The organism is Thiomicrorhabdus sp. 6S3-12 (assembly GCF_017571475.1).
Lineage (GTDB): Bacteria > Pseudomonadota > Gammaproteobacteria > Thiomicrospirales > Thiomicrospiraceae > Thiomicrorhabdus.
Map to the genome: position 1 here is coordinate 519,044 of NZ_JAGETW010000001.1, position 115,343 is coordinate 634,386.

The window sequence follows — 115,343 nt, forward strand, 5'->3', positions numbered from 1 at the left end:
CAAGGTCGAACTCGGTGCGGTCGAGAAACGCCGCCTGTTTCGCGGGAACGGCATCCCGATGGTCGGAATCGGGATCATCAAGCAGTCCACGGCCAATACTTTGACCGTCGCCGAATTGGCGCGGGAACGCAAGGCGCAGATCAATCAGAGCCTGCCGGAGGGAATGTCCCTCGAAGACAGTTACGATGCCTCGGTGTTTGTGCAGAATGCCGTGCACGAAGTCTATAAGACACTGTTTATTGCACTCGGTCTGGTGGTTCTGGTGATGCTGATTTTCCTGAAGAACCTGCGCGCTGCGCTGATTCCGGCCGTGACCCTACCGGTTTCCCTGCTGGCCACTTTCTGGATTCTGTGGATGCTCGGATTCTCGATCAATCTTCTGACTCTGCTGGCTCTGGTACTCGCCATCGGTCTGGTCGTCGATGATGCGATCGTGGTACTGGAAAATATTCAACGCCACCTGACCTTGGGACACAAATCCCTGTCCGCCTCCTATCTCGGCACGCGTCAGGTCGGTTTTGCCGTGGTCGCCACCACTCTGGTGCTGATTTCGGTGTTTATGCCGATCAGCTTCCTGCAGGGGAATATCGGCCGGCTGTTTACCGAATTTGCCGTCACGCTGTCGGTCGCCGTCCTTTTTTCCAGCTGGGTTGCCCTGACGCTCTCTCCCGCTCTGGCATCGAAAATCCTGAAACCGGTTGTTGCCAATACGCAGAACGCGCCTAAAAAGTCCTTTTTATGGCAGAAATTCCGTCCTCTGCTCAAGTTCAACCTGCGCCATCCGTGGGTCGCCATACTGATCTTTTTCGGTCTGCTGGCGCTGATGTTCCAGCTTTTCAAGCAGGTGCCGCAGGAGTATGTGCCCAAAGAGGATCGCGGTGCATTTTTTATCAGCGTGAAAGGACCGGAAGGCGCCAGCTACGAATATATGCAGAGTTACATGCAGGAGATCGAACGCCGTCTGATGCCGCTGGTTGAATCCGGCGAAGCCAAACGCCTGTTGATCCGTTCGCCGCGTTCTTTCAGCAATGCGCAGGTATTTAACACCGGATTCGGCATAGTGATTCTCAACGACTGGAGCGAACGCCGCTCGGCTTTCCTGATTATGCAGGAAATCCGTAAAAACCTCAGCGATCTCAGCGGCGTCAAGGTCGCGCCGATTATGCGCAACAGCATCGGCGGACGCGTCAGCCGCCCGGTGCAGTTCGTAATCAGCGGCAACAGCTATCAACAGCTCAGCGAATGGAAAGTCCTTCTGAACGATGCCATTGCCGAGAATAATCCCGGCCTGACCGGAATCGACTGGGATTACGAAACCAATAAACCACAGCTCGGCGTCACGGTCGATTACGCAAAAGCCCGTTCTCTCGGAATCGAACAGAAAACGCTCAACGAGACTCTGCAGACGCTGCTCGGCGCCAAGAAGGTAACAACCTTTATGCATCAGGGCGAAGAGATCGATATTCTTCTCGAAGCGGATCATAAGCTGTTGCAGTCGCCTGAAGACCTCAATAAGGTTTATCTGCGTGCCGACAGCGGCGCCATGATTCCATTGACTCAGGTCGCGACTCTGCAGACATACGCCGACGCCGCCGTACTGAACCGCTATAACCGCATGCGCTCAATCACGCTTTCGGCCAACCTCGAAGATGACTATCCGCTCGGCGACGCGCTGCAGTATTTAAACCAGCTCACCCGCGACACCCTGCCGGAAGAGGCGATTATCAGCTATAAAGGGCAAAGTAAGGAATTTGCGCAAAGCAATCAGTCGCTGTACTTCGTCTTCCTGTTTGCGCTGGCGGTCATTTTTCTGGTGCTGGCCGCGCAGTTCGAAAGTTTCAAATCGCCCCTGGTCATTATGCTCAGCGTTCCTTTGGCGGTGGTCGGCGGTCTGCTGGCGCTTCTTATCCATGGGCAGACACTGAATATCTACAGCCAGATTGCTCTGGTACTGCTGATCGGGCTGGCAACCAAAAACGGAATCCTGATTGTCGAATTCGCCAACCAGCTCAGGGATCAGGGAAAAAGCCTGTATCACGCGCTGATGCAGTCGGTCAAACTGCGTCTGAGACCGATTCTGATGACCACCATTACCACCTGCGCCGGAGCCATTCCGCTAATTTTTTCCAGCGGCGCCGGAGCGGAAACCCGACAAATCCTCGGACAGGTTCTGCTGTGGGGCGTCGCCTTTTCAACGCTGTTGAGTCTGTTTATGGTGCCGATGTTCTACGCGCTGATCGCCCGCCGTGCACATGCACCGCAATACACCAGCCGACTGCTACAGCAACAGCTGCATAAAAAGACCAGAGAAAAACAGACTGACTAGGCAAATTACCTCTAAAAAATAGAGGTGAAATGCCATTAAAATTCAATTTTAAGCATCTATACTTAAATTTTGGTCGGACAATTTAAAGGTGGCCGATGAGAGAATTTAAGTTTATTGGCACGGGCACGGTACATCTCAAACGTGCGCAAGCGCTATCTTCGTTATATTGCCTGACGGTCAATTGTTCCCTCCTTTCTGCTTTACCGGATTCGGCGGCGTCATTCGAGAGTGTTAATTGATGCCGAACTCGAACCATCCACACCACCAGCAGACCCCGAACCGATCACACAGCCCGCTCTCCTTAAAACCCTGGCAGATTTTAATTGTCGATGACGATGAAGAAGTGCACTTCATTACCGAACTGGTCTTAAAAGATCTGTATTTCGAAGAACGTGGCATAGAAGTATTGCACGCCTACAATCTGAATCAGGCGACCACTCTGCTGCGGCATAATCCCGATATCAGCGTGACCTTACTCGAAGCGGTCATGAATCACGAGAATTGCGGCTTGAAACTGATCGATATCATCCGCAATGAATTGAAGAATCAGGCACTGCGCATTATTCTCCGCACCGCCTATCCGCAGGAGATTCCGGAACAGGAAACCATTATTCAGTACGACATCAACGGCTATAAAAGCAAGCAGGAACTGAGCGCACAAAAACTCATTACCACCGTCATCGCGTCCCTTCGCGCCTTTAAAACCATCCATGCGCTGGAAACCACCCGGCTGGGCATGGAAATGATCCTCGACAGTTCAGAAAGTCTGTTTGAATTTCAGTCCACGCAGAAATTCGCCTCCGGAGTCCTCACCCTCTTGAGCGCCTTCTTAAGAGCCTCCCCCGACGGAATCTTATGCGTTCAAACGGACACGCTCAATCCGACTCCGCCGCCGGATAAAAATTTCCGCGAAATGCATATTATCGGCGCAACCGGCGATCTTCAGCTCGCCGAAGGTACGATAGCGCACCATGCCGGTGCTTTATCGGCACTCGAACTCGCTCGCGAAGTCTTCAAACAGAAGCACAGCATCCTTAGAGAGGACACCTTAGCGCTATTTCTCAAAGCGCCGAACGTTCCGGACGCCGTCGCAGTGCTCAAGGGCGTTCAGGAAATCAACGACGAAGACCGCCTCTTACTGCGATATTTCAGCACGAAAATTTCACTGGCTCTGGCGAACGTCATTCATTTCAAGAAATTCAAAGAAGCCCGAAAGGCCGCCGCCATCGACTTTCTGACCAAATTACCCAATCGCCGTGAGTTTCTGACAATCGGTGAACAACTGATTCGCTTATGCAAGAATTCAAATCAATCGATCACACTGGCCATGATTGATATCGACCATTTCAAAGAGATCAATGACCTTTACGGCCACGAAGCGGGAGATCTCGCCCTTAAAGCGTTTTCCCGCTTTATGAGCGATCATATCCGCGAGGAGGACATCTTTGCGCGGATAGGCGGCGAAGAGTTCTGTCTGATTTTGCCGAGAACCGATCAGCAAAAATCGAAAACCATTCTGCAGAGAATTTGCAGAAGTCTGGCCGAGCATATTTTTGAAATCAATCAACTGCAGATCAAACTGACCATCTCGATCGGTGCAGATTTCACGGCCGACGACCTGAACCACATGATGTCGCGTGCCGATAGACGCCTTTACCGGGCGAAAAACAGCGGGCGCAACCGTCTCTTTATGACAGACGAGCGGGGCGATGAAAACTTCTGCGAAGAAGCCTGAGAAAAGTCCGATGCTCCGACACCCGTCATAAAGCCGCTGATTGCCGACTAAGAATTTCCGGGGGGTACATAGCGGTAATTATTGCGTCCATGCGACTTAACATAATACAGTCCGGCATCAGCTCTGTGGATTGCCTTGTCGATTTCCGCTTCGTTGACAACCAGCGTGCCGCCAAAGCTGCTGGTGACAGGGCCTGCTGAACTTTGATATTCCTCAACAGCGCTGCGGATTCCGTTCGCAACCTGCTCCAGCCCGCTTTCGCCATCGACCGAAAGCACAATCAAAAACTCTTCGCCTCCCCAGCGAATCAACAGATCGCTTTCCCGCAGATTGCTGCGGATAAGCGCGCTCAAGTCACGCAAAACTTCATCACCTCGGGCATGTCCGAAGACATCGTTGATCTTTTTAAAGTGATCGATATCCATCAGAAGCAGACCGACTCTACGCTTATTACGATGCACCAGATTCATGAAAGAACCGATCGACAGCTCAAAGAAGTAACGGTTGTAGGCACCGGTCAACGCATCCATCGATGCTTTCTGACGCCACATCAGTTTTTCGGTAAAGGTATCGCTGATATCGGAAAAGGAAACCACAAAATGTCTGTCATCGAAGTGATTCACTTCGACCGAAAATGTCGCCAGACTGCCCTTGGCATCTTTCATCGCGACATTCCGCTCGCTCGGCGGATAACGCAAAATAGCGTCAACCCAGTGACGATCTTCGAGCGTCAGTTTACTTAAATCGAAGAAGTGCTCGCCGGGCTGGAAAAAGTCGCAGATGCAACGGTGGTTTTCGCTGCCCTCGGCCTCTCTGTCCAATCCGAAAAAATCATAATAAGCGCTGTTGGCGAATGCCAGCACATAACCGTCGGTCAGAATGACAATATTTTTCTGGGTGTCGATGAATTTTTGCAGCTTGGCGAGCGCTTTTCTCTGAGCGGTAATATCGGTGATGACCCCTTCCACCTGCCAGTCGTCCTGTTCGCCGATAATTTTCCGCCCCCGGTCGCTGACATAGATTTCAGTACCGTCCAAACGGCGCAACCGGTACTCGATTTCATAAGGTTTATCCGCCTCGAGAGCGCTGTAGATATGCTGCTGAACCCGCTCCAGATCCTGCGGATGAATCATATCCAGCAAGCGAACTTTCTTGGCCAGCAACTCGTAAGCATAATAGCCGGTAAAGAAACGTGCCGAGGCATTGGCAAACTGCATTTTCCAACGGTTCTCTTTCCCCCAGTCAAAGCGATAAACCAGATTAGGAAGCCTTTCAATCAGCGACTGATAGCGGTTGCCGAGATATTCCAGACGGTTCTCGCGCTCGACAATGTCAGTGATATCGTGAATCGTACCGAAAGAGCGCACCACGATTCCGTTTTCATCCGTTTCATGCTCGCACTCTTCGGCGACATAAATCATCGAACCGTCCGATCTGAAAATACGGTGTTTGATCTGATAAGCGGAGCCATTTGCCAGAGAAGAATGGAAAGCATAGTCCAGCTCTTCCCTGTCTTCCGGGTGGACATAACTCAATAGACGTTCATAACTCGGACTAAAACTTTGCGGCGTCTCGCCGAAAATACGAAAGACCTCGTCACTCCAATACAGCGTCTGAGACTCCGAATCAAATTCCCAGGTTCCCAGATTGGCGATTTTCTGCGCTTTTTCGAAACGCTCGACATTTCGGCTCAACATCTTCTGACTCTCGGCCAAAGCCAGTTCATTGGAACGGCTGCGATACAGCAGAAGCACCACAATGGCGGCCACCAGCGAGGTAAACACAAAGATCAGCAGATATTGCCCGATCAGGTACTTGTTTTCGGCATCCTGCTGATAAAAAACCAGAAAACCGATTGTCTTATCGCTGACGGCGTTGTTCACCGGTAACAGCGTGACCATGTAACTGTTGCCGTCCGCGTTGATCATTCGAGTCACCGAATCGGCCAGCACAACACTCTCTTTCAAAGGCTCACTGCGGTTCCATTTCGACAGCAGCTGTGTAAACAGCATGCGCGTATTCAAGTGCATCAGAGAGGCTTCATACATAAAATCCGTCGAAAACGGCGTCACTTCATAATTACCGATCTCGTTCTTAAACACTTTCGACTCGACAATATCGCGGCGGATAATGAAACTGACATTCCCGCCCAGTTCACGGGCGATCGCATTCATAATCACTTTCATCGAAACCGAGGTTTCAACCGAACCGGCAGGTTCCTTGTTCCAGAACAGAGGGAAAACAAAACGGAAACCGTTGAAAATACGACCCTCTTCAAATCCTTGAATAGAGAGACCGGTCTGATTGGTGAACGCGACGGTCGAACGAACATCCGTCAGGTCGTCGCCGAATTTATTCGGGCGGTGAAAACGCAGGAAACTTTCGTTGTTATGCAGATGAAAATGCAGCTGCTTGAGTTTGAATTTATCCATTGAGTTATACAACGGATAAAGGCTGTTGAAGATTTGATCACGAATCTGCTGCTTGCGCGTGTCGTCGGCGCGGTTCGCTTCCCACATCAGGCTCTGGTAGAGGGGGGTATCAAGAACGTTGTCAAAGATCAGCTCGGCGTTATTGGCAAAGCCGTGCAGAACGGACTGCTTGGTGACCGACAAAAGCTGATTCTGCGCCTCGACATTTTCGCTGCGCTGCTGATTGAACAGCTGCAAAAGAAAAACCGCATCAAGGCAGATAAACACCACCACTGCCAATGCATAGTATTTTGCAGATTTGAAAAGCCCTTTTGAACGTAGCATGCAATCCGTTACTTTGTCCGGTTCAATAAGTTAAACAGTATAGCAAATCCTTGAAAAAATTCGGGATTTCCATGCCGTTTTCCAGCGATTATTTGCCGGAAATACCGTGAATTTCACCCTCTTTTCAGGTCGATGATTATTTCGGTATTTCCGGAATGCTGTTGTCGGGGTAGAGCACGCTGGCTTTCTGAATTTCTTCATGAAACACATCGACCTTTTCGGCGACGATATCGCTGCGTGCAAAGCGCGCAATATGAAACAGCGCTTCGCCCTCATTCACCAGCGGCATTTTCATCTGCCCGATAACGATACCGCTGGCTGCGGAGTACACCTCTTTTTCGCACTCGCCGAAAGGATCGGAAATGATCCCCAGACAGGTCTGCTGAGCAATCACTCGGGTACCGTCGGCAACCAGCGAACGGAAAATTCCGCTCTGCTCGGCCCGCACCCAGAAGCTTTTACGCGAGATCACCGCTTTGGACACTTTGGATTGCGGCGTTTTCCGGCTCGGCGTTGCAATCTGTCCTAGCTCGCGCATGACATTGATAATACCGCGCACACCGGCACGAATGGACACTTCGTCGAAACGCAAAGCTTCTCCCGCCTCGTACAGCAAGATCGGAATACCGCTTTTGACCGCGGCGGCACGCAGTGAGCCTTTTCTCAGTTTGGCATTGAGGATCACCGGTGCGGCAAAGGCCTGCGCCAGCTTCAGGGTAAGAGGCTCGTCCAGATCCGCGCGAATCTGCGGAAGATTGCTGCGGTTAATCGCGCCGGTATGCAAATCGATTCCGACATCCGCCTGACTGACGACTTCGCGCATAAACAGATAAGCGGTGCGCCCCGCCAGAGTGCCGTCCTCCGCGCCGGGAAAAAAGCGGTTGAGATCACGACGGTCGGGCAGATAGCGACTGCCGTGAATAAAACCGTGCAGATTGACGATCGGCACGGCAATCAGCGTTCCGCGCATACGCTTCAAGGATTTAACTTTCAGGAGTCGGCGGATAATCTCGACACCATTGAGTTCGTCACCGTGAATGGCCGCACTGACAAACATCACCGGCCCGGCCAGACGCCCGCATACCACCTGAACCGGCATCGAGAGCTGGGAATGGGTATAAAGCCTGCCCATATCAAGATCGATCGTTTTTCGCTCGCCCGGTTTTACGGTCACTCCGCCAATCGTAATCGGTTTATTCATCTGCCGTTTGCCCGGATTTAAATCCATCGCCATTGTCCCTCCACAGCGCTCTGTATCAGCTTATCCAATCTCAGCAACATAATGCCCTAATTCCCGAAAACTCCACAGCGTTTTTTTCGCTTTGCACGCATTTCAATGTATGAAGAAAAGCTTACTGTTTTGCGCACCGGATACCCCCTATCGCAAGCGATTACTATAAAATAGCTATTTTGCTCCGAGGGCTTCCCATTGAACGTCAAAACGGCTGAACGATCAAAAAGTAGAAAACCGCCCCAACAGTACTATTACCTGAGCCTTCTGGGCTTTCTGTTACTGCTTTGGGGCGCGACCCTTTTATGGTTTCATTTTGAGCTGCAGATGCATTTCTCGCATCTGGCCGTCGGCATTTCAATGGCCCTGTTTGCCGCGACCATTCCGGTCGTCTCCTGGCTGATCCCTTTTAATACTCTGCAGCAGCATCAGCGCCAATGTCAGCTGGTCTGGTTCTCTCTGCTGGCCTGGCTGCTGCTGTTGAACAGTCTGCTGCTGTACCACACCGGCGGAACGATCAACCCTCTGATCTATCTTCTGCTGGCACCTCTGGTTCTGGGCATGCTGATCCTGTCGACATCTTGGTTTATGAGTCTGGCGCTGCTGGCCTCGGCCTGTTATCTGTCACTGGGCTTTTTCTATGTTCCGATCATGTCCCTCAAGGTACAGAGCCTGCCGGCGTTTTTCGCCTGGTACCTGCACGGTTCCATGCTGGCGTTCATTCTTCTGGTCATGCTGCTGGCACTGCTGATTTTCCCTTTAAGAAAACGGCTTGAAGCGCAACGCTCGGCGCTGTCGCAACAGCAGAACCGCGCCCTGCAGAATGAATATCTGCTTTCGGTAGCCAGCCTTGCCTCGGCCTCCGTTCATCAGCTCAGTACGCCTCTGAACACGCTTTCGCTGCTACAGGATCTGTTGAAAAACGAAATTACCAGCGATCAGGGCAAAGCCTACCTGCAAACCGCCAATCAGCAGCTTTCGGTATGCATCAACGCTCTGCACAGTCTGCGCAATAAAGCGGAAGAGGTTTCCCAGCCGGCCAACGCGGGGATTGAAATCGGCGCGCTTCTGAAAGATCTGCGTCAGGAATTTGCCCTACTGCATCCGCAAAGCGAACTACAGACCTCCACCGACATCGCTTCAGGGCTGCTGTATGTCGATGCCGCCTTTAAACTGGCGATTATGAATCTGCTCGACAATGCCGCCCGCTACAGTCCCGACTTTATCCGCCTCAAGGTGTCAAAACACGCCGGAGGCTGGACGCTGCGTGTTGAAGATCAGGGAGGCGGCCTTGTGCAAAACGATCTCGAAACGCTTGGACAGGGATTAATGGAAGAGTACCACGGCACCGGTATGGGCGTATTCCTCAGCCGCATGATTATCGAGCGCTTCGGCGGTTCCCTGAATTTCCGCAACGGCGAGATTGAAGGGCAGCCGGGACTGATCGCCGAAGTATCGCTCCCGATTTCCGAACCGCATGACAAAGCATAAGGACGTTACCGATGACACAACTGAATAACCTGTTACTGGTAGACGACGATCTGACTTTTTTGAATATCCTGCAACAGGCATTCAAATACCGGGATATTGCCACGGAACAGGCGCAGACCCCCGAGCAGGCCATACAGCTGATGCAACAGAAAGCGTTTGAATACGCCGTGATCGATCTCAATATTGACGGTCAGAGCGGACTAAACCTGCTCAGTGAACTGCTCAGCCTGCAGCCGCAGTGCAAAATCCTGATTTTGACCGGCTATGCCAGCGTGGCGACCGCGGTTGAAGCGATGCGCCTGGGTGCCATCAACTACCTGTGCAAACCGGCCAATATCGACGACATCATTCAGGCGTTTTCCCCGCAAACCGGCCATCAAACACCCCCGCCGGCCAACGAACAGGAAGAAACTTTTCAGGCAATGTCGGTCAAGCGTCTTGAGTGGGAACACATCCAGAAAGTGCTGATGGAAAACGACGGCAATATCAGCGCTACCGCACAAGCGTTAAACATGCACCGCCGGACGCTGCAAAGAAAATTACAGAAACGGCCGGTCGAAAAATAAATAGGTGATTACCATCAATTTAACGCAATAACGACATATAAATTTCACCCTTATTGCATTACTATTTTTCATGCTTTATTCCATTTTCACAAAGGACACACAAATGAAACCGACTTCTCTCTTAGCGATCGCTGCCGGCTGCCTGATCGGATGGCAAACCGCTTTCGCCGCAACGGTTGCCGAATCCGTTGAAATCAGCGACCCTTATGTCCGCATGGTACCGCCTACAGCTCCGGCCTCAGCCGCATTTATGACCATTAAAAACACCGACGGCAAAGATCATTCTGTGGTTTCTGCCAAAGGTTACATCAACAAGATCACTGAGCTGCACACTCATATTCACGACAATGGCGTGATGCGTATGCGTCGGGTCGAAAAAATCGACCTGCCTGCAGGACAAACCACCGCGCTGCAACCGGGCGGACTGCATATTATGCTGATCAACCTTAATGAGCCGGTTAAAGACGGGCAAAAATATCAAATCGATCTGACTTTTGAAGACGGCTCGACGAAAACCGTCGAAGCACAGGGACGCCCGATCGTACCGCCACGAAACGGTATGGGAGCTGGCCCTAAAATGGGTACCGGCATGGGGCCGGGCATGAAATGCGGCGGCATGATGATGAAAGGACCGGGAGCCATGTCCGGCGCACAACTTTCCAACGGTCGCAACAGCAACCCAATGCGGATGGTCATGCACGCGAACCCGGCTTTCCCGAATCTGACCGGTATTGCCGTTAAAAACGCCGCCGAACTGAATCTGAGCGCTGAGCAGGTATCTGAACTGAAAGGCTGGACTGCCAAACACGGTGACAAAATGCAGAAAATGTTCCAGCAGGTTGATGTTCTGGAAAAAGAGTTAATTCAAGATGCTTTGGCTGGACAGCCTAAAGCGGAATTAATGGCCAAATTCGAAAAAACGCTGGCCTTGCGCAAACAGATTGCGGAAACCAAAATCGATTGCCGCGACAATATGAAGAAAGTGCTGAGCGCCGAACAGTTCGACAAACTGGCGTCGATCTATCCGATGATGTAATCGTTTGCGGATCGCATTAAACAAAAACACCGCGCGGAAATTCCGTGCGGCGTTTTTTTCGCCCGACAACTGGCGGTCGGATATTCAGAGGCGCTGTCTCAACACACCCGGCAGCTTATGCTGCTTTTGACAAGCGGCAATCAGCCTTTACCGCGCGTCTTGGTGTTATGGGCACGACAGTTCTTTTCCAGAAACTCGATAATCATGCCGGCGATATCTTTGGCAATCGCCGCTTCGATCCCTTCCAGACCCGGCGAAGAGTTCACCTCCATTACCACCGGCCCGTGATTGGATCGCAGCAGATCGACACCGCAAACATTCAATCCCATCACTTTCGCGGCACGAACCGCCGTAGAGCGTTCTTCCGGCGTAATCTTAATCAAGCTGGCCGAACCGCCGCGATGCAGGTTCGAGCGGAATTCCCCCTCCTTGCCCTGACGCTTCATCGCCGCCACGACTTTATTGCCGATCACGAAACAACGGATATCCGCGCCCTTGGCTTCCTTGATAAATTCCTGAACCAGGATATTCGCTTTCAATCCCTGAAAAGCCTGAATAACACTCTCGGCCGCCGAATGGGTTTCCGCCAGAACGACTCCGACCCCCTGAGTACCCTCAAGCAGTTTAACCACCACCGGCGCCCCGCCGACCATTTCCAACATATCGTCGATATCGTCCGGACAATGCGCAAAACCGGTAACCGGCAGGCCGATTCCTTTACGCGACAGAAGCTGCAGACTGCGCAATTTATCGCGCGAACGGCTGATGGCCACCGATTCATTCAGCGGATAAACGCCCATCATTTCAAACTGGCGCAAAACTGCGGTGCCGTAGAAAGTGACCGAAGCACCGATACGAGGAATCACCGCATCAAAGCCTTCCAGCACCCGCCCCTTATAGTGAATCTGAGGATTATGCGGACTGATATTCATATAACAACGCAGAGCATCGATCACTTCGATCTCATGACCTCTACTCTGTGCCGCTTCGACAAGACGACGGCTGGAATATAGGTTCGCGTCACGCGACATCAGTGCAATTTTCATAGCAGACTCCTCAAAAAGTCATAAAAATCATGATAAAACAGGATTTGTCAGAGGCAGGACAAACCGGATAAGACCGGATGTAAAAAACTGCAATTATCACTCTTAACAGGCATTTTGCCTATCGAAATTTTGCATTAAACAAGAAAAAATTGATAACGGAGAACTTCGTTTTCCGGCAGAGAATCCGCCTGGAAGGAGAAATAAAAAAACCGCAGCTGATTCAGCCTTAGACAAAGGGACTGACGGGAGTTCAGACTGCGGGAAACGTGGGAATAAGTTACGAAATATTGCAAGATGTTGCGAAATATCGCGAACCGTACCGCTACTTTCGCTGCCGGAAAACGCCGGGGAAAGCGCTTTCTACAGCTTCGCACAAGCAAAGGTTATTTCTTGGTGGAATCCTCCGGAACATAAATCATGCTGCCGTCTTCCAAGCGGTAAGCCACACCCGCTTTAGACCCTTTACCTTCACCCATCTGGCCGGTCGACTTATACTCTTTAAGCTCATCGCCCTCTTTGACCAGAATTTCCATATTCGGCTGCCCGGCATTTTTAATGACCATGACATCCTCGGCACTGTTAAACGGATTGATCGGGTTGCTCATTACGATAATCAGCAACACCGCGATCACGACCAGAAACAGATCCACCATATTGACCACGCTCAGAATCGGATCGTCTTCGTCTTCTTCAATAATATTCAAATCAATCTGACTCATCGCCCTGTCTCAAGCCGCTTTTAACTTAGGTTCTGCTTCAGCCTCTTTCGCCTTGGCTTTCAGCAATGCCTTGAGTTCTTCCAACAACCAGCGACGACGCACCGATAGCGTCATAAAGGTCATCGAAGCCGACAAGAGCGCGATAATAACTGCGGCAAAAGCGACCGTTAGTTGGCTGGCCACTTCCTGAAAGTTACCGTTGGCGACCGCCATAAGCGCCGGCCCCATCGGAATCATGGTCGCTACCAGCCCAAGCATCGGCGCAATCCGGCTAACCAGACGCAAAGGCTCGATCTGTCTCAGCAATTGAAGCTCGACTTCCTGTTGATCGGCCTGAGGATTTTTCGCCCAAAATTGTTGTAAAGGCTGATGGGCATCCTTGCCCAAAGAGCGCATGAGCCACTCCCAGCCAAATCTTCCTAATTCGTAGAACGCAAACGCAAACATCAGTGCCAGAATAATCAGCACCGGCATTAAAAACAGACCGGCGATCTCCGCCATCGTCATTTCGATAAAATTCATAGTTTCTCCTGAATACGCTCTTTTGATCAGTTCACACCTCTGCTGAGCAAAGGTCATCATGGCGCTTTTATATGCGAAAAATTTTAGAGGGCGGGAGACAAATAGACAATGCGACAAATTGTCGCACTCCAGACAATTACGCTCGGTTGCAGGCAGTGATTTGTATTTTTACAAAAGCAGGAGTTTTAGGAGCACAACCCCACAATAGAGTTAATACAGGGAGTTTAGAAGTTTCGGAACCGCAAATAAAAAAGGGATTAGCGCCTTATTCTGACACTAATCCCCACTTTGGAAGTATTATGAATTTCTCCCTGCACCATTCCCGCGAGGAAACGCACGAAAATCCTTAATATTTCGGATAGATCGTTAACAGCTGCTCAACTTCTTCACGACAGCAACCCAGGTCAAATGCCAACTTAGCCAGTTGCGATGCACGTGACTGCAGGTTTTCCATCGTTTCACCCTTTTCAATCGCTTCCTGCAACCAGGAAGAAAGCTTGGATAATTCGCGAATCTTGGATTCCATCTCCTCCGCCGGAAGACCGCAACTGCAAAGGTTTTCTAAATTAATATCAAAACGTCGTAAGGCTTCATCCGAACTGATATTGGTATCCTTAACGATATTTTTAAAATGGCTGCTTCCCGGCATCATGCAAATCACCTACTCTCTGGAATATTTAGGAAGAGTTATTTTAATCAACGTTCGACAAGCGATTCATAACAACAATTTATTGAAATCATTAGATTACAAGGAACCAATCTATAAATAGCAATGTGTTTACATCCCATCGCTTATAAGCTTCTTTGACCTTTTCTTTTCTTGTCCAAAGAAAAGGTCAAAAAGAAAAGACACCCTCTACCGTTCGATTAAGACTGGCTAGCGTTCAATTTTGCGCGGCTTCAACTCCCTCGCTTTGCTCGGTCAGACAGCCACCGCCGCTCCTGCAAAATTATCACTAAGCCACTCTAAATCTCAGCTCTAAAGGGAACCCATTTATTTGGCATTGTTTTCGTCGAAAGAACGAAGATTCTCTATCGCCTCAAAATAGTAGAAAAGGTGTTATACGCAAGCATAGCCTAAAGACAATAATCCCCTTTGGAGTGCGCTTAGGCTGAGTCAGCGAAAATTTTGCAGGAGCGGCGGTGGCTGTCTGACCGAGCAAAGCGAGGGAGTTGAAGCCGCGCAAAATTAAGCGCTACTCAGCCTTAGTAAGCGGAACGGGGTGTCCTTTTTTGCCTACTTTGTTGGACAAGCAACAAAGTAGGGGGAAGCCTTTAGATGAAAACAAGGCAAAGTGAAATTTTAAAAAGGCTTCTCAATTAAAAAACCAAATTTAATTTTACTCTGACCCCAATTATTAATTTGATGATATGTTCAAACATGGATGGCAAAAGCTACATAACCAGAATGAGAACCGAATTAAATTTGGTCACAATGACTTTTTTGGTATGCAGAACTTTTTATTTTTTTCGGTTGATAACAAAGCAATTTCATACGATTCAAAAAAATATAGCTTTGAAGAAAGCAAGCTGAACTTGATTGATAGCTGGAACAAGATGTATCAACTGTTATTGGTTCAAGCGTTTGAAGCTTTTTCAGAGTTCATGAAAAGTTTGTATTTAATACTATTAGATTTAGGATTTGAATTTAAGCAACCATGCTTAAAAGGTGGTTCATCTCTTCCATGTGATAAAAATTTCAAATTAACAGTTACTAACATTCGTACTGAATTTTTTAGGTTATATCCGACTCTTGAAGTTTATGACACCAAAAATCAACTTGGTGCCAATTTTAAGTTTATGCTGCCCTTTATTGAAAAACTAAGACATATCATTGCGCACTCACATGGTGAGTTCAAAAATTCAGAAAAGTTCATTCGTGAGGTTCTAAATGTGAATAGGCTTTTTAATAATGGAAAATATGACCAAGAGTTTGACCAATACTTTGATTCATTTACCAGGAATAAAAATGGGATCGTTGAAATTGCCATGATGCCAATACCTCAAGAGCCGAATGGTGCTTTTGAAGTTTGGACAAATCGATTTGATATGCTGAATAATTATTTAATGGCTTATACCGAACTCATGCAAAGAGTGTTTACACACGAAATTGACAAGAAAATCAAATCAGGCAGCACTGCGGATTAACGATTACCAACACAATCAAGTGCCTGGAAACGAGGTAAAAAGCAATGGAGCCAGCAACCTTACTACTCCAAACTCTAATAATCAAAACAAAAAACGCCCATTTAAGGGCGTTTTATTAGTTAGAAAAAGCTTTGTTTTACTTTCTTAAATAGATTTGACGCAAAGCCCCTGCCGCGAGCAGAGCGGCGAGTAACAACCACCATTTCGGTTGGTCGATTGGCTGTTGCTCTTCGGGCTGTTGTTCTTGCATCACTTGCCCTTGCACGGTTTCCAGTTCTTCGCTTTGCTCGGTCTGTTCCGAGTTTTCAGACTCTGGCTGATCCATACTTTCAGCAGGCGTAGGTTCGGCGGCAGAAGTGGCCATATCCGGTGCCGGAGCGGCGCTCAGACCATAACCCGCCGCCAATTCGGCAACATAGGCTTTAAAAGTCTGGTTATCGGTATGCACATCATACTTCTCGGCCATTTCCTGATAGACCTGCACCAGTTCCTTTTTGGTCTCCTCACTCGCTTTCCAATAGTCCTTGCGAATCGCTTCCAGCATACGCTCGGCAATTTGCGCCATGGCAGTTGGATTGGACTTCTCGAACCACTCTTTCATATCCAGTTCGTATTTGTCCTTGATATAAACTTCGTGGAACTCCTGCCACTGATCGTCGCGCACCACATTGCGGTCCATGACCTGCCAGCCCCAGAAGTTGTTGATGGTATTCAACATCTGCAAAGTTCCGGCATAGCCCTCTTTCTGCATCTCCTTGACCCAGTTCGGGTGCTGATATACGGCACGCAATTCGGTCGCCAGGAAACGCTCGGCAGTTTGCAGCTTGGCCTTTTTTGGGTCGCGCATATTTGAGATATACAACTGCGGCGCTTCGCCTTCCAGGTGTTGCAGAGCCAGTGAAATCCCGCCGAGATATTCAAACGGATGATCGGTGTCCAACAACCCACGCAGGTTTGAGGAACGTGAGAAGACCGCCGCCGAGGTTCCTTTTAACTGCTCGGCATAGACATTGACCGGCTTGCCGTCTTTAGTGGTCAGCTTTCTGCTCCACTGCGAGGTATCCGGACCGTAAGCCCAAGACATGCGCGACAGATACAGCTCAGCCAGTTTGCCGTCGTCTTCTTCCCACTTGTCCGAAGCCAGCGTGGCATCCGGCAATTTGGTGCCGTAGTCGCCGCTTTCGGTGCCGAAGACACGCGTTAGCGCGAAGTTCTTGGCCGCTTTGGCTTCTACGCCCTGCTCGATCAGAGCCTTTTCAATACGCAAGGTATTGGCACGGATAAAGTTATCCTCTTCACCTTCATTAAGACTGGCAAGCATGACAATCGCTTCGTTAAAGCGCTCCATCACATTCGGGAACTGGTCGCGATACAGACCCGTCAGCGAGATGACCGTGTCGATACGCGGACGCCCCAACTCTTTGAGCGGAATCACTTCCAGACCGGTAACGCGCCCGCCTCGATCCCAGATCGGCTTGACGCCCATCGCATAGAATACCTGTGCTTCCAGCATCCCAAGATGACGCAGAGTTTCGGTACTCCACATCGAGAATGTCAGCTTTTTCGGGAATTCGCCGTGTGTCGCCTGATGACTTTCAATCAGTTGCTGCATCGCTTGAACACCTGCTTCATAGGCGGCTTTGGTCGGAATACGCGACGGATCGAAACCGTACATATTGCGCCCGGTCGGAATCGCATCCGGATTCCGGATCGGATCGCCTCCATAAGACGGATCAACCCATTTCGCAGCCAATCCTGCCAAGATTCCATCCGTTTCCGACACGGCACGCATATTACGCGCATGTTTAATACCCTGCTTGACCGCCGCAACCAATTCCGGCTTAGCGGCATCAACGGAACTTAAAGACTGCTCGTCAATAATATGCGATCGCACAAATTTGAAAGGCGCCGTCTCTTTCAGCAACTTATAGTCGGTTCGAAACAGTTGGCGACTGTTTTCGACACCAAGCGGCTTCATCAGGTCATCACCGAGCATCAGCATAATATTCAACGCCAGATGATCCTGCTCGGCGGTTTCGCCGAACGTATGCAACCCTAAAGGCTGCATCGCCGAACCGAGATCTTCCAGATAGTCTTCGATATCGCGCAGGAAGCTGTCGAAGTTCGCGTGCAGATCGGCCACCTTCCAACCCATATCTTCCGGAATCTTCATTTTCACCGCCTGTTCGATAATCAGGTCTTTTGCGTTGGATTTGACCAGACCCTCGTCAAGCGAGATATATTCGCGGATAGCGTCGTTAATGGCGACAAAATCGTCCGACAGGCCTGCCGGCGAGAAAGGCGGTACCTGATAGCTAATGATAACGCCGCGCCCGCGACGTTTCACGTGAAGCGCTTCGCCGATATTATCAACGATATACGGATAAACCACCGGCGTATTGCCGACCGCCAGATTCGGATAATCGTAAGCCCACAGACCGCGTTCTTTGCCCGGATGCCATTCCTGAGTCCCGTGGGTTCCGAAATGGATAATCGCGTCGGTGCCGTACACTTCGCGCAGCCACAGATAGGCCGCCGCGTAATAATGATTCATCGGTTTTTTAGTGTCGTGGAAAAGATCCTTATCCTGTTCGGCGGTCGAGCCGCCGCGGTTCGGCTGCGGCATAATAATCAGGTTGCCCAGTTTCAGACGCGGAATGACAAACCCTTTCTGCCCCTGATAATCGACCACCCAGCCGTTTGTCGCGGCATCGCCCCAATGGCCGTTCATATCATCCTGAATCGACTGCGGCAGCGTCGCAAACCATTGGCGATAGGTTTCCAGCGGCATAAAGTCCCACAGCTCGGTTTTCATCAGATTTTCGACTTCGTTGGGTCTATAGGCCGGACGCAACATGGTGGCCACCGCATCAATCATTTCCTGCTCACCGACATTTTCCAGCGCATAACCTTGCGCCTTAAGATCGGCAACCAGCTTCTCGATCGAGCGCGGTACATTCATATTCGAAGCGCCCTGATTTTTCTCGCCCGGAGGATGATTCCAGAACAGCAGCGCCAGCTTTTTATCCTTATTGGCTTTGCGTTGTAGCTTGGCCAGATTAATCGCCTTGCCGATCAGCAAGTCCATCTGTTCCAGCAACGGAATCATTTCACCGTCCGGATTGACCGTCAACACCACCGGATCCTGAATCCCGATATATTCGGCATTGGTCAGGGTAAACGGCAGTCGGAAAGAGCTGACACCGGCCAAATCCTGCATATAGACTTCGCGACCGCCGTCGCGGTAGTGCAGAATATTGATGACCGGAATCCCCTGCGCCTGATAGCGCAACTTGCGTCCTTCGACATCACCACCAAGGAAGGTATTGACCAGCATCACCTGCGGCAAGACCTTGCCCCGCCAGGTAATCAGCGGCTCGTTGAATTGGTACGGACGCCCTGTTTTCGGATTCGGGAAAGGATTATCATCAGCGGCAGGCTTGGCTGGAGCGCCCCAGCGCGCCGCAGCAGGGTTACCGGAAGCATCGGCCGGACGGCCAGATGGACGACCTTCCGCTTTAGAGGAAGTCTGCGGCCGGCCGTAACCGGCCGGCTTGTCTTGCGCCGACTTTAACGCCGCTTCGCGCTCGACGGACTGCTGCGATTTAAAGGTGTTCTGAGTCACACGGGCGGCTCGATAGAAAAACAGCGGCATGGCACCACGCTTTTCGATTTCGGCAATGGTTTCGTCCAGATGACGCGTCTGACCGTCGGCGATATAGCTCGACGTAGTTTCCATGGCAATCACCAGTCCCTCGGTACCGTCTTTGCCCGAGCGCTGATTCCACCACTGAATATATGTATCCAGATCCGCGAAGACCTGTTGCTGGTACGCAGGATGGTAAATACCGCCGCTGGGCATCTCAATCGGCAAAGGTACGGCGTCGAGATCCGTACCGTTGATCATTGCCGCCGCATAGTCAAACAGCAGACGATGGTTGTCACTCATACCGCCCAGATAGTAACCGTACACCTGCTGACCGATTTCGGTCGGCAGGTTGACCGTTTTCAGGCGAACCGGACGGCTCATACGATTGATATGCACAACCGGCACCTGCAAAGCGCGCAGACTGTCACCGGCGATCGAATCCACTTTCGCCTGATCGTCGGTACGCGGCGCATCGACAATTACCAGTCCGGCATTTTGCAACGCCTTGTGCACACCATCCTTACCGCCGGAACCGTCTTTGGCATCCACCTGCACCCAGTTCAGTTGCACGCCCTGTTGTGCGGCCGCTTCGCTCAGCAGCTTAAACTTTTTGCTGAGCACAAAATCGGTGGAAACAATCGCCACCTTGGGCTCTTTTTTATCGAGGCTTTCCGACGCAAAAACGGGCGCCGTCAAAAATGACAGACACCCGCCGATCAGAAACACCCAGTTCACCAAGGGTTGCATCACTCTACTCTCTCCTTAGAATTTCACTTTCAGACCTGCCATCCAGACACGGCCCGGATCGACGTTGATCGACAGGTCTTCGGCGTCATACACGCCGTCGGAATTGCTGTCGTAGGTACCGCGAACAATCGAGTAGAACTGATCATTAAACACATTGTCTACTTTCAGGAACAGGGTCAGCAGCCCTTGCGTTCCGCCGACAACCTGCGCTTTGGTCTGATATTCCAGACCTAAATTCAGCAGTGTACGCGCCGGCATCTTTTCCTGATTGATCTCATCGGCATAACTCTCGCCGCGATAATCGATTTCAGTGGTAAAGGTTACTTTGCTTGTCGGATACCAGTTAATGCGCAAGTTCGCCATATGTTGCGGAGTACGCGGCACATAATTACCGCTGTTGTCGTAAGGCTTAAAGTAAACACAGTCGTCCGGGGTACAGGTCTGCGTCCCGGCGCGCGTGGTATAGGTGCCGGTCGTCAACTCCTCTTCCGAATTCACCACCACACCATATGGATTACCCAAAGCCAGATAGAAATCGTCATAGCTGCCGAACTTGCTGATCAGGTAGGTGTAGGCGAAATCAAACGAGAAATTGTGTTTTTTCTCGGTTTGCAGCGCCAGTTCAAAACCTTTGGAAGTCGTTTGCCCGATATTGTCATAGTAGGACTCGACATCGTCGAGCTGATCGACATTCGAGTTGACGTACTGGCCGGTGGAATTGGTAATGAAATCCCGTCGGTCGATATAGAACACGGAACTGTTCATATGGGTATTCCAACCGAACAGATTCAGCTCGGAGCGCACACCCAACTCATAGTTAAAGGTCGTTTCAGGCTCCAAATCGGCATTGGTACTAAGTTCGCTCAGGCTCGGCGCACGGAAACCGGTGGAAACCGCGCCATACAGAGAGGTTTTTTCGGACAGATTCTGATCCGCACCGAAGCGCCAGGAGTGAACATTGAACTCATTACTGTCATAGCTGTCTTCCAGACGATCATGTCCGTCCAGCTCGATGCGGTCAAAACGGTAGTTCCCGGTCAGCGTCGTGCTTTCGGTCGCTCTAAACTTCGCCTCGCCGTAGACCGCTTTAGTGATCTCTTCGCGGTAAGAGTCCGACTTTATCGTCCCGGCGGTAATCGTTTCGCCGCGCGAATAGGTACGATAGTCCTCTTTCACCGTGGTCTGCTCATCGAAGGTATTTTTCTTCAGTTCAACCCCACCCATTAAGGCAAATTCGCCGAACGAATCGCGCAGTTCCAGTTTCAGACCGCGCTGCACCTGCTCGTAATCGTTGAGATTGGCATACATATCGACCTGATCGTCACCGACCGGATTGCCGTCGCCGTCGTATTTAATCGGTGCCGACCAGAAATCGGTTATGTCTTTGTACTGATAGGCGACCGCCATAAAGTTACCGCTGTCCGAAAAGTCGTTCGAATAGGTCAGATTCAGTCGCGACAGATCGACATTGAACATTCGGGTGTAGCCGCGTCCGGCCTCTTCCCCTTCCGGATCCTCTTCGGCGGCGGTGACCCCGCGTACAGAGCCGTCTCGATCACGGAAGCGCTGCGCATCTTCAAAACCGAACGTCAACTCGCTATGATCGTTCAGGTAATATTCCAGCGCACCGGAGACCGCTTCAGCATCGCGTTGCGACAAAGCATAGAAGCCGTCGTTATGACGATCGGTTACCTGCACATGACCGGCAAAATCCTCTTCGGCAACGCCCGCTTTGACCAGAGTACGCGTATAACCGTAAGAGCCGAGATCCGCTTCAAGGGTCACGCCGGCATGCGCAGCGCCGCGCTTGGTGGTAATAATCACCGCACCGGCCAGCGCATCTTCACCGAACAGATAGGAAGCGCCCCCTTTGACGACGCGGATCGATTCGATATTATCCAGATCGATATTCACCTTACCGGTACGCTCGAAAACCGGAACACCGTCGATCACAATCGCCACACCCGGCTTCTCGCCCATATAACGCTGATTATCCACACCGCGGATTTTGATCTTGATGCCATCGCCTTCACCGGCCAGATCAGCGGTAACTCCGGGAATGGAACGCAGTACCTCGATAATATTGGTCGCGTGCTTTGCTTCTACCGCTTCACCGCTGATCACCGTCGTACTGGCCGGAATATCGGCATCCGATTCAAATCGGTCTTCGATGGTCGAAGAAGAAATCGTTACTTTGGAAAGTTCGCTGCTGTCGTCGGCGTAACCGAATTGAGTGAAGCTCAGCAATAAAGCCGAAATTAATGCATTGTAGTGAAAAGGTTTAGGATGCATCGCCGCCTCTGGTCTTCTGTTCTAATGATTTGAATTAGCGCAAAATTTTAGGGGCAAGCCAGCAACGAAACAATGCGACAAATTGTCGCACCGGCGCGGCATAGGCGGTTTTTAAGCGACCATTAAAAACCGGTACCGAAAGCCATTAATGACAAAACGGTTAAAGGATCTACAGCAAGTGAGGGCAACCGTTATTGACATCAGTAAATTCTTATGTAGAATCAAATTAACTTATATTAGTAAAAGTTAATATTCATACCAAGGAGAATATTTATGAAAACACTATTGGCTTCACTCTTTATCGCCGGATCACTATTTACTGTAAACGCTACGGCGGACTCATGGTCATTTGACGGCCAACCGGTTACCGGTTCTAACTCCGGCGGCTGTACTTGGTCTTTCGACTGCGAAAAACCGCTGAAATAATTCTCGATTCATAGCCTCCTAAAAGCAAAAGGGCCTGGTGAATACTCACCAGGCCCTTTGTTTTTGCACATCAATCAATGGCGGTTTAGAGGTGCTGCAACATCCCTAAGATGACTTTGGCGGAGTGGGTCGCCGCCTGCTCAAGATACTGCTCGAAAGTCACCTTGTTCTCTTTACCGGCAATGTCCGACAGAGAACGGATAATCACAAACGGTTTCCCGAAGCTGTGACACACCTGTGCAACGGCCGCAGCCTCCATTTCGCAGGCAATCATCTCCGGAAAAGCTTCACGCGTACTGGCCACATCATCCGGGTGATGCATAAAACGGTCACCGGTCGCAATCAGGCCATGCATATGCACCACTTCGCCCAAATCTTCAATGGAAGCCTGCGCCGCTTTGACCAGCTTGTCTTCCGGCATAAAATGCGTCGGCATTCCCGGAACCTGTCCCTTGTCATAGCCGAAAGGCGTCACATCGACATCGTGATGACAGACCGAACTGCTGATGACCACATCGCCGACATTCAAATCAACATGAAAGCCACCAGCGGAACCGGTATTGATAACAAAATCCGGATCATACAACTGCAGCAGGATCGTGCTGCTGATAGCGGCGTTGACCTTACCGATACCGGAACGCAGCAATGCGACCTCGATACCGTCGATCTTGCCCAGATAATATTCAAAACCGGCGTGGGTTTCGGTCTGCATATCGGTCAAATTGCTGCGCAGCAATGCAACCTCTTCTTCCATCGCCCCGATAATGGCAACTTTCATCGATCAGACCTCGTTACCCAGCTTGCGCAGGGTCTCTTCATCCATTTTAAGCTCTTCGTTCTTATTCACGCCGATGCCATGTTCAAGAATGTCCTGTGCAATCTCTTTCGCTTCTTCCAGAGAGTGCATCATATAGGTACCGCACTGATACTCGTTCAGCTCAGGAATGTCTTCCATACGCTCGACATTCAATACATCCTGCATGGACTCGGACCACGCTTTGGCCACACGCTCTTCGCTCGGCGCGCCCATCAGACTCATATAGAAACCGGTACGGCAGCCCATTGGCGATACATCGATAATTTCCACACCGTCACCGTTCAGGTGATCACGCATAAAACCGGCAAACAGATGCTCCAGAGTATGAATCCCCTTTTCGCCCATCATGCTTTCGTTCGGTTTATTGAAACGCAGATCGAAAACCGTAATGGTATCGCCGGACGGAGAAGTCATGGTCTTGGCGACACGCACCGCAGGCGCATTCATAATCGTATGGTCAACAGTAAAACTATCTAGTAAAGGCATATTTCTTTCCCAAAATATATAGGTTAAAAATCAAATTTGTTCGTGACCGTCGTCGTTTTCAAGGCGGCCCTTAATCATCCAGCCGTTATCGGTCTTGATAAACAGGTAGTTGCGTTTAAAGTCCAGCTGATCACCGGCGGCAAACTCGGGCAAGGTCATTTTCCACATCCCGATCGCCATGGTGCGGGTAATCTTATCCAGACTGGAAGTCGCTTTGTCTTTCATAATCTCGCGCGCATAGTCATCCAGCGAACGCTGCGCCGTCGCCTTGATGCTCAATTCGGCAACATAATGAGTATCGTTTTGCTTATAGCCATTTTCTTTAATCACTTCGTCCGCCAGAAACAGTCCGGCAAACTCCTGATTGAAGGTATTCTTCGCCATCTCTTCTACGTCCGATTCTGTCGGCTGAGTAATGCCGAGACATCCGGACAGCAACAGACTGAGCCAGACAGCGGCTAAAACAGGTAAAGATTTGTACATAGCATCGATCTCCAGGCGCGGCGGCAAAACCTGTACGGCCTTTTCGCGGTCTTAAAAACGCCCCGAATAAGGCGTCGCATTCAAACCCAAAAGGATACCATAAACGCCGTCATAAACCTATTCCGGCACATGCCACTACCGGCATATGCAATGCGCCGCAACGACTTTGGCTAAAGGACCGAATTCCCTCTCAGAAAAAGCTGAATTTCCGTTAAAATGGCTGCTATCACCTTTATCCCGGAAGCGCGCGTGGAGCTGCAGAATCTGACTGTTCAATGTCCTTACTGCTGGAGTGAAATCGAGATAATTATCGACCCCAGCGATCCATCGGAGCATTTCATCGAAGACTGTTCCGTGTGCTGCCGCCCGATCCATTTTCATAAAATAATACAGGATGATGGTGCTATCGAACTGATCGCCAAACACGAGGACGAATCCTATGACTGATAACGCACACAATAACCACTCTAAACGCGATCTGAGCGCTTATCGCCAGCGCTATCTGCGCGGCGGTTTGGATGAAAACGCCGTTCCGACCGTTCCGACCGAACTGTTCGGAGAGTGGTTTGCGCAGTGCGAAGAAGCCGGAATCAATGAGCCGAATGCGATGATTCTGGCCACCGTGGATGAAGAAGGTCAGCCTTCCACCCGTACCGTGTTGCTGAAGTATTTTGACGAACGCGGTTTCGTTTTCTATACCAATTACGGCAGTGATAAGGCGAAACATATCGCCAACAACGCCAAGGTCAGCCTGCTGTTTCTATGGCTCGACCTTGAACGTCAGGTCAAAATCGAGGGTATCGCCGAAAAGGTCTCTACCGCCGAGTCCCTGAAATATTTCACCAGCCGCCCGAAAGGCAGTCAGATCGGCGCCTGGGTCAGTCAACAGAGTCAGGTCATCACCTCGAAAAAACTGCTGCTGACGCAATATCAGAAAATGCTCGACAAGTTTAAGAAAGGCGATGTACCTTTGCCGGATTTCTGGGGCGGATTCCGCGTCAAACCGCACAAGATTGAATTCTGGCAAGGCGGCGACAATCGCCTCCACGACCGGATTCTGTACACGAAAGCGGACAACGATCAATGGGATATCAGCCGTTTATCGCCTTAGATTGTGTTCCATCAAGTTCGCTGTTTGCTCTTGGGGCTAAGATGAATTCCAAACCTCTGCCCCCTCAGGAGGAAGCATGCCCGACTACTCAACGCCCGGCGTTTACATCGCGGAAAACTTAACAGCCCCACCTCCAATAGAAGCGACGTCCACCACGATCGCCGGTTTTGTCGGCGTAGCGGAAACGAGCTACCGGCTCAATCAACCGACGAAAATTCACAGTTGGGCCGAATACACGCGTCATTTCGGACGCTACTCTCAAACTGCACCTTATCTGGCTCCTGCGGTATGCAGCTTTTTTAAAAATGGCGGCCAAGCCTGCTATATCGTCAATGTCGCCGATCAGAGCGACTCGTCCCTGATCGGATTCGACTCAACTGATGGAAGCGCAAGCGGCCTGCAAAGCCTGAAAGCCGTCGACGAAATCAGTACGCTCTGTATTCCCGGTGCAACCTCTCTGAACGTACAACTGGCGATGATTACACACTGTGAATCGCAGGACGACCGCTTCTGTATCCTCGATTCGCAAGAGGCCGCGATACTTAACGATATCCAGCAACAACGCACGCTTCTACATTCCGACCGAGGATTTGCCGGCCTCTACTATCCGTGGATTGAAGTCGCGGTCGAAAAACAGTCGGCCACAGGCGAACTGCAGTTGGAAAACCGTTTTATTCCGCCCAGCGGCGCCATCGCCGGCATTTACGCCTTGAATGACTTGCAGCGCGGCGTGCACAAAGCCCCTGCTAATATGGCGATAAGGGATGCTATCGGCCTCGAACGCAACATATCCCAATCGGAGCAAAGTCTCCTTAACCCGCAAGGTATTAATTGCATCAGACTGATTGACAGCCAGGGAATTCGTGTCTGGGGAGCCAGAACGCTGGCGGATACCTCAGACGAATTGAAATATGTTCCCGTGCGCCGTCTGCTGCTTTTTCTGCAAGAGTCAATTCAAAAATCCATCCAATGGTCCGTGTTCGAACCGAATGACGAACCGCTTTGGGCGAACATTCGCCTCTCTGTCGAGAATTTCCTGCTACAAAACTGGCGTGACGGCGCCTTTCAGGGAAGTCGTCCGGACGAAGCGTTTTTTGTGCGCTGCGACAGAAGCGGCATGACGCCTGAGCAGATCAGGGCAGGCATTATGATCGTTACCATCGGCATCGCAGCGATCAAACCGGCCGAATTCATTGTCTTTAGAATTGCTCAGAAAACCGGCGATGCCGACATCACCTAAACGGAACGGACGGAGGAGTGACACAGATGAAGCGATGGTTGTTAGGAATAGGCTTCGCTCTGACTTTTCAGGCTCAGGCATTTGAGTGTACCGTCGAGGAGTGGGACGTCATCGCACTGCAGCAGCAGAATTTATCCAATCAGCTGACGCAGCATGTCAAAGAATACAAAGCGCTTTGCGATTCCGATTTTAGCCAGTTGCCGGACGACAGCGCCTGCTCATCCCTGACGCATACAAACAAACAGCTGGCGGATATGACTTCGCGCCTTGACGAGACTCTGCTTGGACTGAAACAAGAAGCCGACGAATGGAAGAAAATGAGCGAAGCCTGCCAGAGGAAGGAATTTACCAAACTGGCGGAAATTTCTCTGGTCAAACACGATAACCTGCTTCGCTTAGTGGATAAGCTGGCGCAAGGTGAGAAAAGCTTTAAAACCCAGGTCCGGCAATGTCAGGAATCGCTCGAAAGAGAAAGCGAAAAACGTTGCCGCTGAAAGAGATCCGTCTAAACCGCCTGCTGCTTTTGAATCACAAACATCGCATCGAACTTGAGACTTTGCAAAAACAAATAGGCACTTTCGCTGACATTAATCAGTTTCAGTCGGCTCGCCTCGAAATTAACGGCCTCATAAGCCCCGATAATATACGAAACAATATGGCTGCCTAAGAATTCGACCTTGGCAAAATCAAGCATCAGCAGCGTTTTAGGACCGACCTTTTCACCTAACAAGCCTTTCAGCTGACGACAGAAAGTGTTATCCAGAGAATCTTTAAGATCCACCTTGAGCAGATTGGCAGTTTTTTGGTATTCGATCTTCACAAACTTTTCTCCCAAACACCCCGGAAAACCAAAACAAATACAATTTAAACTTGAAATACTGCGCTAAATAAACATTTAAATCGCATTAGTATCATACACGCAGAAACGCAATATTAAATACCAAGATTCACTTTTTTACTTTTAAAAAGTAAATTTGCGCGTGGTCTACAAGGCTTGTAAGCGCTTTAAAGCCATCGATACTGATTGGCAAAGCATTTTTCAACTATAAAAAAACCGGCGTATTTTGCAATTCATTGCCTGCGATTTTCACAAAACGATCTCACTTCCGTAACCTTGCATTCATAACGCCCTTGCTTATTTACCACCGCCCCTTTTTGGTTTGATAAGATTGTTTGCACAACAAGATATACAGTAAACGACACAGGAAAATCAGCATGCGTTATACGACTCTCGGAACAACCGATATCAAAGTCAGCAAAATCTGCCTGGGTACCATGACCTGGGGTGAACAGAATACTCGCGACGAAGCTTTCGAACAGATGAACTACGCCCTGGATCAAGGGGTAAACTTCTGGGATACCGCCGAACTCTACTCGGTCCCGCCGAAAGCGGAAACCTACGGATCGACTGAAACCATTATCGGCGAATGGTTTGCCAAACACGGGCGACGCGACGAAGTGGTACTGGCCTCGAAAATAGCCGGGCCGGGTGAATTCGTCGAGCATATCCGCGGCGGTAAAACCCGTTTTAACAGAGAGATGATTGAACAGGCGCTAAACGCCTCGCTAAAACGATTGCAGACCGACTACCTCGATCTTTATCAGCTGCATTGGCCGGAGCGCGAAACCAACTTTTTCGGTCAGCTCGGTTTTGCCTACCCACAAGAAACCCAAAACGACCTGACGCCGATGGCCGAAACGCTACAGGCGCTTTCGGAACAGGTTAAGGCGGGGAAAATCCGCACCATCGGACTATCCAATGAAACCGCCTGGGGAACCATGAACTTCCTGCATCTGGCAAAAAGCATGGGCTTGGAAAAAGTTGTCACGGTGCAGAATCCTTATAATCTGCTTAACCGCAGCTACGAAGTCGGTCTGGCGGAAATCGCCCATCAGGAGCAGGTCGGTCTTCTGGCATACTCTCCTCTTGCTTTCGGCGTACTGGCCGGAAAATATCTGAATAACCAGCGCCCTGAAAACGCCCGAATCACGCTTTTCCCGCGTTTTGACCGCTATTTGAATCCGCAGGCGGACGCGGCGACAAAAGCCTATGTCGAACTTGCCCAGCAACACGGATTATCTGCGGCGCAGATGGCACTGAGCTATATCAATTCACGCCCGTTTGTCACCGCCAATATTATCGGCGCCACCACGATGGAGCAGTTGAAGGAGAATATCGAGTCGATTGATCTGGAGTTGAGCGACGAAGTCTTGGCGGGAATCGAACAAATTCATCAACGCTATACCTATCCGTCGCCATAAACCGAAACCGGTACACAACACATAAAAAATGCCAAGCCCGAATCAAATCAGAGCTTGGCATCGTTTGTCATTCCATTGCGGACGTACCGCAGACGGGTGTCCGCTCAGGTTACCAGTTCAATCAGAAAGGCTTGCCTTCTTCGATCGGCAACTCAGGAATTCTCGACCATTCGTTCCATGAACCGAAATAAAGCTTAACATTTTCGATTCCAGCCGACTTCAGTGCCACCAGAGTATTCGAAGCGCGCGCGCCCTTGAAGCAGTACAGATAGACTTCGCTGTCCTTAGTGATCCCCGCCGTTTTACACTCCGCAAGAATTTCATCCGGAGTCTTAAACAGCGGAACCAGTCCCGGCTTCATCATACGATACCACTCGATCCAAACCGCACCCGGCAAACGACCTTTGCGCGGACAGAAGTCTTTACCGTATGGCGATGAGCTGTCGGCAACCCATTCGTCAACGTCGCGAACGTCCAGCAGGATCTTGTCGCTATCCAGCGCGGACAGAACATCATCCTTATCGATCATCAGACTGTTTCCGGTATCTTTAAGCGGGAAGGTTTTCGCTTCCGGCGTCGGCGTTTCCAGACTGATTTCAAATCCTTCTGCATGCCAGGCCTGATAGCCGCCATGCAAAATCGACACATTTTCATAACCCAGGTAGTTCAAAAGAAAATAGCCGCGACAGGATTGACCGAAACCGGTGTTCATCGCATCTTCATACAGAACCGCCGTTTCGGCACCGGAAAGTCCCGCTTCCCCGAAAGTAGAAGCGAAATTCTCTTTCAATTCTTCAACCCCTTCCGGAGTTGAGGTTGCCAGAAAAGTAAAAATAGAGTGAATATTCACCGCACCGGGAATGTGCCCCTGTTCATAGGCCTCCGGTGAACGGGTGTCGATAATGACAACAGGCGTGTCACTTGAAAGCATTTCGTTGAGTGTAGCCGCATTGACGAGTAGTGGACTTGGCATCTTGGTTCTCCTTAAGCGTAGGTTTTTCAGTAGCGAAAGCACTTATCAAGATGCATAAAATGTACTTATCACAAAAATGACAATAAATACAATAACTTAACTAATTTTAAGGCTTAATTTCCTCTTGGCAAACCCCGACTTTTACACATAAAAAAACACAATAAGCACCAAATTCAATCAATTAAACGGTGCACGCGATTCCAAAAACGAGCGACTTGCGAGTTCACACAGAAAAAGAAAATGTTCTGCTTTCATTGAAATGTAAAATTCTTATACTTACTTAAAGTAAAAAAATCACATAATATATTTATTTCCTAAAAAATAGTCTTTTAAGAAACTATTCAGCCACAAAAGTTCTTCATAGCAATGTTAGTTCTGTTTGATTCAGGCATTAATTTCGGGCATGCAGGTAATGAAATCAACATCCAATCGCAGCCGCTTCTTTCGGCAACGCGGTTCCATCACCCTAATGGGAGCAGGCGCCATTATTTCCGCCCTGTACGCCTTCAGTCTGGTCATGGAGTATTCCAAGTTAAAAATCATTGATCATGAGCTGGATAACTACGCGAGAAGCATCGCTGAAACCGCACTCCGCTCGGAAATGGCCTTGACCCTGAAAGGTTATCAGGAAGGCAGTATGGATCTGCAGGTCTCCGACTACCTTTCGGAAAGTGTATTGCATACCCTCGGCTACAATTCCGACGAAGCGCCGTCCGATAGAGTCATTTACAAGGAATTGACCTACGGGAGAATAGAAGCCGACGGCGCTTTTTACGCTTTGGGGGACGACAACCCTTATTACAGCGCCAGCAGTACACTGACGACTTACCGCAATAATCCGCGACTGGCTCTGCAAGAAATCGCCAGTGGCGACATGACACCGGAAAATTTGCCTAAATTCAATGCCGTTGCCGTACAACTATGGACCAACGACAACTTTTTGAACCTGTATACGCCTGAAGGCCGGGCGATATTCGGAGCGGATCCGAGTAACCAGAAATGCTACTGCGACATCCGTTATGAGATGTGCATGAACGGGGATCTCAGCAAACAGGATATTCTTGACGGCTTATACCCCAAAGATATCGAAAAACTCAAAAATCAGGGGGTCGTAAAAGTCCTGTTAAACGGCTTGCTCGATTTTGCGGCCATTCCAGCCCATTCATTGACCGAAGCGCAAGCCGATGCGCTCGCCGAAGCCATTGCCGATCCAACCTCCGAAGCGCGCAGAAATTATTGCGAGTACGGTTTTACGGCGACGCACCCGAACCTTTCCGACACCAGCAAATACCCTTATATCGACTTTTTCAAACGTCAGGGCTGGATCGGCATTGAACCCTTTGTCGAAAATAACGGGGTTATCGGCAACCTGCTGGTTGAGAGCAACTTTTCAAAGGGCGATTATCTTCGGGCGGTCGGACAGCTTCCGGTATTTGTCTATGATGGCGCCGATACGCTGGCGAACGACGCCGGACTGGTCACCACCGTCGATGAACTGCTCGTGCTCTTAAACCCGCTTTCAGGCGACGGCTCGATGCACCCGCAAAGTACCACCGGCGACAATTTGCAGAAAGAAGATCTGCTGGCGACGACCTTTAACGGACAAGGCTACCGCTGCTCGCTGCTGACGGTTAATGTCGACGTTACACTGCTGAACTGGCTGACGGATTTTCTAGGTCTCAGCAATCAGGTTCTGGCAATGAGATGCGACAACCTTCTCAACAGCCTGCTAACGGTCGTTGACTCGATTGTCGACCCCATTTTATGGCTGGTTTTAAAGATCCTCCCGCTGGATCTTCTGCTCAACTGGCTGTTGGAGAATATTCTCGGATTCGGTCCTCTTGGCGATGCGCTTATGAACCTGCTCGATCCGGATGTAGTTGTGCATGACCCAATCTATATCGGGCGCTCCGGCACCTGTATTTACGGCACCGATACAGACAACCTTAGCTCGCAAAGATGCCTGTACAACGCAAACGACGGCGCTTACCAGAGCTGTAATTACCTGCTTTCCGCCGAAGATGAAAGCGGCCTGCCCAAAATTGAGGCGCCGAACCTGGTCAACCGGTTAAGTATCTTCCTTTTCGGCCCGGTGAAAGATTTTTCCGCCGGAGTGGAAAGTCTGAACTGCGAAATGCGCTACTTGCGCTATTCACCAACAAACCGCTGGGGGCTTGGCTCCGGGGGCTGGAAAGAGATCAATTAATCTCCGGCCGGCTTTCGGGAAGTTTTAAACCTTATTTGCCGGAGTCATTCCCGAACGTCTGCAGAAAACCCGAGCGCCAATAAGCGCCGACGGAATGCCGGCAATACTGATCCACAAGATCAGTTCGGGGTGCTCTTTATTGGTACTCAGCCAAACCGCCAGCACAAGAATAACGACCGACATCCCATAAACCGTTGCGCAGTTGAGCCCCCCGCGTTTTTTCATAACAAAGTAAAACGGCACCCCGACAAGCATCGCAACGACCAGCGCAATCACCGCACCGAGAATAGCGATCAGCAGCGAAACCACAAAATACCCGGAAAAATATGCGCTGATATCGGAACCTGCAATCAATAAGACCGCCAATACCGTAAAAAACAAAGTCGCACCGGCCGCCAGACTGGCAAGGGCAATATTTGCGATGACTTTCTTAAACTCATCCATAAGTTATCCTCCAGGACCTGTACAACAAGCCTTCCTTTTGTTGGCAAAACACGATTTTTCGCTTCCCGAGTAAACACGGAGGATGTATTCTAATTATTCTTTCACATCCCCCCAACTCAACGAGGAACTGACATTAATGCCCCCGAAACGCTCTTTCAGCAAACTTAACCACTATATCCAAAATCAAGCGGAAAATACGCTTTCTCAGAGCGTTACACTTCTCAGGCTGATCTTTATCATCTTTATGGTCATCTATCTCGCCGCCTGTCTGGTAAGCATCTCCAGTAAACTATTCGAATTCAGCGTTACTCAGGGCATTCTGGATTTTCATTCGATGAAGATTTTGCTCACCGACGCACTTTTCACCCTGATCGTACTCGCGATTGTAAAAGCCCTGTTTATACACAACAGCTTCGACTACGCTCTGACCTTTCTGGAAATCGCTTTCGTGGTAATTATTCGAAAACTGATTTTGCTGGATACCGTCCCGGAAGAGAACTGGACATTACTGATTCTCGGCGTGATCTCAACCGCGTTTTTCGTGTTGATCATTTATATCCATAACCTGAAACGCAAATGGCTGCTTGAAAAGAGCATTGAGGACAAGGGCGAATAAATTCCGTCCTTTTGGGCAAGCGATGACAAACCGCATGGCTTGCCAAAAATCTATCAACGCCGAAACAGGGAATTTCGGGCAATAAAAAAGCCCGAGTTGAAAACTTCAACTCGGGCTTAAGAATATGGTGCGAGCGGAGAGACTCGAACTCTCACACCAAAGGCACCAGAACCTAAATCTGGCGTGTCTACCAATTCCACCACGCTCGCAATTTGTGGTGGTCGCACCTGGAATCGAACCAGGGACACATGGATTTTCAATCCATTGCTCTACCAACTGAGCTATGCGACCTGAACTTGATGGCGCGTAGTATATAGAGCACCCTGACACCTGTCAAACACTTTTTAAAAAAAAGTGTTAATTTTTAAACGGACAGATTTAAGGGTCTTCTGAGACAGTTTTCTTAACTTGAGTAAAGGTAAATGCCTTATCGCATCAATCGATGCGTCTGTCGAGTTTTAGATTCAGCAAATATTTTTTTGATCTTAGTCTGCAAAACAGCAGGCTGGAAAGGTTTCACGATAAAATCTGCCGCCCCTTTTTGAAAAGCCTTATTCAAGCTATCCCTACTTGCATCCGCAGTTACCATAATGACATGCGGCGGAAATAATATTGGTAATGAGTTGATTTGATCAAGAACATCTAAACCGTCCATGCCTTCCATATTGATATCCAGCAGGACAAAATCGAAATCTTTTTCTTTAAGTAGCGCCAAGGCTTTTTCTCCACTAGTGGAAACAGAAACATTTTTCCATCCAAAATCATGGAGAATTGAAGAAAATAGTGTACAGATATTAGGCAAATCATCTACCACTAAAAATCTTAATTCAGAAATATTAAATCCGGTACTCATCGAACTTCCATGCCCAGCTATCCAGAGTAAAAAAATCACTGAAAAGCACTATAAAACAATGAGTTAAAGGCCTAAAAAACCTTTTAATTAATACGAGTATAGCAAGCTTTACATTCATTTCAACGAAATCCATTTTTATTTTACTTAAGAGGCCTATTGTGATTTGTTGCCTTATAGATTTAAGAGCAAAAAAGCTTCTCATTCCCGCCCGCCACTAAGCGGTAACAACACAGATATGAATCATTTAGTAACAGAATGTATTTACCCAAGCAAGCTTCAATATGTTTTGCCGCCATCATGCTTTAACCACAATTTCTTTGGTATCATTCAGTGACATGCAGAGCACCTTTTAACCAAAAATCTTTTGGGGTCATGAATGGCGCAAACCAATATGGAAAAGACAATTATGCCGGACAAAGACAATGTTACTTTTAACAAAGAAGTCGCATTAAGGATGATGGGAGGCTCTGAAAAATTGCTTGTATCAACATTGGAAAAATTTGTAAAAAAATATTGCCACATTTCCGATGAATTAAGCGCCCTTTTAGTTGAACAAGATGTCGCCGCTTTAACACGATTAGCCCACTCCTTAAAAGGAATGGGGGCCACTATAGGCGCTGAAAAACTTTCCTATCAGGCCGGCTCACTTGAAAAGTGGCTAACACAACATAACGAATCATGGCTAGATCAAGAGAAGTTCGACCTAGGGCTGAAGCCTCTTTTAAAAAGCCTGGCTGAAAACTATTCACTGCTGCATATCGAAATAGACGAATACCTTCGAGTTAAATGCGAAAAAAATGACGCGCCACTTAATAGAAAGATCGACAAGGAAGAAGCTCTCAAGGAGATCGCTGTTCTCAAACAGATGCTAAAGACATTTGATGCATTTACATATCAATACTGGACGGAGCGCTCCGCACAATTTCAACATTTACTTGGCGCTTCAAATTTTGAGCAATTTGACCAACTCATCGAGTGCTTTGATTTTGATATCGTTTTAGAACGATTAGAAAGTTTGAACCTATAAACCCTTGATTGCGTTTTCCTCTTTTCACCCTCTGTATTCTCTTAAATTTATGCTTCTCGATTTTTGAGTAAAACCGCTTGTTCGATATGCGCTCGAGACGCCAGATAAACCTCGGTTACTTTCTGAAGCAAAGATAAGGTTATTGGTAAATTTTCTCCGGTTGCTGCGCTTTCTAATTCCTCAAACACGGTTTGCATTTCATTTCAACAGCACCAATATTTTTCGCGGTTCTCTTTAAGGTAGCCGCCAGCTTTTGGGCGCTCTCTAACTCCCCTGTATCAACCATATTTTGTAAAAAATTAACCGTATCTCTATCGTAAAGTTTCAGAAATTTCTCCAGAACTTTGATATAGATTAAAGAGTCATTGTTGAACCGGGTTACCGCCCCTTTAACGTCAAATCCCTGCAAGATATCGACGAGTTCTTCCTGAGAGATTTGGAGTGGTTTAGCGACTTTAGAAAGGGTTGGAATGTTCTTTTCTGATGATGTTACCCAGCGTGAGAGCGTCAAATAGAGTCTTTTCGGATCAATTGGTTTAGAGACAATATCATTCATTCCTACATTCAAACATTCCGTGTTGCCGCCGTTCATCGCACTTGCCGTTAACGCAATAATAACCATTTTTGAAATGCGAGGGTCACTGCGAATTAATCTGGTGGCTTCATAACCATCCATCACTGGCATCTGTACATCCATTAATACCGCATCAAATTTGGTTTCAAGAATTTTGTCAATTGCCTCACACCCATTATCCGCAGTACTGACTATTACATTCACCTGTTCTAACAGTTCTTTTACAACATCCTGATTAATTTTATTGTCTTCGACTAACAACACATGACTACCGCGCAATACATCCTCATACAAGGTTTTATCACGGGATACACTCTGATTAACGAAGGGCTTTTTTTCTTGCATAAGACAACAACACTGATGAGTTTTTTTCATCATACCACCTGATCTAAAAACCAAAATAATTTCAGTTTTATGCCTCAAGACCTATTCATCTTTATTCTGTATTTTTAAGCATGATCCGTCTGTTTTATCGTCACAGGAAGTTACCCGCTTAATTCACGCATTAATGCCTGCGGATTTGACTTTGAATATGGCAGCGCCCACGGCAATAGGATAAGATTTGACCTAAATAATAGCTAAAACACAAAAGATATAAGAAACCCTATGGATAAACACACTAACCTGGACGCATTCATTGGCCGCACCATCCATGAATTCCGTAAAAAACAAGGTTTGACGATTGCCGAAGTTTCCGAACAATCGAATATCAGTCGCGGCATGTTGAGCAAGATTGAGAACGGACAGGTATCTCCGAGTCTGGATTCGCTTTTAAGAATCTCTCAGGCGCTGGGCATCCCGATTTCGGCACTGTTCAAAGAATTCGATACCGAGGGTGAGACCGCGCAACACGTTAAAGCAAACGAACGTCTGGAAGTCGTGCGAAGAGGAACCAAAGTGGGTCATACCTACCACCTGCTGGCCTATGATTCCGGTCCGAAGAAACTTTTTGAACCCTTCCTGATATCCTTGGATAATCAAAGCGAAATCTTTCCGACGTTCTCGCATGAAGGAAAAGTCTTTATGTTCCTGCTTGAAGGCGAACTGATCTACCGTCACGGAAAAACCAAGTACCATATGAAGCCCGGCGACTCTCTGACTTACGATGCCAAAGTCTCTCACGGCCCGGAAGAACTGATTAAAGTACCGATTAAATTCCTCAACGTTGTCATCTATGACAGCCCTGTCTCTTAATCCTCCAAAAACCGTACCTTTCTCTCTTTTCTGCGCGCACCAAAACAAATAATTTTCCCGCCATTGGTGCAATAAAAAGTTTCTTAAAAGGAACTTTTTATTCCTGAAAAATCACAAGTTATTGAAATATAAGAATTTTATTTTACTGGCAAGAAACTATCTAATGGCTAGTCGGTATACTTGTTCCATACCAATGTTTAGAGGGCAATCCATTTGCCCTCTTCTTTAATGAATTAGACATTTTTCCTCATGGAGGTCGCTTATGAAACAAATCAAAGCGATCATAAACCCTCACAGATTAACTGATGTACGTGAAGCTCTAACAACGTTAGGAATAAACGGCCTTACAGTGACGGAAGTGAAGGGATATGGTCGTCAGAGAGGGCACAAGGAGATCTATCGTGGTACCGAATACGAAGTCACATTTGTCCCTAAAATCATGCTTGAGCTGGTCGTTCTCGATGAGCAATTGGAGGAGATTATCACAACCATTTCTTCCAGTGCCCATACAGGCAAACTCGGGGACGGAAAACTCTTCGTATCCCCGGTCGAAAACGCGATCAGAATCAGGACCGGTGAGTCTGGCGAAGCCGCTTTATAACTTCACTTCTAATTTCAATTATGAGGGAACAAATTAATTGAGGTAAAACTTTATGGAAAGCAATTTTTTACAATTATCTTATGCACTGGATACCTTTTATTTCTTAGTCAGCGCCGTTCTTGTTATGTGGATGGCGGCCGGCTTTGCAATGCTCGAGGCCGGTCTGGTGCGCAGCAAAAACACCGTCGAAATTCTCACCAAAAACGCCTTGCTATACAGTGTGGCCTGTACCGTCTATCTGTTCGTCGGTTACAACGTCATGTATCCGGGCGACCCGATCAGCGCTTATCTTCCTAACCTGAGCTTCCTGCTGGGTGCGGATAATACCGTTGAAGCGGTTATTGCCGGCGGAGACGACGCGCCTTACTACTCAGGCATGTCGGACTTCATCTTCCAGGCCGTATTTGCGGCAGCAACCATGTCCATCGTATCCGGTGCTATTGCCGAACGTATGAAACTGTGGCCTTTCCTGGTCTTTGCAGTTGTCATGACGGCGATCATCTATCCTATGGAAGGTTACTGGAAATGGGGCGGCGGCTGGCTGGATCAGCTTGGCTTCCAGGATTTCGCAGGTTCCGTCGTGGTTCACATGGCCGGTGCAGCAGCCGCTTTAGCTGCCGTCATTATGGTTGGCCCGCGTATCGGTCGTTACGGTCCTAACGGTGAAGTGCGTGCGATTCCGGGTGCAAACCTGCCAATGGCGACACTGGGTATGTTTATCCTGTGGATGGGCTGGTTCGGTTTCAACGGCGGTTCAGAACTGAAAGTTGCCAACGTTGACGAAGCGAATGCGGTCGCAAAAATCTTTGTTAACACCAATGCCGCGGCGGCTGCCGGTATGATCGTTGCCGCTCTGCTCAGCAAGTTCAAATTCGGTAAAACGGATCTGACTATGGTTATTAACGGTGCTTTGGCCGGTCTGGTGGCAATTACAGCCGAACCGCTTGCTCCGTCTCCAGGCTTGGCGGTATTTGTTGGTGCTGTCGGTGGTGCGATCGTATTCTTCTCGGTCATGTTCATGGACAAAATCCGCATCGACGATCCTGTCGGAGCCATTTCGGTTCACGGTACGGTCGGTATCTGGGGGATTTTCGCAGTGCTGTTCAGTAACGGTGATGCGACTTTCACCGGTCAGCTGATCGGGACTCTGGCAACCTTTGCATGGATGTTCATCGCTTCAATTATTGTCCTGTTTATTATCGATAAGGTAATGGGACTTCGCCCTTCAACAGAAGAAGAGCTGGAAGGTATGGACATGAAAGAGTGCGGTATGGAAGCTTATCCTGAGTTTGATCACAAACAATAAGGTTAAACGCCTCTAACCCACAACAAAAAGCCGCATATGCGGCTTTTTGTTTTTAAATGCTTTAATCTTGTATAAATGTATTTCGCTTTCACCAAGGATAAATCATGAACATCACCATTCAACACGCACAGCGGCAAAACATTGCGCAAATGACCGAACTGCTGCGAATCCTCTTCGCTATCGAAACGGATTTCGAGTTTGCTCCGGAGAAACACCGTTCCGCACTGCAGAAAATTGTCGAACAGCCGGACTGCGGCGCACTGGTCGCACTGGACGGCGGTGAATTGATCGGAATGTGCACGGCACAGTGGGTCTACTCGACAGCGACAGGACAGAAATCCGCATGGATTGAAGACGTTGTAGTTCACCCTGAATATCAGGGCAAAGGGGTCGGGACACAGTTAATGAAGGCACTGAAAGAATGGTGCCGGGAAAATGGCTGCAATCGAATGCAACTGGTTTACGATCTGGATAACCATCCGGCAATCGATTTTTATCGAAACCAGGGATTTGCGAACACTCGACTCGGGGTTTTTACCAAACCGATTTGAAATAGGCCGAAGCCAAGGTGGTCAATCGCCCACACCATGATTCGGCGATCATTCCTCTCCGGCCGTAAAAACTCAGGCAGAAGCGGTTAAATACTCCAAAAGATCGAACAATACCGGTCTGACGGCGAGCATTTTGCGATCGGCGTCATCCAACATTTCCGACGGACTCTGCACATAATCCCCTTCGACCATCTGCCCGCCTATTTCATCCACCCATTGCTGAATTTCTTGAGCCCGAACTTCCGGATGGCACTGCAAGCCGATTATGCGCCTGCCGATCTGAAAGCCCTGATTCTCACAAACCCGGCTGCGCAGCAAACGCACCGCCCCTGGCGGCAGTTCAAACGTCTCGCCATGCCAGTTGAAAATCTCCATGCTTGGCGGAAATTGAAAAACGTCTGCGGAATTCGAAGTTCGTTCAACCTGATGCCAGCCGATTTCCGTTTCAGGATTCAGGGTGACACTGGAACCCAGAGCGGTGGCGATCAACTGCCCGCCGAGGCAGATTCCCAGCAACGGGATATCCGCCGCAACCACTTCGCGGATATACGCCTTCTCGCTGACCAGCCAAGGGTATTTATCCTCTTCATTAACACTCATGGGGCCGCCGAGCACGATTACCAGATCGGTCTCGTCCAACGCAGGATAAACGGCACCCTGCTGATAAAGCAGCACTTCATGAATTACCGCCGAGCGTTGCTCAAGCCATAGGCGGATCTGCCCCAGTCTTTCAAAAGGCGCATGGATTAACACCGCAACATTCATCAATTTAAACCTCCAAAGCAAAAAAGCCATGTGTCTTAGCGATCAACATGGCAAAACGAAGTGAGTGAGTCAACAAAAATAATATTAAGTAGAAAAATACGGGCTCTGCTGATGCCTTTCACAGGCAAGCAGCGTATTTTCCAACAGCGTTGCAATGGTCATAGGGCCGACGCCACCGGGAACCGGCGTGACGTAATCGGCGATATCGATCGCGCCCTTATCGACATCCCCGGTCAGAGTGCCGTCTTGCAGACGGTTGATACCGACATCAAGCACGATGCAGCCCGGCTTGAGCCATTCCGCCGGAATGAAATTCGGCTTTCCGACCGCCACGACAAGAATATCCGCCATCGAAACATGCGTTTGCAGATCGTCGGTGAAACGGTGACAGACTGTGGTGGTCGCCCCCGCCAAAAGCAGTTCCAGCGACATAGGTCGACCGACAATATTCGACGCCCCGACAATTACGGCATGCTTGCCCTTGGCCGATAAACCGTAATGCTTTAACAGCGTCATACAGCCGTATGGTGTACAAGGGCGCAAAGTCGGCATCCGTACCGTCAAACGCCCGACATTGTAGGGATGAAAACCGTCAACATCCTTATCCGGATGAATCGCTTCAATCACCGTTTCGGCTTCGATATGCGCCGGTAGAGGCAGTTGCACCAGAATTCCGTCAATCGAACGGTCTTCGTTCAACTCTTTGATCAAGGCCAGCAGCTCTCCCTGCGTCGTGGTTTCCGCCCAGTGCCAAGACTTGGAAACGAACCCGACTTCCTCGCAGGCGCGCTTCTTGTTATTGACGTACACCGAAGACGCCGGGTCGTCGCCGATCAGAATCACCGCCAGACCCGGTGCACGAAGTCCTTGCGACAAACGCTCGTCCACCTGGGTTTTGATTTTCTGCCGGACGGCCTTAGAGACCGCCTTGCCATCAATGATTTGCGCACTCATGCCGGCTTAGAACTCCTTGCCCGGAATCCAGTTGGTTCCGGCCAGAGGAACGCCGGCCATTGCCGCCGCTTCCACATTCAAAGCAACCAGATCTTCCGGCTCCAGATTATGCAGATGCGATTTCCCGCAGGCACGCGCCAGCGTTTGCGCTTCCAGCGTCAGTACATTCAGGTAATTCGCCAGACGACGACCGGCATCGACCGGATCCAAGCGCGATGCCAGCTCCTGATCCTGAGTAGAAATCCCTGCCGGACACTTACCTTCATGGTAATCGTCATAGAACCCGGCGGCCGAACCGATCTTCTGATACTCTTCATCCCATTTCGGATGGTTACAGCCCAATGCCACCAATGCCGCCGTTCCGATCGCCACCGCATCGGCACCCAGCGCCATACATTTAGCGACATCAGCTCCGCTGCGGATACCGCCGGAAACAATCAGCTGAACCTTGCGGTGCATGCCCATTTCCTGCAACGCACGAACCGCCTGCGGAATCGCCGCCATGGTCGGAATCCCGACGTGTTCGATAAAGACGTCCTGTGTCGCCGCCGTACCGCCCTGCATACCGTCTACGACGATGACATCGGCACCGGCTTTCACCGCCAGTTTGACATCGTAATAGGTTCGCGTCGCACCGACCTTGATATAGATCGGCACTTGCCAATCGGTAATCTCGCGCAGTTCCTGAATTTTGATCGCCAGATCATCCGGGCCGGTCCAGTCGGGGTGACGGCAGGCACTACGCTGGTCGATTCCCTTCGGCAGGGTTCGCATCTGCGCCACACGGTCGGTGATTTTCTGTCCCAGCAGCATTCCTCCGCCGCCCGGTTTGGCACCTTGCCCCAACACCACTTCGATGGCATCGGCTTTACGCAGATCGTCCGGGTTCATGCCGTAACGCGAAGGCAGATACTGGTAGACCAGCGTTTTCGAGTTCTGACGCTCTTCCGGCGTCATTCCGCCGTCACCGGTGGTGGTTGAGGTGCCGGCAATATTGGCGCCGCGCCCCAAAGCTTCTTTGGCATTGGCCGAAAGCGCACCGAAACTCATCCCGGCGATCGTGACCACCGTATCCAGCTTGATCGGTTTTTTCGCGAAACGGGTTCCCAGCGTCACGTCCGTCCCGCATTTTTCGCGATACCCTTCCAGAGGGTAACGGGACATACTCGCGCCCAAGAAAAGCAGATCGTCGAAATGCGGCACTTTACGTTTGGCCCCGAAACCGCGGATATCATAAATCCCGGTATCCGCTGCACGTTGAATTTCATGAATCACATCGCGACTAAATGTAGCCGACTCGATTAATCCTGGTTTTTCCATTGTCATAACAGACTCCTTAATTCTTGATCGGCTAAATTTAGTAAGCGGACGTATTGTCGACTTTAAAGTTGTACAGCTGTCTTCCGGAGCCGTAGCGGGTAAAGTCTTCAGGGTTATCGTCACAGCCTGCTTCTTTGAGCAAAGCGGACAACTCCTCAAGGTGCTCCGCGCGCATCTCCTTCTCGATACAGTCTGCGCCAAGAGATTCCACCTTGCCTTTGACGTACAGATGAGCTTCATACAGAGAGTCTCCCAAAGCTTCACCGGCATCACCGCAAACGACCAGACAGCCGGATTGCCCCATAAACGCACTCATGTGACCGACCGACCCTTTAACGACGATATTGACGCCTTTCATCGAAATACCGCAGCGCGCCGCGGCATCGCCATCCACAACCAGCAATCCGCCGTGCGCCGTTGCCGCCGCCGACTGACTGGCATTTCCTTTGACATGCACCTTGCCGGACATCATGTTTTCGGCCACCCCTTGACCGGCGTTGCCGTTGACAATGATTTCCGCCTCTTTATTCATTCCGGCGCAGTAATAACCGGCATGTCCGTTCAGGGTGATCTTGACCGGATGATCCATTCCTACCGCAAGGTTGTGGTCGCCGCTGATGCCGTTAATCTCGACTTCCGCCTGCTTATCCTTAGGTAAATCGTGCAAAGCCTGATTCACCTCACGGACCGTTTGTGTTTTTAAATCAAATTTCATGGCAAATCCTTTCTATTTCGCTGCTCTGTCTTTCACAATTAACCTTTACCCCAGAAATAAACTTTTCCCGGATCCGGTTCCCACAACTTGGCATTTTCAATGCCCGGCAGGGTTGACAGAGCGTGGTATTCGGAGGCCATGGCGACATAGTCTTCGGTCTCCGCCATAACCGCCGGCTTACAGGCGATCGGATCGCGCACGACCGCAAAGCCATCTTTGGTTCCCACCGTAAAAGTAAAGAAGCCGTCAAGATCTTCAATCGCGCCTTCCAAAGCTTCCTGAACGCTGGCTCCCTGACGCAGACGCCAGGTCAGGTAACCGGCCGCCACTTCGGAATCGTTTTCCGTCTCGAACTGAATCCCTTCTTTCTGAAGTTCTTCACGCAAACGGTTATGATTGGAAAGCGAACCGTTATGCACCAGACACAGATCCATTCCGGTCGAGAATGGGTGCGATCCTTCCATAGTGACGCCGCTTTCAGTCGCCATACGGGTGTGACCGACAATATGTGAACCTTTCATTCCGGACAGCGTAAAACGCTCGGCAATCTGTTCGGGCAAACCGACCTCTTTAAGGATTTCGATGGATCGCCCGACGCTCATAATGCGAATGCTCGGATCAAACTCCGCGATGGTTGCGCGAACCGGAGTCTCGTCCGCTTTAAGTTTAAGCACTGCCGCATTGGCGTTATGCATGACCGAAACATCCGTCTTGAACGCTTCTTCCAGCTTCTCGGCCAGAATATGCCAAGGGTAATGCTCATCTTCATGCTGAAGCGTCAGCTTGATCATGTCCTCGGAAACTTCATCGCCGTAGATAGCAAAGCCGGCACTGTCCGGACCGCGTCCGGTCATAGCGATCAGCATCGGTTCGAAAAGTTTCCCGAGCTGACTCTCCAGTGCGCTATTTTTTAAATACAACCCTACAATTCCACACATGAGCCTTCTCCTTTAAAAATACTCTGCATATCGGTTTAACTCCCAATCAGACACGTGACGCTGGTACTCGACCCACTCCATGCGTTTGATATCGATAAACTCTTTCAAAAAATTACTGCCAAACTGCTCTTCAAACAGCGGATCTTTTTCCAATTCGTCCAGTGCTTCCGACAGTGACTGCGGCAAGGTATCGATGCCTCGCGCCTTGATCTCTTCAAGCGACAGACCGTAATGGTTAATATTGTGCGGCTCGCCCGGATCCAGTTTGTTGGCCACGCCGTCCAGACCGGCGGCAATAATCGCAGCGGTCACCAGATAAGGGTTCGAGCCGGTATCCGGCAGACGGAACTCCAAACGCCCGTAAGGAATACGGATCATCGCCGAACGGTTGTTATCCCCGTAGCTGATAAACGCCGGCGCCCAGGTGGCTCCGGACAGAGAGCGTCCGACCACCAGACGCTTGTACGAATTCACGGTCGGCGCAGCAAAGGCGCACAAGGCTTTGGCGTGATGCATCAGGCCGCCGAGGAAGTGATAGGCCAACTCCGACAATCCCAGATTGTTGCTGTCGGATTCATCTTTGAACAGGTTATTTCCGGCATCGTCGGTAATCGACAAATGGAAGTGAAAACCGTTGCCGGTACGATTAGCGTTCGGCTTCGGCATAAACGAACAGATCATGCCCATCTCGTTGGCAATCTCGCTTCCGGCCATGCGCACAAAGGTAATGCGGTCCGCCGAGGTCTTGGCATCCGAATAGGTATAGTTGATTTCAAACTGTCCGTTGGCATCTTCATGGTCGATCTGATAGACATCAAAGCCGACCTGCTGCAAAGAATCGACAAACTTTTCCAGAAACGCTCTCGAGCGCGACAGGCCCTTATAGTCGTAACACGGCTTGTCCAGAGTATCGCTCTTATCATGCGGAACCAGATGACCTTTTTCATCGCGACGCAGCAGACTGAATTCCGGCTCAATTCCGGTATTAAGCGTCCAGCCTTTCTCGGATAAGCGCTCGATCTGTTTCAGCATAATATGACGGGTGTCGTATTCATAAGGCGCCTCATTGACATAGCCGGTACAAGCGACGCGGGCATAACCGGGTTGCCAGGGAATAATGCTTAAGGTACTCAAATCGGCTTTGGCCATATAATCCGCATCATGCGGTTCCATCCCCATGCCCCAGACGGCAAATCCGGCAAATCCGGCACCGTCTTCAACAATGGATTCCAGACAGCTTGCAGGTACCGATTTGGTCTTTGCGACCCCGTGAATATCAACAAACTGCGCCAGAATGAATTTGATCTGGTTCTCTTCGAGAAATTTCTTAGCTTCTTCAATCGTCATTTTCGAGCTCCGTTTTTAGAAAAGGCGACTTTTCTATTTGCTTAATTAAAGTTTCCTGAAAGTAGTGCCCATAGGTTGGGTCACATCCTAAAATGAGCGGTTTATCGGATTCTGGAATCAGTAACCAGGCCGATATACCGGCAATCGATACCATCAGGAAATCCCCCGGCCGACATTGACGAAAGTCGTAAATACAGACTTCAGACAGCAACGCTTTCCAGTTTCCCGACAATTCAAACGCAGCATCTCCTCTTGGAAATGCATATTGATTTTTTTCCTCCGCGAGCTCTACGGAAGGTTCTACACTGAGATACAGTTCGTCAGTGCCCAGCTTGGCGACAAATTGCCCCTCGCCCAGCGATTGATACTGGAAAATCTCCAGCGATTCCGCGCCGAACGATGCCAGAATTTCATTCAGACCTTCTCCGCGAAGATGCAGTAAATTCGCCAGGCTCTTCAGCGCCAGTTGTACAGTTGGATTTGTCATGCCGCCTCTCCTTCATTCGATTCATCCGGCTTCTGCAGCAATCCCTGCGGATCGTAAAACGGGGTCTTGATGACCTTGGCATCGACAAAACGACCGTCGGTCAATTTGATTTTCAACACCTGATTCTCTTCCGAAAAAGCCGTCTCGACCATTGCCAGACCGATCACCTTGTTCAAGGTTGCACTGCGGCCGATACTGGTGACTCGACCGATCATTGCGCCGTTTTCAATCAGCAGATTCGATTCGAGCGGCATATCCTTATGCGCCTTCGAGAGCAGTTCGAAACCGACCAGAGTCCGGTTCTGCAATGTTTTCAGCTTCATCAGGCTCGGCTTGCCGAGGAAATACGGTTTTTTGAGATGTACCGACCACGGCATATTCGCTTCGAACGGGTTGGTCAGACCGTCGGTATCCTGGCCGACGATAATGTGCCCCTTCTCCAGACGCAGCAGACGCTGTGCTTCCACGCCGAACGGCTTGATACCGTATTCGCTGCCGACCTCCATGATCGACGCCCAGATTTTCAGAGCCGACTGCGAATCGGTATGAATCTCATAACCCAGTTCGCCGACAAACCCGACGCGGATCAAGGTCGCCTCAACACCGCACACCTGCGCACGGCGCATCGCCAGATACGGAAAAGCGTCGTTTGACAAATCCAGATCCGTCAGCTGAGCCAGAATTTTGCGACTGTTCGGCCCGGCAAGGTTCATGGCGCCGATTTGCCCGGTACGATTAAGCACGGTCACTTTCAAGCCCCATTCGATAACCTTCTTCTGAATCAGGCGATAGGCCGAATCGGAAGTGGACGTCGTGGTAGTGACATAGAAATGCTCTTCGGAATAGCGCACGGCGACACCGTCGTCGATCACGACACCGGTCTCGTCGACCATCAGCGCATAGCGGCTGGCGCCGACATTCATATTCGACATACGCATGGTGTACAGCCGATCCATCAACTCACCGGCATCGCGCCCGAATACTTCAAGCTTGCCGAGCGTGGACACATCGATCAGCCCGACGGAATTTCTTACTGCCGACACCTCTTCGGCAATCGAAGCCTCCCGTGTCTCGGCCGTCGGATAATATTCCGGTCGCAACCAGCTTCCCGCTTCCATGAAGCAGGCATTGCGCTGCTGATGAAAAGAGTGCAGCGGCGTCAAACGCTCCGGACGGAAACGCATTCCCGCCAGATGCGAAACCGGCGTCGGGTGAAACATCGGTCTGGCCGTGGTCGAGCCGGTCTGATCAATGGTTTTGCCGGTCAGTTTCGCCAGAATGCGGATACCGTTCATATTGCTGTGTTTGCCCTGACTCGGCCCCATGCCGATGGTCGAGAAGCGTTTCATCAGTTCGATATTGTCAAACCCCTGAGCGATGGCGCCTTTCAGATCTTTGATCTGAATATCCTCATCGAAGTCGACAAACTCTTTGCCTTTCGGATGCGGCCAGATCGGATAAGGATCGGAATGCGCGGACTTGGCGGTATAATCGACAGGAGCCAGCGCCTCCTTGCCCAACACTGTCTGCGCCGCCGCCGTTCCGGCCTGCTCACCGTCTTTGATGCGGTCCTCAATCTCGAATACGCCGTTAATGCGTCCGCAGGCAAAAACGCCCTCGGGCAATTCAACCGGGAGCAGCTGCTCAAGCGTATAGTTGTAGCCGAACTTGGCTCCCGCCTGATAAAGCGGCGCTCCGGCAGGCGCCCAACCGACGCTCATCAGCAAGCCGTCACACGACAGATGATGCTGTAAACGACCGACCTCGAAAGTAACGCCCTGCAGCTGTTTGCGCCCTGTCGCTTCGACAAGCACGGCATTCTCGAATACCGGAATCCCTGCACTCTTGGCTTGAACAACCGATTCGCCAGCGGTTTTTCCGGTATCCAGAATCGCTTTCACAACCAGACCGTTTTTATGCAGATCCAGTGCGGCACGATACCCCTCCGGGTTGGCCGTCAGAATGACTGCCTCTTTACAGGGCGCCACCGCATAACGCGCCATTAAGCGCTGTGCTGCCGAGGCGTTCATCACCCCCGGCAGGTCGTTATTGCGAAACACCGCCGGCTGTTCGAACACGCCGCTGGCGACGACAACCGCTTGTGCCGACAACTTAATCAGCCCGTCCGGCGTGTTGATCCCCAACCAATGATCGCCGTAATAGCCGGCCACATAGGACGAGGTAATGACCTGAATGTTCGGCATGGACTCAACGGTTTCTTTCAAATACTTACGGTTGAGTTGCTGGCTATCCTCATTCACATACTGATAATCGAGTGAACCGCCGATATACGGATTTTCGTCGATCAGACAGACATCCACGCCCTGTTTGGCTGCCGCGATCGCCGCCGCCATTCCCGAAGGACCGGCTCCGATCACCACAACATCGCAATGCAGGTAGCGTTTTGGTTTACGCTCTTCGCTCCAATCGGTATTCACCTTGCCCAGACCGGCCATCTCCCGAATCAGTCGCTCCCACTTCGGGAACAGAAACTTCGGCGAATAAAACGCACGGTAATAAAATCCGACCGGCAGGAATTTACCGATCCACTCGACCAGCGCACCTTTGTCACTTGCCAGAGAGCCGAATGTATTGACCGCGGTCAGCGACATGCCGTCTTCGGCCTGCACGACATCGGCACGGACATTCGGACGATCCTCAGCCTGCAATAGCGCATTGATGTCGTGGTTCGCAAAACTTAACAGTCCTCGGCGACGGTGATATTTAAAGCTGCGACCGACGACCTTGCGCCCTTGAGCCCAAAGTGCACTGCTGATGACATCTCCCTTAAAGCCGGAAACCGTTTGCCCTTCAAACGTGAATGAAACACTGGATTTACGGTCGATCCACTCCAATGGCTGCGGTGCAAGTCTAAGCTTCATTTTCGATCCCTCTATTGGCAAATTCGACCTGGGTAATACGGTCGGTCAAAGTGTTACGCTCAAACAAAAACCAGATGCCCGTAGGACGGTGGTACCACCACTCTTTCAAGGTTTGCGGCGCGCCATTGCGGTAAAAAACATAGTCCGTCCACGCCTTTTCCGAAACGCTTTCCTGATCCGGCTCTTTTTCCAGTCGGCCACCGTAAGTGAACTCGCTCAGCGCCCGGCGCCCCAAACTCGGACAAGTAACAAATTTCATAACTCTTCTCCTGCGCTTCGCTTAATGCCCGACCGAGGCCGCGCCTTTTTCGCCGACCAGTTTGAAGTCTGCGTAGCGCGACAGGCTGAACGGTTTAATGAGTTCGTGCGGCGTATCGTTGGCCACGGTATAAGCCATGGTCTTTCCGCTGACAGGCGTTGCCTTGAAGCCCCAGGTTCCCCAGCCGGCATCGAGATAGAAGCCTTCCACATCGGTTTTACCCATAATCGGCGCAAAATCCGGCGTGATATCGCTCATCCCCGCCCACTGGCGCATAATTTTGAGGCGGCTGGTAAACGGAAACAGGTCCATCATCTGATCGGTCAGACCTTCGACAAAATCGAGTGTTGAACGTGTCGAATGCAACTCCGCCGGATCGACGGAGGCTCCCATGACCAGCTCGCCGCGTGAAGACTGGCTGACATACACATGCAGGCTTCCGGACACTACAATCGTGTCCATAAAAGGTTTCACCGGCTCGGTGACACAAGCCTGCAGAGGGAAAATCTCGATTGGCGTCTCGATCTCCAGCATCTCGGTAATTCTCGGCGTCGATCCCGCCACCATGGAAATCACCTTCTTGGCTTCGACAAAGCCGCGATCGGTTTCCACTCCGACCACTTTCCCGCCTTTGGTTTTAATATCCGTGACCCGGGTTTTCTGATGAATCTCGACACCGCGCTGTTGCGCGCCCCGAGCATAGCCCCAAGCCACCGCATCATGACGGGCAACCGACCCCGGTGCGTGATAAAGCGCGCCCATAACGGGATGCTGCCCGTTACAGCTCATATCCATATAGGGCACTTCTTTTTGAATCGTTTCGACATCGACCACTTCACTGTCGATGCCATGATGCTTATTGACCTCGGCACGCCATCTCATGGTACGCATCGCACTATCCGTGTGCGCCAAAGTGAAGTGCCCGCGTGTCGAATAGAAGATATTCAAATCGAAGTCGTCGCTCAGATCTTCAAACAGCTTCAGACTCTCGTCGTAGAACTTCACCCCTTCGGAAGTCAGGTAGTTGGAGCGCACGATCGTGGTATTTCGGCCGGTGTTTCCGCCGCCGATATACCCCTGCTCAAGCACAGCGACATTGGTGATACCGTGCTCTTTCGCAAGGTAGTAGGCGCAGGCCATACCATGGCCTCCGCCGCCGATAATGACCACGTCATAGGCTTTTTTCAGCGGAGTTTCATCGGGAAAAAAACGCGGCTCGTCTTCGGATTTTTTCCAGGCATATTTAAGTAATCTGAGCGGCATTCCAGTCTCCTAAGCAAACACGACAGTCTTGTTGCCATGCACTAACACACGATCTTCCAAGTGGTATTTCAAACCTCGTGCCAAGACGTTTTTCTCGACGTCTTTTCCGAGCACCACCATCTGTTCCGCCGATTCGCTATGCGAAACGCGGGTCACGTCCTGTTCAATAATCGGTCCGGCGTCCAGATCCTGGGTCACGTAGTGACAGGTCGCCCCGATCAGCTTGACCCCGCGCACGAATGCCTGATGGTATGGCTTGGCACCGATGAAAGACGGCAAAAAGCTGTGATGAATATTGATGATCTGACCGGGATATTTTTCGCACAGCGCCGGCGGGATAATCTGCATATAGCGCGCCAGCACAATCGTATCCGCTTCGTAATGTTCGACCCACTTGACCACTTCGGCAAATGCCTGCGGCTTGTTATCCGGTGTAACCGGAATATGGATATAAGGAATACCGTGCCATTCGACCAGCGCTTTCATATCCAGATGGTTGGAAATCACACATGGAATATCGCAGCCCAATTCGCCGCTGCTCCAGCGATAAAGTAAGTCGGCCAGACAGTGATCCTGTTTACTGACCATCAGTAAAACGCGTTTTTTGACGCAGGTTGAGTTCAACTGCCACTTCATCTCAAACTCTTCGGCAATTTTCGAGAAGCCTTCCCGAAACGCCTCATCCGAGATTTGAATATCGGTAATTTCATTGCGCATAAAGAACATTCCGGAATGCGCATCCGCATGATGATTGGCTTCCGAGATCATGCAATTGTTTTCTGCGAGAAACGCCGAAACCTTGGCGACAATCCCCACTCGATCCGGGCATGAAATCGTTAGAACATAAGAATTTTTTTCCATTTAAAGTTTTCCTCTCAAGAAACTTTGATTCACATATTAAACAATTCATTTTTTCATGACAAGAACTTTTTTTTAACTTTAGTAATTATTTTTTAGTATCGGGAAACCTTTAGCCTCAGACAGCAGGTCTGCGGCACACAAAAATGGCTATAACCAATAAAGAGAGGAACCAGGAAGCGAAAACAGAAAGCGCGTCCCGCCGACCGACATCAGAGCGGATTTGAATTAAATACAGCGAACAACTCCCGCCACAGGGAAGCGGTTATAAAAACAGACAGCGACACAGCGCCGACGCATGTAAAGAAAACAGAAGAAGATGAGTGACTATCAGCCTGTGGCGGTCACTTACAAGATATACAGATTTTGAGGTTTTAAGTTTTAGAACCTGAACCTGCAAAGGCAACCAAGCCTTGCAGGAGAGAAGACGCAAGAATGCATGCAGATCGAATTTTTATGCTATTCGCCCGAGAGTGCTTTTGGAAAGACCACGGCATGATCCATTTCCAGCTTAATACCGATTTTGGAGCCGACCGGATGGTCGTGATGAGACTGACTCATACACATTACCTTTTCGCCGCTCGGCAGCTTCAGGGTAAACAGGAAATGCGAACCGCGAAATGCGCGGTTGACCACTTCCAGCTTCCAGTCACTGCTATCGTCATGAATAATGTCGTCCGGACGAACCAGAACCGAGACTTCCTCACCGGATTCAGTACCGAAAGGCAGATGCGTTTTTAAGAGGCCAAGCTCGGTGTGCACCGCGCGGCAATCGCAGACACGGCCGCTGATTAACGAACCCTGGCCGATAAAATCGGCAATAAACGGATGCAGAGGCTGATGATAGAGATTATAGGGCGTATCCCATTGCAGAAGCCTGCCGTCCTTAAGAACGCCCACCGAGTCGGCCATCGCAAAGGCTTCATTCTGATTATGCGTGACCATCAGGGCGCTGATGCCCTCAGACTTCAAAATTCCGCGAACCTCTCTGGCCAGCGATTCGCGCAACTCGACATCCAACCCGGAAAACGGCTCATCCATCAACAGCATCGTCGGGCGCGGTGCCAAAGCTCTGGCCAAAGCGATGCGCTGCTGCTGGCCTCCCGAGAGCTGATGCGGATAACGATCACCGACATGCGGCAGGCCGATCAACTCCAGCAGCTGCTGAATCCGCTCGCGCTTCAGCGCTGCCGGAAACTTATCCAGACCGAAAGCGATATTGTCGTACACAGTCATGTGCGGAAAGAGCGCATAATCCTGAAAAACCATGCCGATCTTGCGCTTCTCAGTCGGTACATTCACCTTGTCCGACGCCATTAACGTCTCGCCAATACGGATTTCACCTCCGCTCGGTGCATGCAGCCCGGCGATCGTCCGCAGCAAAGTGGTTTTTCCGCAGCCGCTGGGGCCGAGCAGGCAACCGATTTCGCCCTCGCGTAACCTGAGATCGATACGGTTCACCACTGTATGCGCCTGGTGGCTGGCTTGGACTTGATGAAGATTCAATTCAGGCATGAGATTTATCCATTAACTTACTTAAGATAATAACCGGAATCAGGCCGGTAAGCACAATCAGCAGAGCCGGCAGACCGGCGTCGGCAAGCCGCTCATCCGCAGCCATTTCATAAGCACGGATCGACAAAGTATCAAAATTGAACGGTCGCAGGATCAGCGTCGTCGGCAGTTCCTTCAAAACCTCGACAAACACCAGAATCAAAGCGGTCAGCAGACTGGTTTTCATTAAAGGCAGATGAATACGTCCGAGAATATTCCATGAAGAGGCGCCGAGCGTACGGGCCGAATCATCCATACTCGGCTTGATGCGCTGCAGACCGGATTCCACCGACTGCAAAGAGACCGACAGAAAACGCACGCTGTAGGCAAACACCAGTGCGAACAAAGTCCCCGAGAGCAACAGTCCGGTGGAAATCTGATAGTTTTCAAAAAAGAAATCGTCAATCGTTTTATCCAGCCACGCCAATGGAATCAGAATCGCGATCGCCAAGACCGTTCCCGGAACCGCATACCCAAGATGCGCCAGCTGAACCGTCTGCGCAACGGTTTTATTGGCACTGATCCGCTTGGCGTAGGCCAGAATCACCGCCAGAATCACCGCCACAACTGCCGTAATGAAAGCGAGTGAGAAGCTGTTCCAGGCCAATTCAAAGAATTCGTTGTTCCAGCCGGTCTCGGCGGTGGTAACCGTCCAATACAGCAACTGACCGCTCGGCACCACAAACCCGAACAGAATCGGCAGGAAGCAGACCGCAAACGCCGCCATGCCGCGACGGCCGGAAAGCGCTACCCGCTCAAGCGCATCGCCTTTCGCATGCCCGCCAAAATAGCGCTGCTGTTTACGCGACCAGCGTTCAACCAGAATCAAAACGCCGACAAAAGCCAGCAGAACCAGCGACAGCTGCACCGCCGTTGAGGTATCGCCCAACCCGGACCAGGTTCTGTAGATCCCGGTGGTAAAGGTATCCACCCCGAAATGCTGCACAGCCCCGAAATCGGCCAGCGTTTCCATCAGCGCCAGAGTCACGCCGGCGATGATCGCCGGTCTGGCCATCGGCAGAGCGATACGCAAGAAACTTTTATAAGGACCTGCGCCCAGAGTACGACTGACCTCAAGGGCATGCTGACTGGCTCCGCCGAAAGCGCTGCGACTGAGCAGATAAACATAAGGATATAAAACGAACGAGAACAGCAGAATAGCACCGCCTACCGAGCGGATTTCCGGAAACCAGAGCGAGATACCATTGCCGAACGTCTCTCTGAGTGCCGACTGAACCGGCCCTTCGAACTCCAAGAGCCCGGTATAGGTGTAAGAACTGATATAGGCCGGCATTGCCAAAGGCAGCAGTAGCGCCCAGTGCAGCCAGCGACTGCCGACGAACCGGTAATGACTGATCAACCAGGCGGCGGGCACCCCCAACAACAGGGTGCCGGAAGCCACCCCGATCATCAGAAGGATCGAGTTCAGGATATAGTCGGGCAGCAGCGTATCCATCAGATGCTGCCAGTTATTGCCTCCTGACTCAAAAACAAAAGAGACCAGCACCCAGATGGGTGTGGTCATCACTAATGCAATCAGAATGGTAATAAGAAGCCAAAGTCTTGGCGATTTTGTCATAAATTTCCCATTAAAAACCTATCCTGCAGAGAGTGCCTTTTTCCTTAACGCCAGCCTGCGCGATCCATAACCTTGACCGCAGCCGGGTTCAGCTCGCCCAGCTTGGAAAGATTCAAGCTGTCGCTATGGAAAGCTCCCCAGGATTTCAGGGTATCGCTGACCTGCACACCATCAAGAACCGGATATTCATTATTGGTTTCGGCATACCACTGCTGCGATTTTTCCGACAACAGGAATTTAATCAGCTTATTGGCGTTTGCGGTATTTTTCGACGATTTGGTAATGGCGATACCGCTAACATTAATATGCGTACCGCGATCTTGCTGATTTGGCCAGAAAACCGCGACCTTGTCTGCCGCCTGACGCTGCGCCTGATCCTTGCCGTTTAGCATCTGTCCCAGATAATAGGTGTTCACGACTGCCAGATCACACTGTCCTGCCGCAACCGCCTTAACCTGATCGCGATCGCCGCCCTTTGGCTTACGCGCCAGATTCTTCACCAATCCCTCGGCCCATTGCGCCGTTTTTTCCTCGCCTTGATGCGAGATCATCGACGCCACCAGCGACTGGTTATAGATATTGTTAGAAGAGCGGATACAGATCTTATTTTGCCATTTTGGATCCGCAAGATCTTCATAGGTCGAAAGATCCTTTGGATCCACGCGGTCTTTAGCGTACACGACCACGCGAGCGCGAGTGGTCAGTCCGAGCCAGTAATTATCCTTATCCCGAAGATTCGCCGGAACCTTGTCCAAAAGTTCCCGGTCGATTTCGGCCTTCAGTACACCGGACTCTTTCGCCCGGTGCAAACGCCCTGCATCCGTCGTAATCAGAATATCGGCAGGCGAACGACGTCCTTCCGATTCAAGGCGTTTTAAGAGCGCGTCCGCTTTACTAGTAATCAGATTAACCGTAATCCCGCTTTCTTTGGAAAACTCGTCCAGCAAAGGCTTTATCAACTGGGCCTTACGGGCAGAATAGACATTAACCACTTCTTCCGCACTGGCCTGATGAACCGGCATCACCAGAGTCACCGCCATAAAAAGCGTACTGAACAGTGTAAAGTTAAATCGTTTCATCCGTTTCATCTCCCTGGGTGAAGTACCCTCTGTTTTTGAAGGAAGGACAAATATAAACCGAAACTCAACTGTAAACAATAACAATTCTTATTATCTTTGAATATTTTTTCTAGCTTAAGATAATTGTAGGTGGATTATTAACAGAATCTACATACCTTAAGTAAAACAAAGGGTTACCGTCTTGGCTATGCGGATCGACAGACAAAAAAAAAGCCTTTGAACCACCAAATGGTTCAAAGGCTTACAAACAAAAACTAATTAAGGAGTTTTACAACAGTCTGTTACCAGGCTTTGTAAGGCAGGAACTTACCGTTCATGGTTACCACAACACGGTCACCCAGCGGATTCTCTTCTTTATCGATATCCATAGAGAAATCGATCGCACTCATAATACCGTCGCCGAATTTTTCGTGAATCAACTCTTTCATAGTCGGACCGTAAACACCGACGATTTCGTATAGACGATAGATCAATGGATCTGTCGGAACCGCTTTTTCCCAGCTCTTATGCGGGAATGCCTGCAATGCTTCTGCAACATCAGTCCCCAGACCTAGTAACTCTGCAACTTTTGTTGCCGGCTCTGCATCCAGGTGGTTCATACCTAAACAAGCAGAGGTGGTATAAACTTCACTTAGGCCTGCAGCCGCCGCGATATCAGTCCATCCAAGACCCTTCTCATTTTTAGCCAATACAATTGCTTCAGTCATTGCTACTTTAGTTAACATAGGTTTATCTCCCTCTTTGTATAAAATCGTTAAAAGCCCTGACCTTAACGCATTTCTCGTGCCAACTCTTTAGGAAGACTTATAACCTACTGTTTTTTATAAAGTTTATTAATATTCCCTCAGTCTCTTACGCCCTTTATTGCCTACATTGTCAGACAATGTCTATCAATCAATAATCCAAACCTTACATTTGTATTTAATTGTAACTATTTGTAACCATTCAAAAAAACACAAATTTAATAAACTGTTGAAAATTAAGCGTTTTTAAATTTTTGGTATTCCGGACGCTATGTGTAAAGCATATTTCACAGTCGAAATATGACTTTGTAAAACCTTGAAAATTCCAATTAGGAGAAAAAAAATGTCTGATGCAGCAGTAGTTATTCCATCATGCCTACGTCCAATCGATACTGACGGTCTAAACAAACTGGGTGAAGCGGGTAAAGCAGATCCAAATGCCGTTAAAACTCTAAAATCAAAAACCGTTCTAGAAGGCCAGTTCAAAAACTATAACTACATTCGCGACCTTCCTGCGATTGTTGTTGATGAACCACCTGGACTACTTGGTGAAGATACTGCACCAAACCCTTCTGAAATGGCGCTACTTTCTTTGGGTTCATGTCTATCTGTTGGTGTACAGGCGAACGCAACCAACCAGGGCATCCCGCTAACCAAACTGGAAGTTGCACTTGAAGGTGACATCAACATCACTGCGGTTTGGGGTACTGGTGACCTTGATCCTAACAAACCTCTAGGTGTAACTGAAGTACGCGCTTTCTTCACAATCGAATCTCCTGGTACGCCTAAAGAGAAGCTTGAAGAGCTTGTCGCACACGCAATGAAATGGTCTCCAGTAGCTAACACCTACCTGAACCAAGTCAAAATGTCAGGCGAATTAGTCTAAACACGATTTAGTTTGTGTACCGGGATTCAATTACCGGTACACAAAATTCATAAGGAGATCATCATGATTCAAGAAGTGGTCCAAAAAACATTAAAACCTCTTACAGTCGATATCGACCACGGGAAATACACCACCGAGGTGCTATCCGAGCTGGGTAAAATTGATGCCTACAGCCCGCATATCCCTTCGCAAAACGGTGGCAAGCTGGATCTGTTCAAAACCATTCACAACATGGCCCTGGTATCCGAAGAGTGTATGTCGACCGGCTTTATGATGTGGGCACATACGGTCTGCGCATGGTATATCGAAAACGCAGACAACGAATACCTGAAAACCGAAATCCTGCCGAAAATGATGACAGGCGAACTGTTCGGTGCAACATCTCTGTCCAACCCGATGAAATACTTTGCCGGTATCGAACCGCTGAAAATTTCTGCGATCGAAACCGAAGACGGCTATATCCTCAACGGCGCTTTGCCATGGGTATCCAACATCTGGCCTGAATCCGACAAGCATTTCTTCGGATCGATTTTCCACGTACAAGACGAAGAAGGCAACACGCTTAGAGACGCGATGGCATTGATCCCATGCGATCTTGAAGGCCTGACTCTGCAACAGCAGGTTGAATTTGTCGGTATGGAAGGGACTGGAACTTTTGCAATGGTGTTTGACAACGCTTTCCTTCCGAAAAAATACCTACTGGCAGACCCAGTCGGACCTTATCTACAAAAAATCAAAGCCGGATTTGTACTTCTGCAAGCGGGTATGGCCGTTGGCGTTATCCAAGGCTGCATTAACGAAATGAATCAATCCAACCTGTCACAAAGCGCAATCAACCAGTATCTGGACAACACGCCGGAAGAACTGCAGGAAGAGCTGAATGACGCGGTAGAAATTGTTAAAGAACTTTGTGAGACACCTTTCACACCTGGCGATGAGTTTTTCCGCTCCGTTCTGGAAGCCCGCCTGTTGGGTGCAGAGATTTGTAAACGCGCGGCAGACTCGGTTATGCAGCATGCCGGTGCAAAAGGCTACATCGTAGATGCGCCTGCACAGCGCAAATGGCGTGAAGCCTATTTCGTGATTATTGTCACACCATCAATCAAGCATTTACGTAAAGAAATTCAACGTCTGGAAGTCGGTCTAGAAGCCGCTTAAAAGCAGCTGAGGCAAGGGCGTTTCAAAGGAGTAAAGTTATGACCGAAGAATATCGCAAGTACATCTGTAAAGTATGCGGCTTAATTTACGATGAAGAAGAAGGTGATCCGGATTCAGGGCTTGCTCCTGGAACACGTTTTGAAGACATCCCTGAAGATTGGTACTGCCCTCTATGCCTTGTCAGTAAAGCCGACTTTATTCCGCTGGATCAATTGCCTAAAGCTGTTGCGGATGGCGACTTGCCGAAACACAAAGTCAGCGAGTATGCCGATGTCATGATTATCGGTTCCGGCTATGCCGGCTGGCAGGTTGCCGAATCAGTTCGTCGTGAACTACCTGATGCAGTTATCACACTGATTACCGCCGACGATGGTGTGGTTTACCCTAAACCGTCTTTGTCGATGGCGCTGCGCCAAGAGCGTTCTGCAGAGGACCTGAAAGAGTATAGTGCACAGCAGAAAGCGACCGAACTCGAGATGGGCGTAAAGACCTTGACTCGCGTTATGTCGGTTAATGAAAAGCGTAAAAAAGTGATCACCACCAAAGGAAATTTTCATTACGACAAACTGATCATTGCAACAGGCGCCAAAGCATTGAAACCTGAGGTTGCCGGTACGGTCGGTCATGAAATGGTTACTTTGAACGACCTGCCAAGTTATCGTAAATTCCGCAAGTCCATCACGGAAATCGACCACATTACCATTATCGGCGGTGGCCTGATCGGAACGGAAATGGCGGAAGATCTGGCGGAGGCCGGCATGTCGGTCACAATGATGGTTCGTGAAGAGCAATTAATGCCGGGGATGCTGCCTGAGAAAATCGCCAAAGATCTGGCCGATAAACTGACCGCAAAAGGTGTTGAAATCCGTTTTGGTCAGATGGTTTCTGAAATGAACGGGGCTAGCGGCAGCTATGAGTTGAAACTAGATTCTGGCGAACAGCTCAATACCGGCATGGTACTGTCTGCAATTGGTATCGCGCCAAATATCGGACTTGCCAAGAAGCTTAATCTGGAAATCAACCGTGGCATTAAGATTAATGACTATTGCCAGACCTCTAATCCTGATGTGTATGCACTGGGCGACTGCGCCGAGTCTGAAGCGGGCGTGCAAGCTTTCTTGGAACCGATTCGACGTCAGGCAACCGCTATCGCTGCGCACTTAAAAGGCGATAAGGATCTTCCATTCCACGCGGTTTCCCCATTGATTAAAACCAAAACGTCAACTCTGTCGATTATGCTGAGCCTGCCGCTTGGTACGAATGATCAGGAAGGCTGGGAGACGGAAACCGACATCGGTGAAAATCATAAGCTGGTGTACAAGGACAACGAAGACCACCTGCTCGGTTTCGCCTTGAGCGGCGATCTGGTTAATCAGGCCAATACCCTGTACAAACAGATCAATCCAAACAGCTAATTACAGTCCGGCACTTAGCACGGACTCCCCTAAAACCTCCTCTCTCCCCTACGAGGAGGTTTTTTTATACCCGCTTTTAAATCTCCTCTTTAACTCAACGCCCGCTCCTGGCAGACAACCTCCCTTTTAATTGCTTATCTGACGGATGTTGTGTCGCTCATATATGCTTTGTGGGGACGCCCTTAAACATCCAGCCAATCACCGCTATTCGTAAAGTACCCAGAACGCGCTTACAAGCCTTTGCAAACTCAATCGAAATTAAGCTACCGTCGCTGAGTTGCAATCTTATAGCTCAATTCGGTGCATCATCAGACCAAGGAGAATATTCCGATTGCACATGCAACGGAAAAAACACAGGCGTGTTTTACGAAAAAGAAAAAAGCTAACGGGGTTAGCATGCGATCCGGAAAAGAGCAGCCTTCAAGCCCAATAAACTTCCTCCCCAACAAACATCACCTTGAACACGGACCGAACGCCGGGCAAAGAGAAATAGTCAGAATTACACACTATGAATGCGCTTATTGTACAAAGACATCTTGATTACAAAATATACGGCATCGCCCGTATGTGCACCCCTGAAGAAAGCTTAAAATCAAAAAATGAAAACTATCGGAAAAAACCAGTTTAAACATATAAACAGATTATTTAATAACAAGACTGTTTTAAATTAATATTCAGATCGTAAACAATTCTTCGGAAGAAGTAAAAATATCCGTAATTTTAAATAAACTAAAACAGAATTTTTAAATAAAACTGACTCTACAAACCTGATTTAAGGTTTCATAAAAATCAATTTTTAAATACAAAAAAACCCGGTTCATGAAAGAACCGGGTTTAAATAAAAACTCTAAAAGAGGAAATTAATCTGCTTAGTTTATTTCACTCTTAGAATTTAACTTCACCCCAAATCCATAGTTTGTCAGTATCAACCGCATATTCGTCTGCTGAATATGAAGCGTACTTAACACCTACAGTATAGTTTTTGCTTAGCTTTTTCGCTGCCAGAAGGTCGTATTCCGTACCGTAGTCCGTGCTACCCACATCGGAGCTGAAATCATGATAAGCGGCAGCCAGCTTCATACCGAATGCTTTACCGGATACTTTCAGGTAGTTATCAACCAGACCGTCTGCAGGCGTTCCACCAACAGGCCCGATAAACATATCCGCCCAACCGTTATACAGGTGAACCGTACCTAGAGGCGTTTGGAACGAGCTTGTACCGTCGCCACCCAGTTTTTCCTGACCGGCCAGAACCGTAATACCTTTCACAGCAAGACCCAATTCTGCGCGTGTGTAGTCGCCGCCAATATTAAGATCTTTAGTGTCTTTATATTCTTGCTGATCAGCATATTCCAAATGGTAAACAAGCTTCATGCTTTCACTCAAAGCTGTTTTGCCGGCAAAACGAATACCCATTGTTTTGCTGTCTGCACCGGTTTCATAATCCAGGAAGTAGCCATATGCACTTAGCTTACCGAATGGAATGCCTGCAAAATCAATTTTACCCGCATGGCTTTTCATCTCAATATCCGCACCAACCGGATTGAAGACATTATTGATGTAAGCATAGTTCAGGTTGATTTTCATCGGCAGAGTCGCATTCAAACTCGCACCTGTATAAACCTGCTCTTGCTGGCGCCAGCCGACATTACCCAGGAAGCGTGTATCCATAATGATTCGCTGCTTACCGGCTTTGATTTTAAGTCCGTCTGTTTGATAACCGACCCAGTACTGGTTCATAGTCGTCATATCCGGATCAAGAACCACGGCTTTCGTGTTGTCGCCACCCGCTTCCGGACCGGCCGGTACAAAGTAATCGCTGCGATCGTAAGCCGAAGTATTCGACATTTCGACAAAGCCGTTAAAGCCTTGATAAGTACCGGTCAGATAACCTAAACGGGTACGCAGAGTCAAAGCGCCTGCATCGTCTTTACCATCCTGCTCGACGCCTTCATAACGTAGACGTGCATCGATGCTCGGAGTTCCGCCAGTCAAAGCTTCAGTAAAGCTTTCTGCCGCCGCCATATTAGGCGCCAAGAAAAGTGAAGCACTTAAAGTTGAAAGACCCAAAACGGAATAAATCTGTCGGGTAAGAGTGTTTTGTTTCATAGCTGTCTCCTGGTTAAAACTATCTTTTTAAATAGCCCTTTAGGTGCCAAAAACAATATTTCCTTATAAATCAATAAAATAGCTAAATAACGGGTGTTTAATGGGTTTTATAATTAAAAAACACGCCCTTCTTTGTAGTAATTTGTTATACAAACTGGTTTAACTTTGTACGCAATTGATCATAAAACAGGTGGATTGAATAAAATAAAAATATAAATTCAATACAACTTTAATTAAAACTTAAAACAAGATTTTAAAAACAAAAAAGCCCGGGTAAAAAATCACCCGGGCTTTTTTATTTAATTTCAGGATTATGGCTAGCCTAATCCCAGTTTTTTAAATCGATAGTTATACTGCCTTGGTGTCATATTTAACATCCTTGCCGCATGACTTTTATTACCGTGTGCTCTCTCCAGAGCCTGCAGCAGAATATCTTTTTCAGATTCGCTGACTTTCCAGTAATTGCGCTTGATTTCATCGCTGCCGTTTCTGGACATAACCTGCGGAGCAAATGTCGCCTCATATTGTGGCTGCGGCTCCATGCGCGTCGATATCTCGTCGTTCACCGAAATCGCTTTGACCTCATCTGGCTGCTCGGTCGTTTCGCCATTAAAGACAATTCCGCTCTCCTCGCGGATGATACGTCGAATCAGCCGGTCGGTAATCATCTGACCGTCTTCGGCCAATAACACCGCCCGTTTGATAATATTTTCCAGCTGACGGATATTCCCCGGCCACTCATAAGTTTCCAGGAACGCAATAGCCCCGCGGTCAAAAATCACATTGGTGTGATACTCTTGGTTGGCCTGATTCAGGAAATGGCGGGCCAACAAGCGAATATCGCCGTCACGCTCGCGCAATGGCGGCAATTCGATAGGGAAAACATTTAAACGATAGAATAAATCCAAGCGGAAGTTACCCTCGTTTACCGAAGTTTGCAGGTTTTTATGCGAAGCGACGATGATTCGCACATCAACCGGTATCGGTTTGTTCGAGCCGACGCGGGTAATGGTTCTCTCTTCAAGTACTCGCAGCAGTTTAGCCTGCAAGCCAAAATCCAGATCCCCGATTTCATCCAGGAACAAGGTGCCGTGATGCGCCATTTCGATTTTACCCGGCTTGGTCTGAGTTGCACCGGTGAAGGCACCTTTTTCGTGACCGAACAGTTCAGATTCCAGCAACTCCAGCGGAATCGCCGCACAGTTTATCGCGATAAAAGGCCCGTCCTGGCGATTGGACGCCATGTGCAGCATACGCGAAAACTTCTCTTTACCGGTTCCGGACTCACCTTTAAGCAAAACGGTCACCGAAACATTCGCCGCACGCGCGGCCTTGCTTAAAGCGCCCATCACAGCAGGACTTTCCCCGATAATGCCGTACTGACTTCCCTGACTCAACGCCACGGCACGCAGCTGCTCGTTCTCTTCTTTAAGAACCTGAGTCTGCTTCTCAAGCATGGCATTAACCGAAAGAATCTCACTGACAAAAATCGCAATCAACTTAAGGATGCTCAGATCTTTATCCAACGCACGGGAGCGGTTTTTCAGACGGTTAACGGCTAAAACTCCGATGGTTCTCCCTTTCCGGATAATCGGCACGGCAATAAACGCGACCGGCTCCTGCGGCAGCGTCGAACGGTCAACCGTACGGCACAGGTAGTCTTCTTCCAGGTCGATATTGGGAATAATAATCGGCATCCCCATTCTCATTACCTTACCGGTAATCCCTTCATTGTCCGCGAACCGGCTGCGAGCGATTTCCACTTCGGTCAAACCGAACGCGTAAGCGGTATAGAGAATCGGTTCACTCTTCTCCCTCAGCAGAACTCTGCCGCGGTTCAACCCCATCTGACGTGAAATCAGACTCAAAATGCGCACTATCGCCTGTTCCGGTTCATTGGCGCGCTCAATCTGTTCTGCGGCTTCCTTGATCACCACATATTCAGAATGTTCTGCAATATCGAGTGCTTCCAATGCCATCTTTGCCTCCTATCCTTTTGCTCTCTGCCTGAGAATTTTGTTATATCATTTGTCCGGTTAATTTAACGCAAGGAGTCTTTATGCCTATCGCCTGCGATCTTTACAGTCAACTGGAACTCGCCGCTATGCGCGGCCAAACCGTTGAACTCTATGCCGACAATGATCTGCGCTACAGAGGATCCATTTCCACACTTGCCACTGAAAAGGGCAAGGAGTACCTGATTACCCCCGAGCAACAGAAAATCCCGCTTGAGGAGATCGACCGAATTGAAACCTTAAATTAAAATCCGCGACTGTTAATAACAAAAAAGGGCCTGCGCAGGCAGGCCCAACCTCAAAAGAGCACAACACGTAAATCGTTAATCATTCTATTTCGACTCATCAGCTTGCATGCCATGAGTAACGTTTGATCAGGAATACCGCTACCGCATCCAGCAGGTAACCGATCACACCGATTACCACGACCATCGCCGCCAGGGTGTCATAAGCCAGGGTGTCACGCGCATCGTTGATTGCGTAACCCAGACCCGAAGTAACTCCGAGATACTCGGCAGGAACCAGGACAACCCATGCAACACCGACCGCCAGACGGATACCTGCAAACACATCTTGTGCGATTGCCGGCATAATCACTCTACGCAACATCTGGAAACCATCTGCACCCAGGTTGCGAGCGACACGGAACCAGTTTGGATCGATACGCTGCACGCCGTGCGCGGTACCAAATACAATCGGCCAAACCGTCGCCATAACAATCAGGAAGACAATCGCACCGTCCCAAGTATCATACGCCAGTACCGCAATCGGCATCCACGCCAGAGGACTGATCATGCGCAGGAACTGGAATGGCATGTTAGCAACCTGACGCATTCCTACGAAGTACCCCATCAAAACACCCAAAGGCACCCCGATGACAATCCCCCAGAACAGACCATAGATGATTCGTTCCAGACTGGAAATAATGGTATCGTTCAGAAATTCCGTACCAATCAGCGCCCAAAGCGCGCTCAGGGCTGGGCCCGGAGCAAAATCCGCAAAGGCTTCGGTATCCGGGTTGTTAGCGATCAGAAGCCCGCCGATCCACCACATAAACAGCAGGATCGACATACCCAGAATGGAATTAATTGTACTTTGCGCCCATACAGGCATCTTTTTAAAATTCACCGATAACTGAGAGAAGAACTCAGCCGGCATACTTATTTGTGCCGTACTCATAGTTCAAACACCTCTTGACGGACGGTTGGGTTAGCAGGATCAACGCCCTTAACCTTATCCCAAACACCGAATTTATCCATTGCGTTCTTAACATAGTCGTAGTTGACCAGGTCTTTGGTTACAAAATCGGTATCCAGATTCTGCAAGAAAGTGGTGTCACCGGTAACCAACGTCTCTTTCAGCTGATCGACGATAAACTTGGTCGCTGAAGGATATGGATACGGGTTAAAGTCAATACGACCCACATCCCAATCTTCGTGTTTGATCGCATCAGGATTCTGGTAAGAAGCCGGGTTGTAGTCCGTCATCGCTTTAATAACCGCTTTAGCCGGCATTGGAAGGTAACGCTTACCTTCGCGGGACAGCATCTTGGCCACTTCTTCTTTATTTTCCTGAGCGTAAACAGAACCGCGAACAACCGCATTCATAACTTTCTGCGACCACTCTTGCTGCTGCTGGACATGCTCGTCATGCATACAAACAACACAACATGGGTGGTTTTTCCAGATATCACCGGTAAAGCGCAGCATCTTCGCACCCGCTTTCATTTCACCGAACGCATTGAACGGCTCAGCTACGATATAAGCGTCGATTTTCTTCGCCGCAAGTGCAGGAGGCATATCCGGTGGAGGCATGATCTGCAGGTTAACCTGATTCGGCTTAAGCTTATCTGTCTGATCCTGAATCACTGGCTCAAGACCGGCATTTTTCAAAGCCATCTGCAGCACGATATTGTGCATTGAATACCAGTAAGGCACGGCAATCTGCTTACCGCCTAGGTCTTCGAATTTATCAACACCGGTATGTTTACCGACAACCAGACCGGAACCGTTGGTGTGCGCCCAACCGGTAATAGTGACCGGGAAATTATTGTTATAACGCATCCATACTGGAATCGGTTTCAGGAAGTGAACCAGGTTAAATTTGTGTGCCGCAAAGCCTTCAATCAACGGCGACCATCCACGAATCAAAGTCGGCTTCTCAACTTTAAGACCTTCTTCTTCAAAGAAACCCATACCGTGAGCAACCAATAGAGGGCTGGCATCGGTAATCGGCAGGTAACCGATCTTGACCACTTCGTCAAAAGGCTTGTCTGCAGCCATCGCCTGGCTCGACATACTCATCCCACCCATCGCGGCGGCTAGACCACCCGCAGCGGCCATAGAGTCTAGAATAAACTCACGACGACCCTTCTCAGGGTTAAAAACGTAGTCGTGGTGTGACATAGGGTTATCAGGGCTGCAATATTGACACATAAAATCTCTCCTAAAGTTTGACGGCAAATGCTGAAAATCCAGCTGACATAAAATTAAAAAACAGTTAAAAAATTAAGACGCTTGCTGTAATGAATCGTCAACCGGTGGCTTAACTTCACGTTTAGGCACTTCCAGACGTTCGAATGGTTTTTTCTGTTTGGCTTGGTCGATCTTCTCGAATTCGGCAAACAGTTCGTCTTTAAGGGTGATAAATTCGCCGCTGTTGCGGTCACGAGGGTAATCAAGCGGAATGTGCTTTTCGCCAACAATCTGTCCCGGGTTGTGGCTCATAATGACAACCTGATCGGCCATGGCGACGGCTTCTTCGATATCGTGAGTAACCAGAACCATGGTGATATTCTGATCGTGACAGATCTGCGCCACTTCGGTTTGCAGAGCGGTACGGGTAAAGGCATCCAGCGCCGAGAAAGGTTCGTCCAGCAACAGAACTTCCGGCTCGGTTGCCAGTGAACGTGCCAAAGCAACACGCTGCTGCTGACCACCGGAAAGATCCTGAACGTTTTTATCTTTATGTTCACTCAGGCCGACCATATCAAGCAGTTCTTCCACTCGATCTTTTTTCTGTTTATAGGTTCCGGCGAAAACCAGACCCAAAGCGGCGTTCTCGCGCACTGTCATCCATGGGTATAGGGAAGGTTTCTGGAACATCATGTTCCATTTGGCGCTTGGTTTGGTTACAGTATGCGCGCGGATACGCACAGCGCCTTCCGTCGGCATTAATAGACCTGCTACCATTTGCAGCAAGGTAGACTTACCACAACCGCTTCGGCCGATAAGAGCGGTTAACTGTCCCTGAGGAATCGAAAGGTTGATGTCATCCAGAGTCGGCATTTCCTGTTTGCGGTTGTAATAATGCGTCAGGTCGGAAATCCAGATGGGAGATGCGGTTGACATAGAAGTTCTCCTAAAATTTTCATTCAATAACAGAGAAACTTAAACATATGCCTTACCAAATATTTTTTATACCTTTTAAATCAACAACTTAATAATTACAAACCCCGTTATTTAACAACATTGCCAACAGATATAGTGCAAACATGCACCAATATATACATTTGTTAACAATTTTGTATAAATTGAACCAAATTGTTTACTTTTGACTAATCTTTCTTTGTAATCCGCCAGAAAGCACGCATTTACGCACCTAAAAAGACCGTTGAATAAGCCAAAAATCAGGACGCCTTAAAGCCATACTTGTCGATATTGAATTTTTTAAGTTTGGAATTCAGAGTCGTCGGATTAATCTGCAGCAATTCCCCGGCGCCGCCTTTACCGAATATTTTGCCTCCGGATTGCTCCAATGCCTGAATAAGATTCTCCCGTTCCCGACTGCGCAACTCGTTATAGGTGAGCACCCCCTGACTCTGATCCGACGCAGCATATCCCCCTGATTCCTGAGCAACAGGCAAAAAATCCAAATTAAAGACCAGCTGCCCGTCGTGCGCGAGAATCACCGTTCGTTCAATAACATGAATCAGCTCTCGAATATTGCCGGGCCAGTGATACGCCTGCAACTGATGAATATGCTTCACTTTTAACTGCAGGCCTGCTTTGGTGTATTTCTCGCAGGCCAGTTTAAGGAAGTGCTGGGCAAGCACTGGAATATCGTCCCCCCGCTGTCTGAGCGGTGGCGACTCTATCGGAAAGACATTCAAGCGGAAATACAGGTCTTCACGAAAGGCTTTACGCCTGACCTCTTCAAGCAAATTACGATTAGTCGCAGCAATAATGCGCACATTCACCTTGCGAGTCCGAGAGTCACCCAAGCGTTCAAACTGCTGCTCCTGCAACACCCGCAACAACTTACTTTGCAACTCATAAGGGATTTCACCAATCTCATCCAGAAAAATCGTTCCGCCGTCAGCCAGCTCAAAACGCCCGACCCGATCGCTCACCGCACCGGTAAAAGCCCCTTTGGTGTGCCCGAAAAACTCGCTTTCAAACAGGTCTTTCGGGATAGAGGCGCAGTTTACGCGAATCAAAGGCCGGTTCTTGCGCAGGCTGTTTTCATGGATTGCGCGGGCAATCAACTCCTTACCGGTACCGGATTCCCCGGTAATCAGGACATTGGCGTCGGTCGGACTGACCAGACGGATCTGCTCGACAATTTTCTGCACCGCCTCGCTGGTACCGACAATTTCATTAAAGTGATAGACCTCTTTATAGGCCTCCTGCAAATAAGCATTTTCCAATTCCAGCCGACGCTTCAGCTCCTCCATCTCTTTGAGCATCTGACCGATTCTCGCTTCGGCTTTTTTCCGTTCGCTCACATCTCTGAAAACAATCACCGCTCCGACAACCTGCCCTTCGTCCATAATCGGCGTACTGACATATTCGACCGGAAAGGCTTTTCCCTGTTTGTTCCAGAAATACTCGTTTTGCACCTGTTTGGTCCGCCCATCCTGAAAGGCCGAATAGATATGACAGGATTCCACATGATAATGCGAGCCGTCATGATGGCTGTGGTGGATCATCCGGTGCATGTTTTCCCCAATCAACTCATCCGCTTTCCAGCCAAGTATCTCTTCGGCAACCGGGTTCAGAAAAGTCGCATTTCCGTTGATATCGACGCCATACACCCCCTCTCCGACGGCATTCAATATCAAGCTGTTGGTCAGTTCGAACTCTTCGAAGAACCCCTCAACCGTCTTCCATTCCTGCAATCCTTTGCGATGCAGCTCGTTTACCGTCAGAAAGCGGTTTTGAGACTGCAGCGCCTGCTTGGACAGCAAGCGCAAAAGAATATTCCGTTCCGTCCCTTCTATCAGACTTGCCGCAACCAACAGTTCTTCTTCGCCGCCATCTTCGGTGCGAAGCGAAAGATCACCCGACCAGGCCGTCTTCTTATGTAAAACCTCTTGCGAAAAAACGATAAACTCCGGCCAGCACCCGGAAAAAATCCGATCCGCGGAGACACTTTGCGATAACGCCTCTCGCCCGGTAAAACCGAGTAAATCTCTTGCCTGAGCATTGATCAACTGAACCTCGTTATCGGCAGGATCAATCAATATCAGCGCGTCCGGGCTCTGCTCGAAAAGTAAAAACTCCATCGTATTTCTCATTGCGTTATCACTCCGAAATGAATACTGATTCACCTACAGCAACCAGCAAACCAAAACTACGAAATTTCCGAAAACTCACTATGAAAATTCCCAAAACCATGAAATTTCATAACGACAAAAAGCCGCAAAAAAGCAACTAAAACCCTGTCCTTTCAAATACTTAAAAAACATTCCATGTAATGGCACACGCACTGCTCTATAGAAAGCACGCTTTAATGCAAACCACCGATGTTTGCACTGAATTAGTAATAAATGATTTATTTGAGTGCGAGGTTCTAAAACAATGTCTTTCAAAAGCTTGAACAACCCATTTGATGCCAACAAAAGTTTGCTTCATACCTCTGACTGCAGCTGTCCTATGTGCCAGGCGGAAAAAACCGGCCCTGCGATGAGCGAAAAAGAGAAACAGGCGTTTATCGAACAGAAAGCCGATCAGTCGGTACAGATGAAACACTCTGCGGAGCATCACGCCGTAGACGACTCGATGCCGAGCAATTCGGAGGAAATGATCGATCGCGCCGTAGAAAGCGCCGTAGTTCGTTCCGTATTCGGTCACAACGACTTCAAACGCCGCTCTTTCCTAAGCATGATCGGAAAAGGAACCGCGGCTGCGGTACTGGGAAGCGTATTCCCAATGGAAGCCGCCAAAGCCGCCATGAAAGAGACCATGGGGCTGGGCAAGCTGGAGAAAAGCAAACTGAATATCGGTTTCGTTCCGATTACCTGCGCGACACCGATCATTATGGCCCACCCGATGGGCTTCTATGAGAAATACGGTCTGGATGTCGATGTTATCAAAACCGCCGGTTGGGCGGTCGCACGCGACAAATCTCTGGCTAAGGAGTACGACGCATCGCACATGCTGACCCCTATGCCGCTGGCGATGTCGATGGGCGCCGGTTCAACGGCCAAACCGTTTATTATGCCGACGGTCGAAAACATCAACGGTCAGGCCATCGTCCTGCATAACGATCACAAAGACAAACGCGACCCGAAACAATGGAAAGGCTTCAAGTTCGGTGTGCCGTTTGAGTATTCGATGCACAACTTCCTGCTGCGTTACTATGTCGCCGAACACGGATTGGATCCGGACAAAGACATCCAGATTCGCGTCGTTCCGCCGCCGGAGATGGTCGCCAACCTGCGTGCCGGTAACCTTGACGGCTACCTGTCGCCTGATCCGTTCAACCAGCGTGCCGTATGGGAAAAAGTCGGCTTTATCCATACTCTGACCAAAGACATCTGGGAAGGGCACCCTTGCTGCGCCTTTGCCTGCTCGAAAGAGTTTGCGGTCCAGAACCCGAATACCTACGGCGCGCTGCTGCGTTCGATTATCGATGCCACCGAATATTCAGCCAAACCGGAAAACCGCAAGGAAATTGCCGAAGCGATTTCGCCGAAGAACTACCTCAACCAGCCGGTTCCCGTCGTTCAGCAGGTTCTCACCGGGCGCTATGCCGACGGCCTGGGCAGCGTAATGAACATTCCTGACCGTATCGACTTCGATCCGTTCCCGTGGCATTCGATGGGCGTCTGGATTCTGACGCAGATGAAACGCTGGGGCTACATCAAAGGCGATGTCGATTACCAGAAAATCGCCGAAGAGGTTTATACCGCAGCCGAAACCGGTCGTGTTATGAAAGAGCTCGGATATGAGCCGCCGGCCAAAACTTATGAGAACTACACCATTATGGGTAAAGAGTTCGACTACACCCAACCGGAAGCCTATATCGACAGCTTCAAAATCAAACGCACCTAACCCTTAAAAGGAAAGCATTATGTTGAAATCCCTAAAAGTGAAATCTGCGCTGCTTTCCATCATCTTTCTTGTCATTCTGCTTGGAATCTGGGAAGGCGCCAACCAGGCGCCGACCGATACCAAGCCGCTAACGGAATATGAGATGTTGATGGGAGGAGCCTCTCAGGAGGCCCGAGTACCGCCTCCATCGGAAGTGATCGAACTCGGATTCAAAGAACTCAGCGACCCTTTTTATGATGCGGGTCCGAATGATAAAGGGATCGGCATACAACTGGGCTACTCTATCTACCGGGTTATGGTCGGCTTTCTGCTGGCCGCGGCGATCGCCATCCCGATCGGTTTCCTGATCGGCATGTCGCCGCTGATGTATAACGCCCTGAATCCATTTATACAGGTGTTACGCCCCATTTCGCCTCTGGCATGGATGCCGCTGGCACTGTTTATCATTAAAGATTCGGAAATCTCGGCGATTTTCGTCATTTTCATCTGTTCAATCTGGCCGATGCTGATCAATACCGCTTTCGGGGTAGCTAATGTCCGCAAAGACTGGATCAATGTGGCTCGCACCCATCAACTCAGTCCGCTGCAAACGGCGATGCAGGTCATCCTGCCGGCCGCGGCACCGACTATTCTGACCGGGATGCGTATCTCCATCGGGATTGCCTGGCTGGTTATCGTCGCGGCAGAAATGCTGGTCGGTGGAACCGGTATCGGTTATTACGTCTGGAACGAATGGAACAACCTGGATCTCGCAAGCGTAATTTTCTCGATCTTTATGATCGGGGTAATCGGCATGCTGCTCGATATGATGCTGGCTTATGCAGCCCGCTGGGTGACTTATCAGGAATAAACAGGAATAAGGGAGTATCCATGAAACACCACTTTTTACAGATCGAGAATCTCAAAAAGAGTTACCCGGGGCCGGATAAAGACAGTGAACTGGTCATTTTCGAGAACGCTAACTTCACCATCGACAAAGGGGAGTTCGTCTGCGTCATCGGTCACTCCGGCTGCGGCAAATCCACGATCCTCAATATTCTCGCCGGACTTGACGAAGCCAGCGACGGCATTGTCATTATGGACGGCAAGGAGATTTCCGGTCCAAGCCTGGAAAGAGGCGTGGTTTTCCAGAACTACAGCCTGCTTCCATGGCGCACCGCTCTGCAAAACGTCACCTTCGGCGTTCAGGCGCGCTGGCCTGAATGGTCCAAGGACAAAGTTCAGGAACACAGTCTGAGATTCCTTGAACTGGTCGGACTTAAAGGCGCCGAAGATCGCAAGCCATCACAGCTTTCCGGTGGAATGCGTCAAAGGGTCAGTATTGCCCGGGCCTTTGCGACCCAGCCGCAACTGTTATTGATGGACGAGCCTTTCGGTGCACTGGATGCCCTGACGCGTGGCGTCATTCAGGAAGAGCTGATCAAAATCTGGGAGGAGAGCAAACAGACCGTGTTTATGATTACCCACGATGTCGATGAAGCGATTCTTCTGGCGGACCGAATCCTTTTGATGACCAATGGGCCGAAAGCCAGAATTGCCGAATCGGTCAAGGTCAGCATTCCGCGTCCGAGAAAACGCACCGAAATCATTCATCATCAGGATTATTACAAGATCCGCAACCATCTGGTCGACTTTCTGGTCGATCGCTCCAAGCAGGACATCACCGTCCTCAACCCCAAAGACGCCTCTCCTAAAATCATTGATCTGGCCAGTTAATCTGGCTGCAACAAAAAAGGCGCCGAATTCCCCTCGGCGCCTTTCTTCTATTGTCTCACCCAATTAAAACTCAAGCTTCAGAGGCTTGTTTCACATTGATAATCCGCTGGACGATCTCGTCCGGATCGCTCTCTTCGGTCACCAGCACCCGAATGCCTTCCTGAGTCAATTTCCGTTGCAGGCCGTCACCCAAAGACTGGGTAATAAAAAGCTGCACCCCATTAAGCGGATGCTCCGCAAGCGATCCGGAATAATTCCTGAAAACCTGTTCTTTGCTCAGTTTGATACGTTCTTTCGAAACGACTTCATCACCTGCAATATCATAGACCAGGTAGCCGGGGCACTTCCCGGCATGGCCGGAAATCGTCTTACCGTTCGGACTGGTAAATGCGACTTTCATACAATGAAACTCCTTTAATAACTGAAAACGGACAGCGGCGTCCGCTTGATCGGTCGATAACGATGATCGGTGGTAATGACCGTCGTCTTGGCACGGCTCAGCCGCTTACCGGTAGCGGCCTGTAGAATTTCCTGATGAAACTGGTAACGGATCTTGCTCAGCGGCTCCACCTGCACCGTAATCGCAAAGCGGTCATGCGCCTGAATCGGCGCAAAATACTCAATTTCGATCTTCTGCACCATCAGGTTGATTCCCTCTTTGGCCAGTGCGGCGAAATCAATACCGTTTGCCTTGAGAAAGCTGTGCCTGGCGTGCTCGAAATAATGCTGATAATGGGCATTATTGACCACTCCCTGAATATCACATTCGTGATCGCGGGCCTCCATATTGACCTGATAAGTCGCGTGATGTTCCATTAAGACCTCTAGTGATCGACGCAGATTTTTCGGTGTTTGACGGCCATCAGCGTCTTATACACCAGATACAGAATCAGAACGGTTAGCAGCGCATGCAAAACATAACCAATGTACTGGTAAGTGCCATGTCCGGTCTGGGCCGCCATGACATAGCTGGCGATCACGATAGCCGCAACCGGGAAGGTAAATGCCCACCACGACAGCGCAAAAGGCAGCTTGGCAAATTTATGGATCGAAACCAGCATCAAAGCGGTCATGGCCAGACCGAAGAAGTACAGGATCATGGCAAACTGGTTTAACTGCTGATCGTTCAGCGCCAGATAGGAAATAAAGCCTACCGCCGGCGGTGCGATAAAAATAAACAGCGTCGGAATCAGTCGTTCCTGCATAGGGGCGTGAAAAATAATACGGTTAACCAGAACCGACTTAACCACAATCCAGAAAACCAGGCCGACCGAAAAGAAGAACCAGTTCAATTCCAACGGCGCATGATGCACGCCGGCGATCGGCACGATAATATTCCCGACAATCGGAATGAACCATGCTGGATTTGAATGTTCCGGCGTGAAGAAATCATGATGAACCCAGTTGTACAACACCCAGTAGGTCAGAGAAATCTGCGACACCGCGCCGATCACCCACAGCCATTTGGAAATTCCGCTCAGGCCAAGGGCGTAGAAGGCAATGCTGAGCAGCAACAAGCTGATACTGATTGCGGGAATAAAATTCATCTTGATCGGATGCTTCATTTCCGCTTTGACTTCGGGAAAGAAGCGCACGACTTTAAAGAGGTAAGCCAGACCGAGGATAACCATTAAAATGACGGCGATAGCCACATTGTAGGTCGCTACCGAAGAGAAGGAAGGAACGCTTTTACTGAGATGGAGAAAGGCAATACTCAGGCCGGTCACCCCCATAATCATCCCAAAGAAACTGGCCGGCAGATAAGCAATACTCTGAATTCTATCATTCATACTTATACCCCTATAAAGTAATTAAATATAGATTATATTCCTAGCAAAATAGTAAGAATATGAAAAAAGTCTTAAGAAGAAAGAAGCGCGAACTGATTCAGCCCACCTCCACTCGAAAAAGAGACATTCGGAAAAGACAAAAGGATTCTAAAGCAATTAATTATTGCAATCTTAATCAGGAACAATCTTTATTTGAAAAGAGATAAAACCACCAGTCTCGGCCAGCAAAGGTATTCAAAAAACATCCTAAAAAGGGCTCTATAGCTCTTCCCATTTTAAAGGCTTCAATAGACTGACTTTTTTATGTGTGCGGTTCTGCATATTACTCAAAATATCGCTCAAAACCCGAACCGCGTCGGTAATATAGGGCCCCTTATTGAGCATGACACATTCGGATCGGACACTGACGGCCGCATCAGTCAACTCAGGGCGCGAAGTAACGCCTTTCTTAGCCAGCGTTTCTAAAACTTGAGTCGCCCAGATCACCGGTACATGGGCCGCTTCGCACAGAGCAAGTATCTCCTCTTGCATTTCCGCCATACGCACCGAGCCCAGTTCCACAGCCAGATCACCGCGGGCAATCATAATACCCAGAGAATGACGCCCAAGCGTCTGCAATAGAATTTCCGGCAAGTTATGCAGTCCTTTCGCCGTTTCGATCTTGGCCAGAATCGGAACCTGCTGCCGTCCTCTTTGTACCAACTCATCGATTAACTCATCAATATCCTGCTGAGTCTGAACAAAGGAAAGACCTATCAAGTCGGCATTTTCGGCAATCCAATCCAGATTCTGACGGTCATCTTCGCTTAAACCGCTTATCCCAAGTTCCGTTTGAGGAAAGTTAATTCCCTTATCCTCCTTGAGTTTAACTCCCCCTTGCCCGGCTTCTGTCACCTGAAGGATAACCCCTTCTCCAGTTTTAGCAGCAACCCGCGTTCCGACCTTACCGTCATCAATCCAGACCGGATCACCAACCAACAAATTATCCAAAGGCTGCGCAACCTGACTGCTGATCCTAGCCATCTGCCGCCACTGCCCGTTAAACTTGACCTGCTCCCAGTCGCCCGGCTCATCTCCTTTAGTCAGATAGATGTAATCTCCACAGAAAACCCTTAGCTGAACCTGGGTTCCGGTTAAATGAGACAGCGTAAACGACTCCAGCAATTTGTAACGCTTGTGTTTACTCTTTCTTTTCCACTGCACTTGGGTGTCCGGCTGAATATAAGTCGGTTTAAAGCAAATGGCCTTCCATAAAAAAGGACCGTGTCCTTCTACCAGTACAATTTCGCGACTTTTCCCCCGACTATCATGAAAAACCAGCTTATCGCCGGATTTGAAATGCGTCAGCAAACGATCAGGAACCGGCAGCGGCTGGTATTCTTTTAATTCGGGAGAAGTCTGTTGAAGAAGACGGGATTCACCATGCAACAAGACCTTACCCGGTTCAGTTGTTACCCCGAAAAGGTTTCGCTTGACCTTGATGTGCAATGCACTCGGCTCGTAAGCCAAAGGTCCGGTGCGCAGTTTGGGGCCCGTCAAGTCGACCATAATCTTGCACGGCTTATGTAATGCCTTGCTTAAGCGACGAACCTGATCCGTCATCGCCTGCCAGATTTCGATATCATCGTGCGCGGTATTAATGCGCGCGATATTCATCCCTTTATTGAGCAACTCCCTGACCAGATCATCGCTCCAAGCCGCCTCGCTGGGCAGTGTCACCATAATACTGGCTTCGCGTTCCCGGGGAGTTGGCCCGAACAGATTTATGCTGCGCTCCTTAAGAATCTTGGAACTGTCAACATCAATCATACAGACCGAATCTTCCCGACAGATCGTTTCAGCTTCGATATTCAAAGCCAGACGCAATAAAGTAAGCATTGAATCCAGCGTGTACATCACGCCGGGCTCGACCCGACTCAAAGAAGCCAAGCCAGCTTTAATCAATCTTGGTTGAAATTCGCTCAGATCATGGGCGCGGAGATGCAGATAATCAAGGATATTCAAACGGCTCAAGCGCACCTGGGTATCTTCGACATCGGGCAGCAATGCACACCGTTGCTCGGTTTTTTGCGCGACAACCTTTTTTAAAGCCAGCAGTTCGTCATAAAGCGTCTTCAAGTCGTGCATCACCTTCCCCTTTTCTGAATCCGACCCGTTTCATCTTAGTGGTGCCTTATGAACCTTAAATGAAACTTTCTTCAACCCTGACATACACTCTAAACCCGTTCCTACCTCTCACTGCAGAAAACATCAAACGACCTTGTGGCACCCTGCGAAAGCGCCCTGCCACCATGCAAAAAAAGAAAAAGGGAAAACGCAAAACGGCATGAAATTGACAAAATTTTTACATATTAAGATATAAAAATATTACCGATAGATAAACAATTCCTATTATTCATCTGCGATTCCAGCCAGTAATATGTGCAGGCTTTTTTAGAGACCCTGCGTTATCCCGGCCCTGAAAATGTGCCGAGGATCAGAATCAAATAATACAAAGAGGTTAGAAAATGGCAGAACTATTCTCGGAAGAATGGATGAACCAACTCAAAGATGCCTGGAATAACGACCCTGAGATAAAGGACAAACTCGCCGAAATCAAATTTAACTCCGTCATTACCTGCGGTTTCACATCAGAAGAACAACCAACCAGCGTCTTCGTCGTGAAAAACGGCGAATGCATTCATGCCGGCAACTGGAAAAACGAAGAGTCCGATTGGGACATGCGCGCTGATCTCAGCAGCTGGAAAAAATGGATGAAAAAACCGCTTGGCCTGAGCGCCATGGGCATGGCCGTCGCGACCGGAAAATTGAAATTCAATAAAGGCGACTACGACAATATGATTAAAAATCCTTCCATGGCCGGCCCCTTTATCAGAAGTTTCTCTCTGATGTCGCAGATTGCTTGAGCGACGGTCGAAACCGAACCCGAAACGCAAGGCAGGCAAACATTCCTGCCTTTTTCTTTTCCCGCCCCATTCTTTGCATCCTCTTTTATAATAGCGACAAAACTGCCACCTCACGGCACCCCGTTTTACTCAAGGAGTCATTATGTCAACGATTGGAACCCCTTTTTCAGCAACCGCCGTTCGTGCCCTGCTTTGCGGCTCGGGCGAACTGGGTAAAGAAGTCGCCATTGAACTGCAACGTCTCGGCGTCGAAGTGATCGCGGTAGACCGCTATGCCAATGCTCCGGCAATGCAGGTTGCCGACCGCAGCCATGTAATCGACATGCTTGACGGAAACGCTTTAAGAGCCCTGATTGAGCAAGAAAAACCGGATATGGTTATTCCGGAAATCGAAGCGATTGCGACCGATACCCTTGCAGAGATGGAAAAGGAAGATCTGCGCGTCATTCCGAACGCCCGTGCCACCCAACTGACAATGAACCGGGAAGGCATTCGCCGACTGGCCGCAGAAGAGCTTGGTTTAAGCACCTCCCCTTACGAGTTTGCCGACCAGCTTGAAGACTTCACCGCTGCGGTTGAACGCATCGGCATGCCATGCGTCGTTAAACCGATTATGAGTTCTTCTGGTAAAGGCCAAAGCGTTATCCGTACCGCCGATGACATTCAAAAATCCTGGGACTATGCACAAGAAGGTGGCCGTGCCGGCAAAGGTCGCGTGATTGTCGAAGGTTTTGTCGATTTCGACTACGAAATCACACTATTGACCATCCGCCATAAAGACGGTATCAGCTTCTGCGAACCGATCGGGCACTATCAGGAAGACGGCGATTACCGTCAATCCTGGCAACCGCACCCAATGTCTCCAATTGCATTGGAAAAATCGCAGGAGATCGCTTCAAAGGTAACAAATGCGCTGTGTGGCGATACCGGTCGAGGAATATTTGGAGTAGAACTGTTTGTCAAAGGCGACAACGTCTATTTTAGCGAAGTCTCGCCGCGCCCGCATGATACCGGTCTGGTAACTTTGATCTCTCAGGACCTTTCCGAATTTGCCCTGCACGTTCGCGCCATTCTGAACCTGCCGATTCCGAATATTCAGCAGCACGGCCCGAGCGCCTCTTCGGTAATCCTGCCTACCGGTACTTCGACGCAGACGGCTTTCGGCAACTTGGATCAGGCGCTGTCCGAAGCCGATACCCAGATTCGCCTGTTCGGTAAACCGGAAATCGCCGGACGACGTCGCATGGGCGTAGCACTGGCGCGTGACACCGACATCGACAAAGCGATTGAAAAGGCAAAACGCGTCGCCAACGCGGTCGAAGTCAGCTTCTAACCCTCCTCATTGCCGCTTGGAAAACGTCTTCTTTCACAAGCGGCAAGATTTGCCAAAACACTGACGCCCCCTCATTCATCAACTCTTAAAAACAGACACCAACACCCCTGAAAACCCCTTCTACAAAGGCTTTTAAAACAGTGGCACACCTTATGCTTATCTGCAGATAACGCGAAAACTTGAATCCTTTTTTCAAGTTTCTGCCACATAAAAACGCTAAACACACAGGGGAATGAGTTATGACTGCCAATGATATGTCATTAGAGACGCAAAACTCGCTATTAAACGATTATCCGCGCAATCCGGAGCAGGAAAAACAGCTTGCGATGAATCCAGAGTACGCCATTCTGCTTCTATTGCAGGGCGCGATTGATAAAGGCAACTTAGCTCTGGCTTGCCACCAAAGCCGTTCCATGACGGAAAAAGGCTTCCATATCGGTCGCATGACGAGCATTGTCGATGCGCTTCGCGAGCGACTGGATTTCAACTTCAAGATCGCCTACGATCTGGAAACACTCTACTTCTATATTGATAAATGCCTGCAGGAGTCGGTATTCGAACAAGGTACAGAAAACCTTGAAGCGGCCTTGCAGATGCTTGAAGAGATCAAAACCGCCTGGCAGATCTCGATGGAAAGCGCCGAAGAAATGACCGCCTGATCATATTATCTTTAGCGGTAACTCCCCGATCCGGCAGCGCCAAAAAACGCGTTGCCGGCAATCTTAAAAACCTTCTAAGTTAATGTTTTAAAACGATTTGTTAAAAATATTAACAAATCATTAAATAACATTGGCACTCTCTTGCAAAGACTGCTAAATATCAGTATATTGTTTGCCATAAAACTGATTATTTGGAGTCCATTAGGTATGTCAGAGAGCTTCTCATTAGCACAAGCTAAAGTCTCTAAAAAACTTCCCGCCGCGCAAATGTCGGCACTTGATTTAGCCCCAGGACAGAATCTGGAGGCTTATTTGCGCACGATTCAAAGTATTCATCAGTTAAATGCAGACGAAGAGCATAAATTGGCTGAACGTCTGTACTATAAACAAGATTTGGAAGCTGCGCGCCAACTGATTCTTTCTTCTCTGCGTTATGTCGTTCCGGTTGCCCGATCGTACAAAGGTTACGGCTTGCCTCTGGGCGATATTATTCAGGAAGGCAATATCGGCCTGATGAAAGCGGTTAAACGTTTCAATCCGGAAGAAGGCGTTCGTCTGATGACGTTTGCCGTGCACTGGATTCGTGCCGAAATCAACGAATATGTCATCCGTAACTGGCGCATCGTGAAGACGGCCACCACGAAAGCGCAGCGTAAACTGTTCTTTAAACTGCGAAGCAGCAAGAAATCTTTGGAATGGTTCGGCGATAAAGATGCCGATCGCGTTGCCGAAGAGTTAGGCGTTACCCGCAAAGACGTCCTGGAAATGGAAAGTCGTCTTTACGGAAAAGACGTCTCGGTCGATATGCCGGACGACGACGATAACCAGAACACGACTTTTCCGGTTCTGATCAGCCAGGAAGCCGATCCGGCTCAGGCTTTAGAGCAGGAAGACCAGGCGGCCTATGAGATGCAGCGCATGCAGAAAGCGCTTGCAACGCTGGATGACCGTAGCCGCGACATTCTGCAAAAACGCTGGTTGAGCGAGAAAAAGATCGGTCTGAAAGAGCTTTCGCAAGAGTACGGAGTCTCCATGGAGCGTATCCGCCAGGTCGAAAAACAGGCATTGAATAAACTGAAAAACCAGCTTGTAGCGTAAATACCTGCCTTAACGCTACAATAATCGAAGGCCGTAAGATGTCAGCATTCTTGCGGCCTTTTTCGTTTCCCTGAATTTTATACGAGCTTGCACGACGAACCACTATGCCCTATCCAGTCCGGGAGAATATTGATACCGAAAGCGCCGACGAACTGAAGTTCTCGGTACGTAAACTGATGCTGATCGGCATGATCATGGCATCCATGGCCGGCTATATCAACAGCGCCATGCTGATGGAATTCGGTATACCGGTCAGCCAGATGACCGGTGTTACTTCGCGTCTCAGTGAGGCGATGAGCCATATGAATCTTGAGGCGCTGGTAATTCCTCTGTCAATCCTGATCGGCTTTCTGATCGGTGCAATTCTCTCCGGATTGATTATCGGGCGGGCGCAATACAAAACCAGCGCCAACTACGGGCATGCGCTATTGTTGAACGGCGGTCTACTCGGCTCGGCAACTCTTTTCAGCTTCTATCACTCGGAAACCTCGCTGTTTTTCAGCGCCGTCGCCTGCGGTCTGCAGAATGCTTTGGTCGCCAGCTACCGCGGCCAACAACTACGAACCACCCATATGACCGGAACCGTCACCGATATCGGGGTACACATTGCCTTGAAACTCAAAACACGCCAGTCCTGGCCGTGGCAAGCGAACCTCCTGCTGGTTCTGCTCGTCAGCTTCCTTGTCGGCGGAATTCTCGGCATCTTCGCCTTCCAGAGCATTCCTTACTGGTCGATGATCCTGCCCTGTATCGTTAATATCCTTCTGGGCACGCTCTATCTGACAAACTACTATCGACAAGAATCCTTAAATGGTTAAGATGATAGGACAATGCTTTTAACTCAGGAGTAAGTAATGCAACACCCGGCAACCTCTAGCATGCAGACCGACAGACCATCTATCGCGCAGACAGAGAACCCCTGGGGGTTGAGCAGGAAAGACCTGATCAGTCAGACACCACTCCTGAATCAAGGCGCAATCGAAGAGAAACGCGCCGAAATCAAGCGCTACTTTAATCTTACCTATGACAGCTACGAAGCGCTGTTTACGACCTTGAGGGCCGACGAAGCCTACTACCTTCGCCCGTGCTCGCTGCGCCATCCGCTGATCTTCTATTTCGGGCACACGGCGACTTTTTTCACCAATAAACTGGTTTTGGCCAAACTGCTGCCGCAGCGCATCAATCCGAAAATCGAATCCATGTGTGCTATCGGCGTCGACGAAATGTCATGGGACGATCTGAATGACGCACATTACGACTGGCCGAGCGTACAAGAGGTGCGCGACTATCGCGACCAGGTCCGCGATGCGGTCAATCAGCTGATTGACGAGGTGGAGTTCACTCTGCCGATCGACTGGCAGAGTCCGCTTTGGCCGGTGATGATGGGCATAGAACATGAACGCATCCATCTGGAAACCTCCTCGGTTCTGATCCGCCAACTGCCGATCGAAGAGGTGCAGTCCAGCCCGCTTTTCCCGATCTGCCCGGACAGAGGCGAGGCGCCAACGAATGAATTGCTCAGCGTTCCAGCCGGCGAGATCAGAATTGATCATCAGGATCCGGCACCCTATTACGGCTGGGACAACGAATACGGCCAGCATCAAGCCGAGGTCAGCGAATTCAAAGCCGCAAAATACCTGGTCAGCAACGCCGAATATCTGGCGTTCGTTGAAGCGCAAGGCTATCAAAACGCCGACTACTGGGATGAGGAAGGCAACCGTTGGAGGGAATTCACCCCCGACAAACATCCGACCTTCTGGGTTCAAAAAACCGATGGCTGGTATCTGCGCTGTATGACCGAAGAGATTCCAATGCCGTGGAACTGGCCGGTAGAAGTCAACTTCCTCGAAGCAAGCGCCTTTTGCCGCTGGAAAGCGGCGCAGACCGGCAAACCGATCCGCCTGCCGAGCGAAGATGAATGGTTGCGCCTGTGCGAGCATTCGGAAGCAATGCAACACAGCGAACAGGCCAACTGGAATCTGCAGCAGTTCGCGTCTTCCACGCCAGTCGACCAATTCGCCAGCAACGGATTTTACGATGTCATCGGCAATGTCTGGCAGTGGACGGTAACACCGATCCATCCCTACGACGGCTTTAAGGTTCATCCGCTGTACGACGATTTCACCACGCCGACCTACGACAACAAACACAACCTTTTCAAAGGCGGCAGCTGGATCTCCACCGGCAATGAAATCAACGGTCATTCGCGTTACGCTTTCCGCCGTCACTTTTTCCAGCACGCCGGTTTCCGTTATATCGAATCCGATGCCGAAGTACAGACCGAATTTTCAACCTACGAAACCGACAGTCTTGTGGCCCAGTACATGGAGTTCCACTATGGCGACGAATACTTCAAGGTGCCGAACTTCGCCAAAGCCTATGCGCAATACGCCATAGATGCAATCAGCGTCGACAAGGACTTTGCCGGGCGCAGCGACTTGCGCGTTTTGGAAGTGGGCTGTTCGGTCGGGCGCGGTGCCTTTGAAATGGCCACACACTTTAACAAAGTGACCGCTCTGGATTTCTCGGCGCGCTTTATCCGCATCGCCAACCAGCTGCAAACCACCGGTTCGGTACGTTATACCATTCCGCAGGAAGGCGAGATCATGGATTTTAAGGAAAAGACGCTTGCTGAACTGGGACTGCACAACACCGCCGGAAAATGCGAATTCCTGCAGCAGGATGCCAGCAATATGAAGCCGATCTTCACCGGCTATGACATGGTTGTAGCGGTGAATCTTCTGGATCGCCTGTATGAGCCGAAGAAATTCCTTCTGGATATCGGCCACCGACTGAATCATGGCGGCCTGCTGTTGCTGGCGTCTCCCTACAGCTGGGATACCGCACATACCCAGAAAGAACACTGGCTCGGCGGCTATAAAGACGCGCAAAGCGGCGAGAACGTCACGACGCTGGAAACATTACAACAACTGCTGGCGGAAGAATTCGAAATGCTTCGCGAACCGGAAGACATGCCATTTGTCATTCGCGAAACACAACGCAAATTCCAGCATACGCTGTCACAAATTACCCTATGGAAAAAACGCTGAAACACATCGACTCAAACCGGTTTGGCTTTGATCAGGCGATCAGCCGCGAAAACACGCATGCCGAAAAATACGATCTGCGGAACAAGCTGTTCGGCACGGATGACGTCCTGCCGATGTGGGTCGCCGACATGGATCTTCCGACCCCGCCTTTTGTTGTCGAGGCCCTGCAAAAACGCCTGAAACACCCGATTCTCGGTTATCCGCATACGCCCGACAGCGTTTATCAGGCGATTATCGACTGGCAGGCGCAGTATGGACTGGAGGTCAAAAAGAGCGAAATCGTGTTTACGCATAATGTCGCCAATGGTTTTATGATGGCTGTCGGCGCCTATACCGCTCCAGACGACGCGGTTATGCTGATGCCGCCGGTTTATCCACCTTTTTTCGATGCCATCAGCCGCCATAAATGCCGAACGGTCGAAGCCCCGCTTGTGTTGCAAGATAATCGCTATTCAATTGATTTCGCCGCGCTGGAAGCGAAAATCGCACAGTTTCACGTGAAACTGCTGCTTTTCTGCCACCCACAGAACCCTTCCGGGCGGGTATGGACAAAACAAGAGCTGACACGGTTGGCCGATATCTGCGTCAAACATCATGTGATTATCATCTCGGACGAGATTCATGCCGATCTCACCTTTGCGCCGAACCAGCATATTCCTCTCGCTTCACTGGAACACCCGATACGCGAACAGACGATTACCCTTTCCTCTCCGGGCAAGACTTTTAACCTCGGCGGGCTGCAAACCGGCTATGCGCTGATCGCGAACAGCAAACTCAAACGAACCTATCTGGAGTATGCCAAAGCGAACGCCATTTACGACCTTAATCTGTTCGGACAGGTTGCATTGGAGGCCGCCTACAGCGAGCAGGGTAAACAGTGGCGCGACCGGTTGCTGCAGCACTTTGCCGAAAATATCGCGCAACTGGAGACCTTTTTCAAAACCCATCAGCCCAAAATCAAGGTAATGGAGCCCGAGGCCTCGTTTCTGGTCTGGCTCGACTTCCGGGAAGTCTTCGACGACCATCAGACATTAAAGAAATGGTTGATTGAGGATGCCAAACTCGGGTTCAATGACGGCGAAAGTTTTGCCGGAGCCAGTCAAATCGGAACCGGGTTTATGCGCATGAATATCGCCGTTTCAAAAGAAACTCTGCATCAGGCCCTTACACAACTGCTCAGTGCTCTGCCGGATTAACTCTCGCGGATTAACTCTTCCGGTTGCTCGACACCCTTTGACAAAGAGAAGAAATAGAGGATTACTCCCAAGCGTCCAGCCGCAGAAGATTGCATTCTGAATTGTGATCCTGGAGACTTAGCAGCCAGATCTGTTCGAAAGGATGATGGTCGATCTGTTGAATAAGATGAGCATGTTCGGCAAAAGCTTCGGTCTGCCAGTGCGGATTGAGATTACGAATGACCAGCCAGACTTTTTTCGAGTCATAGCGCTTCTGGGACTTTTTCAGTAAGACCTCGTTCAATGCTTCCAACAGACGGTGCGCCGGTGGCGTTTTTTGCAAATGCCGCAAAGCGGTACGGGTTTCGTCGGACAACTCCCGTCCGAGAATATGTTTCGCTTCCTCTTCGCTGCCGTAAAGATGCGCGATTTCCAAATCCAGACGCTCGCCATTCAGATAGCAGCTGACGTCGGGTTTACACGGGGTATTATGCCAGATATGCCGCATCGGAACGCCGAACTGCTTTTCATAGCGGCGCATGAACAGCTTGGCGGCCTCATGTTCCAAATGTAATTTTTCGTGATCGCTCACTCTACCCGCCTTCAGGGTTTGCAAATGGCAATTTGCATTTTGTGCTTGCTTTCCGCTGGTACAGTAACGAAATTATTCCAGACATTGCCGTTTTCAATGCAAACAAACTGTGTCCAGTGACGGTTTTCGATATCGCTGAAACCTTTCACCGTCTCCGGACCGGGGTTCCAGACGATGCATGAGCGCGCCTGCGAGCTGTCGATCTGCAATACGGGCTCTCCTTTTACACTGGCCTGCAAAGACGGCCCCGCATTCAAATAGACATTATCAATCGGACTTTGTACAACGAGCGGTGTTCCAACCAGATTCTGACGGTTTTGCTGCAAAGTTTCGATCTGTGTGGCACCCTGCAACCCATCCAACTGTAAAGTGCCGTCTGGCGGCAACCGGAAATAGGTATGCAACGCTTCCGTCAACTGCAGATCGAATGCATTCAGATTATGGGTTGTCAAAGACAGGCTCAACGTCTCGCCGACCACAACCTGCAATTGCAAAGCGAATGCATAGGGCCAGATTGCCAGAGTCTCCTTGCTTGAAGACAGCGAAAACAAAACCGAGGTCACTCCGCTGGGTAACTTTTCGACATTTTCCAAATGCCAGGACATCTTGCGCACAAACCCGTGTGCCGGAGGCTGCGCACCTTCCTCCAAAGGTGCGTTGAATTCGCTCTGATAACCGCTGAACCAAGGCCAGCAGACCGGAATACCGCCGCGTATCGCCGCCTTACCGTCATAAACCGCCTGTTCACTGACCCAGAGCAGGTCTTCCTCCAAATCGCCGTTTTTATCTTTCGGACAATAACTCAACACCGTCGCACCGTGAGCGGTCATGATCGCTTTTGCATAATCGTTCTCCACCTCGATAAGACTTAAGGCATCGTGCATGGAAAAGGTCACTCCGGGAATATGGGAAAACGGCATTTCAACTCCTTGCTTGGAAAATTGCTTCAATAAAAAAAGCGGCAAATTAACACTAATTTACCGCTTTGCTTTGTCAGGTCAATGACGACGTCGATTAAGAACGAAACTCATCCAAAGTCTGTTCCAGCAACTCGCGCGGATAGTCACCTGTGACATAAGCCTGTCCGATGGCTTTTAACAGGACCAGACGGATGGTTCCGGCCTGAACCTTTTTATCCCCGGCCATCAGATCAAGGAACTTCTGTTTGCTCATCTCTTCGACGGACGGCGGCATAATCGGCAGATTGGCGCGATCGAGAATTTTCGCAATGCGCTTTTCGTCTTCCGAAGTCAGATCGCCCATCAGCATCGACATATAGACCGCCTGCATGGTTCCGGCACTGACCGCCTCGCCGTGCAACCAAACGCCATAGCCCATACCCGCTTCAATCGCATGTCCGAAGGTATGCCCAAGATTAAACAGAGCGCGCAAGCCTGCTTCCTTTTCATCCTTGGCAACAATATCCGCTTTGTTCTGACAGGAGCGCTCAATCGCCTCGGAAAGCGCCTGAGGATCGCGTGCCAGCAGTTTTTCGAGGTTTTCTTCCAACCACTCAAAGAACGGCAGATCCACAATCAGGCCGTACTTGATCACTTCCGCCAGACCGGCTGAAAGCTGGCGATCTTCCAGTGTATTCAGAGTGTCGGTATCGATAATGACACATTCCGGTTGATGGAAAGCGCCAATCATATTTTTACCTAATGGGTGATTGACACCGGTCTTTCCGCCAACCGAAGAGTCCACCTGCGCCAAAAGCGTCGTCGGAATCTGGATAAAGTTGACGCCGCGCTGATAGGCTGCGGCAGCAAAGCCGGTCATATCGCCGATAACACCGCCGCCTAAAGCGACCAGAGTGCATTTACGGTCGAAACGGTTACCGATCAAGGCATCAAACACTTTGTTCAGTTCTTCCAGCGTTTTGTATTGCTCGCCATCTTGCAGCACTACCGAATGCGTATCAAAATCGGCAAACGCCTTTTCACACTGTTGCAGATACAAAGGTGCAACGGTCTCGTTGGTGACAATCAGAACCTGAGTTCCTTGCACATACGGTTTAACCAACTCGGCACTGCCCAGCATTCCCTGACCAATAAAAATCGGGTAACTGCGTTCCCCCAAATCAACGGTTAATGTTTTCATTCTTTAAAAACCTTAAAGTCTCTTAAAAGACACAAACTTTAATTAAACGACGCCTTCCTGCTGCAAACGGTCATAAATCTTCTTTACAACTCGATGCACCGGAACCTGCTGGGTTTCCACCACCATATCGGCCATTTCCAGATACCACGGTTCGCGACGCTGCATCAGCTCAGTGAGAACCTGCTCCGGATTTTCGGTCTGCAGCAAAGGCCGGCTGCGATCATGTCGGGTTCGCTGAATAAGCGAATCAACCGACGATTTCAGGTAAACGACAAACCCCCGGCTACGTAAATGTTGACGATTCGCTTCACGCTCGACCACACCGCCACCTGTCGCGAGAATCACGTCTTTTCGCTGCGACAGCTCATCAATGACCAACTCTTCGCGATCCCTGAAACCGGACTCGCCCTCGATGTCGAAAATCATCGGAATGGTCGCACCGGTTCGAGCTTCGATTTCATGATCGCTATCGACAAAATCATAGTGCAGCTTTTCGGCCAGCAACTTTCCGACAGTGGACTTTCCGGCCCCCATGGGGCCAACTAAAAAAATACTTTCTCTATGCATAGCCGCATTGTAATGGATTTATGCCGGAAGCACTATTCTATCCCGGCGCTTTTACGCAACTTAGCGGAATATTTTGTCCATGCAGCTAGACGCCCTCTTAAGCAAGATTCACTCATTCGGATGTCATCTCTGGTAAACTTATGCGACATTTCCTGACCGCGGCCTTTTTTGGAGCCGTTGCCGAGCAATCCGCCTAGGTTCGGTGAGAGGTCAGATTCTTAATATTTGCTTTGGAGTATTGAATTATGAGCGGCTCTCTCTACATTGTCTCAGCCCCGTCCGGTGCCGGTAAAACGTCGTTAGTCAGTAAACTCATTGAACAAGATACCCATATTATGGTTTCCGTATCCAGCACGACTCGTCCGAAGCGCGACGGCGAAGAGGATGGCGTCAACTATCATTTTCTGGAAACCGAAACCTTTCTGGAAAAAATCGAACACGGTGATTTTCTGGAACATGCCGAAGTCTTCGGCAACTTCTACGGCACCTCAAAAAGTTCGGTAGAAGCACAACTCAACGCCGGTAAAGACGTCATTCTGGAAATCGACTGGCAAGGTGCGCAGCAGGTTCGCAAGCTGATGCCGGAAGCAACCTCCATTTTCATTCTGCCGCCTTCACTGGATGAATTGCAGCGCCGCCTGAACAACCGCGGCACCGACAGTGCAGAAGTGATCGAAAAGCGCATGAACGAAGCGGTCAGCGAAATGTCGCACTACGACGAATACGACTACATCGTCATCAATTACAATTTTGAAAAGGCGCTTGAAGAACTACACAGTATTTTCAAAGCCGGGCGCCTGCGCCATGAAGTGCAATCAAAAGCGCATAAAAACATGATTGCCGGCCTGCTCGGCGAATAACCCGCTCTGCCGTCCGTAAAAGCATCAAATTCGGACGGCAAGACGCAACAATCCAGCCTCTCTTTCCGATCTGCCGTTTGCCGGAAACGGATCATTATCGATTTTTCCGACAAAACCTGACAAAAAACCCAAAAATCCGTAACTTACAGCATTTATTTTTAATCGCTGATTTGATACATTAACTCTTTACTCAAAAATATTTATGGGATCAAAGAAACAATGGCACGCGTCACAGTCGAAGATTGTTTAACACAAGTAGAAAACCGTTTTGAATTAGTCATTCTGAGCGCTAAGCGCGCACGTCAATTGTCTTACGGCGCAGAAGCGACCCTTGAATGGGATAACGATAAACCGACCGTAATGGCACTTCGTGAATTGGCAGAGAACACCATCGACGGCAAGGTGGTTATGGAAGATCCTGACACTCCTCCATTTTTTAGCTAATCGCTAAGGAGAACCCGCCAGTATGCCAACCCCCACTTCAATTGACGGATTAATTGAAAAGGCTTCATCCTATCTAAACGAAGAACAAGTTGAACGAATCAGACAGGCATTTGAGTTCGGCGCCTTGGCTCACCAGGGACAGAAACGCAAAGCCGGTGGGGATTACATCTGGCATCCGGTGGCCGTCGCCGAGATTCTTGCCGAATACAAACTCGATCATGAAAGCATCATTGCCGCCATCCTGCATGATGTGGTCGAAGACACACCTTTTGACAAAAACGACATTATCGAACGTTTCGGCGAAAGCGTTGCCGACATGGTGGAAGGTGTCACCAAACTAGCCAAAGTTAAATATAAAAGCGCCCAGGAAGCACACGCCGAAAGCTTCCAGAAAATGATGCTCGCCATGTCACGCGACATCCGTGTCATTCTGATCAAACTGGCCGACCGTCTGCACAATATGCGCACCATGGGTGCCATGCGCCGCGATAAACAGTATCGCATTGCCGATGAAACACTCGAAATTTATGCACCGATCGCAGCCCGTCTCGGTATTCACGCCATCCGCATCGAACTCGAAGACCTGTGCTTTAAAGCCAAGCATCCGTACCGTTACGAAGTTCTAAAACATCGCCTACAACAGGTTCGCGGCGGCCGCAACGAAGCCTTGAAACACATTGCAGACAACTTCCAGCACCGCCTGAATCAGGACGGCATACCGGCGACCGTCATCGGTCGTGAAAAGCACCTGTACAGCCTGTACAGTAAGATGCGCAACCACAAGTTTTCGGAAATTCTCGATATCTTCGCTTTTCGGGTGATCGTCGATACTATCGATAACTGCTACCGAGCGCTCGGTTCCGTGCATTCTCTGTACAAACCGCTACCGCTGCGCTTTAAAGACTATATCGCAGTACCGAAGAAAAACGGTTATCAGTCGCTGCACACCACCGTAATGGGCCCGTACAACAACGCCCACCTGGAAGTGCAGATCCGTACCGAGCAGATGCATGAAGTCTCCGAGCACGGGATCGCGGCCCACTGGCAGTACAAACAGAAAGGCGACGACGAGAACGAGATCTCCCAGGTCGATACACTGGCTCAGGAATGGGTTAAAAACCTGCTGGAAATTCAGCAAAGCACCGGTAACTCGCTCGACTTCTTGGAAAACGTTAAAATCGACCTCTTCCCGGAAGTCATCTATGTCTTTACGCCTAAAGGCGATATTATCGACCTGCCACGTGGCGCAACCGCTCTCGACTTCGCTTATGCCCTGCATACCGATCTGGGGCACGCCACCAAAGGTTGCCGTGTCGATAAGAAAGCCTGCCCGTTGAGAACCGTACTGGAAAGCGGACAGAGCATCGAAATCATCAAAGGTAAAGAACCGGCTCCTCAGGCAAGCTGGCTGCAGTTTGTGACCACCGCCAAGGCGCGCACGCAAATCCGCCACTATATGCGCAACCTGAAAGCGAGCGATGCCATCGACCTCGGCGAACGCCTGCTGAATACTGCTTTACTGGCCAACCACCTTAGCCTGGGCAGTCTATCCGACGAAACCAAACAGACCGTTCTGGAAGAGTTGAACGTTGAATCTTGGCAGGATCTTCTTGGCGAAATCGGCAGCGGCAACCGTATGCCGGCACTGGTTGCCAAACAGATTCAGGAATTTGCCGGCGAACCACTTACTGAGGAACAGAAGCAGGCGGCCAACACCACCCTGCCGATTACCGGTACCGAAGGGATGGTTATCCACTATGCGCACTGCTGCCACCCGATTCCGGGCGACTCGATTCTCGGCTTTATCAGTAAGGAAAAAGGGCTGGTCATTCACCGCGAATGCTGTACCAATGTCAAACATCTGAAAAGTCAGGTCGATAAATGCATTGAACTGCGCTGGGCCGATAATGTCGAAGGGACTTTCCTGGCAGAACTGCAACTTGAAGTAGACAATGTCCGCGGAAGTCTGGGAACGATCGCCAGTACCATCGCTTCAACCAATACCGACATTGATCGCGTACATTCGGATGACAAAGATGAGAGCTACAGTCTGATGAACTTTGTCATCAAAGTTCGCGACCGCGTCCATCTCGCCCAGGTTATGCGCGTATTGAAACGCCTGTCGATTGTGCAGAAAATTCAACGAAATTAATCCCCACTTTTAAGGAACAGAACTATGCGCCAAGTTATCAGTACTGAAAATGCGCCTCAGGCGATTGGAACTTACTCTCAGGCGGTACGCTTCGGCAACACCGTCTATCTATCGGGTCAGATCGGACTAATTCCGGCTACGATGGAACTGGCCGAAGGCGAAATCAGCGAACGTATTCACCAGGTATTCAAAAACCTAAGCGCAGTCTGTGAAGCCGCCGGCGGAAGTTTGCAGGATATTGTTAAATTAAACATTTTCCTGACAGATATGAGTCACTTCGCAACCGTTAATGAAATTATGGCGCAATATTTCAAAGAGCCTTACCCGGCACGCGCCGCGGTCGCGGTTAAAGAACTTCCAAAAAACACCGACGTTGAAATGGACGGTGTTATGGCTCTGTCGAGTTACTAAGCCATTTTCTTCTATCCGGGCTTGTGCCCCTAAGCCCGGAACCCCGCTTTCCCCTCTTGCTCCCCCAAATTTTCCAAACTCAATTTTGATTTCAGACAAATTCCGAAAATAAATAGTTTTATACAATAAAAGCTCGTTTTAAATTGGCAAAAAAGCGCACGACGCATTGCGATCTTTTCTGCTCTCAAGGCACAAGGCTTTTCATGACGAGCAAAACCTCTTTTCGCAATCCTCTTCTAATAATCACACGGATCGTCTTATGGATCGCCGGAGCTGCTTATTATTTTCTGGCATCCGTCGGACTGGGAATGGCTTTTTCGCTGCAAGACTTTCAATACGACACGCATTTTCTTACCGTCGCTTCAATCGGTACCGCCTCTTTGATCACTATGGGTACTGCGGCTTACTTCAGCAAAGATTATTTCTCACAACTGATCTCTTTCGGACTTGCCGCTACTTTTCTCTTCTATGGAATTTATAACGCCTTGGAACTGATTGAAGAGAATAACACGGCCTTTTCAGTCTGGCTGGTGTCCGTCGGCAGCCTGTTCATCCCTCCGCTCTTGTGGATGATCTGGCCGTTTAAACATTTGAAAAAAATCTACTTCGCAAACAAAGCAACCCGCCTTCTACACAAAACCAAAACGCACTTTAACAAGAGAAAATCATGATGAATAAATGGCTACTAACTCTTCTGACAACACTTTTACTGAGCACAAATTCATTCGCAGACTTTGACTTTGAGAAGGCCTGTAATGAAGGTCGAGGGGATGCCTGTTCAGTAGCCGCTCTGGCCTATCAAAAGAAAAACAATAACAGCAAAGCATTAGAGTTCTTCCAAAAAGGCTGCATCTATCGAGATGCAAATTCATGCGCCAAGAGCGCTTTAATGTACGAATCGGGGAGAGGTGTTAATAAAAACACTGCTAAAGCAGTCGATTTTTACGGTAAAGCCTGTGAGTATGGCGATACGGATAGCTGTAACTATCTCGGCGCCAAATACTACAATGGCGATGGCATTAAACAGAACGTTGCCATGTCGATTAAGTTGTTTCAAACCGCCTGTAACGGAGGTAATGCAGATGGCTGCCAAAACGTAATTAAACTCTATCAGGCGTACTGCGATGGCGGTCATGCCTTTAGTTGTAATGCGCTTGGAGCCATGTATTTTAAAGGCCAGGGGGTTAATAAAAATGCAGGCAGAGCAGCGGAACTTGTTGTTAAATCCTGTAATCTTGGCGATGCCAACGGCTGCTATCTCAGCGGCATCGCTTATGAACAGGGCGTAGGAGGAACACAAAACCTCAATACGGCCCTGCAATATTATCAAAAGAGCTGCCAAATGCAGAATGACAAAGGCTGTAAGGCAGCTCAAAAGCTTCAGTCAACGACTCAGGAGCCCAAACAGCCTAGCAGCCAAAGTCATTCTCAAGCACCTGTAGCGAAGCCTGAACAGGCAACAAAGCCTGCAACGATTACCGACCATCGACAACAAAACGAAACCGAAGCGTTTTACTCACAAGCGCTTAAATTAGCGAATACTACCGAAGGCTGTAACCGCGAGGCTTACGACCTGTTCAAACAGGCCGCCAATCAAGGACATATCGAAGCGAGCAATACCCTTGCTTTCTACGCGGCTAAAGGCTTTTGTGAGGCTAAAAGCTACTCACGCATGATCCACTGGTATGAGAATGCGGCAAATCACGGTGACACCAACGCCATGTTCACCCTAGGAAAAATTTATGAAGAAGGGGATTACGACCAGCATGCGGACAAAGACAAGGCTCTCTACTGGTTTGAAAAGTGTGCAAAACAGGGAAAACAAGGCTGCCAGAAAGCATACAATCGACTTAGAAGGTAATCCAGCTTCTGAATTGAGTTTGAAAAATACCTCTCGATCGATTGATTTTCCTGCCTTGCTGCTCGCAAATTGACAACGCTCGGCGCAGCAAACAATTTTCCTCGAGTAGGCAGATCACCTATAATCGGACTCACTCATTTTCAGGGATGATTACAATGCCTACCTATGGAACTCAGGTTCAAGTTGCCCGCAAATTAATTAAGCAGATCGATATTCCAATCCTTCCTGACGAACTTGTTCAGTTGCAACAACTCCTGCAACAACATGAGATGCCAAGCATAAAGAAGCTGGTTGAACTGATCAGCCGTAACCCCTATCTTGCCGCAGAATTAATCTCTCTTGCCAATACGTCTATTTTCAATAGCAAGATGATTCCCGTACAAGATCTCGAAAGCGCGCTTTTTCGGCTCGGAATTAACAATCTGCGCGATTACGTAACCTCGATACATATCAAAAAGAATTTTCTGGAAAACTCTCTTAGCGGCTTGAGTTACCACAGCCAGATAATTGCTGAGATCACCAGTCTAATCGCGCTCGAAACTAATTTACTTAAACCCTCAGAAGCTTATCTGCTCGGTTTAATTCACGATATCGGTTCTTTTGCCATTCACAAGATGGATGAAAATTACGGCATGACGTTCCATCACAGCCATCAAAGCTTTCATGCGGCCAACGATCATGACTGCAAAAAATACGGCACCTCTCATAGCGCCCTCGGCTATGTGATCGCCCACGAGCTGCATCTTCCGAAATTAATTGCACATACGATTCTTCTGCACCACGAACAACATACCATGCGGATAAAAGAGGCCGATTTGCGCAGAAACGTTGCCTTGCTCAAAATGGCTCACTTTCTGGAAATGGATTTACGCTTCAAGAACTCCAAACAAGCCAATACTCACCGCAACTGTGCCGACGAACAGGAACAGATAGAGCGCTGTTTAGCCGTATTGGGACTCAACCAACAACACTTGAAGCAAATCGATTCCCGTCTGGCTCAGCTGAATCCTTAACTCCTGCGGAGCCTTACTCACTCAGCAGATTCTGTTGCAAATAGAGCGCCACCCCCTCCTCGGCATTGCTTAATGCCTGGTCAGCGTATGGAACCTGTTCTTTCAAAGCCTCATTGGCATTGGCCATAACCACCGGACGGCCGACCCACTGCAACATATCAATATCGTTAAAGCCGTCACCGAAAGCCACCACCTCGGAGGAGTCAATACCTCTCTCGGAACAAAGCTGGGCGAGCGCTTTCCCTTTGGACACCCCCTTATTCATTACTTCCAGATAGATTTCCGTCGTAAAAGTGATGTAAAGCTGATCTCCCAAAGCTTCTTTTAATTTGCGCTCAAGCGGAACCAGTTTGGCATGCGGCGCATTGAAGTAGAATTTGTCGATGTGCTCGGGATCCAGTTCGGAAAAATCCACTCGCTGATACTCAAAACCGGACGCCTTGTGTATATCCAACAGCGGTTTGTTTTCCTCTTCGACCAGCCAGACATCGCCCTGATAGATATTACGATGCACTGCATAGTCTGCCGAAATATCCAACACCTTGGCAACCAGCTCTTGCGGAATATGGTTTTCGTACAACAGCCTTCCGTGATGATCGTGAATGCGAGCGCCGTTGGAAGTGATGAAACTGACCGGAACTTTAATCTTCTGGGCAATCAGGTAGACATCCTGAAAATGACGGCCGGTGGCAATCATCAGCTCACACCCTCTGGCGTATAAAGCCTGCAGAGTTCGAACCGTTAAATCACCGATCTGGTGATCTGAATTTAATAAAGTCCCATCTAAATCTATTACAACCAATCGAGCCATCAATGACTTCCCTAAAGATATAGATTATTATCTATGAAAAATTGAATAACGTTAAATTTTTATAGAACCTTACCAGAATTTTAGGGTTTTTAGGAGTCTTATAAACGGTGACCTCAGCTCTACCTTACTTCGTCAGGCATAAAAAAAGCGCTCGGGAACCGCTTGTCCCGACCACTTATAATCCTTGGCAGGCTTGTGTTTAATGCGCTGCGGCCAAGCGCTGTAAATAATTATCCATAATATGCAACGTCTGTCCCGGCTCACCGTCAAAGCCGAGCATTTCCGCTTTACCGAGAACCTTGCCGAATAAAACCTCTTCTTCATGCTGTTCAGCAATGAACCATTCGATGAAATTGAAGGTCGTATAGTCCTCTTTCTCAAAGGCGGTTTTGGCAATCTGCTTAATCATCGCAGTCACTTTCTTCTCATGCTTGAAGGCCGCTTTGAGAACTTCCATCAGATTATCGTATTCGCTCGGCGGCTTCGGAATCTCCTCGATCGTGACCGGCGCACCGCATTCGGCCATATAGTTAAAAATCTTGTCCATATGTTCGCGCTCTTCAAGACTATGGCCTCGAAAGAATTCCGCCGCTCCATCCAGACCTTCGCCTTCCGCCCAGGCACACATCTGAAGATAAATATTCGAAGCATAAAACTCCGCGTTGACCTGTCTGTTCAACAGCTTTTTGATCTTTTTACTTAACATCTCCGCCTCCTTCGACATCAGGCATCAAACTGACGCCCTTTCCTGCTTGTCTTAAACCCGGTTTTCCAATCACTCCAATTTTCTGTTCTCTGCACGCCTCCCGTCAGTCTCCCTCCGGACAGCAGTCTAAATCTGCTCACGCGCCTGTTTATTGCGCTTTTTCTGCTCATACATCGCTTTGTCCGCTTGTCTGAGAATCTCGTCAGCACCTTCCATTTTCGGTAATAGAAGAATCCAGCCGATACTGATATGGCAGACGATCTGATTACCGTCAATCTCATAGGGTTCGTTCAACAAACGCTGATAACGCTCGGTCATATCACGCAGCTGGGCAACCGCGGACTCCGGAGGCGTTGCCAACCCCTGAAACAGAATCACGAACTCATCCCCCCCCAAACGGGCAACCAGATCATCGATACGGGTGTATTTCTGAAGTCGAATGGCAAACGCCTGTAACAGCTTATCCCCCATATCATGCCCATAGCGGTCATTTACCGGTTTAAAATCATCCAAATCCAAATACATCAAACCGGATTGAATTCCTTCGTTCTGCAAGTTTCTCAGCGCTTCCCCCGCTCCCTGAATCAGCATTCGGCGATTCGCCAAGCCAGTCAGTTCGTCATGCATGGAAAGATGGTTCAGTCGTCTGAACAGGTGCCCCTGATGCTTTTCATGGTGCATTGCAAACCATAACAGCCCCGACCAAAGTACGACGAAAACACTCCAGACGACTGCGGCATGCCAAATAAGGTGCTGAGCAAAATGTTTGAGAATCAGCGGATTTTCAACAACGGCTACATCCCATAGTGTATTGGCCACCGCCACCTTAGCGGCTATTCTTCGGGTTTCATCTTCCTGCAAAAAATAGGGTCTGCTTAAACTCTCCCGCGTGCCTTCGGCAGTCACTTCTATCAGCCCCTGACGGTCGCTTCTCAACAAATACACTTCGTGCTGAGAAATTTGGCTTTCCCTGAGCGCTGCGGACAGAGGTTTGGGACTGAAACTCATAAAAAAGACCAATTTTTTCTGATTCCATAGAACCGGAAAAATCATATCGAAATGGTAATTGCCGGGCTGAGGATGGAGATAGGCCTTGTAGTCGTAGTATTGCGTTTGCAGACTTAAGATCTCGGCGCTCTTTTCCAGATCCTGACGACAGACGTCACTGACAAAGAAATCCAGGTTCGACCATAAAATCTCGCCATGCTCGTCGGCGATACCGAATCCGATCATTGAAGGGAAATAAAGTTTGAAGCGAGCAAACAACGACTGCTGCAATTCGTCGATGCTGTGATAGGTTTCCAGCTCTCTGAGCCATAAATCATCCAGTGAAATAGCGATCATACTGTCTCGCAATGCATTCACCCGAGATTCAATATCTTTGGCGGTGATTTCTGCCTGCTTGCGCATAATAAAGTGCTGATGCTCGACAAATTGCCGCTTTTCAACTTGCACACGCCATCCCAAAGCAACTGTAACCAGTACCAGCAGCAAAATCATCAGCGTGACAAATAGAGCGGTTGAGCGACGCATAGGCACCTCTTTATCTCAACAGACAACTCTTACGAGCAATCAAAAGAGGAAAAATACAGCGTAAATGATTTTCATCTTTATCATCAATAGTACGTAAAATATACCCAATGATCAAGAAACCGACTCATAATGTAAGCTTGTCACGGCTGCATCCATATAAATAAAGTCTTTCCACGTGAAACACCGTCGTGGCAAGCAGCCGCCAAGTCAATAAAGTTTTTGATAAAATTTTCGCCAATCCCGAAAAGAAACGACGTCAATGTTAGAGAGCAATTCACTGGATACCCTAAAAGGGGTTGGTCCGAAACAACTGGAAAAACTGCATAAACTCGGATTGTTTACGATCCAGGATCTGCTGCTCCATCTGCCATTGCGCTATCAGGATAAAACCCGGCTAACGCCGATCGACTCCCTTCTGGTAGGTGTGGAAGCACAGACCGAAGGAACCATTATTTCCCAAGCAATGACTCGAGGCGGGCGCAACAGCTTATTGGTTACCATCCAGTCACCCGGCGGAGCCTGTCTGACGCTGCGTTTCTTTCACTATCATTATCGCCAGGCACAGAGTTTCACCCGCGGTAAAACCGTGCGTGTCTACGGCGAAGTCCGTTCCGGCCCGAATGGACTGGAAATGGTTCACCCCCACTACCAGTTTATTAATCTGGAAAACCCGAAACCTCTGGACAGCACGCTTACACCGGTGTACCCGACGACGGAAGGACTCGGACAACCCAGCATTGTCAAACTGATTACTCAGGCGTTGGACCTCGTCAAATCCTCGCCGCTTCCGGAATTACTGCCGTCTAATCTTTTACAGGAACTGCAATTACCGGATCTTAATCAGGCCATAGTCACTCTGCATCAGCCGCAGGCGTCGGATGACCTTGTGTCCATTAAGCAATTCTGCCATCCCGCGCAACAACGCCTGATTCTGGAGGAATTAATCAGCCAGCAGATCGGTTTACAGAAACTGCGCCAGGAAGAACAAAAACGGCTCGCCCCTGCCTTTCCCCCAAGCCAAAAAGTGAATGCATTGCTCGCCTCCCTGCCGTTCTCGCTGACCGGAGCACAGCAAAGGGTTCTGGATGAAATCGGGCACGATTTAAAACGCCAGCACCCGATGCAGCGCCTGGTTCAGGGCGACGTCGGTTCGGGCAAAACGGTCGTTGCGGCCATTGCGGCCATCCAGGCCGCCGAAGCCGGCTATCAGGTGGCGATCATGGCTCCGACCGAAATCCTTGCCGAACAACACCTCAATGCGTTTCAGGAATGGCTGGAACCGCTGGATATTTCAGTCGCCTGGTTAAACGGTCGAATGAAAGCGGCCGAAAAACGGCTGATGCTGGCGCAGGTGGAAAGCGGCGCAGCCAACGTCGTTGTCGGTACGCACGCACTGTTTCAGGATGCGGTCAACTTCAGTAAACTCGGCCTCGTCATTATCGACGAGCAACACCGTTTTGGCGTCCACCAACGGCTCACTTTGCAGCAAAAAGGGCAAAAGATCGTTCTCGAAGGCGAAGAAAGCGACAAAGAATCAGTGGGAGATAATTTGCTGAAGGTCGAGGCAAATAAACCCTATAACGACGGATTTTTGAGTCCGATTGAGGCGGACGAAGCACCCGTAGCGGAATGTACTCACGGTGTACATGAGCAACGGAAGGCTGAGTCCAACAATGATCTGGCTCAAAAAGACAAGTTAGAAGTGCATCCACACCAGTTGATTATGACCGCAACCCCTATCCCCAGAACTCTGGCAATGACCGCTTACGGCGATCTCGATCTGTCGGTAATCGACGAGTTACCGCCGGGCCGAAAACCGATCGAAACCGCCGTCATGAGCAACACCAAGCGTGATGAACTAATGGAACACCTGTATGCCAAATGTACACAGGGTGTGCAGGCATACTGGGTGTGTCCGCTGATCGAAGAATCCGAACTTCTGCATGCTCAGGCAGCCGAAGTGACGGCCACGCAATTTACCGACCGCTGGCCTGACCTGCGGGTCGGTCTGGTTCACGGTCGTTTGAAAGGGGACGAAAAAGCGCTGGTGATGAATGCATTCAAGCAGCATGATCTTGATCTGCTGGTCGCGACGACCGTGATAGAGGTCGGGGTAAATGTTCCGAATGCCAGCCTGATGATTATCGAAAATGCCGAACGCCTGGGACTTGCTCAATTGCATCAACTGCGCGGTCGGGTTGGACGAGGCGAAAAGCAGAGCCACTGCGTACTGCTCTATCAACCACCTTTGTCGACCACCGGCAAGGCACGCTTAAATATTATGCGCGAAACCAACGACGGCTTTAGAATTGCCGAAGAGGATCTTAAAATCCGCGGACCGGGCGAAATTCTCGGCACGCGTCAGACTGGAGGACTTCAGCTGCGAATCGCCGACCTGCAACGCGACGCGCGCTTTATCCCCCTTGCCCAAGAATACAGTGCCTTAATGCTGCATAATGATCCGCAAAGAGTCGACGCCCTGCAACATAGATGGATCGGCCATCGAGTCGAGTACCAGAATGCCTAGAGAGTTTTTACTATGCCTTTGAGTGGATCAACGCCTTCGGAGAAGCGATGGTATGCGGACGCCCTGCTAAACCGCATTACAGCGCAACCACGACAGAAATCCTGGTTACGCACGCCAAAGTCGCTGACGCGGAGAATCCGCCAACACTGCCCGCAGATGCAGGTTAAAGTCCTAAAACAGGAATTCGCCCTGGCCTATGAAGACGAACGCCAGGCGCTTGGACTGCAAAAGAACCAGCGGGTATGGCTCAGAGAGGTTTTACTGCAATGTGACGGGAAAAACTGGGTCTTTGCACGTACTGTAATCCCTTATTTCAAAAGCGGTAATCCTTGGTTGATGCTGCAGAAACTTGGTACCCAGCCTCTCGGAGAAGTTCTTTTTGATATCAAACAAATCTGCCGCAGCGATTTCCGTTTTCAGCATTTTCCTAAGCAGCGCTTACCGCTGGATGCCTATTTACGCCACGCCAGACGGTCTGTTTTCTGGCACGATACCCATAGCGACTTCCCGCTCCTGCTGACCGAAGTTTTCCTGCACAAAATGCCGTAAGCATTCAGGACTTACTGAAAAGCATTTCCAACATAAAGCTGATACTGAACTCCGGTTGTTCGAAGTCATCCTCGGAAAACCAGCTCAAGCGGGGTTGCATTTCGGCGAACAGCCATTCCTGATAAAGCTTTTCCCGCCAATTCATTCCCAGCGTCACCTGATCCTGGTTAAAGGTGTCTGTATGAATGTTTCCTTTGACCTCAATAAAGTAAGAGCGAATCCGGTGCGGATTGATCTGATAAAAAACCGTACCCCGCTGACGTAGTTCATAAAGATTTTCGTCATATAACCAGGTTCCACGCGTTTCGCTACGAAACAGATTATGCTCGGTCGGATAGTCGAAAACCTGAGTAATTTTCCAGACAAAGTGGCTCATACGTTCATAAATAAAGTCCTGACTGGTCCGACTCGTCAAACCGCTATCAAACTTGGATCTGTAACGGTGGCGCCAGCGCACATAAGGATTGGGGCGGGTTTCGTCGAATTTAAGACCGACATCGAACTGCAGCAGGAAGTTGGCGCTACTGTTGACCAGATACTGAGCGGCGAAAGTTGTGCGCTGCGGCACCGCAGTATCGTCTCTGACCGGTTTCGATTCAAGTGAACCGATCCCGTCATCCTCAACATCGGGATCGCTTTCGTCAAACGACGAAATCAAAAACTTAACTCTTTTGCGCCAGCGCGGCAGGTCAATATACACTCGGAAATTCGGGCGACTGCGTAAAGTCCCGTTATCATAGAAGGTTACCGGAAAATACAGCTTGAGCTTACTTCCCTTGCGTTGAATTTCCAGTGTTTCATCGCCGAGAAAACGATCGACACGATCTCCAACATCATCCAGATAATCGGTCACATCGTATTTCAGACCGACCAGGCGTTCAATCGCCTCCACAACCATTCCGGGGTGATAGTCTTCAAACAGATATTTAGGCTCTTTTTCCGGCCCACTGAGTACCTCTTCCGCCTGAACCTGAGTCGCGACCAAAACGCCACAAAACAGCATAGACACGGCCAACACCTGCCGACGGAACCCGACAGTAGCAAACAACCGTTTTATGGTGCGGTTTTGGTACAATAGCGCCCCCTGCAGGAAGAAAACAAATACGCGGAAATTCAATAGTGAGTGATCAAATCAATCAGATTCAGGCAACATTTAACGCTTTCGAAGACAGAATACTCTTAAAGTTTAAAACCCTCAACGATCATGTCTATCAAGCGTGGGTCACGCGCCGTTTCTGTAAATTGCTTTTACCGGCACTGCACGGTTTGCATCCGGTGACCAGCGAACCGCTATTCGATCTTGATAACGCTACCGGCGACGACAACGCGGACGATCGGTCGCAGTTCATGGGCGACTATTCGAATGAGTACGAAGCGCCAGAAAACCCGACCTACCCGCTTGGCGAAGAACCGATTCTGCTGGCAAAGATCCGTTTCCAAGATCTGGATAAAGAACTGGCCACTTTTATTCTTGAACCACACAAGGGCCAAGGACTGATTTTACCTTTTCATCCGGATCTCATCGGCCCGATGCTAAAAATCATCAGTGAAGCGGTCGCTAATGCCGAATGGGATCTCGGTCAGGAAATGGGCGTCCCTAAAAGCCAGATGCTGCAGTAAGGCACTAACACGCTTTATCGAGAATAATACCGGCAAGAATAATAACGCCGACCCAGTGATTCTGCAGGAAGACTCTGAAGGCCGTCTGCGCACAGCCTGAGGCCAGACGTTTGAGATCATACACAAACCACAAAGCGGCAATCAGCAGACTCCCGTAGTACAAAATGCCCATCTCGAATGCCTGGCCTGCAAAATATAACAGAGCCAGCATCATAAGCTCAAAAAAGCCAATCCAGTAGACTAACTTATCGCCGAACAGAATCGCCGTCGATTTAATCCCGACTTTCAAATCGTCCGGCATATCGCCGACCGCATAAGCTGTATCGTAGATCAGAGACCAGATCAGTGTCGCCGCGTACAGCAGCCAGGCTGCAGTCGGTACATCTCCGTCCACGGCCGCAAACGCCATTGGGATCGCCCATGCAAACGCCGCCCCCAGAAAGGCTTGCGGCCAATAAGTATGGCGTTTCATAAAAGGATAAAGTGCCGCCAGAGCAACCGCAGCGAAAGAGAGCCAGATCGTTAGGGTATTAAGGGTTAAGACCAGCCCGAAAGCAAACAGGCAGAGTATCGCAAAAAAGCCCAAAGCCTCTTTGGAACTTAAAACGCCAGTCGCCAACGGACGGCAACAGGTACGAGCAACCTGACCGTCGAAGTTGCGATCCGCGTAATCGTTAATGACGCAACCGGCCGAGCGCATCAGCACCGAACCGAGAATAAACACCGTCAGAATCCATAAATCCGGCATGCCGTCAGCGGCAATCCACAGCGCCCATAAAGCGGGCCATAAAACCAGATAAATCCCAATGGGACGATTAACACGGGTCAGGTCGATATAAGCTTGCAGTTTCGGCGTCATATTACACAATCAGGGACAAAATCTAGGAATTTGCCGCTAATTATAACTGATCGCCAAAACGGTAATGGAAGGACTTAGGCGGCCTCGATAAAAGCATCGATTTCCGGACGCACAGCCGCAGACATCTCTAGGTTAGCCTGCGCCTTTCCTTGATGATCTTCATAGTGCATAGTGACTTTATAGTCGCCTTTTTTCCACTGAATGACATAGCCATAACCGCATAATTCGGTCTGACCGACATCCTGATGGGCAACTTCCCAACCGTTTGCGGACATATAGTCACGCAACGGCTCGCATTTGATCGGATCGATGTTTAGATACTGCATAGTAATTCCCGAAAGTTGAATTCTTAGTACCGAACGGCGAGCACATCATGCACCAACGAACAGCTTAAAACTATTTTTTAACCGGCTTGACCCAGTTTTTAATGGTTAACTGTTTGGAGCGAGACAATGTCAGCATTTCGGCAGGCACCTCTTTGGTGATGGTGGATCCTGCACCAATCGTGGCACCGTCTCCCACCTTTACTGGTGCAACAAGCTGGGTGTCGGAGCCGACAAAAACGTTATCGCCGATTTCCGTCAGGTGCTTGTTGACGCCGTCATAATTACAGGTAATTGTGCCGGCTCCTACGTTACAGCCTGATCCCATCAGGGTATCGCCGACATAACTCAAATGATTAACTTTGGATCCCTTGCCGATTTTGGCCTTTTTGGTCTCGACAAAGTTTCCGATACGAACTTCATCAGCCAGATCTGTGCCAGGGCGCAATCGAGCATAAGGGCCGACAGAGACCTTCTCTCCCACGACACACTCTTCAAGATGGCTGAACGGATGAATAACCGTGCCCGCGGCAATGGTCACGCTTTTCAAAATACAATTGGCGCCGACTTGGACATTGTCGCCAAGAATCACGTCGCCTTCAAAGATGACGTTCGCATCGATCTGTACGTCTTGACCGACTGTTACCGAGCCACGGATATCAAGGCGTGAAGCGTCAATCAGGGTCACCCCCTGAGTCATCAGTTGATTCGCCAATTGCATTTGATACTGGCGTTCTAAAGCCTGCAATTGCGCCTTGTCATTGACACCCAGCACTTCAATTTCCGCAGCCGGCTGAGTAGTTTGCACCGTATAGTCATCGGCAACGCACATGGCGATAATGTCCGTCAGGTAATACTCGCCTTGTGCATTCTGATTACTGAGCTTAGCCAACCATCCTTTCAAGTGCGCGCCTTTAGCGGCCAGAATACCGGTATTGACTTCCTTGATTGCCAGCTGATCGGTACTTGCGTCTTTCTGCTCGACAATAGCCTGAACCGCCAAGTGCTGATCACGGACAATACGACCATAACCGCTCGGATTATCAAGATTAATGGTCAACAGTGCCAGAGGATGTTGTTCTGAAACAAGCGCTAACAGGTCTTCAAGTGTCGATTGCGCGGTAAGGGGCACATCCCCATACAAAATCAAAACCGTGTCATTGTCATCGATTTCAGGTACCGCCTGCTGAACAGCATGCCCTGTTCCCAATTGCTCTGTCTGAGCAACAAAATAGATAGCCTGCTCCGCCATAGCTTCTTCGACCAAATGCGACTGATGACCGACTACGGTCAATATCTGTTCTGCTTGCAGACACTGGGCCGTATTAACGACATGCTGCAATAACGGCTGACCCGCAAGCGGCTGTAAAACTTTCGGTAAAGAAGAACGCATACGAGTACCCTTACCCGCAGCCAAAATGACGACTTTTAATGCCATAGATAATCCAGTTATTTAACTTTGCGTAAATCAATAAACACTAATCTTAATGCCCATAGATTTAAACAAAAAGTATTTTATCTATTACTGTTAGATTCTTTGTGATGGATTGTGGTGCAAGGCCGAGGAAAGGTAAGTGAGTATAGAAATCTATACGACACGTCCTTGACGAAGAGATTGCCCGCAAGCCGCGCAAATAATCAACAAGGAAAAAAAAAGCGGGCACAAGGCCCGCTTCTTTACAGGGGTAACAATTAAGCCAACCCAGTCTTATGCAAACGATCACGCAATTTGCTGATCGCTTGAATTTGCCCTACAGCTTCCGCTAGTTCAATCTGAGCACGAGCAATGTCGGTTTCAGATTTAGCGTTCTGCATGGCTTCTTCAGCTGCGCGCTTAGCTTCTTCAGCTTGAGCTTGATCTAGGTCAGCTGCTCGAATAGCGGTATCCGCAAGGATCGTCACCACACTTGGCTGAATTTCGATAATGCCACCGTTAACGTAGAAGATACCTTCTTCGTCACCAGTAACAACGCGAACTGCGCCCGGCTTAAGCGAGCTTAAAAACTGGGTATGGTGAGGAAGGATACCAACCTCACCATCGGCAGCCTGTGCGAAGACCTGCTCTGCTTTACCAGAGAAGATTAAACCCTCCGCACTAACAACATCTACTTGCATTGAGACTGCCATAATTAATTACCCTTGGTATTTTTTCGCGTTCTCTAGAACTTCGTCGATGTCCCCAGCGTACATAAACGCTTTTTCAGGAACATCGTCTAGTTCACCAGATGCGATCATTTTGAATCCACGGATAGTTTCTTTCAGTGGAACATAACGACCATCTTCACCAGTGAAAACTTTCGCTACGAAGTATGGCTGAGAGAAGAAACGCTGCATCTTACGAGCACGTGCAACTAGGTTGCGGTCTTCTTCAGAAAGTTCATCCATACCTAGGATCGCGATGATGTCTTTCAACTCTTTATAACGCTGCAGAGTCTGCTGAACGTTACGTGCAACTTCATAGTGCTCTTGACCAACAACTAGAGGGTCAAGCTGACGTGAAGTAGAGTCTAGTGGATCGATCGCAGGGTAGATACCTTGTTCAGCGATACCACGGTTAAGTACAACAGTCGCATCCAAGTGAGCGAAGGTAGTAGCTGGAGCAGGGTCAGTCAAGTCATCCGCAGGTACATATACCGCTTGGATAGACGTGATAGAACCAGTCTTAGTTGAAGTGATACGCTCCTGAACCTGACCCATCTCTTCAGCTAGGTTAGGCTGGTAACCTACCGCAGAAGGTAGACGACCTAGAAGTGCAGATACCTCAGTACCAGCTAGAGTGTAACGGTAGATGTTATCTACGAAGAATAGAACATCACGACCTTCATCACGGAAGAACTCAGCCATGGTTAGACCGGTTAGAGCAACACGTAGACGGTTACCTGGTGGCTCATTCATCTGACCATATACCAGGGCAACTTTATCAAGAACGTCTGACTCTTCCATCTCGTAGTAGAAGTCGTTACCTTCACGAGTACGCTCACCAACACCAGCGAATACAGAGTAACCACTGTGCTCGATAGCGATGTTACGGATAAGCTCCATCATGTTTACGGTTTTACCAACACCGGCACCACCGAATAGACCAACTTTACCACCTTTCGCGAAAGGACAAATAAGGTCGATAACTTTAACACCTGTTTCTAGTAGATCTTGAGAAGCCGCTAGCTCGTCAAATGCTGGAGCTGTACGGTGAATAACCATTTTTTGCTCAGCTTCTACTGGACCAGCCATATCGATCGCGTTACCAAGAACGTCGAAGATACGACCTAGTGTTGCTTTACCTACTGGTACTGAAATCGCTTCACCAGTATTTTTTACAGACATGCCACGCTTAAGACCGTCAGAAGCACCCATCGCGATACCGCGAACAGTGTCATCACCGATCTGCTGTTGAACTTCGATCGTTAGACCGGTTTCTTCAACAATCAACGCGTCATAGATTTTTGGTAAATCAGCACCTTTAAACTCGACGTCTACAACGGCGCCGATAACTTGTACGATTTTTCCGTTCATAATCTTTAACCTTTTATTGAAACTTTCAAACTTAAACAGCCGCTGTACCAGCAACGATTTCTGAAATTTCAGCTGTGATCGCAGCTTGACGCGCCTTGTTGTAAGACAGCTTCAATTCATTGATCATTTCGCCTGCGTTGTCGGTTGCGTTCTTCATCGCAATCATACGAGCACCTTGCTCACATGCTGCGTTTTCAACCACAGAACCGAAAACGGTAGCCTCAACATAACGACGCATCAACAGATCAAGTGCTGTTTTTGCATCCGGCTCGTAAAGGTAATCCCAACGAGAGTTGTCATGTTTCTCTTCAGCTTGCAATGGAACCAATTGAGTAACAGTCGGATCTTGCGACATAGTGTTTACGAATACGTTAGACGCAATATAAACTTCGTCAATTTCACCGGCATCGAACTTATCAAGAACGATTTTAACTGTACCAACTAAGTCCTCAATGTGAGGGGTATCACCTAGATCAGAAACAGAAGCGACAACATTACCACCGTAAGAACGGAAGAAAGTTTTTGCTTTGTTACCGACCAGGGCAAGTTCAACCTCAACACCAGCTTCTTGCCAAGCTTTCATCTTTGGCAAGATTTTACGGAATAAGTTTGAGTTTAAACCACCACAAAGACCTCGATCAGAAGAGACTACGATCAAGCCAACGCGCTTAACGTTGTCACGTGTCTGAGTATAAGGATGCTTATACTCAGGGTGAGCTGCCGCTACGTGGCTGATCACTCTCTTCACTTTTTCGACGTATGGCTGAGTCGCTTCCATGCGTGATTGTGCTCTACGCATTTTAGACGCCGCAACCATCTCCATGGCTTTGGTGATTTTTTTGGTATTCGTTACGGAACCAATTTTGGCTCGTATTTCTTTACTACCGCCTGCCATGGCCTACTCCTTACTCTTAGTAAACGCCGTTCGCTTTGAACTCTTCGATGCAAGCTTTAAGCTCAGCAGCGATATCATCGTTCCAAGCGCCACCATCGTTGATCTTAGCGGCTAGGTCAGCGTGTGCAGAGTTCATGTGTGCGTGCATACCAGCTTCAAACGCAAGAACTTTTTCAACTTCTACATCGTCAAGAAAACCTTCATTTGCAGCAAACAGAGAAGCAGCCATCTCAGCGATTGTAAGCGGAGCAAATTGCTTCTGCTTCATAAGCTCAGTTACGCGCTTACCACGCTCTAGCTGTGCTTTAGTTGTCGCATCTAGATCAGAAGCAAACTGTGCGAATGCCGCAAGTTCACGGTACTGAGCCAAATCAAGACGGATACCACCACCAAGCTTCTTGATCGCTTTAGTCTGTGCAGCACCACCAACACGGGATACAGATAGACCAGCGTTAACCGCAGGACGGATACCCTGTGAGAACATTGAAGTCTCAAGGAAGATCTGACCGTCAGTGATCGAGATAACGTTAGTAGGTACGAAAGCAGATACGTCACCCGCTTGAGTTTCAATAATAGGAAGAGCAGTCAAAGAACCAGTCTTACCTTTTACTTCACCGTTAGTGAAACGTTCTACGTAGTCTTCGCTTACACGAGCAGCACGCTCAAGTAGACGTGAGTGTAGGTAGAAGATATCACCAGGGAATGCTTCACGCCCAGGAGGACGACGAAGTAGTAGTGAGATTTGACGGTAAGCTTGCGCTTGTTTAGTCAAGTCATCATAGATGATCAGCGCATCTTCACCACGGTCACGGTAGTACTCACCCATTGCACAACCAGCGTATGCCGCCAGGTATTGTAGTGCTGCTGGATCAGAAGCGTTAGCCGCAACGATAACAGTGTTTTCCATCGCGCCAGTTTCTTCCAGCTTACGACGTACGTTGTTAACAGTAGATGCTTTTTGACCCATCGCAACGTATACACATTTCACACCAGTGTTCTTCTGTGAAATGATTGCATCGATTGCGATAGCAGTTTTACCGATCTGACGGTCACCGATGATCAACTCACGCTGACCACGACCGATTGGAATCATTGAGTCGATAGACTTGATACCAGTCATCATTGGCTGGTCAACCGATTTACGGTCGATAACACCAGGAGCTATACGCTCGATAGGTGAAGTGATTTTAGCGTCGATTGGACCTTTACCGTCGATTGCACGACCAAGACCGTCAACAACGCGGCCCATCATTTCCGGACCAACTGGTACTTCTAGGATCTTACCGGTACAAGTTACCTTGTCACCTTCAGAAATGTGTTTGTATTCACCAAGAACAACAACACCGATAGAGTCACGCTCAAGGTTAAGCGCCATACCGAAAGTGTTCTCGTCAAATTGAACCATCTCACCATACATTACATCTGACACACCGTGAACACGTGCGATACCATCTGCGATGCTAACGACTGTTCCTTCGCTGCCAGACTCAGCTGCACCTTCAAAACCTTTGATACGGTCTTTGATCAGGCTGCTGATTTCAGAGGCATTCAATTGCATGTTTGTTCCTCTCCATTATTGGGCGATTGCTGCGCCAAGTTTGTTCAGTTGCGTAAGTGCCGAGCCGTCTAGCGCCCAGTCACCGACTTTGATCTTAATGCCGCCGACCAGTGAAGGATCAACTTCATAACTGATCTCAACTTCGGCATCAAACTTAGCATTTAAAGCAGCACTTAATTTATTCTTCTGCTCATCCGTTACGTCGAAAGCTGAAACAACGGTCGCGCGAACGCGTTTCTCTTCTTCGGCTTTAAGAATCTCAAATTGCTCAGCAACTTCAGACATAGCCGGAAGACGTTTGTTATCAGCCATAGCAGTCAACAGGTTCTTGCCTTGTTCAGTCAGACCTTCACCCATTACCGCAGCATAAATCCCAAGGATTTCTGCTTCAGTACGTGAAGGATCATTTAGCACATCCTGCATAGCGGCATCATTTGTGATGGCTGCAAGATTTGCTAGCTGTTCTGACCAAGCTGCAAGTGTTTGCTCTTCTTTAGCTAGAGCAAAGACCGCTTCTGCGTAAGGTCTTGCAATTTTCATTAATTCTGCCATAGAGCTTCCCCTAGATTAGATTTGTTTTACTAGGGCTTCTAGCATGTCGTTATGCGCAGCAGCGTTAACTTCTTTACCTAGAATTTTCTCTGCACCAGATACGGCAATCGTTGCAACTTCTTTACGTAGTTGCTCTCTTGCACGACTTACTTCTTGCTCTATTTCTGCTTGGGCGGAAGCTTTAATACGTTCTGCTTCTTCAGTCGCTTTGACTTTAGCATCTTCTACGATTTCAGAACCGCGCTTTTCAGCTTGGCTTAGAACGTTTTGAGCTTGAGCTTTTGCTTCTTTAAGGACTTCTTTAGCCTTCTGTTCAGCTAGCTCCAACTCATGCTTACCTTTCTCAGCAGCAGAAAGTCCGTCAGCGATTTTCTTCTGACGCTCTTCCATTAACTTCGAAAGTGGCCCCCACAGCACCTTGTTCACAAACCAGATCAATAGCACAAATGCAATAATCTGGATGAGAAGCGTTGCGTTAATACTCACAGTGGTTACCTCGCCATTCGTTTAAGTAATTAAAAAATTAATTAGATACAGTTTCCACGCTTAGGATTAAGCACCTAGAGCAGCAGTCATTGCACCAACGAATGGGTTAGCGAATAGGAACCACATTGCGAAAGCTAGGATAATGAATGGGAAAGATTCCATAAGACCAGCGAAGATGAACATGTTAGTCATAAGCGCAGGACGCATTTCAGGCTGACGAGCAATACCTTCTAGAGTTTTAGAACAGATTAGACCCCAACCGATTGCTGAACCCAAACCAGCAGCAGCCAAGATAACACCTACACCAATAGCAGTTGCAGCGTAGATATCAGCGATCATAGTAGCAGTTACTTCCATCGATTTTCTCCAAAGTTTAAAGTTAGAAAAGTTAATAGTTAAAAAAAAGCTTTTTACTTAGGCATCCTTGCGAAAACTTAAGTAGGTGCGCTTAAACCCTGTTTGGTGCCCCTCCTAAAAGAGACACCGGACTTCTTTATTGCCTACCTGAGGATTAGTGACCTTCGTCGTGTGCCATTCCCAGATAAACAATTGTGAGCACCATAAAGATAAATGCCTGCAAGGTGATAACCAACAAGTGGAAGATCAACCAACCTAGATCAAGCAATACTTGTAGTGGTGCCCAGAATAGGGCAGCGGCACCCACTGCTAGAGTTCCACCAATCAATGCGATCAGTAGGAATACCAATTCCCCTGCGAACATGTTACCGAACAAACGCAGAGCAAGAGATAGCGGCTTGGAAACTTCTTCAATCGCAGTCATTACAACGTTGACCGGTACGAAGAACTTACCGAAAGGATGGAATAGGAACATCTTGATAAAGCCACCGATGCCTTTAATCTTGATGTTGTAGTAAAGAATCAGTGCAAATACGGTGAACGCCATCGCCAAAGTCGTGTTTAGATCCGTAGTCGGAACAACTTTCAAGTATGCGTGAGAATCACCTGTTACCAACTGGAACAACCAAGGAAGTAGATCAACCGGGATCAAGTCCATGAAGTTCATCATCCAAACCCAAAGGAAAATGGTCAACGCGATTGGCGCGATAAGTGGGTTATGTCCTGGGAAAGCGTCGCGAACGTTAGTGGAAACGAAGTCCAGAATCGATTCAACGAAGTTCTGGAAACCGCCTGGGGTTCCGCTTTCAAGCTGTTTACCTAGACGAGCCGCCGTAAAGACGATCAGCGCACCAAGCAAAAAGCTGACAATAATCGTATCCATGTTGAAGGTCCAGAAACCTTCACCAATGGTGTTGTTGGTCAAGTGGTGTTGGATATACTCGACCGTTCCCATTTTTTCAGCACTCAAGGGTCTACTCCTTAGTCAGTCAAACGTCTTTTCCCTTTCAAATTAAAGAGTTGCCCGATCTGCATTAACACAAAGGTGATAATGACCGGGAACGCCTCGCTCTGATCGAGAATAGACAGCCCTAAAACAAAAAACACAGCCAACAGAATGAATCTGATCACTGCACTCAGATATAAAACCAGCATGCCCGCTTTCGGGTCTTCCGCCGCACGTTTATTGGCTTTTTGGAAGGTAAACTGCAACATAAAAATGTTCAGCAGCCCGATAACAAAGCCGTAAGCCGCGCCCGTGACATGTCCCTGGGTCGCGTAAAACACTACAACGGCAATCCCGATAATGCCCTGTACTTTGTATGCCGTATCGACGTTTTTAATCATCTTTTTTCTCAGATTGAACGTTATCCAGACGCTTGGTCAAATGAATGACTTTCTGAATACCGCCGATAAAGCCCAATAGCGCACAAGCCAGCATCAGAATTGGTCGGGTATCGAAAATTTCGTCCAATACGTACCCGACAATAAATCCTGCAATCAACATTGAGGTAAAAATCGATCCTGCGCTCAGGAGTAAATAGTTCGCAGCAGCCCCCGGAGCACCTCTATTTTCTTGGCTCGGTGGGGTGTTTGGCTTTTCGCTCATCGTTTTTACCTTTGTTGTTTTAGCTCAATTAAGTTTGGCCTAAACGGTGGCACATGATAATGTTTTATCCGCCCAAAAGCTAGCCGTATAGGGCTGATTTTTAAGCTTTTTTCGTTTGCATGGCGGGGCTTTTTTCCATTTGTCTGACAAATTCAATCGAATTTCTACAACCTGTTGCGACCTGCTTATATAAAAATACAATATCTTGTAATTAATAAAATTTAGTCAACGGTAAATTCTTATCTATCAGAGTTTCTTATATTTCTGTATGAATTCCGTGTCACTTTTGTGTCAGAAGTTCGGAAAGTCTCTGCAGTTCTTTTTCATCTTTATAACTGATTTCAATCTTGCCGCGGCCGTTTTCCTTGTGCTTGATCTGCACCTTCGCATCCAATTGCTTCGCTAAAGACTCCTGATGACGATCGACAAACTCAAACTTCGGTTTGGAAGCTTCTTTAGCCGCCTTTTTAACCGCTGAAGGCACTAAAACCTCTTGGGCAGCCTGCTCCATCTGGCGAACCGACCAACCGTTTTGAACCGCCTTCTTAACCAAATCATTCTGAATCGGCTCCGGCATACTGATGACCGCACGCGCATGCCCCATGGTGATCTTACCGTCATGCAACGCTTGTTGAATGACCTCCGGGAGTTTCAGCAGGCGCAACAGGTTCGATACCGCCGAGCGCGAATAACCGACCGCATCCGCCACTTCCTGCTGTGTCAGTTCAAATTCCTGCAGCAGACGTTTCAAACCGATAGCCGTCTCGATCGGATTCAGATTTTCACGCTGGATATTTTCAATCAGCGCCATTGCCAGTGTCGTCTGGCCATCGGCCTGACGAATCACAACCGGAACATGCTCCAGTCCGGCCAGTTTTGCGGCACGCCAACGGCGCTCTCCGGCAATAATTTCATAGGAATCATCATTCAGGGAGCGAACTACGATCGGCTGTACAACACCCTGCACCTTGATCGACGCGGCCAACTCGGCCAAAGAATCGTCATTGAACTGTTGGCGAGGCTGGTATTGTCCGGCCTTAAGCTGATCGACAGGCAGCTTTTCGACACGTAAATCGCTGACATTCTTTTCCGACTTCTGCTTAGCCCCCAACATGGCGCTTAGACCGCGTTTTCCCATACCTGAACGTTTTTTTACCACAGAAATTCCCCTTCGGATTAAATTTGCGTTTTACGAACCACTTCATTCGCCAGCGCCAGATAGGCCAGGGCGCCACTGCAGCTCATATCATAGTCAAAAATCGATTCGCCGTGACTCGGCGCTTCAGCCAGACGCACATTGCGCGGAATAATGCTTTGCAGAACCTTCATACCGAAATGACTAACCAATTCGTTGGAGACATCATTCGCCAGATTATTGCGGCGGTCATGCATGGTTCTGAGAAGTCCGTCGATATGCAGCTTCGGATTCAATTCGCTTTGCACCGTCTCGATCGTATCCATCAGCGCCGACAAGCCTTCCAATGCGAAATACTCACACTGCACCGGCACAATAATACCGTCCGCAGCGACCAGTGCATTCACCGTCAACATATTCAAACTCGGCGCACAGTCGATCAGAATCACATCGTAACGCTCTTTAATTGGCTTCAGAGCTTGGGAAAGCCGGGTCGGCCCCATATCTTCTTCCAGAAGCTCAACTTCCGCTGCCGTCAGATCGCCGTTGGAAGCAAGAAGATCCAATCCAGCCTCTTCGATTTCGCTGACCACCTCGTCGAAACCGGCCTCATCTACGAGGATATCGTAAATGGTTTTTTCCGCGCTGTCCTTGTCAAAACCAACGGCGACCGAAGCATTCCCCTGCGGGTCCAAATCAATCAACAATACCTTCTTCTGCAGTCGGGCAAGCGCAGCCGCTAAGTTCACACTCGTCGTCGTCTTGCCGACGCCGCCCTTCTGATTTGCAATGGCTATGATTCTTCCCACAAAAGATCCTTTAAAGCTCTATTTTCGAGAATATGGTTTTAATCGGCTTTTTTCTGCGCCTGAATCAGACGACGCTGGGCATCCAGACCCGGCACCTGGAGTTCGATGATTCGCGTTACTTCCGCATACTCCGGCAAACCGGCGAGATCTTCGGTCTCTTTTTGCGCCTTCATCGCCCACCAGACACCGCCTTCGGGAATCAGGTGGTGCGTCCAAGTAAGCATATCTTCCAGAGAAGCGAACGCGCGCGAAATCACCGCATCATACAACGGTTCCGGCTGATATTCCTCAACCCGTTTATGCCAGACTTGGGTGTTATTCAGCCCCAGCTGCGCTTTTGCCTGAATCAGAAAACGTGTTTTCTTACTGTTACTGTCCAGCAGATCAATCCGTCTTTCCGGAAAACAGATCGCCAGAGGAATCCCTGGAAGTCCCCCGCCGGTCCCGACATCGATGATCGACTCGCTGTCGATATGCGGAACGACGGCAAGACTGTCAATCAAATGCTTGGTCAGCATCTCTTCAGGATCGCGGATCGCGGTAAGATTATAGACTTTATTCCACTTTTGCAGCAGCAGAAGATACTCCATCAGCAGATCGACTTGCTGTGGGGACAACTCGAGTGTCAACAGTTCCAGTGCCGATTCCAGTTTCGGTCTCAAGTGAGAAAGTTCGTTGTGGTTCATCAATCAGGCACTTTTTTGTGAGCGGTGTTTTTTAATTTCGATCAGCAGAAT

110 protein-coding genes, 2 tRNA genes and 1 pseudogene (2 of these 113 running past the window's edge) are annotated in these 115,343 nt (G+C 49.2%); 45 read left to right on the top strand and 68 right to left on the bottom strand.

Annotation, left to right across the window (positions count from 1 at the left end):
* A protein-coding gene (locus tag J3999_RS02395; protein WP_208126376.1) for an efflux RND transporter permease subunit crosses the window boundary here: on the top strand, nt 1–2,326 show its 3' portion. It extends 776 nt beyond the left edge of the window; 2,326 of the gene's 3,102 nt are visible here — the last part of the coding sequence; its start codon lies off the left edge, out of view; it ends in the stop codon at nt 2,324–2,326.
* A gap of 238 nt (nt 2,327–2,564) precedes the next feature.
* Nucleotides 2,565–4,061, top strand: a complete 1,497-nt coding sequence (locus J3999_RS02400; RefSeq protein ID WP_208126377.1) for a diguanylate cyclase — start codon at nt 2,565–2,567, stop codon at nt 4,059–4,061.
* A gap of 47 nt (nt 4,062–4,108) precedes the next feature.
* Here the strand turns inward: J3999_RS02400 and J3999_RS02405 are convergent, their stop codons facing one another.
* The gene (locus J3999_RS02405) at nt 4,109–6,817 is read right to left on the bottom strand and encodes a diguanylate cyclase (protein WP_208126378.1); all 2,709 of its coding nucleotides are present in this window, start codon (nt 6,815–6,817) and stop codon (nt 4,109–4,111) included.
* 136 nt (nt 6,818–6,953) lie between these two features.
* Nucleotides 6,954–8,051 (bottom strand): succinylglutamate desuccinylase/aspartoacylase family protein, encoded by a 1,098-nt coding sequence (locus J3999_RS02410; RefSeq protein WP_371811841.1) that lies wholly within the window; start codon nt 8,049–8,051, stop codon nt 6,954–6,956.
* A 195-nt stretch (nt 8,052–8,246) separates the two neighbouring features.
* Here J3999_RS02410 and J3999_RS02415 point away from each other — a divergent pair, with 195 nt between their 5' ends.
* The 3 genes from J3999_RS02415 to J3999_RS02425 all read left to right on the top strand — a co-directional run bounded on the left by J3999_RS02415 (nt 8,247) and on the right by J3999_RS02425 (nt 11,141).
* On the top strand, nt 8,247–9,539 hold the full coding sequence (locus J3999_RS02415; RefSeq protein WP_208126379.1) for a sensor histidine kinase KdpD: 1,293 nt from the start codon (nt 8,247–8,249) through the stop codon (nt 9,537–9,539).
* Nucleotides 9,540–9,550: 11 nt separating this feature from the next.
* Nucleotides 9,551–10,105, top strand: coding sequence for a response regulator transcription factor (locus J3999_RS02420; protein ID WP_208126380.1), 555 nt, complete (start codon nt 9,551–9,553; stop codon nt 10,103–10,105).
* Nucleotides 10,106–10,208: 103 nt separating this feature from the next.
* Entirely contained in the window at nt 10,209–11,141 is a 933-nt protein-coding gene (locus J3999_RS02425; protein WP_208126381.1) for a copper chaperone PCu(A)C, read from the top strand.
* 140 nt (nt 11,142–11,281) lie between these two features.
* Here the strand turns inward: J3999_RS02425 and rimK are convergent, their stop codons facing one another.
* The 3 genes from rimK to J3999_RS02440 all read right to left on the bottom strand — a co-directional run bounded on the left by rimK (nt 11,282) and on the right by J3999_RS02440 (nt 13,428).
* Nucleotides 11,282–12,187, bottom strand: a complete 906-nt coding sequence (gene rimK, locus J3999_RS02430) for a 30S ribosomal protein S6--L-glutamate ligase (RefSeq protein WP_208126382.1) — start codon at nt 12,185–12,187, stop codon at nt 11,282–11,284.
* Between the two features lie 383 nt (nt 12,188–12,570).
* The gene (locus J3999_RS02435; RefSeq protein WP_243755245.1) at nt 12,571–12,906 is read right to left on the bottom strand and encodes a DUF2149 domain-containing protein; all 336 of its coding nucleotides are present in this window, start codon (nt 12,904–12,906) and stop codon (nt 12,571–12,573) included.
* A gap of 9 nt (nt 12,907–12,915) precedes the next feature.
* Nucleotides 12,916–13,428, bottom strand: coding sequence for a MotA/TolQ/ExbB proton channel family protein (locus tag J3999_RS02440; protein WP_208126383.1), 513 nt, complete (start codon nt 13,426–13,428; stop codon nt 12,916–12,918).
* Between the two features lie 71 nt (nt 13,429–13,499).
* Here J3999_RS02440 and J3999_RS02445 point away from each other — a divergent pair, with 71 nt between their 5' ends.
* Nucleotides 13,500–13,778, top strand: a complete 279-nt coding sequence (locus tag J3999_RS02445; RefSeq protein ID WP_208126384.1) for a hypothetical protein — start codon at nt 13,500–13,502, stop codon at nt 13,776–13,778.
* Here the strand turns inward: J3999_RS02445 and J3999_RS02450 are convergent.
* A complete protein-coding gene (locus J3999_RS02450; protein ID WP_208126385.1) occupies nt 13,775–14,080 on the bottom strand; it encodes a hypothetical protein in 306 nt (101 codons plus the stop codon). The two genes, J3999_RS02445 and J3999_RS02450, sit on opposite strands and share 4 nt — an antisense overlap.
* A 797-nt stretch (nt 14,081–14,877) precedes the next feature.
* Here J3999_RS02450 and J3999_RS02455 point away from each other — a divergent pair.
* Complete coding sequence (locus J3999_RS02455) at nt 14,878–15,576, top strand: hypothetical protein (protein WP_208126386.1); 699 nt, start codon at nt 14,878–14,880, stop codon at nt 15,574–15,576.
* A 136-nt stretch (nt 15,577–15,712) separates the two neighbouring features.
* On the opposite strand, the gene cobN is transcribed toward J3999_RS02455, so the two are convergent.
* Nucleotides 15,713–19,972: a cobaltochelatase subunit CobN gene (gene cobN / locus J3999_RS02460; RefSeq protein WP_243755285.1), complete on the bottom strand. Its 4,260-nt coding sequence runs from the start codon at nt 19,970–19,972 to the stop codon at nt 15,713–15,715.
* Nucleotides 19,973–19,987: 15 nt separating this feature from the next.
* Nucleotides 19,988–22,264: a TonB-dependent receptor gene (locus J3999_RS02465; protein WP_208126388.1), complete on the bottom strand. Its 2,277-nt coding sequence runs from the start codon at nt 22,262–22,264 to the stop codon at nt 19,988–19,990.
* 273 nt (nt 22,265–22,537) lie between these two features.
* Between J3999_RS02465 and J3999_RS02470 the strand changes: the two genes are divergently transcribed.
* Nucleotides 22,538–22,690, top strand: coding sequence for a hypothetical protein (locus J3999_RS02470; RefSeq protein WP_173286636.1), 153 nt, complete (start codon nt 22,538–22,540; stop codon nt 22,688–22,690).
* 85 nt (nt 22,691–22,775) lie between these two features.
* Here J3999_RS02470 and mtnN read toward each other — a convergent pair whose 3' ends face one another.
* From mtnN to J3999_RS02485, 3 genes are read right to left on the bottom strand one after another with little or no spacing between them, the layout of a single operon-like run.
* Nucleotides 22,776–23,468 (bottom strand): 5'-methylthioadenosine/S-adenosylhomocysteine nucleosidase, encoded by a 693-nt coding sequence (gene mtnN / locus J3999_RS02475; RefSeq protein WP_208126389.1) that lies wholly within the window; start codon nt 23,466–23,468, stop codon nt 22,776–22,778.
* A gap of 3 nt (nt 23,469–23,471) precedes the next feature.
* Nucleotides 23,472–23,993 carry an S-ribosylhomocysteine lyase gene (gene luxS / locus J3999_RS02480; protein ID WP_173286640.1) on the bottom strand — a complete coding sequence of 174 codons (522 nt, stop codon included), beginning with the start codon at nt 23,991–23,993 and terminating at the stop codon, nt 23,472–23,474.
* Between the two features lie 30 nt (nt 23,994–24,023).
* A complete protein-coding gene (locus tag J3999_RS02485) occupies nt 24,024–24,476 on the bottom strand; it encodes a hypothetical protein (RefSeq protein ID WP_208126390.1) in 453 nt (150 codons plus the stop codon).
* 216 nt (nt 24,477–24,692) lie between these two features.
* Between J3999_RS02485 and J3999_RS02490 the strand changes: the two genes are divergently transcribed.
* The 4 genes from J3999_RS02490 (at nt 24,693) to J3999_RS02505 (ending at nt 27,321) form a co-directional block, all read left to right on the top strand.
* Complete coding sequence (locus J3999_RS02490; RefSeq protein ID WP_208126391.1) at nt 24,693–24,923, top strand: CPXCG motif-containing cysteine-rich protein; 231 nt, start codon at nt 24,693–24,695, stop codon at nt 24,921–24,923.
* Nucleotides 24,916–25,587, top strand: coding sequence for a pyridoxamine 5'-phosphate oxidase (pdxH, locus tag J3999_RS02495; protein WP_208126392.1), 672 nt, complete (start codon nt 24,916–24,918; stop codon nt 25,585–25,587). The genes J3999_RS02490 and pdxH overlap by 8 nt, the downstream gene beginning before the upstream one ends.
* A gap of 76 nt (nt 25,588–25,663) precedes the next feature.
* On the top strand, nt 25,664–26,827 hold the full coding sequence (locus tag J3999_RS02500) for a phage tail sheath subtilisin-like domain-containing protein (protein ID WP_208126393.1): 1,164 nt from the start codon (nt 25,664–25,666) through the stop codon (nt 26,825–26,827).
* A 26-nt stretch (nt 26,828–26,853) separates the two neighbouring features.
* Entirely contained in the window at nt 26,854–27,321 is a 468-nt protein-coding gene (locus J3999_RS02505; protein WP_208126394.1) for a hypothetical protein, read from the top strand.
* Nucleotides 27,322–27,332: 11 nt separating this feature from the next.
* Here the strand turns inward: J3999_RS02505 and J3999_RS02510 are convergent, their stop codons facing one another.
* On the bottom strand, nt 27,333–27,647 hold the full coding sequence (locus tag J3999_RS02510) for a hypothetical protein (RefSeq protein WP_208126395.1): 315 nt from the start codon (nt 27,645–27,647) through the stop codon (nt 27,333–27,335).
* Between the two features lie 395 nt (nt 27,648–28,042).
* Between J3999_RS02510 and J3999_RS02515 the strand changes: the two genes are divergently transcribed.
* A complete protein-coding gene (locus tag J3999_RS02515; protein ID WP_208126396.1) occupies nt 28,043–29,089 on the top strand; it encodes an NADP(H)-dependent aldo-keto reductase in 1,047 nt (348 codons plus the stop codon).
* 121 nt (nt 29,090–29,210) lie between these two features.
* Here the strand turns inward: J3999_RS02515 and J3999_RS02520 are convergent, their stop codons facing one another.
* A complete protein-coding gene (locus J3999_RS02520) occupies nt 29,211–30,062 on the bottom strand; it encodes a sulfurtransferase (RefSeq protein WP_208126397.1) in 852 nt (283 codons plus the stop codon).
* Nucleotides 30,063–30,474: 412 nt separating this feature from the next.
* On the opposite strand from J3999_RS02520, the gene J3999_RS02525 reads away from it, so the two are divergent.
* On the top strand, nt 30,475–32,268 hold the full coding sequence (locus J3999_RS02525; protein WP_208126398.1) for a hypothetical protein: 1,794 nt from the start codon (nt 30,475–30,477) through the stop codon (nt 32,266–32,268).
* Nucleotides 32,269–32,292: 24 nt separating this feature from the next.
* On the opposite strand, the gene J3999_RS02530 is transcribed toward J3999_RS02525, so the two are convergent.
* Nucleotides 32,293–32,712: a hypothetical protein gene (locus J3999_RS02530; RefSeq protein WP_208126399.1), complete on the bottom strand. Its 420-nt coding sequence runs from the start codon at nt 32,710–32,712 to the stop codon at nt 32,293–32,295.
* 136 nt (nt 32,713–32,848) lie between these two features.
* Here J3999_RS02530 and J3999_RS02535 point away from each other — a divergent pair, with 136 nt between their 5' ends.
* On the top strand, nt 32,849–33,328 hold the full coding sequence (locus J3999_RS02535) for a hypothetical protein (RefSeq protein WP_208126400.1): 480 nt from the start codon (nt 32,849–32,851) through the stop codon (nt 33,326–33,328).
* Between the two features lie 125 nt (nt 33,329–33,453).
* Here J3999_RS02535 and J3999_RS02540 read toward each other — a convergent pair.
* The 3 genes from J3999_RS02540 to J3999_RS02550 all read right to left on the bottom strand — a co-directional run bounded on the left by J3999_RS02540 (nt 33,454) and on the right by J3999_RS02550 (nt 34,181).
* Nucleotides 33,454–33,537 (bottom strand) — tRNA-Leu (locus J3999_RS02540).
* Between the two features lie 6 nt (nt 33,538–33,543).
* Nucleotides 33,544–33,619, bottom strand: a tRNA-Phe gene (locus J3999_RS02545).
* A 136-nt stretch (nt 33,620–33,755) separates the two neighbouring features.
* Entirely contained in the window at nt 33,756–34,181 is a 426-nt protein-coding gene (locus tag J3999_RS02550) for a two-component system response regulator (RefSeq protein WP_208126401.1), read from the bottom strand.
* 376 nt (nt 34,182–34,557) lie between these two features.
* Between J3999_RS02550 and J3999_RS02555 the strand changes: the two genes are divergently transcribed.
* A complete protein-coding gene (locus J3999_RS02555) occupies nt 34,558–35,208 on the top strand; it encodes an Hpt domain-containing protein (RefSeq protein WP_208126402.1) in 651 nt (216 codons plus the stop codon).
* Between the two features lie 172 nt (nt 35,209–35,380).
* Here the strand turns inward: J3999_RS02555 and J3999_RS02560 are convergent, their stop codons facing one another.
* Complete coding sequence (locus tag J3999_RS02560) at nt 35,381–36,157, bottom strand: response regulator (protein WP_208126403.1); 777 nt, start codon at nt 36,155–36,157, stop codon at nt 35,381–35,383.
* Between the two features lie 231 nt (nt 36,158–36,388).
* Between J3999_RS02560 and J3999_RS02565 the strand changes: the two genes are divergently transcribed.
* The 4 genes from J3999_RS02565 to J3999_RS02580 all read left to right on the top strand — a co-directional run bounded on the left by J3999_RS02565 (nt 36,389) and on the right by J3999_RS02580 (nt 39,434).
* The gene (locus J3999_RS02565) at nt 36,389–36,976 is read left to right on the top strand and encodes a helix-turn-helix domain-containing protein (protein ID WP_208126404.1); all 588 of its coding nucleotides are present in this window, start codon (nt 36,389–36,391) and stop codon (nt 36,974–36,976) included.
* Between the two features lie 262 nt (nt 36,977–37,238).
* Nucleotides 37,239–37,577: a P-II family nitrogen regulator gene (locus J3999_RS02570; protein ID WP_173286672.1), complete on the top strand. Its 339-nt coding sequence runs from the start codon at nt 37,239–37,241 to the stop codon at nt 37,575–37,577.
* A 52-nt stretch (nt 37,578–37,629) separates the two neighbouring features.
* Nucleotides 37,630–38,883, top strand: coding sequence for an ammonium transporter (locus J3999_RS02575; RefSeq protein WP_173286674.1), 1,254 nt, complete (start codon nt 37,630–37,632; stop codon nt 38,881–38,883).
* Between the two features lie 104 nt (nt 38,884–38,987).
* On the top strand, nt 38,988–39,434 hold the full coding sequence (locus tag J3999_RS02580; protein ID WP_208126405.1) for a GNAT family N-acetyltransferase: 447 nt from the start codon (nt 38,988–38,990) through the stop codon (nt 39,432–39,434).
* A 72-nt stretch (nt 39,435–39,506) separates the two neighbouring features.
* Here the strand turns inward: J3999_RS02580 and J3999_RS02585 are convergent, their stop codons facing one another.
* The 15 genes from J3999_RS02585 to cynS form a co-directional block, all read right to left on the bottom strand.
* Nucleotides 39,507–40,199: a type 1 glutamine amidotransferase gene (locus tag J3999_RS02585; RefSeq protein ID WP_208126406.1), complete on the bottom strand. Its 693-nt coding sequence runs from the start codon at nt 40,197–40,199 to the stop codon at nt 39,507–39,509.
* A gap of 84 nt (nt 40,200–40,283) precedes the next feature.
* Complete coding sequence (folD, locus tag J3999_RS02590) at nt 40,284–41,153, bottom strand: bifunctional methylenetetrahydrofolate dehydrogenase/methenyltetrahydrofolate cyclohydrolase FolD (RefSeq protein WP_208126407.1); 870 nt, start codon at nt 41,151–41,153, stop codon at nt 40,284–40,286.
* Nucleotides 41,154–41,159: 6 nt separating this feature from the next.
* Nucleotides 41,160–42,479, bottom strand: coding sequence for an FMN-binding glutamate synthase family protein (locus J3999_RS02595; protein ID WP_208126408.1), 1,320 nt, complete (start codon nt 42,477–42,479; stop codon nt 41,160–41,162).
* Between the two features lie 31 nt (nt 42,480–42,510).
* Nucleotides 42,511–43,188, bottom strand: a complete 678-nt coding sequence (locus J3999_RS02600; RefSeq protein ID WP_208126409.1) for a protein glxC — start codon at nt 43,186–43,188, stop codon at nt 42,511–42,513.
* A gap of 38 nt (nt 43,189–43,226) precedes the next feature.
* Complete coding sequence (locus J3999_RS02605) at nt 43,227–44,126, bottom strand: glutamine amidotransferase family protein (protein WP_208126410.1); 900 nt, start codon at nt 44,124–44,126, stop codon at nt 43,227–43,229.
* Between the two features lie 12 nt (nt 44,127–44,138).
* The gene (glnT, locus tag J3999_RS02610) at nt 44,139–45,473 is read right to left on the bottom strand and encodes a type III glutamate--ammonia ligase (RefSeq protein WP_208126411.1); all 1,335 of its coding nucleotides are present in this window, start codon (nt 45,471–45,473) and stop codon (nt 44,139–44,141) included.
* Nucleotides 45,463–45,960: a hypothetical protein gene (locus tag J3999_RS02615; protein WP_208126412.1), complete on the bottom strand. Its 498-nt coding sequence runs from the start codon at nt 45,958–45,960 to the stop codon at nt 45,463–45,465. The genes glnT and J3999_RS02615 overlap by 11 nt, the downstream gene beginning before the upstream one ends.
* Complete coding sequence (locus J3999_RS02620; RefSeq protein WP_208126413.1) at nt 45,957–48,842, bottom strand: 2Fe-2S iron-sulfur cluster-binding protein; 2,886 nt, start codon at nt 48,840–48,842, stop codon at nt 45,957–45,959. The genes J3999_RS02615 and J3999_RS02620 overlap by 4 nt, the downstream gene beginning before the upstream one ends.
* Nucleotides 48,832–49,101, bottom strand: coding sequence for a sarcosine oxidase subunit delta (locus J3999_RS02625; RefSeq protein WP_208126414.1), 270 nt, complete (start codon nt 49,099–49,101; stop codon nt 48,832–48,834). Before J3999_RS02625 ends, J3999_RS02620 begins: the two co-directional genes overlap by 11 nt.
* A gap of 21 nt (nt 49,102–49,122) precedes the next feature.
* Nucleotides 49,123–50,364, bottom strand: coding sequence for an FAD-dependent oxidoreductase (locus tag J3999_RS02630; RefSeq protein ID WP_208126415.1), 1,242 nt, complete (start codon nt 50,362–50,364; stop codon nt 49,123–49,125).
* Nucleotides 50,365–50,373: 9 nt separating this feature from the next.
* Nucleotides 50,374–51,225: a formyltetrahydrofolate deformylase gene (gene purU / locus J3999_RS02635; RefSeq protein ID WP_173286697.1), complete on the bottom strand. Its 852-nt coding sequence runs from the start codon at nt 51,223–51,225 to the stop codon at nt 50,374–50,376.
* A gap of 456 nt (nt 51,226–51,681) precedes the next feature.
* Complete coding sequence (locus J3999_RS02640) at nt 51,682–52,737, bottom strand: ABC transporter ATP-binding protein (protein WP_208126416.1); 1,056 nt, start codon at nt 52,735–52,737, stop codon at nt 51,682–51,684.
* Nucleotides 52,730–54,355: an iron ABC transporter permease gene (locus J3999_RS02645; RefSeq protein WP_208126417.1), complete on the bottom strand. Its 1,626-nt coding sequence runs from the start codon at nt 54,353–54,355 to the stop codon at nt 52,730–52,732. Before J3999_RS02645 ends, J3999_RS02640 begins: the two co-directional genes overlap by 8 nt.
* A 44-nt stretch (nt 54,356–54,399) precedes the next feature.
* Nucleotides 54,400–55,434 carry a Fe(3+) ABC transporter substrate-binding protein gene (locus J3999_RS02650; RefSeq protein WP_243755246.1) on the bottom strand — a complete coding sequence of 345 codons (1,035 nt, stop codon included), beginning with the start codon at nt 55,432–55,434 and terminating at the stop codon, nt 54,400–54,402.
* Between the two features lie 281 nt (nt 55,435–55,715).
* Nucleotides 55,716–56,159: a cyanase gene (cynS, locus tag J3999_RS02655; protein WP_173286705.1), complete on the bottom strand. Its 444-nt coding sequence runs from the start codon at nt 56,157–56,159 to the stop codon at nt 55,716–55,718.
* Between the two features lie 361 nt (nt 56,160–56,520).
* Between cynS and J3999_RS02660 the strand changes: the two genes are divergently transcribed.
* The 4 genes and pseudogenes from J3999_RS02660 to J3999_RS02670 all read left to right on the top strand — a co-directional run bounded on the left by J3999_RS02660 (nt 56,521) and on the right by J3999_RS02670 (nt 59,636).
* Entirely contained in the window at nt 56,521–57,063 is a 543-nt protein-coding gene (locus J3999_RS02660) for an OsmC family protein (RefSeq protein WP_208126419.1), read from the top strand.
* A 63-nt stretch (nt 57,064–57,126) separates the two neighbouring features.
* A complete protein-coding gene (locus J3999_RS02665; RefSeq protein ID WP_208126420.1) occupies nt 57,127–58,221 on the top strand; it encodes an acyl-CoA dehydrogenase family protein in 1,095 nt (364 codons plus the stop codon).
* Between the two features lie 38 nt (nt 58,222–58,259).
* Nucleotides 58,260–58,433: pseudogene (gene rd / locus J3999_RS11850) on the top strand (rubredoxin); the annotation flags it as partial.
* A gap of 63 nt (nt 58,434–58,496) precedes the next feature.
* Nucleotides 58,497–59,636, top strand: coding sequence for an NAD(P)/FAD-dependent oxidoreductase (locus J3999_RS02670; protein ID WP_243755286.1), 1,140 nt, complete (start codon nt 58,497–58,499; stop codon nt 59,634–59,636).
* A gap of 885 nt (nt 59,637–60,521) precedes the next feature.
* Here J3999_RS02670 and J3999_RS02675 read toward each other — a convergent pair.
* Nucleotides 60,522–61,745 carry a hypothetical protein gene (locus tag J3999_RS02675; RefSeq protein ID WP_208126422.1) on the bottom strand — a complete coding sequence of 408 codons (1,224 nt, stop codon included), beginning with the start codon at nt 61,743–61,745 and terminating at the stop codon, nt 60,522–60,524.
* A gap of 317 nt (nt 61,746–62,062) precedes the next feature.
* Nucleotides 62,063–63,724 carry a sigma 54-interacting transcriptional regulator gene (locus J3999_RS02680; RefSeq protein ID WP_208126423.1) on the bottom strand — a complete coding sequence of 554 codons (1,662 nt, stop codon included), beginning with the start codon at nt 63,722–63,724 and terminating at the stop codon, nt 62,063–62,065.
* Between the two features lie 80 nt (nt 63,725–63,804).
* Between J3999_RS02680 and J3999_RS02685 the strand changes: the two genes are divergently transcribed.
* Nucleotides 63,805–64,008: a Rho-binding antiterminator gene (locus J3999_RS02685; protein ID WP_208126424.1), complete on the top strand. Its 204-nt coding sequence runs from the start codon at nt 63,805–63,807 to the stop codon at nt 64,006–64,008.
* Nucleotides 64,009–64,105: 97 nt separating this feature from the next.
* On the opposite strand, the gene J3999_RS02690 is transcribed toward J3999_RS02685, so the two are convergent.
* The 4 genes from J3999_RS02690 to J3999_RS02705 all read right to left on the bottom strand — a co-directional run bounded on the left by J3999_RS02690 (nt 64,106) and on the right by J3999_RS02705 (nt 69,278).
* Nucleotides 64,106–64,939: an ABC transporter permease gene (locus J3999_RS02690; protein WP_208126425.1), complete on the bottom strand. Its 834-nt coding sequence runs from the start codon at nt 64,937–64,939 to the stop codon at nt 64,106–64,108.
* Nucleotides 64,936–66,195, bottom strand: a complete 1,260-nt coding sequence (locus tag J3999_RS02695) for an ABC transporter substrate-binding protein (protein WP_173286721.1) — start codon at nt 66,193–66,195, stop codon at nt 64,936–64,938. The genes J3999_RS02690 and J3999_RS02695 overlap by 4 nt, the downstream gene beginning before the upstream one ends.
* A gap of 72 nt (nt 66,196–66,267) precedes the next feature.
* Nucleotides 66,268–67,110: an ABC transporter ATP-binding protein gene (locus J3999_RS02700; protein ID WP_208126426.1), complete on the bottom strand. Its 843-nt coding sequence runs from the start codon at nt 67,108–67,110 to the stop codon at nt 66,268–66,270.
* 278 nt (nt 67,111–67,388) lie between these two features.
* Nucleotides 67,389–69,278, bottom strand: coding sequence for a sigma 54-interacting transcriptional regulator (locus J3999_RS02705; RefSeq protein ID WP_208126427.1), 1,890 nt, complete (start codon nt 69,276–69,278; stop codon nt 67,389–67,391).
* A 283-nt stretch (nt 69,279–69,561) separates the two neighbouring features.
* Here J3999_RS02705 and J3999_RS02710 point away from each other — a divergent pair, with 283 nt between their 5' ends.
* The 3 genes from J3999_RS02710 to J3999_RS02720 are packed head-to-tail and all read left to right on the top strand — an operon-like array spanning nt 69,562 to nt 72,753.
* Complete coding sequence (locus J3999_RS02710) at nt 69,562–71,037, top strand: CmpA/NrtA family ABC transporter substrate-binding protein (protein ID WP_208126428.1); 1,476 nt, start codon at nt 69,562–69,564, stop codon at nt 71,035–71,037.
* A gap of 19 nt (nt 71,038–71,056) precedes the next feature.
* Nucleotides 71,057–71,887 carry a nitrate ABC transporter permease gene (gene ntrB, locus J3999_RS02715; RefSeq protein ID WP_173286729.1) on the top strand — a complete coding sequence of 277 codons (831 nt, stop codon included), beginning with the start codon at nt 71,057–71,059 and terminating at the stop codon, nt 71,885–71,887.
* A 20-nt stretch (nt 71,888–71,907) separates the two neighbouring features.
* Nucleotides 71,908–72,753: an ABC transporter ATP-binding protein gene (locus tag J3999_RS02720; RefSeq protein ID WP_208126429.1), complete on the top strand. Its 846-nt coding sequence runs from the start codon at nt 71,908–71,910 to the stop codon at nt 72,751–72,753.
* 70 nt (nt 72,754–72,823) lie between these two features.
* On the opposite strand, the gene J3999_RS02725 is transcribed toward J3999_RS02720, so the two are convergent.
* From J3999_RS02725 to J3999_RS02740, 4 genes are all read right to left on the bottom strand, one after another.
* Nucleotides 72,824–73,153: a NifB/NifX family molybdenum-iron cluster-binding protein gene (locus tag J3999_RS02725; protein ID WP_208126430.1), complete on the bottom strand. Its 330-nt coding sequence runs from the start codon at nt 73,151–73,153 to the stop codon at nt 72,824–72,826.
* 14 nt (nt 73,154–73,167) lie between these two features.
* Nucleotides 73,168–73,569, bottom strand: a complete 402-nt coding sequence (locus J3999_RS02730; protein ID WP_208126431.1) for a thioesterase family protein — start codon at nt 73,567–73,569, stop codon at nt 73,168–73,170.
* Between the two features lie 8 nt (nt 73,570–73,577).
* A complete protein-coding gene (locus J3999_RS02735; RefSeq protein WP_173286737.1) occupies nt 73,578–74,543 on the bottom strand; it encodes an SLAC1 anion channel family protein in 966 nt (321 codons plus the stop codon).
* Between the two features lie 258 nt (nt 74,544–74,801).
* Nucleotides 74,802–76,670 carry a pyruvate kinase gene (locus tag J3999_RS02740; protein WP_208126432.1) on the bottom strand — a complete coding sequence of 623 codons (1,869 nt, stop codon included), beginning with the start codon at nt 76,668–76,670 and terminating at the stop codon, nt 74,802–74,804.
* A 380-nt stretch (nt 76,671–77,050) separates the two neighbouring features.
* Here J3999_RS02740 and J3999_RS02745 point away from each other — a divergent pair, with 380 nt between their 5' ends.
* The 7 genes from J3999_RS02745 (at nt 77,051) to J3999_RS02775 (ending at nt 84,785) form a co-directional block, all read left to right on the top strand.
* On the top strand, nt 77,051–77,449 hold the full coding sequence (locus J3999_RS02745) for an SCP2 sterol-binding domain-containing protein (RefSeq protein WP_208126433.1): 399 nt from the start codon (nt 77,051–77,053) through the stop codon (nt 77,447–77,449).
* Nucleotides 77,450–77,591: 142 nt separating this feature from the next.
* Entirely contained in the window at nt 77,592–78,782 is a 1,191-nt protein-coding gene (gene purT, locus J3999_RS02750) for a formate-dependent phosphoribosylglycinamide formyltransferase (RefSeq protein ID WP_208126434.1), read from the top strand.
* A 239-nt stretch (nt 78,783–79,021) separates the two neighbouring features.
* On the top strand, nt 79,022–79,441 hold the full coding sequence (locus J3999_RS02755) for a flagellar protein FliS (protein ID WP_208126435.1): 420 nt from the start codon (nt 79,022–79,024) through the stop codon (nt 79,439–79,441).
* Nucleotides 79,442–79,708: 267 nt separating this feature from the next.
* Nucleotides 79,709–80,539: an RNA polymerase sigma factor RpoH gene (gene rpoH / locus J3999_RS02760; protein WP_208126500.1), complete on the top strand. Its 831-nt coding sequence runs from the start codon at nt 79,709–79,711 to the stop codon at nt 80,537–80,539.
* Nucleotides 80,540–80,643: 104 nt separating this feature from the next.
* Nucleotides 80,644–81,357, top strand: coding sequence for a YoaK family protein (locus tag J3999_RS02765; protein ID WP_208126436.1), 714 nt, complete (start codon nt 80,644–80,646; stop codon nt 81,355–81,357).
* Between the two features lie 36 nt (nt 81,358–81,393).
* Nucleotides 81,394–83,589, top strand: a complete 2,196-nt coding sequence (gene ovoA / locus J3999_RS02770) for a 5-histidylcysteine sulfoxide synthase (RefSeq protein ID WP_243755247.1) — start codon at nt 81,394–81,396, stop codon at nt 83,587–83,589.
* Entirely contained in the window at nt 83,574–84,785 is a 1,212-nt protein-coding gene (locus tag J3999_RS02775) for a MalY/PatB family protein (protein WP_208126437.1), read from the top strand. The genes ovoA and J3999_RS02775 overlap by 16 nt, the downstream gene beginning before the upstream one ends.
* A 61-nt stretch (nt 84,786–84,846) precedes the next feature.
* Here the strand turns inward: J3999_RS02775 and J3999_RS02780 are convergent, their stop codons facing one another.
* The 4 genes from J3999_RS02780 to aroK form a co-directional block, all read right to left on the bottom strand.
* Nucleotides 84,847–85,356, bottom strand: coding sequence for a hypothetical protein (locus tag J3999_RS02780; protein WP_371811846.1), 510 nt, complete (start codon nt 85,354–85,356; stop codon nt 84,847–84,849).
* A gap of 11 nt (nt 85,357–85,367) precedes the next feature.
* The gene (locus tag J3999_RS02785) at nt 85,368–86,276 is read right to left on the bottom strand and encodes a D-hexose-6-phosphate mutarotase (protein WP_208126438.1); all 909 of its coding nucleotides are present in this window, start codon (nt 86,274–86,276) and stop codon (nt 85,368–85,370) included.
* Nucleotides 86,277–86,370: 94 nt separating this feature from the next.
* Nucleotides 86,371–87,456: a 3-dehydroquinate synthase gene (gene aroB, locus J3999_RS02790; RefSeq protein WP_243755248.1), complete on the bottom strand. Its 1,086-nt coding sequence runs from the start codon at nt 87,454–87,456 to the stop codon at nt 86,371–86,373.
* A 42-nt stretch (nt 87,457–87,498) separates the two neighbouring features.
* Nucleotides 87,499–88,023 carry a shikimate kinase AroK gene (gene aroK, locus J3999_RS11855; protein ID WP_256438066.1) on the bottom strand — a complete coding sequence of 175 codons (525 nt, stop codon included), beginning with the start codon at nt 88,021–88,023 and terminating at the stop codon, nt 87,499–87,501.
* 245 nt (nt 88,024–88,268) lie between these two features.
* Between aroK and gmk the strand changes: the two genes are divergently transcribed.
* The 7 genes from gmk (at nt 88,269) to J3999_RS02825 (ending at nt 94,764) form a co-directional block, all read left to right on the top strand.
* On the top strand, nt 88,269–88,883 hold the full coding sequence (gene gmk / locus J3999_RS02795; protein WP_208126439.1) for a guanylate kinase: 615 nt from the start codon (nt 88,269–88,271) through the stop codon (nt 88,881–88,883).
* A gap of 219 nt (nt 88,884–89,102) precedes the next feature.
* Nucleotides 89,103–89,327 (top strand): DNA-directed RNA polymerase subunit omega, encoded by a 225-nt coding sequence (gene rpoZ, locus J3999_RS02800; RefSeq protein ID WP_173286760.1) that lies wholly within the window; start codon nt 89,103–89,105, stop codon nt 89,325–89,327.
* A gap of 22 nt (nt 89,328–89,349) precedes the next feature.
* Complete coding sequence (locus J3999_RS02805) at nt 89,350–91,479, top strand: bifunctional (p)ppGpp synthetase/guanosine-3',5'-bis(diphosphate) 3'-pyrophosphohydrolase (RefSeq protein ID WP_208126440.1); 2,130 nt, start codon at nt 89,350–89,352, stop codon at nt 91,477–91,479.
* Between the two features lie 24 nt (nt 91,480–91,503).
* The gene (locus J3999_RS02810; RefSeq protein ID WP_173286764.1) at nt 91,504–91,890 is read left to right on the top strand and encodes a RidA family protein; all 387 of its coding nucleotides are present in this window, start codon (nt 91,504–91,506) and stop codon (nt 91,888–91,890) included.
* Nucleotides 91,891–92,093: 203 nt separating this feature from the next.
* A complete protein-coding gene (locus tag J3999_RS02815) occupies nt 92,094–92,561 on the top strand; it encodes a hypothetical protein (RefSeq protein WP_208126441.1) in 468 nt (155 codons plus the stop codon).
* Nucleotides 92,558–93,751 carry a tetratricopeptide repeat protein gene (locus J3999_RS02820; RefSeq protein ID WP_208126442.1) on the top strand — a complete coding sequence of 398 codons (1,194 nt, stop codon included), beginning with the start codon at nt 92,558–92,560 and terminating at the stop codon, nt 93,749–93,751. Before J3999_RS02815 ends, J3999_RS02820 begins: the two co-directional genes overlap by 4 nt.
* A 155-nt stretch (nt 93,752–93,906) precedes the next feature.
* A complete protein-coding gene (locus tag J3999_RS02825; RefSeq protein WP_208126443.1) occupies nt 93,907–94,764 on the top strand; it encodes an HDOD domain-containing protein in 858 nt (285 codons plus the stop codon).
* A 13-nt stretch (nt 94,765–94,777) separates the two neighbouring features.
* Here J3999_RS02825 and J3999_RS02830 read toward each other — a convergent pair whose 3' ends face one another.
* The 3 genes from J3999_RS02830 to J3999_RS02840 all read right to left on the bottom strand — a co-directional run bounded on the left by J3999_RS02830 (nt 94,778) and on the right by J3999_RS02840 (nt 97,814).
* Nucleotides 94,778–95,575, bottom strand: a complete 798-nt coding sequence (locus J3999_RS02830; protein WP_208126444.1) for an HAD family hydrolase — start codon at nt 95,573–95,575, stop codon at nt 94,778–94,780.
* Between the two features lie 199 nt (nt 95,576–95,774).
* A complete protein-coding gene (locus J3999_RS02835) occupies nt 95,775–96,281 on the bottom strand; it encodes a ferritin (RefSeq protein WP_208126445.1) in 507 nt (168 codons plus the stop codon).
* Between the two features lie 126 nt (nt 96,282–96,407).
* Nucleotides 96,408–97,814: a GGDEF domain-containing protein gene (locus J3999_RS02840; protein ID WP_208126446.1), complete on the bottom strand. Its 1,407-nt coding sequence runs from the start codon at nt 97,812–97,814 to the stop codon at nt 96,408–96,410.
* A 259-nt stretch (nt 97,815–98,073) separates the two neighbouring features.
* On the opposite strand from J3999_RS02840, the gene J3999_RS11860 reads away from it, so the two are divergent.
* Together J3999_RS11860 and J3999_RS02855 are read left to right on the top strand one after the other, a co-directional pair.
* Nucleotides 98,074–100,341, top strand: coding sequence for an ATP-dependent DNA helicase RecG (locus J3999_RS11860; protein ID WP_243755250.1), 2,268 nt, complete (start codon nt 98,074–98,076; stop codon nt 100,339–100,341).
* Between the two features lie 12 nt (nt 100,342–100,353).
* A complete protein-coding gene (locus J3999_RS02855; protein ID WP_208126447.1) occupies nt 100,354–100,890 on the top strand; it encodes a chorismate lyase in 537 nt (178 codons plus the stop codon).
* Between the two features lie 4 nt (nt 100,891–100,894).
* Here the strand turns inward: J3999_RS02855 and J3999_RS02860 are convergent, their stop codons facing one another.
* Nucleotides 100,895–101,899 (bottom strand): hypothetical protein, encoded by a 1,005-nt coding sequence (locus J3999_RS02860; protein WP_208126448.1) that lies wholly within the window; start codon nt 101,897–101,899, stop codon nt 100,895–100,897.
* Between the two features lie 110 nt (nt 101,900–102,009).
* On the opposite strand from J3999_RS02860, the gene J3999_RS02865 reads away from it, so the two are divergent.
* Nucleotides 102,010–102,510, top strand: a complete 501-nt coding sequence (locus J3999_RS02865) for a hypothetical protein (protein ID WP_208126449.1) — start codon at nt 102,010–102,012, stop codon at nt 102,508–102,510.
* Nucleotides 102,511–102,514: 4 nt separating this feature from the next.
* Here the strand turns inward: J3999_RS02865 and ubiA are convergent, their stop codons facing one another.
* The 17 genes from ubiA to mnmG all read right to left on the bottom strand — a co-directional run.
* A complete protein-coding gene (ubiA, locus tag J3999_RS02870) occupies nt 102,515–103,369 on the bottom strand; it encodes a 4-hydroxybenzoate octaprenyltransferase (protein WP_208126450.1) in 855 nt (284 codons plus the stop codon).
* Between the two features lie 74 nt (nt 103,370–103,443).
* The gene (locus J3999_RS02875; RefSeq protein ID WP_173286788.1) at nt 103,444–103,695 is read right to left on the bottom strand and encodes a hypothetical protein; all 252 of its coding nucleotides are present in this window, start codon (nt 103,693–103,695) and stop codon (nt 103,444–103,446) included.
* Between the two features lie 70 nt (nt 103,696–103,765).
* Nucleotides 103,766–105,130, bottom strand: coding sequence for a bifunctional UDP-N-acetylglucosamine diphosphorylase/glucosamine-1-phosphate N-acetyltransferase GlmU (gene glmU, locus J3999_RS02880; protein ID WP_208126451.1), 1,365 nt, complete (start codon nt 105,128–105,130; stop codon nt 103,766–103,768).
* A gap of 254 nt (nt 105,131–105,384) precedes the next feature.
* Nucleotides 105,385–105,819, bottom strand: coding sequence for a F0F1 ATP synthase subunit epsilon (locus tag J3999_RS02885; protein WP_208126452.1), 435 nt, complete (start codon nt 105,817–105,819; stop codon nt 105,385–105,387).
* 6 nt (nt 105,820–105,825) lie between these two features.
* Nucleotides 105,826–107,208: a F0F1 ATP synthase subunit beta gene (gene atpD / locus J3999_RS02890; protein WP_208126503.1), complete on the bottom strand. Its 1,383-nt coding sequence runs from the start codon at nt 107,206–107,208 to the stop codon at nt 105,826–105,828.
* A 28-nt stretch (nt 107,209–107,236) separates the two neighbouring features.
* A complete protein-coding gene (gene atpG / locus J3999_RS02895; RefSeq protein ID WP_208126453.1) occupies nt 107,237–108,100 on the bottom strand; it encodes a F0F1 ATP synthase subunit gamma in 864 nt (287 codons plus the stop codon).
* A 16-nt stretch (nt 108,101–108,116) separates the two neighbouring features.
* Nucleotides 108,117–109,658 (bottom strand): F0F1 ATP synthase subunit alpha, encoded by a 1,542-nt coding sequence (atpA, locus tag J3999_RS02900; RefSeq protein WP_173286798.1) that lies wholly within the window; start codon nt 109,656–109,658, stop codon nt 108,117–108,119.
* 15 nt (nt 109,659–109,673) lie between these two features.
* Entirely contained in the window at nt 109,674–110,210 is a 537-nt protein-coding gene (locus J3999_RS02905; RefSeq protein WP_208126454.1) for a F0F1 ATP synthase subunit delta, read from the bottom strand.
* A gap of 15 nt (nt 110,211–110,225) precedes the next feature.
* Entirely contained in the window at nt 110,226–110,696 is a 471-nt protein-coding gene (locus tag J3999_RS02910) for a F0F1 ATP synthase subunit B (protein WP_173286802.1), read from the bottom strand.
* Between the two features lie 66 nt (nt 110,697–110,762).
* On the bottom strand, nt 110,763–111,053 hold the full coding sequence (atpE, locus tag J3999_RS02915; RefSeq protein ID WP_019557536.1) for a F0F1 ATP synthase subunit C: 291 nt from the start codon (nt 111,051–111,053) through the stop codon (nt 110,763–110,765).
* Between the two features lie 154 nt (nt 111,054–111,207).
* Nucleotides 111,208–112,023: a F0F1 ATP synthase subunit A gene (gene atpB, locus J3999_RS02920; protein ID WP_208126455.1), complete on the bottom strand. Its 816-nt coding sequence runs from the start codon at nt 112,021–112,023 to the stop codon at nt 111,208–111,210.
* A gap of 11 nt (nt 112,024–112,034) precedes the next feature.
* Nucleotides 112,035–112,400: an ATP synthase subunit I gene (locus J3999_RS02925; protein WP_208126456.1), complete on the bottom strand. Its 366-nt coding sequence runs from the start codon at nt 112,398–112,400 to the stop codon at nt 112,035–112,037.
* Complete coding sequence (locus tag J3999_RS02930) at nt 112,393–112,662, bottom strand: AtpZ/AtpI family protein (protein WP_208126457.1); 270 nt, start codon at nt 112,660–112,662, stop codon at nt 112,393–112,395. The genes J3999_RS02925 and J3999_RS02930 overlap by 8 nt, the downstream gene beginning before the upstream one ends.
* A 280-nt stretch (nt 112,663–112,942) precedes the next feature.
* Nucleotides 112,943–113,821, bottom strand: coding sequence for a ParB/RepB/Spo0J family partition protein (locus J3999_RS02935; RefSeq protein WP_371811848.1), 879 nt, complete (start codon nt 113,819–113,821; stop codon nt 112,943–112,945).
* Nucleotides 113,822–113,838: 17 nt separating this feature from the next.
* Complete coding sequence (locus tag J3999_RS02940; RefSeq protein ID WP_173286808.1) at nt 113,839–114,606, bottom strand: ParA family protein; 768 nt, start codon at nt 114,604–114,606, stop codon at nt 113,839–113,841.
* A 38-nt stretch (nt 114,607–114,644) separates the two neighbouring features.
* The gene (gene rsmG, locus J3999_RS02945) at nt 114,645–115,292 is read right to left on the bottom strand and encodes a 16S rRNA (guanine(527)-N(7))-methyltransferase RsmG (RefSeq protein ID WP_208126458.1); all 648 of its coding nucleotides are present in this window, start codon (nt 115,290–115,292) and stop codon (nt 114,645–114,647) included.
* A gap of 3 nt (nt 115,293–115,295) precedes the next feature.
* Nucleotides 115,296–115,343, bottom strand: partial view of a tRNA uridine-5-carboxymethylaminomethyl(34) synthesis enzyme MnmG gene (mnmG, locus tag J3999_RS02950; RefSeq protein WP_208126459.1) — the end only. Its footprint extends 1,848 nt past the window's final position; 48 of the gene's 1,896 nt are visible here — the last part of the coding sequence; the start codon falls outside the window, past its right edge — the gene reads right to left on this strand; it ends in the stop codon at nt 115,296–115,298.

What these genes read in the sequence shown, in the direction of transcription:
- J3999_RS02535 (WP_208126400.1), top strand. Translation starts at nt 32,849, where the DNA reads ATGCCCCCGAAACGCTCTTTCAGCAAACTTAACCACTATATCCAAAAT.
- J3999_RS02885 (WP_208126452.1), bottom strand. Translation starts at nt 105,819, where the DNA reads ATGGCAGTCTCAATGCAAGTAGATGTTGTTAGTGCGGAGGGTTTAATC.
- J3999_RS02450 (WP_208126385.1), bottom strand. Translation starts at nt 14,080, where the DNA reads ATGATGCCGGGAAGCAGCCATTTTAAAAATATCGTTAAGGATACCAAT.
- purU (WP_173286697.1), bottom strand. Translation starts at nt 51,225, where the DNA reads ATGGAAAAAAATTCTTATGTTCTAACGATTTCATGCCCGGATCGAGTG.
- rpoH (WP_208126500.1), top strand. Translation starts at nt 79,709, where the DNA reads ATGTCGGCACTTGATTTAGCCCCAGGACAGAATCTGGAGGCTTATTTG.
- aroB (WP_243755248.1), bottom strand. Translation starts at nt 87,456, where the DNA reads ATGAAAACATTAACCGTTGATTTGGGGGAACGCAGTTACCCGATTTTT.
- J3999_RS02840 (WP_208126446.1), bottom strand. Translation starts at nt 97,814, where the DNA reads ATGCGTCGCTCAACCGCTCTATTTGTCACGCTGATGATTTTGCTGCTG.
- J3999_RS02520 (WP_208126397.1), bottom strand. Translation starts at nt 30,062, where the DNA reads ATGCCAAGTCCACTACTCGTCAATGCGGCTACACTCAACGAAATGCTT.
- J3999_RS11860 (WP_243755250.1), top strand. Translation starts at nt 98,074, where the DNA reads ATGTTAGAGAGCAATTCACTGGATACCCTAAAAGGGGTTGGTCCGAAA.
- J3999_RS02875 (WP_173286788.1), bottom strand. Translation starts at nt 103,695, where the DNA reads ATGCAGTATCTAAACATCGATCCGATCAAATGCGAGCCGTTGCGTGAC.
- J3999_RS02700 (WP_208126426.1), bottom strand. Translation starts at nt 67,110, where the DNA reads ATGTCAACCGCATCTCCCATCTGGATTTCCGACCTGACGCATTATTAC.
- J3999_RS02825 (WP_208126443.1), top strand. Translation starts at nt 93,907, where the DNA reads ATGCCTACCTATGGAACTCAGGTTCAAGTTGCCCGCAAATTAATTAAG.
- J3999_RS02815 (WP_208126441.1), top strand. Translation starts at nt 92,094, where the DNA reads ATGACGAGCAAAACCTCTTTTCGCAATCCTCTTCTAATAATCACACGG.
- J3999_RS02755 (WP_208126435.1), top strand. Translation starts at nt 79,022, where the DNA reads ATGACTGCCAATGATATGTCATTAGAGACGCAAAACTCGCTATTAAAC.
- J3999_RS02765 (WP_208126436.1), top strand. Translation starts at nt 80,644, where the DNA reads ATGCCCTATCCAGTCCGGGAGAATATTGATACCGAAAGCGCCGACGAA.
- J3999_RS02680 (WP_208126423.1), bottom strand. Translation starts at nt 63,724, where the DNA reads ATGGCATTGGAAGCACTCGATATTGCAGAACATTCTGAATATGTGGTG.
- folD (WP_208126407.1), bottom strand. Translation starts at nt 41,153, where the DNA reads ATGAGTGCGCAAATCATTGATGGCAAGGCGGTCTCTAAGGCCGTCCGG.
- J3999_RS02595 (WP_208126408.1), bottom strand. Translation starts at nt 42,479, where the DNA reads ATGACAATGGAAAAACCAGGATTAATCGAGTCGGCTACATTTAGTCGC.
- glnT (WP_208126411.1), bottom strand. Translation starts at nt 45,473, where the DNA reads ATGACGATTGAAGAAGCTAAGAAATTTCTCGAAGAGAACCAGATCAAA.
- J3999_RS02565 (WP_208126404.1), top strand. Translation starts at nt 36,389, where the DNA reads ATGGATAAACACACTAACCTGGACGCATTCATTGGCCGCACCATCCAT.
- J3999_RS02530 (WP_208126399.1), bottom strand. Translation starts at nt 32,712, where the DNA reads ATGGATGAGTTTAAGAAAGTCATCGCAAATATTGCCCTTGCCAGTCTG.
- J3999_RS02620 (WP_208126413.1), bottom strand. Translation starts at nt 48,842, where the DNA reads ATGAAGCTTAGACTTGCACCGCAGCCATTGGAGTGGATCGACCGTAAA.
- J3999_RS02485 (WP_208126390.1), bottom strand. Translation starts at nt 24,476, where the DNA reads ATGTACAAATCTTTACCTGTTTTAGCCGCTGTCTGGCTCAGTCTGTTG.
- luxS (WP_173286640.1), bottom strand. Translation starts at nt 23,993, where the DNA reads ATGCCTTTACTAGATAGTTTTACTGTTGACCATACGATTATGAATGCG.
- J3999_RS02580 (WP_208126405.1), top strand. Translation starts at nt 38,988, where the DNA reads ATGAACATCACCATTCAACACGCACAGCGGCAAAACATTGCGCAAATG.
- J3999_RS02455 (WP_208126386.1), top strand. Translation starts at nt 14,878, where the DNA reads ATGCAGAACTTTTTATTTTTTTCGGTTGATAACAAAGCAATTTCATAC.
- J3999_RS02630 (WP_208126415.1), bottom strand. Translation starts at nt 50,364, where the DNA reads ATGCCGCTCAGATTACTTAAATATGCCTGGAAAAAATCCGAAGACGAG.
- J3999_RS02550 (WP_208126401.1), bottom strand. Translation starts at nt 34,181, where the DNA reads ATGAGTACCGGATTTAATATTTCTGAATTAAGATTTTTAGTGGTAGAT.
- J3999_RS02740 (WP_208126432.1), bottom strand. Translation starts at nt 76,670, where the DNA reads ATGCACGACTTGAAGACGCTTTATGACGAACTGCTGGCTTTAAAAAAG.
- atpE (WP_019557536.1), bottom strand. Translation starts at nt 111,053, where the DNA reads ATGGAAGTAACTGCTACTATGATCGCTGATATCTACGCTGCAACTGCT.
- J3999_RS02905 (WP_208126454.1), bottom strand. Translation starts at nt 110,210, where the DNA reads ATGGCAGAATTAATGAAAATTGCAAGACCTTACGCAGAAGCGGTCTTT.
- J3999_RS02505 (WP_208126394.1), top strand. Translation starts at nt 26,854, where the DNA reads ATGAAGCGATGGTTGTTAGGAATAGGCTTCGCTCTGACTTTTCAGGCT.
- J3999_RS02925 (WP_208126456.1), bottom strand. Translation starts at nt 112,400, where the DNA reads ATGATTAAAAACGTCGATACGGCATACAAAGTACAGGGCATTATCGGG.
- J3999_RS02465 (WP_208126388.1), bottom strand. Translation starts at nt 22,264, where the DNA reads ATGCATCCTAAACCTTTTCACTACAATGCATTAATTTCGGCTTTATTG.
- J3999_RS02685 (WP_208126424.1), top strand. Translation starts at nt 63,805, where the DNA reads ATGCCTATCGCCTGCGATCTTTACAGTCAACTGGAACTCGCCGCTATG.
- ntrB (WP_173286729.1), top strand. Translation starts at nt 71,057, where the DNA reads ATGTTGAAATCCCTAAAAGTGAAATCTGCGCTGCTTTCCATCATCTTT.
- J3999_RS02810 (WP_173286764.1), top strand. Translation starts at nt 91,504, where the DNA reads ATGCGCCAAGTTATCAGTACTGAAAATGCGCCTCAGGCGATTGGAACT.
- J3999_RS02420 (WP_208126380.1), top strand. Translation starts at nt 9,551, where the DNA reads ATGACACAACTGAATAACCTGTTACTGGTAGACGACGATCTGACTTTT.
- J3999_RS02490 (WP_208126391.1), top strand. Translation starts at nt 24,693, where the DNA reads ATGGCTGCTATCACCTTTATCCCGGAAGCGCGCGTGGAGCTGCAGAAT.
- mtnN (WP_208126389.1), bottom strand. Translation starts at nt 23,468, where the DNA reads ATGAAAGTTGCCATTATCGGGGCGATGGAAGAAGAGGTTGCATTGCTG.
- J3999_RS02670 (WP_243755286.1), top strand. Translation starts at nt 58,497, where the DNA reads ATGATTATCGGTTCCGGCTATGCCGGCTGGCAGGTTGCCGAATCAGTT.
- purT (WP_208126434.1), top strand. Translation starts at nt 77,592, where the DNA reads ATGTCAACGATTGGAACCCCTTTTTCAGCAACCGCCGTTCGTGCCCTG.
- J3999_RS02735 (WP_173286737.1), bottom strand. Translation starts at nt 74,543, where the DNA reads ATGAATGATAGAATTCAGAGTATTGCTTATCTGCCGGCCAGTTTCTTT.
- J3999_RS02625 (WP_208126414.1), bottom strand. Translation starts at nt 49,101, where the DNA reads ATGAAATTTGTTACTTGTCCGAGTTTGGGGCGCCGGGCGCTGAGCGAG.
- J3999_RS02500 (WP_208126393.1), top strand. Translation starts at nt 25,664, where the DNA reads ATGCCCGACTACTCAACGCCCGGCGTTTACATCGCGGAAAACTTAACA.
- J3999_RS02560 (WP_208126403.1), bottom strand. Translation starts at nt 36,157, where the DNA reads ATGAAAAAAACTCATCAGTGTTGTTGTCTTATGCAAGAAAAAAAGCCC.
- J3999_RS02820 (WP_208126442.1), top strand. Translation starts at nt 92,558, where the DNA reads ATGATGAATAAATGGCTACTAACTCTTCTGACAACACTTTTACTGAGC.
- J3999_RS02470 (WP_173286636.1), top strand. Translation starts at nt 22,538, where the DNA reads ATGAAAACACTATTGGCTTCACTCTTTATCGCCGGATCACTATTTACT.
- atpA (WP_173286798.1), bottom strand. Translation starts at nt 109,658, where the DNA reads ATGCAATTGAATGCCTCTGAAATCAGCAGCCTGATCAAAGACCGTATC.
- J3999_RS02425 (WP_208126381.1), top strand. Translation starts at nt 10,209, where the DNA reads ATGAAACCGACTTCTCTCTTAGCGATCGCTGCCGGCTGCCTGATCGGA.
- J3999_RS02650 (WP_243755246.1), bottom strand. Translation starts at nt 55,434, where the DNA reads ATGAAACGATTTAACTTTACACTGTTCAGTACGCTTTTTATGGCGGTG.
- J3999_RS02660 (WP_208126419.1), top strand. Translation starts at nt 56,521, where the DNA reads ATGTCTGATGCAGCAGTAGTTATTCCATCATGCCTACGTCCAATCGAT.
- J3999_RS02440 (WP_208126383.1), bottom strand. Translation starts at nt 13,428, where the DNA reads ATGAATTTTATCGAAATGACGATGGCGGAGATCGCCGGTCTGTTTTTA.
- J3999_RS02745 (WP_208126433.1), top strand. Translation starts at nt 77,051, where the DNA reads ATGGCAGAACTATTCTCGGAAGAATGGATGAACCAACTCAAAGATGCC.
- J3999_RS02785 (WP_208126438.1), bottom strand. Translation starts at nt 86,276, where the DNA reads ATGCCGTTTTCCCATATTCCCGGAGTGACCTTTTCCATGCACGATGCC.
- rpoZ (WP_173286760.1), top strand. Translation starts at nt 89,103, where the DNA reads ATGGCACGCGTCACAGTCGAAGATTGTTTAACACAAGTAGAAAACCGT.
- J3999_RS02605 (WP_208126410.1), bottom strand. Translation starts at nt 44,126, where the DNA reads ATGTGTGGAATTGTAGGGTTGTATTTAAAAAATAGCGCACTGGAGAGT.
- rsmG (WP_208126458.1), bottom strand. Translation starts at nt 115,292, where the DNA reads ATGAACCACAACGAACTTTCTCACTTGAGACCGAAACTGGAATCGGCA.
- ovoA (WP_243755247.1), top strand. Translation starts at nt 81,394, where the DNA reads ATGCAACACCCGGCAACCTCTAGCATGCAGACCGACAGACCATCTATC.
- J3999_RS02675 (WP_208126422.1), bottom strand. Translation starts at nt 61,745, where the DNA reads ATGAAACAAAACACTCTTACCCGACAGATTTATTCCGTTTTGGGTCTT.
- J3999_RS02695 (WP_173286721.1), bottom strand. Translation starts at nt 66,195, where the DNA reads ATGTGTCAATATTGCAGCCCTGATAACCCTATGTCACACCACGACTAC.
- J3999_RS02585 (WP_208126406.1), bottom strand. Translation starts at nt 40,199, where the DNA reads ATGAATGTTGCGGTGTTAATCCATGCGCCTTTTGAAAGACTGGGGCAG.
- J3999_RS02775 (WP_208126437.1), top strand. Translation starts at nt 83,574, where the DNA reads ATGGAAAAAACGCTGAAACACATCGACTCAAACCGGTTTGGCTTTGAT.
- J3999_RS02410 (WP_371811841.1), bottom strand. Translation starts at nt 8,051, where the DNA reads ATGGCGATGGATTTAAATCCGGGCAAACGGCAGATGAATAAACCGATT.
- J3999_RS02710 (WP_208126428.1), top strand. Translation starts at nt 69,562, where the DNA reads ATGTCTTTCAAAAGCTTGAACAACCCATTTGATGCCAACAAAAGTTTG.
- J3999_RS02830 (WP_208126444.1), bottom strand. Translation starts at nt 95,575, where the DNA reads ATGGCTCGATTGGTTGTAATAGATTTAGATGGGACTTTATTAAATTCA.
- J3999_RS02720 (WP_208126429.1), top strand. Translation starts at nt 71,908, where the DNA reads ATGAAACACCACTTTTTACAGATCGAGAATCTCAAAAAGAGTTACCCG.
- ubiA (WP_208126450.1), bottom strand. Translation starts at nt 103,369, where the DNA reads ATGACGCCGAAACTGCAAGCTTATATCGACCTGACCCGTGTTAATCGT.
- J3999_RS02725 (WP_208126430.1), bottom strand. Translation starts at nt 73,153, where the DNA reads ATGAAAGTCGCATTTACCAGTCCGAACGGTAAGACGATTTCCGGCCAT.
- cobN (WP_243755285.1), bottom strand. Translation starts at nt 19,972, where the DNA reads ATGCAACCCTTGGTGAACTGGGTGTTTCTGATCGGCGGGTGTCTGTCA.
- J3999_RS02570 (WP_173286672.1), top strand. Translation starts at nt 37,239, where the DNA reads ATGAAACAAATCAAAGCGATCATAAACCCTCACAGATTAACTGATGTA.
- J3999_RS02855 (WP_208126447.1), top strand. Translation starts at nt 100,354, where the DNA reads ATGCCTTTGAGTGGATCAACGCCTTCGGAGAAGCGATGGTATGCGGAC.
- J3999_RS02435 (WP_243755245.1), bottom strand. Translation starts at nt 12,906, where the DNA reads ATGAGTCAGATTGATTTGAATATTATTGAAGAAGACGAAGACGATCCG.
- J3999_RS02575 (WP_173286674.1), top strand. Translation starts at nt 37,630, where the DNA reads ATGGAAAGCAATTTTTTACAATTATCTTATGCACTGGATACCTTTTAT.
- cynS (WP_173286705.1), bottom strand. Translation starts at nt 56,159, where the DNA reads ATGTTAACTAAAGTAGCAATGACTGAAGCAATTGTATTGGCTAAAAAT.
- gmk (WP_208126439.1), top strand. Translation starts at nt 88,269, where the DNA reads ATGAGCGGCTCTCTCTACATTGTCTCAGCCCCGTCCGGTGCCGGTAAA.
- atpG (WP_208126453.1), bottom strand. Translation starts at nt 108,100, where the DNA reads ATGGCAGGCGGTAGTAAAGAAATACGAGCCAAAATTGGTTCCGTAACG.
- J3999_RS02640 (WP_208126416.1), bottom strand. Translation starts at nt 52,737, where the DNA reads ATGCCTGAATTGAATCTTCATCAAGTCCAAGCCAGCCACCAGGCGCAT.
- rimK (WP_208126382.1), bottom strand. Translation starts at nt 12,187, where the DNA reads ATGAAAATTGCACTGATGTCGCGTGACGCGAACCTATATTCCAGCCGT.
- J3999_RS02400 (WP_208126377.1), top strand. Translation starts at nt 2,565, where the DNA reads ATGCCGAACTCGAACCATCCACACCACCAGCAGACCCCGAACCGATCA.
- J3999_RS02930 (WP_208126457.1), bottom strand. Translation starts at nt 112,662, where the DNA reads ATGAGCGAAAAGCCAAACACCCCACCGAGCCAAGAAAATAGAGGTGCT.
- J3999_RS02690 (WP_208126425.1), bottom strand. Translation starts at nt 64,939, where the DNA reads ATGAGTACGGCACAAATAAGTATGCCGGCTGAGTTCTTCTCTCAGTTA.
- glmU (WP_208126451.1), bottom strand. Translation starts at nt 105,130, where the DNA reads ATGGCATTAAAAGTCGTCATTTTGGCTGCGGGTAAGGGTACTCGTATG.
- J3999_RS02730 (WP_208126431.1), bottom strand. Translation starts at nt 73,569, where the DNA reads ATGGAACATCACGCGACTTATCAGGTCAATATGGAGGCCCGCGATCAC.
- aroK (WP_256438066.1), bottom strand. Translation starts at nt 88,023, where the DNA reads ATGCATAGAGAAAGTATTTTTTTAGTTGGCCCCATGGGGGCCGGAAAG.
- J3999_RS02835 (WP_208126445.1), bottom strand. Translation starts at nt 96,281, where the DNA reads ATGTTAAGTAAAAAGATCAAAAAGCTGTTGAACAGACAGGTCAACGCG.
- J3999_RS02445 (WP_208126384.1), top strand. Translation starts at nt 13,500, where the DNA reads ATGCGAAAAATTTTAGAGGGCGGGAGACAAATAGACAATGCGACAAAT.
- J3999_RS02515 (WP_208126396.1), top strand. Translation starts at nt 28,043, where the DNA reads ATGCGTTATACGACTCTCGGAACAACCGATATCAAAGTCAGCAAAATC.
- J3999_RS02665 (WP_208126420.1), top strand. Translation starts at nt 57,127, where the DNA reads ATGATTCAAGAAGTGGTCCAAAAAACATTAAAACCTCTTACAGTCGAT.
- J3999_RS02615 (WP_208126412.1), bottom strand. Translation starts at nt 45,960, where the DNA reads ATGACAAATCCAACTGTACAACTGGCGCTGAAGAGCCTGGCGAATTTA.
- J3999_RS02705 (WP_208126427.1), bottom strand. Translation starts at nt 69,278, where the DNA reads ATGAGAAATACGATGGAGTTTTTACTTTTCGAGCAGAGCCCGGACGCG.
- J3999_RS02555 (WP_208126402.1), top strand. Translation starts at nt 34,558, where the DNA reads ATGGCGCAAACCAATATGGAAAAGACAATTATGCCGGACAAAGACAAT.
- J3999_RS02600 (WP_208126409.1), bottom strand. Translation starts at nt 43,188, where the DNA reads ATGAAATTTGATTTAAAAACACAAACGGTCCGTGAGGTGAATCAGGCT.
- J3999_RS02525 (WP_208126398.1), top strand. Translation starts at nt 30,475, where the DNA reads ATGAAATCAACATCCAATCGCAGCCGCTTCTTTCGGCAACGCGGTTCC.
- J3999_RS02645 (WP_208126417.1), bottom strand. Translation starts at nt 54,355, where the DNA reads ATGACAAAATCGCCAAGACTTTGGCTTCTTATTACCATTCTGATTGCA.
- pdxH (WP_208126392.1), top strand. Translation starts at nt 24,916, where the DNA reads ATGACTGATAACGCACACAATAACCACTCTAAACGCGATCTGAGCGCT.
- J3999_RS02405 (WP_208126378.1), bottom strand. Translation starts at nt 6,817, where the DNA reads ATGCTACGTTCAAAAGGGCTTTTCAAATCTGCAAAATACTATGCATTG.
- J3999_RS02805 (WP_208126440.1), top strand. Translation starts at nt 89,350, where the DNA reads ATGCCAACCCCCACTTCAATTGACGGATTAATTGAAAAGGCTTCATCC.